The organism is Cellulomonas terrae (genome assembly GCF_007990265.1).
In the GTDB taxonomy this organism is placed as follows: domain Bacteria; phylum Actinomycetota; class Actinomycetes; order Actinomycetales; family Cellulomonadaceae; genus Cellulomonas; species Cellulomonas terrae.
Genome location: NZ_BJWH01000016.1, coordinates 1 through 100,646, shown reverse-complemented (window position 1 = coordinate 100,646; position 100,646 = coordinate 1). Strand labels below are relative to the sequence as shown.

Annotated in this window: 83 protein-coding genes, 1 tRNA gene and 1 pseudogene; 27 read left to right on the top strand and 58 right to left on the bottom strand. The window is 72.9% G+C overall.

What is annotated here, in order from left to right:
* Positions 1-335 precede the first annotated feature (335 nt).
* From CTE05_RS14575 to CTE05_RS14565, 3 genes are read right to left on the bottom strand one after another with little or no spacing between them, the layout of a single operon-like run.
* On the bottom strand, positions 336-1,274 hold the full coding sequence (locus tag CTE05_RS14575; RefSeq protein ID WP_146847041.1) for a tetratricopeptide repeat protein: 939 nt from the start codon (positions 1,272-1,274) through the stop codon (positions 336-338).
* A 53-nt stretch (positions 1,275-1,327) separates the two neighbouring features.
* Complete coding sequence (locus CTE05_RS14570) at positions 1,328-2,335, bottom strand: DUF8094 domain-containing protein (RefSeq protein ID WP_146847040.1); 1,008 nt, start codon at positions 2,333-2,335, stop codon at positions 1,328-1,330.
* Positions 2,332-4,023, bottom strand: coding sequence for a hypothetical protein (locus CTE05_RS14565; RefSeq protein ID WP_146847039.1), 1,692 nt, complete (start codon positions 4,021-4,023; stop codon positions 2,332-2,334). Before CTE05_RS14565 ends, CTE05_RS14570 begins: the two co-directional genes overlap by 4 nt.
* Before the next feature lie 219 nt (positions 4,024-4,242).
* Here CTE05_RS14565 and CTE05_RS14560 point away from each other — a divergent pair, with 219 nt between their 5' ends.
* Complete coding sequence (locus CTE05_RS14560) at positions 4,243-6,519, top strand: coiled-coil domain-containing protein (RefSeq protein WP_146847038.1); 2,277 nt, start codon at positions 4,243-4,245, stop codon at positions 6,517-6,519.
* Positions 6,520-6,546: 27 nt separating this feature from the next.
* Positions 6,547-6,966, top strand: a complete 420-nt coding sequence (locus tag CTE05_RS14555) for a hypothetical protein (protein ID WP_146847037.1) — start codon at positions 6,547-6,549, stop codon at positions 6,964-6,966.
* A gap of 55 nt (positions 6,967-7,021) precedes the next feature.
* Here the strand turns inward: CTE05_RS14555 and CTE05_RS14550 are convergent, their stop codons facing one another.
* The 6 genes from CTE05_RS14550 to yicI all read right to left on the bottom strand — a co-directional run bounded on the left by CTE05_RS14550 (position 7,022) and on the right by yicI (position 13,656).
* The gene (locus CTE05_RS14550) at positions 7,022-7,801 is read right to left on the bottom strand and encodes an alpha/beta fold hydrolase (RefSeq protein ID WP_146847036.1); all 780 of its coding nucleotides are present in this window, start codon (positions 7,799-7,801) and stop codon (positions 7,022-7,024) included.
* A complete protein-coding gene (locus tag CTE05_RS14545; RefSeq protein WP_146847035.1) occupies positions 7,798-8,562 on the bottom strand; it encodes an alpha/beta hydrolase in 765 nt (254 codons plus the stop codon). Before CTE05_RS14545 ends, CTE05_RS14550 begins: the two co-directional genes overlap by 4 nt.
* Complete coding sequence (locus CTE05_RS14540) at positions 8,559-9,407, bottom strand: HAD-IIB family hydrolase (RefSeq protein WP_146847034.1); 849 nt, start codon at positions 9,405-9,407, stop codon at positions 8,559-8,561. Before CTE05_RS14540 ends, CTE05_RS14545 begins: the two co-directional genes overlap by 4 nt.
* Positions 9,404-9,703, bottom strand: coding sequence for an Rv1322 family protein (locus tag CTE05_RS14535; protein ID WP_371863376.1), 300 nt, complete (start codon positions 9,701-9,703; stop codon positions 9,404-9,406). Before CTE05_RS14535 ends, CTE05_RS14540 begins: the two co-directional genes overlap by 4 nt.
* Before the next feature lie 83 nt (positions 9,704-9,786).
* Positions 9,787-11,229 (bottom strand): GH1 family beta-glucosidase, encoded by a 1,443-nt coding sequence (locus tag CTE05_RS14530; protein ID WP_146847033.1) that lies wholly within the window; start codon positions 11,227-11,229, stop codon positions 9,787-9,789.
* Positions 11,230-11,394: 165 nt separating this feature from the next.
* The gene (yicI, locus tag CTE05_RS14525; RefSeq protein WP_146847032.1) at positions 11,395-13,656 is read right to left on the bottom strand and encodes an alpha-xylosidase; all 2,262 of its coding nucleotides are present in this window, start codon (positions 13,654-13,656) and stop codon (positions 11,395-11,397) included.
* 179 nt (positions 13,657-13,835) lie between these two features.
* Here yicI and CTE05_RS14520 point away from each other — a divergent pair, with 179 nt between their 5' ends.
* Complete coding sequence (locus CTE05_RS14520; RefSeq protein ID WP_146847046.1) at positions 13,836-14,840, top strand: LacI family DNA-binding transcriptional regulator; 1,005 nt, start codon at positions 13,836-13,838, stop codon at positions 14,838-14,840.
* A gap of 9 nt (positions 14,841-14,849) precedes the next feature.
* Here the strand turns inward: CTE05_RS14520 and CTE05_RS14515 are convergent.
* From CTE05_RS14515 to CTE05_RS14500, 4 genes and pseudogenes are all read right to left on the bottom strand, one after another.
* Positions 14,850-16,793 (bottom strand): annotated as a pseudogene (locus CTE05_RS14515) (beta-galactosidase); the annotation flags it as partial.
* Positions 16,794-16,795: 2 nt separating this feature from the next.
* On the bottom strand, positions 16,796-17,764 hold the full coding sequence (locus CTE05_RS14510; RefSeq protein ID WP_146847031.1) for a carbohydrate ABC transporter permease: 969 nt from the start codon (positions 17,762-17,764) through the stop codon (positions 16,796-16,798).
* Complete coding sequence (locus CTE05_RS14505; RefSeq protein ID WP_146847030.1) at positions 17,761-18,756, bottom strand: ABC transporter permease; 996 nt, start codon at positions 18,754-18,756, stop codon at positions 17,761-17,763. Before CTE05_RS14505 ends, CTE05_RS14510 begins: the two co-directional genes overlap by 4 nt.
* On the bottom strand, positions 18,756-20,414 hold the full coding sequence (locus CTE05_RS14500; protein ID WP_146847029.1) for a type 2 periplasmic-binding domain-containing protein: 1,659 nt from the start codon (positions 20,412-20,414) through the stop codon (positions 18,756-18,758). The genes CTE05_RS14505 and CTE05_RS14500 overlap by 1 nt, the downstream gene beginning before the upstream one ends.
* A gap of 217 nt (positions 20,415-20,631) precedes the next feature.
* Here CTE05_RS14500 and CTE05_RS14495 point away from each other — a divergent pair, with 217 nt between their 5' ends.
* Together CTE05_RS14495 and CTE05_RS14490 are read left to right on the top strand one after the other, a co-directional pair.
* Positions 20,632-23,433, top strand: a complete 2,802-nt coding sequence (locus tag CTE05_RS14495; protein WP_246123637.1) for a glycoside hydrolase family 3 protein — start codon at positions 20,632-20,634, stop codon at positions 23,431-23,433.
* 18 nt (positions 23,434-23,451) lie between these two features.
* The gene (locus CTE05_RS14490) at positions 23,452-23,901 is read left to right on the top strand and encodes a nitroreductase/quinone reductase family protein (RefSeq protein WP_146847028.1); all 450 of its coding nucleotides are present in this window, start codon (positions 23,452-23,454) and stop codon (positions 23,899-23,901) included.
* On the opposite strand, the gene CTE05_RS14485 is transcribed toward CTE05_RS14490, so the two are convergent.
* From CTE05_RS14485 to CTE05_RS14350, 28 genes are all read right to left on the bottom strand, one after another.
* Positions 23,898-25,100 (bottom strand): N-acetylglucosamine-6-phosphate deacetylase, encoded by a 1,203-nt coding sequence (locus tag CTE05_RS14485; protein ID WP_146847027.1) that lies wholly within the window; start codon positions 25,098-25,100, stop codon positions 23,898-23,900. The genes CTE05_RS14490 and CTE05_RS14485 overlap by 4 nt on opposite strands.
* Complete coding sequence (locus tag CTE05_RS14480) at positions 25,079-25,558, bottom strand: hypothetical protein (RefSeq protein WP_146847026.1); 480 nt, start codon at positions 25,556-25,558, stop codon at positions 25,079-25,081. The genes CTE05_RS14485 and CTE05_RS14480 overlap by 22 nt, the downstream gene beginning before the upstream one ends.
* Positions 25,555-26,895: a YndJ family transporter gene (locus CTE05_RS14475; RefSeq protein ID WP_146847025.1), complete on the bottom strand. Its 1,341-nt coding sequence runs from the start codon at positions 26,893-26,895 to the stop codon at positions 25,555-25,557. Before CTE05_RS14475 ends, CTE05_RS14480 begins: the two co-directional genes overlap by 4 nt.
* Entirely contained in the window at positions 26,892-27,539 is a 648-nt protein-coding gene (locus tag CTE05_RS14470; RefSeq protein WP_146847024.1) for a TetR/AcrR family transcriptional regulator, read from the bottom strand. Before CTE05_RS14470 ends, CTE05_RS14475 begins: the two co-directional genes overlap by 4 nt.
* A 60-nt stretch (positions 27,540-27,599) precedes the next feature.
* Positions 27,600-28,295 (bottom strand): endonuclease NucS, encoded by a 696-nt coding sequence (gene nucS, locus CTE05_RS14465; protein WP_146847023.1) that lies wholly within the window; start codon positions 28,293-28,295, stop codon positions 27,600-27,602.
* Positions 28,296-28,314: 19 nt separating this feature from the next.
* Entirely contained in the window at positions 28,315-28,722 is a 408-nt protein-coding gene (locus CTE05_RS14460; RefSeq protein WP_146847022.1) for a DUF2550 domain-containing protein, read from the bottom strand.
* Positions 28,723-28,735: 13 nt separating this feature from the next.
* The gene (locus CTE05_RS14455) at positions 28,736-29,029 is read right to left on the bottom strand and encodes a F0F1 ATP synthase subunit epsilon (RefSeq protein WP_146847021.1); all 294 of its coding nucleotides are present in this window, start codon (positions 29,027-29,029) and stop codon (positions 28,736-28,738) included.
* A gap of 71 nt (positions 29,030-29,100) precedes the next feature.
* Entirely contained in the window at positions 29,101-30,588 is a 1,488-nt protein-coding gene (gene atpD / locus CTE05_RS14450) for a F0F1 ATP synthase subunit beta (protein ID WP_146847020.1), read from the bottom strand.
* Positions 30,589-30,623: 35 nt separating this feature from the next.
* A complete protein-coding gene (locus CTE05_RS14445) occupies positions 30,624-31,517 on the bottom strand; it encodes a F0F1 ATP synthase subunit gamma (RefSeq protein ID WP_146847019.1) in 894 nt (297 codons plus the stop codon).
* Between the two features lies 1 nt (position 31,518).
* The gene (gene atpA / locus CTE05_RS14440; protein WP_146847018.1) at positions 31,519-33,147 is read right to left on the bottom strand and encodes a F0F1 ATP synthase subunit alpha; all 1,629 of its coding nucleotides are present in this window, start codon (positions 33,145-33,147) and stop codon (positions 31,519-31,521) included.
* Between the two features lie 81 nt (positions 33,148-33,228).
* A complete protein-coding gene (locus CTE05_RS14435; protein WP_146847017.1) occupies positions 33,229-34,041 on the bottom strand; it encodes a F0F1 ATP synthase subunit delta in 813 nt (270 codons plus the stop codon).
* Positions 34,041-34,586: a F0F1 ATP synthase subunit B gene (locus CTE05_RS14430; protein ID WP_246123633.1), complete on the bottom strand. Its 546-nt coding sequence runs from the start codon at positions 34,584-34,586 to the stop codon at positions 34,041-34,043. The genes CTE05_RS14435 and CTE05_RS14430 overlap by 1 nt, the downstream gene beginning before the upstream one ends.
* A 38-nt stretch (positions 34,587-34,624) precedes the next feature.
* Positions 34,625-34,831, bottom strand: a complete 207-nt coding sequence (atpE, locus tag CTE05_RS14425; protein ID WP_055918092.1) for an ATP synthase F0 subunit C — start codon at positions 34,829-34,831, stop codon at positions 34,625-34,627.
* An 88-nt stretch (positions 34,832-34,919) separates the two neighbouring features.
* A complete protein-coding gene (atpB, locus tag CTE05_RS14420) occupies positions 34,920-35,717 on the bottom strand; it encodes a F0F1 ATP synthase subunit A (protein ID WP_146847015.1) in 798 nt (265 codons plus the stop codon).
* Positions 35,718-35,884: 167 nt separating this feature from the next.
* Positions 35,885-36,316: a Cg1360 family ATP-synthase-associated protein gene (locus tag CTE05_RS14415; RefSeq protein WP_146847014.1), complete on the bottom strand. Its 432-nt coding sequence runs from the start codon at positions 36,314-36,316 to the stop codon at positions 35,885-35,887.
* On the bottom strand, positions 36,313-37,440 hold the full coding sequence (locus CTE05_RS14410) for a glycosyltransferase family 4 protein (RefSeq protein WP_146847013.1): 1,128 nt from the start codon (positions 37,438-37,440) through the stop codon (positions 36,313-36,315). The genes CTE05_RS14415 and CTE05_RS14410 overlap by 4 nt, the downstream gene beginning before the upstream one ends.
* On the bottom strand, positions 37,437-38,087 hold the full coding sequence (locus tag CTE05_RS14405) for an L-threonylcarbamoyladenylate synthase (protein WP_146847012.1): 651 nt from the start codon (positions 38,085-38,087) through the stop codon (positions 37,437-37,439). Before CTE05_RS14405 ends, CTE05_RS14410 begins: the two co-directional genes overlap by 4 nt.
* Positions 38,084-38,974 carry a peptide chain release factor N(5)-glutamine methyltransferase gene (prmC, locus tag CTE05_RS14400; RefSeq protein ID WP_146847011.1) on the bottom strand — a complete coding sequence of 297 codons (891 nt, stop codon included), beginning with the start codon at positions 38,972-38,974 and terminating at the stop codon, positions 38,084-38,086. Before prmC ends, CTE05_RS14405 begins: the two co-directional genes overlap by 4 nt.
* Entirely contained in the window at positions 38,971-40,059 is a 1,089-nt protein-coding gene (prfA, locus tag CTE05_RS14395) for a peptide chain release factor 1 (RefSeq protein ID WP_146847010.1), read from the bottom strand. The genes prmC and prfA overlap by 4 nt, the downstream gene beginning before the upstream one ends.
* Positions 40,060-40,173: 114 nt before the next feature.
* Positions 40,174-40,389 carry a 50S ribosomal protein L31 gene (gene rpmE, locus CTE05_RS14390; protein ID WP_055918063.1) on the bottom strand — a complete coding sequence of 72 codons (216 nt, stop codon included), beginning with the start codon at positions 40,387-40,389 and terminating at the stop codon, positions 40,174-40,176.
* A gap of 123 nt (positions 40,390-40,512) precedes the next feature.
* Positions 40,513-41,367 (bottom strand): PPK2 family polyphosphate kinase, encoded by an 855-nt coding sequence (locus CTE05_RS14385; RefSeq protein ID WP_146847009.1) that lies wholly within the window; start codon positions 41,365-41,367, stop codon positions 40,513-40,515.
* 101 nt (positions 41,368-41,468) lie between these two features.
* Entirely contained in the window at positions 41,469-43,493 is a 2,025-nt protein-coding gene (gene rho, locus CTE05_RS14380) for a transcription termination factor Rho (protein WP_146847008.1), read from the bottom strand.
* Between the two features lie 281 nt (positions 43,494-43,774).
* Positions 43,775-44,707: a homoserine kinase gene (thrB, locus tag CTE05_RS14375; protein WP_146847007.1), complete on the bottom strand. Its 933-nt coding sequence runs from the start codon at positions 44,705-44,707 to the stop codon at positions 43,775-43,777.
* Between the two features lie 9 nt (positions 44,708-44,716).
* On the bottom strand, positions 44,717-45,808 hold the full coding sequence (gene thrC, locus CTE05_RS14370) for a threonine synthase (protein WP_146847006.1): 1,092 nt from the start codon (positions 45,806-45,808) through the stop codon (positions 44,717-44,719).
* The gene (locus CTE05_RS14365; RefSeq protein ID WP_146847005.1) at positions 45,808-47,166 is read right to left on the bottom strand and encodes a homoserine dehydrogenase; all 1,359 of its coding nucleotides are present in this window, start codon (positions 47,164-47,166) and stop codon (positions 45,808-45,810) included. The genes thrC and CTE05_RS14365 overlap by 1 nt, the downstream gene beginning before the upstream one ends.
* A 54-nt stretch (positions 47,167-47,220) precedes the next feature.
* Complete coding sequence (gene lysA / locus CTE05_RS14360) at positions 47,221-48,582, bottom strand: diaminopimelate decarboxylase (protein WP_146847004.1); 1,362 nt, start codon at positions 48,580-48,582, stop codon at positions 47,221-47,223.
* Positions 48,579-50,258 (bottom strand): arginine--tRNA ligase, encoded by a 1,680-nt coding sequence (argS, locus tag CTE05_RS14355; RefSeq protein WP_146847003.1) that lies wholly within the window; start codon positions 50,256-50,258, stop codon positions 48,579-48,581. The genes lysA and argS overlap by 4 nt, the downstream gene beginning before the upstream one ends.
* Positions 50,255-51,532, bottom strand: a complete 1,278-nt coding sequence (locus tag CTE05_RS14350; protein ID WP_246123630.1) for an MFS transporter — start codon at positions 51,530-51,532, stop codon at positions 50,255-50,257. The genes argS and CTE05_RS14350 overlap by 4 nt, the downstream gene beginning before the upstream one ends.
* 115 nt (positions 51,533-51,647) lie before the next feature.
* On the opposite strand from CTE05_RS14350, the gene CTE05_RS14345 reads away from it, so the two are divergent.
* Positions 51,648-52,298, top strand: a complete 651-nt coding sequence (locus tag CTE05_RS14345) for a FadR/GntR family transcriptional regulator (protein ID WP_146847002.1) — start codon at positions 51,648-51,650, stop codon at positions 52,296-52,298.
* A gap of 1 nt (position 52,299) precedes the next feature.
* Here CTE05_RS14345 and CTE05_RS14340 read toward each other — a convergent pair whose 3' ends face one another.
* Together CTE05_RS14340 and CTE05_RS14335 are read right to left on the bottom strand one after the other, a co-directional pair.
* A complete protein-coding gene (locus tag CTE05_RS14340) occupies positions 52,300-53,595 on the bottom strand; it encodes a glycoside hydrolase family 32 protein (RefSeq protein ID WP_146847001.1) in 1,296 nt (431 codons plus the stop codon).
* 56 nt (positions 53,596-53,651) lie between these two features.
* On the bottom strand, positions 53,652-55,418 hold the full coding sequence (locus CTE05_RS14335) for a glycoside hydrolase family 68 protein (RefSeq protein ID WP_246123628.1): 1,767 nt from the start codon (positions 55,416-55,418) through the stop codon (positions 53,652-53,654).
* A gap of 662 nt (positions 55,419-56,080) precedes the next feature.
* Between CTE05_RS14335 and CTE05_RS14330 the strand changes: the two genes are divergently transcribed.
* From CTE05_RS14330 to CTE05_RS14320, 3 genes are all read left to right on the top strand, one after another.
* Positions 56,081-56,908: a choice-of-anchor L domain-containing protein gene (locus tag CTE05_RS14330; RefSeq protein ID WP_146847000.1), complete on the top strand. Its 828-nt coding sequence runs from the start codon at positions 56,081-56,083 to the stop codon at positions 56,906-56,908.
* Positions 56,909-57,090: 182 nt separating this feature from the next.
* On the top strand, positions 57,091-59,106 hold the full coding sequence (locus CTE05_RS14325) for a glycoside hydrolase family 32 protein (RefSeq protein WP_146846999.1): 2,016 nt from the start codon (positions 57,091-57,093) through the stop codon (positions 59,104-59,106).
* 81 nt (positions 59,107-59,187) lie between these two features.
* Positions 59,188-59,263, top strand: a tRNA-Arg gene (locus tag CTE05_RS14320).
* 42 nt (positions 59,264-59,305) lie between these two features.
* Here CTE05_RS14320 and CTE05_RS14315 read toward each other — a convergent pair.
* Complete coding sequence (locus tag CTE05_RS14315) at positions 59,306-59,698, bottom strand: MerR family transcriptional regulator (RefSeq protein ID WP_146846998.1); 393 nt, start codon at positions 59,696-59,698, stop codon at positions 59,306-59,308.
* 57 nt (positions 59,699-59,755) lie between these two features.
* Between CTE05_RS14315 and CTE05_RS14310 the strand changes: the two genes are divergently transcribed.
* Positions 59,756-60,994: an MFS transporter gene (locus CTE05_RS14310; protein WP_146846997.1), complete on the top strand. Its 1,239-nt coding sequence runs from the start codon at positions 59,756-59,758 to the stop codon at positions 60,992-60,994.
* 38 nt (positions 60,995-61,032) lie between these two features.
* On the opposite strand, the gene CTE05_RS14305 is transcribed toward CTE05_RS14310, so the two are convergent.
* The 8 genes from CTE05_RS14305 to arsM form a co-directional block, all read right to left on the bottom strand.
* The gene (locus CTE05_RS14305) at positions 61,033-63,399 is read right to left on the bottom strand and encodes an arylsulfatase (protein ID WP_146846996.1); all 2,367 of its coding nucleotides are present in this window, start codon (positions 63,397-63,399) and stop codon (positions 61,033-61,035) included.
* Between the two features lie 70 nt (positions 63,400-63,469).
* Entirely contained in the window at positions 63,470-64,435 is a 966-nt protein-coding gene (locus tag CTE05_RS14300; protein ID WP_146846995.1) for a formylglycine-generating enzyme family protein, read from the bottom strand.
* A gap of 13 nt (positions 64,436-64,448) precedes the next feature.
* The gene (locus tag CTE05_RS14295; RefSeq protein ID WP_146846994.1) at positions 64,449-65,135 is read right to left on the bottom strand and encodes a response regulator; all 687 of its coding nucleotides are present in this window, start codon (positions 65,133-65,135) and stop codon (positions 64,449-64,451) included.
* Positions 65,135-67,645 (bottom strand): DUF4118 domain-containing protein, encoded by a 2,511-nt coding sequence (locus tag CTE05_RS14290; protein WP_146846993.1) that lies wholly within the window; start codon positions 67,643-67,645, stop codon positions 65,135-65,137. The genes CTE05_RS14295 and CTE05_RS14290 overlap by 1 nt, the downstream gene beginning before the upstream one ends.
* Positions 67,642-68,262 carry a potassium-transporting ATPase subunit KdpC gene (gene kdpC / locus CTE05_RS14285; RefSeq protein ID WP_146846992.1) on the bottom strand — a complete coding sequence of 207 codons (621 nt, stop codon included), beginning with the start codon at positions 68,260-68,262 and terminating at the stop codon, positions 67,642-67,644. Before kdpC ends, CTE05_RS14290 begins: the two co-directional genes overlap by 4 nt.
* The gene (kdpB, locus tag CTE05_RS14280) at positions 68,262-70,313 is read right to left on the bottom strand and encodes a potassium-transporting ATPase subunit KdpB (RefSeq protein WP_146846991.1); all 2,052 of its coding nucleotides are present in this window, start codon (positions 70,311-70,313) and stop codon (positions 68,262-68,264) included. The genes kdpC and kdpB overlap by 1 nt, the downstream gene beginning before the upstream one ends.
* On the bottom strand, positions 70,310-71,974 hold the full coding sequence (gene kdpA / locus CTE05_RS14275; protein WP_146846990.1) for a potassium-transporting ATPase subunit KdpA: 1,665 nt from the start codon (positions 71,972-71,974) through the stop codon (positions 70,310-70,312). The genes kdpB and kdpA overlap by 4 nt, the downstream gene beginning before the upstream one ends.
* Positions 71,975-72,364: 390 nt before the next feature.
* Positions 72,365-73,108 carry an arsenite methyltransferase gene (gene arsM / locus CTE05_RS14265; protein WP_146846988.1) on the bottom strand — a complete coding sequence of 248 codons (744 nt, stop codon included), beginning with the start codon at positions 73,106-73,108 and terminating at the stop codon, positions 72,365-72,367.
* 101 nt (positions 73,109-73,209) lie between these two features.
* On the opposite strand from arsM, the gene CTE05_RS14260 reads away from it, so the two are divergent.
* Together CTE05_RS14260 and CTE05_RS14255 are read left to right on the top strand one after the other, a co-directional pair.
* Positions 73,210-73,578 (top strand): ArsR/SmtB family transcription factor, encoded by a 369-nt coding sequence (locus CTE05_RS14260; RefSeq protein ID WP_146846987.1) that lies wholly within the window; start codon positions 73,210-73,212, stop codon positions 73,576-73,578.
* A complete protein-coding gene (locus CTE05_RS14255) occupies positions 73,575-74,084 on the top strand; it encodes a GNAT family N-acetyltransferase (RefSeq protein ID WP_146846986.1) in 510 nt (169 codons plus the stop codon). The genes CTE05_RS14260 and CTE05_RS14255 overlap by 4 nt, the downstream gene beginning before the upstream one ends.
* A 3-nt stretch (positions 74,085-74,087) precedes the next feature.
* On the opposite strand, the gene CTE05_RS14250 is transcribed toward CTE05_RS14255, so the two are convergent.
* Positions 74,088-75,074 carry an aldo/keto reductase gene (locus CTE05_RS14250; RefSeq protein ID WP_146846985.1) on the bottom strand — a complete coding sequence of 329 codons (987 nt, stop codon included), beginning with the start codon at positions 75,072-75,074 and terminating at the stop codon, positions 74,088-74,090.
* Between the two features lie 71 nt (positions 75,075-75,145).
* Between CTE05_RS14250 and pdxR the strand changes: the two genes are divergently transcribed.
* A complete protein-coding gene (gene pdxR, locus CTE05_RS14245) occupies positions 75,146-76,564 on the top strand; it encodes a MocR-like pyridoxine biosynthesis transcription factor PdxR (protein WP_146846984.1) in 1,419 nt (472 codons plus the stop codon).
* Positions 76,565-76,571: 7 nt separating this feature from the next.
* Here pdxR and CTE05_RS14240 read toward each other — a convergent pair whose 3' ends face one another.
* The 4 genes from CTE05_RS14240 to CTE05_RS14225 form a co-directional block, all read right to left on the bottom strand.
* The gene (locus tag CTE05_RS14240; RefSeq protein WP_146846983.1) at positions 76,572-77,363 is read right to left on the bottom strand and encodes a hypothetical protein; all 792 of its coding nucleotides are present in this window, start codon (positions 77,361-77,363) and stop codon (positions 76,572-76,574) included.
* Positions 77,364-77,488: 125 nt separating this feature from the next.
* Positions 77,489-79,078, bottom strand: coding sequence for an MFS transporter (locus CTE05_RS14235; protein WP_146846982.1), 1,590 nt, complete (start codon positions 79,076-79,078; stop codon positions 77,489-77,491).
* Between the two features lie 66 nt (positions 79,079-79,144).
* On the bottom strand, positions 79,145-79,600 hold the full coding sequence (locus CTE05_RS14230; protein ID WP_146846981.1) for a hypothetical protein: 456 nt from the start codon (positions 79,598-79,600) through the stop codon (positions 79,145-79,147).
* 74 nt (positions 79,601-79,674) lie between these two features.
* Positions 79,675-79,944: a hypothetical protein gene (locus CTE05_RS14225; protein WP_146846980.1), complete on the bottom strand. Its 270-nt coding sequence runs from the start codon at positions 79,942-79,944 to the stop codon at positions 79,675-79,677.
* A 160-nt stretch (positions 79,945-80,104) separates the two neighbouring features.
* Between CTE05_RS14225 and CTE05_RS14220 the strand changes: the two genes are divergently transcribed.
* Together CTE05_RS14220 and CTE05_RS14215 are read left to right on the top strand one after the other, a co-directional pair.
* Complete coding sequence (locus CTE05_RS14220) at positions 80,105-82,189, top strand: PhoX family protein (RefSeq protein ID WP_146846979.1); 2,085 nt, start codon at positions 80,105-80,107, stop codon at positions 82,187-82,189.
* A gap of 142 nt (positions 82,190-82,331) precedes the next feature.
* Positions 82,332-82,712 carry a hypothetical protein gene (locus tag CTE05_RS14215; RefSeq protein ID WP_146846978.1) on the top strand — a complete coding sequence of 127 codons (381 nt, stop codon included), beginning with the start codon at positions 82,332-82,334 and terminating at the stop codon, positions 82,710-82,712.
* Between the two features lie 48 nt (positions 82,713-82,760).
* Here CTE05_RS14215 and CTE05_RS14210 read toward each other — a convergent pair whose 3' ends face one another.
* Positions 82,761-84,974: an esterase-like activity of phytase family protein gene (locus CTE05_RS14210; protein WP_146846977.1), complete on the bottom strand. Its 2,214-nt coding sequence runs from the start codon at positions 84,972-84,974 to the stop codon at positions 82,761-82,763.
* Between the two features lie 95 nt (positions 84,975-85,069).
* On the opposite strand from CTE05_RS14210, the gene CTE05_RS14205 reads away from it, so the two are divergent.
* The 12 genes from CTE05_RS14205 (at position 85,070) to adhE (ending at position 100,629) form a co-directional block, all read left to right on the top strand.
* Positions 85,070-85,996, top strand: coding sequence for a Ppx/GppA phosphatase family protein (locus CTE05_RS14205; protein WP_146846976.1), 927 nt, complete (start codon positions 85,070-85,072; stop codon positions 85,994-85,996).
* A gap of 28 nt (positions 85,997-86,024) precedes the next feature.
* Positions 86,025-86,510 (top strand): hypothetical protein, encoded by a 486-nt coding sequence (locus tag CTE05_RS14200; protein WP_186814871.1) that lies wholly within the window; start codon positions 86,025-86,027, stop codon positions 86,508-86,510.
* Positions 86,511-86,588: 78 nt separating this feature from the next.
* Positions 86,589-87,464 (top strand): NAD(P)H-binding protein, encoded by an 876-nt coding sequence (locus tag CTE05_RS14195; protein WP_146846974.1) that lies wholly within the window; start codon positions 86,589-86,591, stop codon positions 87,462-87,464.
* Between the two features lie 374 nt (positions 87,465-87,838).
* Positions 87,839-88,798: a MetQ/NlpA family ABC transporter substrate-binding protein gene (locus CTE05_RS14190; RefSeq protein ID WP_146846973.1), complete on the top strand. Its 960-nt coding sequence runs from the start codon at positions 87,839-87,841 to the stop codon at positions 88,796-88,798.
* A gap of 66 nt (positions 88,799-88,864) precedes the next feature.
* Positions 88,865-89,884 (top strand): methionine ABC transporter ATP-binding protein, encoded by a 1,020-nt coding sequence (locus tag CTE05_RS14185; protein WP_146846972.1) that lies wholly within the window; start codon positions 88,865-88,867, stop codon positions 89,882-89,884.
* A complete protein-coding gene (locus tag CTE05_RS14180; protein ID WP_146846971.1) occupies positions 89,884-90,558 on the top strand; it encodes a methionine ABC transporter permease in 675 nt (224 codons plus the stop codon). The genes CTE05_RS14185 and CTE05_RS14180 overlap by 1 nt, the downstream gene beginning before the upstream one ends.
* A gap of 24 nt (positions 90,559-90,582) precedes the next feature.
* Positions 90,583-91,182: a GNAT family N-acetyltransferase gene (locus CTE05_RS14175; RefSeq protein WP_146846970.1), complete on the top strand. Its 600-nt coding sequence runs from the start codon at positions 90,583-90,585 to the stop codon at positions 91,180-91,182.
* Between the two features lie 64 nt (positions 91,183-91,246).
* Entirely contained in the window at positions 91,247-94,267 is a 3,021-nt protein-coding gene (locus CTE05_RS14170) for a hypothetical protein (RefSeq protein ID WP_222595490.1), read from the top strand.
* Between the two features lie 249 nt (positions 94,268-94,516).
* The gene (locus tag CTE05_RS14165) at positions 94,517-95,515 is read left to right on the top strand and encodes an ice-binding family protein (protein WP_186814870.1); all 999 of its coding nucleotides are present in this window, start codon (positions 94,517-94,519) and stop codon (positions 95,513-95,515) included.
* The gene (locus CTE05_RS14160) at positions 95,512-96,132 is read left to right on the top strand and encodes a class F sortase (RefSeq protein ID WP_146846967.1); all 621 of its coding nucleotides are present in this window, start codon (positions 95,512-95,514) and stop codon (positions 96,130-96,132) included. The genes CTE05_RS14165 and CTE05_RS14160 overlap by 4 nt, the downstream gene beginning before the upstream one ends.
* A gap of 53 nt (positions 96,133-96,185) precedes the next feature.
* Positions 96,186-97,853 (top strand): Na+/H+ antiporter, encoded by a 1,668-nt coding sequence (locus CTE05_RS14155; protein WP_146846966.1) that lies wholly within the window; start codon positions 96,186-96,188, stop codon positions 97,851-97,853.
* A gap of 94 nt (positions 97,854-97,947) precedes the next feature.
* On the top strand, positions 97,948-100,629 hold the full coding sequence (gene adhE / locus CTE05_RS14150; protein ID WP_146846965.1) for a bifunctional acetaldehyde-CoA/alcohol dehydrogenase: 2,682 nt from the start codon (positions 97,948-97,950) through the stop codon (positions 100,627-100,629).
* The last annotated feature ends 17 nt before the right edge of the window (positions 100,630-100,646 follow it).

Below are 100,646 nucleotides of genomic sequence, written 5' to 3'. Positions count from 1 at the left end.
CCTCCAGGCCTTTCAACCTGTCCGGAGGCAACCGTTCTAACTTAGCGGAGCGGCTCTTCCTCGTCAAACCTCCTGGTCAGAGGAGATTCAGCTGGGGAGGAACCGAGGTTCCGCGTCCGGACACTCCAGGTGACCGACGATCTGGCCGCCGGTCGAAGAGTCCGAGGATGTCGCTCCGGGGGACCAGCCACTGCGGTTCGATCCGCGGTGTCCGTTCCTCCCTGCCGGGCGACGTCGAGAAGATTACGCAGGCTCCGGGCCGCAGGGCAAATCCGTGACCGGTGACGCGGGTCACGTGCCGATCAGGCCCGCGACCTGCGCAGACGTGCTGTCCCTCAGTACAGGGCGCTCGCCATCGCGCGGCGGGCGGCGATCACGCGGGGGTCCTCCCCGCCGATGACCTCGAACAGGTCGACCAGGCGCACGCGCACCCGCTCGCGCTCCGGTCCGGACGTCGTGCGGAGCACGTCGACGAGCCGGCTGAACGCGTCCTCCACCTTGCCGCCGAGGATGTCCAGGTCGGCGACCGCCAGCTGGGCGTCGACGTCCGTCGGGTCCGCTGCGGCCGCAGCGCGGGCCTCCTGCAGGTCGAGCGCACGGGTCCGGTCGAGCAGTCCCACCTGCGCGAGGCCGGCACGCGCGAGCGCGTCGCGGGGGTTCTCCTTGAGCGCCTGCTCGTACGCGGCCGTCGCCGCCTCCAGGTCGTCCCGCTCGATCGCGTCGTGCGCCGCCTGGTGCAACGGCGGGAGCTCGGGCTCGGGTTCCGGCTCGGTCGACGGTCCGGCGTCGTTCGGTGCGGCCCGCCCGGTGATGCCGTTCGCCTCGGCCGCCGCGAGCACCTGGTCCAGTACTGCTCGCACCTGGTCCCGGGGGTACGCCCCCTGGAACAGCGGCAGCGGCTGACCGGCGAGGACCGCGACCACCGTCGGCACGCTCTGGGCCTGGAACGCCTGGGCGATCTGCGGGTTAGCCTCGGCGTCGATCCGGGCCAGCAGCCACCGGCCGGCGTCCTCGTCGGCGAGCGCGGCCAGGTCGGCCGCGACCGTGGCGCTCGCCTCGCTGCGGGGCGACCACAGCACGACCACGACCGGGTGCTGGGTCGAGCTCTGCACCAGGTCGGGGAAGGTCGTCTGGTCGACGTCCACCACGTACGCACCGGGCGACGGCAGCCCACCCGGGCTCCCCGGTGCAGGCGTCTCGGGACGGTTCAGGGTCGACAGGTCGACCGCTCCTCGCACGTCGAGGCGGGGACGGGGTCCGGTGGGCTGCGACATGCGGCGTTCTTCCTTCGTGGCCTGTGTCTAGGGTCGGTCGGTCGGTGGGACGGTCACTCGGCGGTCGCCGAGGTGACGGCGTGCTCCGCCGCGAGCAGCTGCACGAGAGCGGCGCTGCCGGCGGGAGGCACGTACATGACGAGCACGTCCGTGAACGTGCGGACGAAGTTGCTGGCGGCGCTCGGCTTGCCGGTGAGCGCGGCGTAGAACGGGTCGGAGATCGGGATCGTCCCGCCCGCCACCGTGAGCGTCACCGTGGACACGGTGGTCAGCTGGCCGACGACGATCGCGCCCCCGTCGACGGTCCTGAGGGACACCACCGGGGCAGCCTCGGGCGTGTAGGTCTCGGTCGCCGTGCCGGCCGCCTGGACCCCCGCGACGGTCGCCGCCCGCGCAGCCTCGATGCTCGTGCGGAACGTGTCCGGCTGGAACGTCGCCGCGTACGCCGAGGCGGTGCCGTTCGCCAGCACGTCCGCGTACTGCTGGAGAGCCTCGGTGGGCGTCACCAGGAGTCCCGCCTCGTCGGGCGCGAGCACCTCGCTGCCGGTCTGCGGCGCCGCGGTGGCCGGCATCTGCACGCCCGCCCCCATCCGACCCCAGCCCCACAACCGGTACTGCTCACGCGGGCTGGTCTGCTGCATCACGAGGATGCGCGGTGCCTGCAGGTCGTCGGGCTGCTTCGTGACGACCAGCTGGGTCCGCGGCCAGACGTCGGTCTGCGGGACGATCAGGACCTGCTCGTCCGTCGGGAGCGCGGTCGGTGGCTTGGCGCCCGCCGTCGCCGTCGCCCGGGCGTACTCCGCCGTCCGCACCGCGAGCGCCGGCCCCTCCACCCGTGGCGGCAGCAGGGCGGGATCCAGCGTCGCGTCAGCGGCGGCGAGCACCTCACCGACGTCGGTGAGGACGTCCTGGGACTGGTCGACCGTCGTCGCGGCCGGCGCGACGGCCGGGACCGGCTCCGGCTGGGCCTGCGGGAGCGGGGTGGCACAGGCGGTGAGCCCGAGCACCAGCGCGCAGCCCGCGGCGACGAGGAGCCGACGGGACGTGAGTGTGCTCGTCATCGCTGCTCCCCTCTCGTGTCCGTGTCGTTCTGCGTGGCGTCCGGGGACCCTTCCGTCGGGGGCAGCCCCCACGCGCGGCGCCAGGCGTCCGCCCGGGAACCGGCGGTCGCGGGGTCGTCCGTCGACGGCGCCTCGGCGGCTGCCGGACGTACCCACGTGGGGCGACCTGCGTGCGCCGACGAGTCGGGCCCGGACGGTGAGCCGGGCCGCACCCGGGCACCCGGGGGCGGCGGCACGGCCGACCAGCCGGTCGGTCCGCTGCGCTCCGCCCCGGTGACGGGCGCGGGTGCGGGTGCGGGGGTTGCGGTCGGAGGCGGTCCGGCGGTGCCACGCACCCACGACGGCCGACCGTGGGGCCCGGTCGGGGCAGGGTCCGCGGGACGGCCGGGGCCTGCCGCGGCGCCGCCGCCGGGTGCCGGCGGCGCACCCGACCAACCCGGAGCACCGGCCGGCGCAGGAGGCCGACCGCTCGGGCGGCCCGGGTCGCTGCTCGAGCCTCCGGTCGCTCCGCTCGACCAAGCAGGAGCACGGGCCGGTCCGGCGGGCGCTCCGCTCGGGAGGCCGGTCGGACCTGCGGGCACGCCGCTCGGGCGGCCGGGTGCCGGTGGCGGCGCGCCCGGTGCACGGCCCGGCGTCGGCGGGGTCGGTGCCCAGCCCGGCGCGGGAGGCCCGCTCTCGGGTGCGGTGCCCGGCCGCGTCACGGGGATCGCACCCGTGGGTGGGCGCAGCGCACGACGGCTCGTTCCCGCACCTGCCGGGGTCGTCGCGGACGCACCCGTCGGCACCGGGGCGCGCGACGGCTCAGCGGGAGCAGGTGCGGGTGCGGGTGCGGGTGCGGAGACCTGCGGCACCGGGCCGGAGCGCGGCCGCGCGGCGTGCGACTGCGCGGCCTCGCGCAGCTGCCGGCGCGTGAGCACGGGGATCGCGTCGATGTCCTCGCTGACGACCACGACGGGTGTCGCTCCCGTGCTCACCGAGTGCCAGCGCGGCTCGTCGAGCCCCGCACGTCGGCGACGGATGCCACGCAGCAGGAGCCAGGCCGAGACGAGCACGAGCAGCGTCCCGACCGCGACGCACGGCCACAGCCACGGAGTCGTCACCACACGCGGCCAGGCCAGCGCCAGGGTGGGAGCGGACTCTCCCGTACTGACGGCGAGCAGGCTCCAGCGGCCCTCCTGAGCCGGCCAGACCAGCTCGGCGGAGCCGGTCCCGGTGACCTCCGCGACCCACAGGTCCGACCCGGTCGGGTCCGCCACGGTCGACGGGGCGTCGGTGGCGCCCTCGGTCGGGGCGGGGCTGGCAGCGTCCGCGGGTGGGGCCTCCGTCGAGGCAGCGTCGGTGGGCGCCGGGGTGGGCTCGGCGGCGGCGACGTCGTCGACCGCCAGCGCGTGCCAGCCCGACAGGCCCGTGACCTGACCGTGCGCGTCGCTGCCCACCCAGCCCGCCACGTCCGTGTCCCGGCCGACGGCGAGGACGACGGTGCCGTCGTCCGGGACGCTCACCTTGACGGTCACGGGGTCGCCGCCGAGCTCCAGGACACCGGGGTCCGTGACGAGGGTGTGCGCGCCGCCGGACGTCGTCGCGACGAGCACGTCATCGGCTCGCCAGACCGTCGCGGACGCGATTCCGAGACCGATGACGACCAGTCCGACAACGCCGATGGCGGCGGTGGTCAGTCGCTTGAGCACGCAGGATCCTCCAGGGACGGGGGAACCCAGGATAGGCAGAGGCGCTCCGCACGGCCGAACCGGGACCGAATGGACGGATCGTCCCGGACGTGCATACCTGGGCGTGCGTCCACCCGCGACACGCGCGAACGCGCGTATCCTGACCGGCGGGCTCCGGAAGTCGACGAGCGCCTCGTCCGAGGCTGCTCCACGGAGCCACAGTGCCCAGGAGGACTGCTCGTGCCCGACGCCCGGACCCCCTTCCCCGTCGTCAACTTCCGCGGCTACGAACGCGAAGCCGTCGACGCCCGCATCTCTGGTCTGGAGAAGGCTCTCGCCGACGCCCGCGCCCAGGTGGAGTCTCTCGACGGACGGGCCATGCAGGTGGCCGGCGAGCTGTCCGAGGCGCACCGCCAGCTGCGCGAGGCGGAGCGGCCCACGTACTCCGGTCTGGGCTCGCGCATCGAGCAGCTGCTGCGGTCGGCCGAGGAGCAGTCGTCGGACGTCGTCTCCCAGGCGAACGCCCAGGCGGCCGACGCCCTGGCCCGCGCCAAGCTCGCCTCCGGGCAGCTGCGTGCCCGCGCGGAGAACGAGGTCGCCGAGCTCGTCGCCACCGCACGGCGGGAGGCCGACGAGGTCAAGACGACGGCCGCGGCCGAGGCCGAGAGCACCCTCCTGGCCGCGCAGCGGCGCGCGGAGGAGCTCGTCGGCTCGGCGGAGCGCGAGGCCGCGCGGATCCAGAGCGCGATCACGACCGAGGAGAGCGAGCGCCGCAGCTCGCTCGAGCGCGAGCTGGGCACGCTGCGGGCGAGCGTCGAGCACGAGGCCACGCAGCTGCGCATCGCGACGGAGCGCACCGCGAGCGAGCTCCGGTCCCGCTCCGAGACCGAGACGACCGCGCAGCGCGAGGAGGCCGAGCGCTACGCGCAGGACCTGCGCCAGAGCGCCGACGCGGACACCACGGAGCTGCGCCAGCGCGTCGAGGGCGAGCTCGCCGCCGCGCGGGTCGAGGTCGACCGGTACGTCGCCCAGCAGCGCAGCGACGTCGCGGCCGAGGTGGCCGCCGCCCGCCAGCAGGCGGCCGACGAGGTCACCTCCCTGCGGGTGGCCACCCAGGAGTACGCGGACGGCCTGCGTGCGGCCGCCGAGCGGGACGCCGCGGCCCTGCAGCAGCGCGTCGCGTCGGAGGTCGCCGCGCTGCGGGTCGAGGCCGAGCAGTACGCGGCGTTCGTCCGCGCTCAGGCCGACCGCGAGACCGGTGAGCTGCGCGCGACGACCGCCGACGAGCTCGCCAGCCAGCGGGCCGACGCCGAGCAGACCGTCCTCGCCCTGCGCGGCGACGCCGAGCGGTACGCCGCCGACCTGCGCACGCAGGCGGAGCGCGAGACCACCGAGCTGCGCGAGCGCGCCGCCCAGGAGACGTCCCACCTGCGTGACGTCACGACGCGCGAGGCGGCCGAGCTGCAGGAGGTCACCGAGCGCGAGACCACCGAGCTGCGTGCCGCGGCCGAGCGCGAGACCGCCGAGCTGCGCGAGCGTGCACGGCTCGAGGTCGAGCGGGCGATCACGGAGGCGCGCCGGTCGGCCGCCGAGGTGACCTCGTCGGCGAAGGCCCACGCCGACGAGCTGGTCCGCGCCGCAGAGCAGCAGCTCGCGGACGCCGAGCTGAGCATCGCGTCGCGCCGCGAGGCCGCCGAGCGCGAGGACGCCGACCGGCACGAGACCGCGCGGGCGGAGACGGAACGCCTCGTGCGCGACGCCGAGGCGCACGCCGCCGAGGCCGAGCAGCGCGTGGCGAAGGCGCTCGCGCAGGCCGACAAGGTGCGCACGGACGCCGAGCAGCACGCCAAGGAGCTCCTCTCCAACGCGCGCCGGAACGCCGACCGCGTCGTCGCCGAGGCGCGCGAGCACGCCGAGAAGCAGATCTCCGACTCGATGATCGAGTCGGAGCGCGAGCGGACCACGGCGATGCGTCAGGTCGAGGACCTCAACCGGCAGCGCGAGTCGATCACGTCCTACCTCGACGAGCTGCGCAACCTCCTCGGGCACAACCCCGACCGCGCGACGCTCGAGCGGGCCAGCCGGGCGGAGGCCGCGTTCGAGCAGGAGCAGAAGTCGGCGCCCAAGGCGGCGTCCGTGCCGGAGCAGAAGTCCCCGGCACGCACCGCCGAGCAGAAGTCGCCGAAGCCCGCGTCGGCCGAGCCGGAGCAGGCCCCCGAGGGCGCGTCGCAGGACACCGCCGACCAGGAGCAGAAGCCGGCGCCGGAGGCTGCCGCCGAGCAGGCTCCCGTCGCACCGGCCGGCAAGCCCGCCCGCCCGGCGACCCGGCCGACGAAGGCCCGCCCTGCACCCGTGTCGGCGGCCATCCCGGTCGTCGCCGAGGCCCCGGTCGACGGGGTAGGGACGGACGAGGCGGCCGAGGGCGCCGCGACCGACGACGTCAAGGACGCTCCGCCCGCTGCCGATGCCCAGGGCGAGAAGCCCGCCACGGACGACGCGGCCGCGTCGACCCGCTGACGGGCACGCACAGAGGCCGAGGTAGGCGTGACCGACGAGAAGGCTGCCCGCTGGCGCGAGGAGCGGCGGGCCGCCGCCGAGGCGCACGGCGAGCTGCTGGCGAACCGGCAGCGCGCCGAGTCCGCCCAGGCGCAGGAGCAGATCGACGCGTTCCTGCGCCGGGTGCGGACGTTCGGCCCGAACCCGGGGCCTCTCGCGGCGACCAGCTATGACGGCCGGGCCCGCTACAGGACGCCGCTGGTCGGGTGGTACCTGAGGCGCGACGAGACCGTCGCGATCGACACCGACGGCAAGTTCTACGTCCTGACCACGCCGTCGAGCCTCGCGGCCCGGTTCCGCGGCGTGACCCCGGAGCCGTCCGCTCCCCCGCTCGTCATCGGGGCCGGGGGCAAGGACGGCGAGTCGCTCGACATGTCGGTGGCGCTCGCGCGCGTGCTCGGGCGCTGACCTCCGGCGCGCCGACGCCGTCGTCGCCTCGGGCGTCCGACGCCGAGCCGGAAGGTCAGGCGGGGTCGGACGCCGCGGCGAGGTCGGCCAGTGCCGCGGCGACCGCGGCCGGCTGCTCGACGGCCGAGAGGTGGCCCGCCTGCGGCACGACCACGAGACGGGCGCCGTCGGCGGTCGCGACGAGGTGCTCGGCCGCCTCGACCGGCGTGACGGTGTCCTCGTCGCCGACGACGACCGTGACCGGACCGCGGAAGGCGCGCAGCACCTCCGAGCGGTCGGGGCGGGCGGCCATGGCGCGCTGCGACCAGGCGATCCCCGCGGGTTCCTGCTGGTCGATCCACGCCGCGACCTCGTTGGCGAGCTCCGGCCGCGCGGCTGTCGTGGTCTCGCCCAGCAGCGACGACGCCATGGGCCGCACCGGGTCGACCGTGCCCGTCGCCTCGGCCTCGTCGGCGATGCGCAACCGGTTGGCGCGGGCCTCCGGGGCGTCCGCCGTCGACTTGGTGTCCACGAGCGCGAGCCCGGCGACGAGCTCCGGGTGCCGCTCGACGAGGGCCAGCGCGACATAGCCACCCATCGACAGGCCCGCGACCACGGCCCGCTCGACGCCCGCTGCGCGCAGCACCTGCGCGACGAGGTCGGCCGACGCCTCCAGCGCCGGATCCGGGAGGCCGGACGCGTTCCCGGGCGTCCCGGGCAGGTCCACGGCGTGCACCGGGCGGCCGGCGGGGAGCTCCTCCGCGACCGCGTCCCACATGCGGTGGTCCAGCGGGAACCCGTGCAGGAGGACCAGCGGCAGTCCGTCGCCGTCCTCGCGGTACGTGTGCAGGCTCATGCGTCGTCCTCCGCGGTCGTGCTCGGTCCGGTCCAGGTGGCGGGCAGCGGGACCGGATGGTCCGGCAGCACGTGGGTGACGATCTCGTCCAGGACGCGCCGGACGGCAGCCTCGCCGACCCACAGGTGCTTCGCACCCTCGACGCCGATGACCTCCGCCTGCGGGACGCGCGCGAACCGTCGTCGGGCCTCGTCCGGCCGCAGGTAGTCGTCGAGCTCCGGGACCAGGACGACCAGGGGCTTGCCGAACGCCGCCCACGCGTCGAGGTCGGCGTCGGTGGCCCGGTGCAGCGGCGGGGAGAGCAGGATCGCGCCCTCGATGGACGGGTCCCGTCCGTGCATGAGGACGAGCTCCGTGCCGAACGACCAGCCGACCAGCCAGCGCCTCGGCAGGTCGTGGAACTCGGCGAACTCGATCGCGGCGTGCACGTCGAACCTCTCGGCGACGCCGCCGTCGAACGTCCCGCCGCTGGTCCCCCGCGGGCTCGCCGTGCCGCGCGTGTTGAACCGGAGCACCGCGAGGTCGGCGAGGGCCGGCAGCCGCCAGGCCGCCTTGCGGTAGACGTGGGAGTCCATGTACCCGCCGTGCGTCGGCAGCGGGTGCAGTGTCACCAGCGTCGCGGCGGGCGGCACGTCGGCCGGCCGGGCGAGCTCGCCGACGAGCGTCAACCCGTCCGCGGTGTGCAGCTCGACGTCCTGGCGCACCGCGGGCAGGACGGTGAGCGACCGGATGGGGCTGGGGTCCGACGTGTGCGTGGTCATCGGGACGAGCCTAGGACGCCCTCGGCCAGCGCACCCGCGAGGTCCAGCACGTCGGCGACGCCGTCGTCCGCGTTCGAGGCGCACCGCCGGGTCGCGGCCGCGGCGACGGCCGGGTGCGCGTTGGCGACGGCGAACGACGTGCCCGCCCAGCCGAGCATCGACAGGTCGTTCGGGGCGTCGCCGACCGCCCAGACGTCCGCCGGGTCGATGCTCCGGGACGCGGCCCAGTCGGCGAGCGTCGTCGCCTTCGTGATCCCCGGGCCGGAGATCTCCCCCAGCCCGTGCGCCCCGGAGTCGGCGACGATCGCCAGGTCACCCACGACGGCGGCCAGGGCGTCGGCGTAGTCGTGCCCGGGAGTCCGCGCCGTGCGGACCAGCAGCTTGCAGGTGGAGGCGCCGAGGACGTCCTCGATGCGGTCGGCCGACGGGCTGCCCGGCGGCACGGGGTGCAGGGAACGGAACCGGGTCTCGTGGGCGAACCCGGCCGCGCTCTCCGCGGCGAGGTGCACCTCGTCCGGGCCGCCCCAGGCCGTGCGGATGCGGTCGGCGATGTCGGCCACCAGCTCTGGGCCCATCCCCCGCTCCGCGAGCACGCGTCCCGCCCCGACCTCGAGCACCGCAGCACCGTTCAGGCAGATCGCGATGCCGTGCCCGGCGACGTGGGCGGAGAGCTCCTGCAGCCAGCGGGGTGGGCGGGCCGTCACGAAGACGACCTCGATGCCGGCGTCGGCCGCCCGCAGCAGGGCCGCCGCCGTGCGCGGGGAGACGGTGCCGTCGGGGCGCAGCAGCGTGCCGTCCAGGTCGGTGGCCACGAGCCGCGGCGCGCGGGTCGGTGCGTCGGTCATCGGCGGGTCGGTCCGCGGCGGGCACGGGCCTGCCAGCAGGAGGTGTGCCAGTGGCGTCGGTCGTCGAGAGCCTCACCGAACAGCCCGTCGGTCCGCCACGCGACGACGTGAGGGGTCCCGGCACTCACCAGCTGGTCGCACCCGGGGCAGCGGTACGCGCGGTCGGAGCCGCGGACCCGCTGGACGGTCCACTCCCCGTCGGCAGCGGTCTCGGACCGCCGGCCGCCGGTCGCCCGGTCGACGTCGAGCTCGACGTGCTCGCTGCCGTACGGCCGCTTCGTCGATCGTCGTCCCACCCCCACATCCTCCCCCACGCCGGACGTCCGCACTCGAACGGGTGGGACCCCACCGGAGTGCGGACGTCCGGAGGCGGTGTTCCTCAGAGGGCGGCCGACTCCGGGGTCGGGATCGTCTTCGTGCGCAGGAGCTCGCGGTACCAGAGGCCCGAGTCCTTCACCGTGCGCTCGAGGGTGTCGTAGTCGACACGGACCACGCCGAAGCGGCGGTCGTACCCGTAGGACCACTCGAAGTTGTCCATGAGGGACCAGACGAAGTAGCCGCGCACGTCCGCGCCGCGCTCGATGGCCTCGCCCACGGCGTCGATGTGGTCGTGCAGGTATGCGACACGGTCGGCGTCGTGCACGCGGCCGTCGGCGCTGACCTCGTCGTAGAACGCGGCGCCGTTCTCCGTGATGGCCATGGGCAGGCTCGGGTAGCGGTCGCGCATCTCGAGGAGCAGGTCCACGAGGCCCTGGGGCTCGATGTTCCAGCCCATCGCGGTGTGCGGGCCGGGCTGCGCGAGCCACTCGACGGTGGTCGCGCCGACCCAGGGGCTGTTCACGGAGGACCGATGGCCGTCCGGACCGGGCGTGCCGTCGCCGCCGGCGGGCGTGCCGTGCTGGACGCGGCCGGTGGAGTAGTAGTTCACGCCGAGGAGCGCCAGCGGGACCTTGATGATCTCGAGGTCGCCGTCCTGCACGAAGGACCAGTCGGTGATGTGCTCGGTGTCCGCGAAGACGGCCTTGGGGTACTCGCCGTCGAGCATCGGGCCGAGGAACACCTCGTTGGCGATGGTGTCGATGCGGCGCTTGGCCTCGATGTCCTGCGGCGAGTCCGTCGCGGCGCGCGTGACGTGCAGGTTGAGCGTCACCGAGATCGGGGTGTCCTCGCCGAGCACGTCCTTGATCGCGCGGCCGGCCAGGCCGTGCGCCAGGTTGAGGTGGTGGACCGCGGCGAGCGCGGTCGCGTCGTCGGTGACACCCGGAGCGTGCACGCCCGAGGCGTAGCCGAGGAAGGCGGAGCACCACGGCTCGTTCAGCGTGGTCCAGACGTGGACCCGGTCGCCCAGGACCTCGGCCAGCTTGCGGGCGTACGCGCCGAACTGCACGGCGGTCTGCCGGTTGGCCCAGCCGCCCTCGTCCTCGAGCGGCTGCGGGAGGTCCCAGTGGTAGAGCGTCACGACGGGCTTGATGCCGGCGGCGATCAGCCGGTCGGCGAGGTCGACGTAGAAGTCGAGGCCGGCCTGGTTGAACTCACCCGAGCCGGTGGGCTGGACGCGGGGCCACGCGATCGAGAACCGGTAGGCCTGCAGGCCCAGGTCCTTCATGATCGCGACGTCCTCCGGCACGCGGTGGTAGTGGTCCGCGGCGACGTCACCGGTGTCGCCGTCGAGCACCTTGCCGGGAGTCCGGGAGAACGTGTCCCAGATGGACGGACCGCGGCCGTCCTCGTCGAACGCCCCCTCGATCTGGTACGAGGCGGTGGCCGAGCCCCAGAGGAAGTCGGAGGGGAACTGGCGTCCGGAGGGGCGCGAGGTCGTCATGTGCGGGTCCTTTTGTCGAACGAACGGGGGTCACGCGGGCGGGCCACGACCGTCGGGCCGGCGTCTGCGCCGGGCGGGACGGGCCTCGGATGCGATTGTCGAAACGATACGATACACGGCGTGGGAACGCTCCCGCCACCCCCCTGCGGGGCGGGAGCGTCCCAGTCAGAGTGCCAGGTCGACGACCTCGTCGGCACCGGCGTCGACGGCATCCCCGTCGACGCCGACCTGCACCCGCCAGGGAGCCGTCGCACCGCGCGCCTCGACGCGGACCGCCGACCCGTCGCGGGTCACGACGAAGCTGGTGTCCCCCACCCGCGTCACGGAGCGGTGCCCGTCGGCGAGCTCGACCAGGCGCAGCGTCACGCCGTCGGCCCACGCGTAGTCCGGCCGGTCCGAGCGCGCGCCGACGGGCAGCACGGTGTCCGGGCGGACGTAGAGGGGCAGCGAGAGGTAGCCGTGCCGCTCGCGGACCCAGCGCGGGCCGCTCACCTGCTCACCCGTGAGCAGCGAGGTCCAGGTCCCCTCCGGCAGGTAGACGTCGACGTCACCCTCGGCGCTGAACACGGGGGCGACCAGCAGGCTCTCGCCGAGCATGTACTGGGTGTCCACGGTCGCCGCGCCCGGGTCGTCGGGGAACTCCAGCACCATCGGCCGCATCACGGGGACGCCGGAGGTGTGGGCGTCCTCGCCCAGCCGGGCGAGGTAGGGCATGAGCGAGAGCTTGAGCCCCGTGAACAGGCGCGTGACCTCGACGGCCTCCTCGTCGAACGCCCACGGCACCCGGTAGGAGTCCGAGCCGTGCAGCCGGCTGTGCGACGAGAGGAGCCCGAAGGGCAGCCAGCGCTTGAACACCGCTGCGTCCGGCGCGCCCTCGAAGCCGCCGATGTCGTGGCTCCAGTACCCGAAGCCCGACGAGGCCAGGGACAGCCCGCCGCGCAGCGTCTCCGCCATCGAGTCGAACGTCGACTCGCTGTCGCCGCCCCAGTGCACCGGGAACTGCTGGCCGCCCGCGGTGGCCGACCGGGCGAACAGGACCGCCTCGCCCTGGCCGCGCTCGGCCTCGAGGACCTCGAAGACCGCGCGGTTGTAGAGGTGCGTGTAGTGGTTGTGCATCCGCTCGGGGTCGGAGCCGTCGTGCCACACGACGTCGGTCGGGATCCGCTCGCCGAAGTCGGTCTTGAAGGAGTCGACGCCCTGCGCGACCAGGCGCCGCAGGTAGCCCTGGTACCAGGCGACCGCATCCGGGTTCGTGAAGTCGACGAGTCCCATGCCGGACTGCCACTGGTCCGTCTGCCAGACCGAGCCGTCGGCCCGCGTCACCAGGTAGCCGGCGGCGCGCCCCTCGTCGAACAGCGCGGAACGTTGCGCGATGTACGGGTTGATCCAGACGCAGACCTGGAGACCCTTGGCGTGCAGCCGCGCGAGGAGCCCCTCGGGGTCCGGGAACGTCGCCGGGTCCCAGGTGAAGTCGGTCCAGTGGTACGCCCGCATCCAGAAGCAGTCGAAGTGGAAGACGCTCAGGGGCAGCCCGCGCTCGGCCATGCCGTCGACGAAGGACATCACGGTCGCCTCGTCGTACTGCGTGGTGAACGACGTCGACAGCCACAGCCCGTACGACCAGGCCGGGACCCGCGCCGGGCGGCCGGTCAGCGCGGTGTAGCGCCGCAGCACGTCCTTGGGCGTCGGGCCGTGGATGACGTAGTACTCGAGGGACTCCCCCGCGACCGAGAACTGCGTACGGGAGACCGCCTCCGATCCCACCTCGAAGGAGACGCGGCCGGGGTGGTCGACGAACACGCCGTAGCCCGCGTCGGACAGGTAGAACGGCACGTTCTTGTACGCCTGCTCGCTGGCGGTGCCGCCGTCCTCGTTCCAGATGTCGACGGACTGCCCGTTCTTCACGAACGCACCGAAGCGCTCGCCCAGGCCGTAGACGTGCTCCCGGATGCCGAGGCGGAGCTGCTCGTGCACGTACGCGTCGCCGCGGGCGTCGGTGACGACGCCGACGGAGCGGGCGGTCGACGAGGTCAGCACCTTCCCGTCGGCCTCGAACTCCACGTTCCAGGCGCCGCGGGTGGAGATGCGCGCCGTGAGGGCACCGGCTCGGAAGGTGGCGACGCCGTCCGCGGCGTCCTCGGCCTCGACGACCTTGACGTCTGCCGGCGTCCGGGTCAGCGCGAAGGCCGGGCCGCGGTCCACCCCGCCGCGGTGGTGCTCGATGCGCACACCGATCACGTCGTCCATCGGGCTGTGGAACGACACCGTGACCAGGGCCCTGTTGAGGGTGTCCCCCCGGGACGTGAGCGGCACAGTCGAGGCGTACACGGTCAGGGAGTCCTCGCCCACCACCACGTCCGCGATCTCGCGGGGTCGCAGGACCGTGATGCCCGGGAGGTGCTGCCAGTAGCCGTCCGTGAACTTCATCGTGGCGCCTTCGCGTCGTGGGTCAGAGGACCGGTTCCATCATCGAAGCGTTTCGATGCTGGTATTACGTTAAAGGGCAGCGTGAACACTGTCCAGGGTGACGGACTGACGTCCGTCGTTTCGACGGCGGTTCGACTCGCTAGGGTGGCCCCGGCGGGTGTCGACGAGGGGATGACGAGATGGCGACGATCGACGACGTGGCGCGCGTGGCGGGAGTCTCCGTGTCGACCGTGTCCTACACGTTCTCCGGCAAGCGACCGATCTCCGCCGAGACCCGCGCCCGGGTCGAGCGCGCCGTCCGCGAGCTCGACTACCGACCCCACGCGGGCGCCCGCGCGCTCGCGTCGCAGCGCACCCAGGTCCTCGCGCTGATGGCCCCGTTGCGCGTCGACGTCAACGTGGGCGTCATCATGCAGTTCGTCACCGGCGTCGTCACGCGCGCGCAGTCGTTCAAGCACGACGTGCTGCTGCTCACCCAGGACGACCACGACGGGATCGAACGGGTCGCCGCCGGCTCGATGGTCGACGCGGTGATCATGATGGACGTCGAGGCCGAGGACCCCCGGCTGCCCATCCTGCGCCGGCAGCGCCAGCCCGCCGTGCTCATCGGCCTGCCCCGCGACGCCACCGGGTTCTCGTGCGTCGACCTGGACTTCGAGGCCGCCGGACGGGCCGCCGTGGACCACCTCGCCGGGCTCGGGCACCGGCAGATCGCGCTCATCGGCTCCCCCCGCGCGGTGCTCAGCCGACGGACCACCTACGCCGCGCGCCTCGTGCGCGGGTTCACGCAGGAGTCCGCCCGGCTCGGCCTCGACGCCGTCTTCGAGACCTGCGAGTCCTCCCACAGCGGCGCGATCGAGGCGGTCGACCAGGTGCTCGCGGCGCTGCCGGACGTCACCGCCGTCATCGTGCACAACGAGGTCGCCCTGCCCGCGGTGCTCGAGACCCTGCGCTCCCGCGGCAAGGACGTGCCCCGGGACATCTCCGTCGTGGCCGTCTGCCCGGAGGACGTGGCCCTCGGGCAGACCGAGGCCCTCACCGCCGTCGACCTGCCCGCGCACACCATCGGTGCCGTCGCCGTCGACATGGCGATCGGCCGGCTCACCGGGGACCAGCCCGCCGAGACCCGCCTCCTCGCGCCGGTCCTGACCACGCGGAGCAGCACCGCTCCCCCGCCGCGCTAGCACCGCGGCGCCGCCGGCGGCCAGTCGCAGCCCACCGTCCACGTCCGTCGCCGTCAGCAGGTCGTGGCCGGTCCAGGCCAGCTCCGCGGGCGAGTCCCCGTGGTTGAGGACGAACAGCAGGCCGCCCCGCACGGCGACCTCGACGTCGTCCGGAACGTCGGCCACGGGCGGCGCGACACCGGCGGCGGCGACGCAGTCCGCCACGATCGCGGCGAGCACCGGTGCAGGTGGCACCGTCGAGACGTACCAGGCACCGCCCTGCCGGACGATCGCCGGACAGCCGTCGAGACCTGCACCCGCATAGGTGGCGAGGACCTCGGCACCGTCCACGCTCAGGCGCTCCGACCAGAGCGACGCGGTGAAGGCGCCGTAGCGCTCGGAGCGCACCGGGACGCCCGCCGCCGGCAGCGGACGGTGCTCCTCGCCGGACGCATCGAGCACGCCGGCCCACGGCACCGGGAAGCGGCCCTGCCGGATGCGCTGGTCCTCGTCGGCGATCCCGCTGAACGGCCCGACGAGGAGGGTCCCGCCGCGCTCCACCACCCGAGCCACGTTCGCGGCGTCGGAGTCCGACACGAGGTGCAGCAGCGGGACGACCACCAGGTCGTACCCGTCGAGGTCGGCGCCCGGCGGCACCACGTCGGTCGCGATGCCCGCCCGCCAGAACGGCTCGTGGTACGCCGCCAGCTGGTCGGGGACGCGCAGGCGCGTGCTCGGCACCGAGTCCGCCTCGCCGGCCCAGAGCGACGGCCAGTCGAAGACGAGCGCGACCCGCGCGTCCACCGCGGTGCCGACGACCGCCCGCAGCCGGCCCAGCAGCCGGCCCTGCTCGCGGACGGCGCGATGCAGGTCGGTGTCCGGGCCGGCGTGCGGGAGCATCGCCGAGTGGAACCGCTCGGAGCCCTGCGCGGAGGCCCGCCACTGGAAGTAGCAGACCGCGTCCGCCCCGTGCGCGACCGCGCGCAGCGAGTCCCGCAGCATTCCGCCGCCGGGCTTGGGCAGGTTGTGCGGGCGCCAGCTCACCGCCCCGGCAGCCTGTTCGAGCAGCGCCCACGGGCGGCCGCCGCCGACGCCGCGGGTCAGGTCGTGGGTGAGCGCCGCGCGTACCGGGGCCGACGGGTCCGCCGGGTCCGCGTAGTGGTCGTCGGCGACGACGTCGAGGTCGTCGGCCCAGGAGAACTGGTCGACGAGCGGGAAGAAGCCCATCGCGTTGGTCGTGACGGGCGCCGACGAGGACGCGCGGATGATCTCGGCCTGCAGCCGGTACACGTCCCGCAGCTGGTCCGAGGTGAACCGCCGGAAGTCCAGCAGCTGCGTCGGGTTGTGCACGTACGGCGCGGTGCGTGGCGGCACGATCTCCCGCCAGGCGCCATAGCGCTGACTCCAGAACGCCGTGCCCCAGGCACGGTTGAGGCCGTCGAGGTCGCCGTAGCGGTCCTCGAGCCAGGTGCGGAACCGGTCCGCGCACAGGTCGCAGAAGCACGCCTGCCCGAACTCGTTGCCGACGTGCCACATCGCGACCGCGGGGTGCGCGGCGTACCGCTCGACCAGGGCGGTGACGAACGCGGCGACGTGGTCGCGGTAGACGGCCGAGCCCGGGCAGAACTGGTTGCGGGAGCCGACGCTCATCCGGACCCCGGACGCGTCGACCGACGACGTCGTCGGGTCGAGGCGGGCCAGCCACGGGGGCGGCGACGCGGACGGCGTCGCCAGGTCGACGGCGATCCCGCTCTCGTGCAGGAGGTCGAGCACCTCGTCGAGCCATCCCCAGCGCAGGACGCCGGGGCTGGGCTCGAGCGTCGCCCACGAGAACACGCCGACGGTCACCAGGTTCACGCCCGCCTCGCGCATGAGCGCGACGTCCTCGCGCCACACGTCAGGCGCCCACTGCTCGGGGTTGTAGTCGCCGCCGTACAGGATCCCGCGGTCGCGGGTCAGCTCCTCGAACGACATGCTCACCCCTTGATCGCGCCGAAGATCACGCCCTTGGTGAAGTGTCGCTGCACGAACGGGTACACGATGAGGATCGGCACGATCGCGAGGACCATGACCGCCATCTTGATGGGCAGGCCGGTGACCGCGCCCGTCGCGACGTCGACCTGGCCGACGCCGCTGCCCGGCAGGGTCACCCCCTGGAGCACGTACGAGCGCAGCACCAGCTGCAGGGGCCACTTGGCGTTGTCGTTGATGTAGAGGATCGCGTTGAAGAACGCGTTCCAGTAGCCGACGCCGTAGAACAGTGCGACGACGGCGATCACGGCCCGCGACATGGGCAGCACGATCCGGCCGAGGATCCGCCAGTCGCCCGCGCCGTCGATGCGCGCCGCGTCGAGGATCGAGACGTCGATGCCCATGAAGAAGTTGCGCAGGATCAGCACGTTGAACGCCGACACGGCGCCCGGCAGGATCAGCGCCCAGTAGCTGTTGATGAGGCCCAGGGAGCTGACCAGCAGGTACGTGGGGATCAGACCCGCGCCGAAGAACATCGTGATGAGGAAGACGAACAGGATCGGGCGGTGCGCGAACGACCCCGGCCGCGAGAGCCCGTACGCGCCCATGACGGACACGGTGGTCGACAGCACGGTGCCGACGAGGGTGATGAAGGTGCTCACCAGCGCGGCACGCGTGACCGTGCCGCCGCCGAGGATCTGCGTGTAGGCGTTGAACGTCAGCTCGCCCGGCACGGTCACCAGCCCACCGACGCGGATGGTCTCGGCCTGCGTCGACAGGCTCGTGAGGATCACGGTGTACAGCGGGAAGACGACCGCCAGCACGACGGCCGTGAGCACGACCACCTTGAGGGCCTGCCCGCCGACCGACGGCCGGCCCTCCCAGGCGGGGCGGTGCTTCGAACGGCGCGGGCGCCGGCGAGGTTCCGGCAGGACCGCCGTCGCGGCGGAGATCTCGGTCGTCTGTCCACTCATGCGCGCTTGTACACCCCCGACTCACCGAACACGTGCGCCAGCTTGTTCGCCCCCAGGACGAGCGCGAGGCTGACGACGCCCTTGACGAGCCCCGCCGCGGCGGCGAAGCTCCAGTCCCCGTAGACGACACCCTGGAAGTACACGTAGGTGTCGATGACCTCGGAGACGCCGGCCCCCACGGCGTTGCGCTGCAGGATCAGCTGCTCGAACCCGACGGTCAGCGCGTCGCCGAGCCGCAGGATGAGCAGCAGGATGATGACCGGACGCAGCGCGGGCAGGGAGATGTGCCACATGCGCCGCCACCGGCCCGCCCCGTCGACGGCAGAGGCCTCGTACAGCTCCGGCGACACCGTGCTCAGCGCGGCGAGGAAGATGATGATCCCCCAGCCCGCGTCCTTCCACACCGACTGCATCGTGATGAGGACGAGGAACGTGTCCGGGTTGGTCATCATGTCGAACCCGCTGCCCAGCCCGTGGTCGCGCAGGGTCTGGTTGATCAGCCCCGCGCCGCCGAAGATCTGCTGGAACACGGTCACCACGAGCACCCACGAGAAGAAGTGGGGCAGGTAGACGATCGACTGGATGGTGGTCCGGATCCCCGGCGTGACGACGCTGTTGAGCAGGAGCGCCAGCAGGATCGGGATCGGGAAGAAGAACACGAGCTGGAAGGCCGTGATGATCAGCGTGTTCTCGACCGCGTTGACGAACAGCGGGTTGGTGAACACGCGCTCGAAGTTGACCCAGCCGACGTAGGGGCTGTGCAGGAACCCGGTGTACGGCGAGTAGCTCTGCCACGCGATGACGTTGCCCAGCATCGGGACGTACGCGAACACGCCGAGCAGGAGGATCGCGGGCGTGACCATGATCAGCAGCGACCTGTCGCGCTTCAGGCGCACGCGCCAGCCGATCGTGCGGGTGGGTGCGGGCGCCGGGGGCGGCGCCTCCCCGGGAGTCACAGGGGGGCGCCGCCGGACCAGCTCGGACAAGGACATCAGCTCTGCTGGTCCAGGATGTCCTGGTAGAACGCCCGGAGCTCGTCGCCCCCGGAGGCGCGCCACTCCTCGACGGCGGCGTCCAGGTCGTCGAGGCTCTTGCGCCCGCGGGAGATGTCCTTCTCCAGGTCCACGAACGGCTGCCCGATCGAGGCGTACTGCTGCGGCTCGACGATCTGCTGCGCGTAGAACAGCGGGTCCGTCGTGTACTCGGCCGCCTTCGCCTTCCATTCCGACGCTGCCTTGACGTAGCCCGGGTACTGCACGTGCGTCTCGGAGAGCGGCGGGTCAACCAGGAAGATGTACGTCGGCTGCAGCTCGGTCGCGGCCAGGTCGGTCGGCACCGGGAGCCCGTCGGCGCCGCGCGTGTAGTGCACGCCCTCGACGCCGTTGTTGATGGTGTCGTACTCAGTGGTGCCGTACGGCGCCGCGAGCACGTTCGCCATCGCGAGGAGCTCCTTGATCTTGTCCTCGTCGTCCGTCTTCTTGAGGAACGAGAAGATGTTCGCCGGGTTGCCCTTCCAGAGCACCGGCGTGCCGCCGTCGGCCGCGAACGGGTCGAAGGGCTGCTGCCAGTACTCCGGGTTGCTGGCGAGGTTGTCGCGCATGGCCTCGTGCCACCCGCCGACGCCGTCGTTGGCGATGAGCGACTTGCCGGACTGGAACCGCGTCTTGGCCTCGCCCGACAGGTCCGCCACGGCGTCGGGGTGCACCGCACCGCTCGCGAAGAGCTCGGCGTTCCAGGCGAGCGCCGCGCGGTACTCCTCGGTCTCGACGCGGTGCACGAGGGCGTCGCCGTCGAGCTTCCACTTCGGCGGCACGGCGTGGATGATCGCGGCCGTGTTCCACAGGTCCTCGGCGCCCCACACGCTGCCGCCGGTCAGCTCCTTGGCCAGGTCGAGGAGGTCCTGCCCGCTCGTGACGTCCGGCGTGATGCCGAGGCCGTCGAGGATGTCGCGGCGGTAGAAGATCGCGTCGGTGATGACCTCGCCCGGGAACGGCAGGCCGTAGAGCCTGCCGTTGAAGACGCAGAACTTCCACGCGTCCGAGGAGATGTTGGCCAGGTTCGGGTACGGCGTGACCTTGTCCCCCGCGAGGAACGGGGTGAGGTCCTGGAAGACGTTCTCGACGATCTCGGACCCGAAGCGCGGGGGGAGGTTCCAGGTGGGGATGGAGACCCAGTCCGGCACGTCCTTGGCCGACGCCAGCACCGTCGCCAGCTTGTCGCCGTAGACGTTGCCGTCGGTGATCTGGAACTGGATCTCGGAGCCGAGCAGGTCGTTGACGGCCTCGTAGTACTTGTTGCCCTTGGTGGGCGGGATGGTGCCCCACAGCGGGGTCATCGCGGTGTAGACGACGCCGGTGCCGGGGGCGTCCTTGACGGACTGCACCAGCTCGGCCGGGATCGACTCGTAGCCCGGGACGGACCCGTTGACGCTCGGGTAGTCCGGGTCGATGTACGTGACGGGGATGTACTTGGGGATCACGTCGCCCGCGGCGGCCGCAGGGTTCGTCGCCGACGGGGTCGGCGACGTGGAGCAGGCTGTCAGGAGACCGGGGATCCCGACGACGGCCGCGCCCGTCGCGATCAGGCCCAGGAACCGGCGGCGGTCGACCGCGTGGTCGCCCAGCCGGCCGAAAGTAGGCGTGGCGTTCATCTGCGTCCCTTCACTTCCTCGTGGAGATCGCGTCGAAGCGGTTCGACGGCGAGACTCTATGGCCCCGTCTCCACGGAGGCAAGGCCTAGGGCCTCTGGATCGGCACTTGCGACAAACAGGGCCGTCAAGCACCATGAATGCCGCACACTGCCTCCCCGTGTACGGTCGAACTCATGTCGAATCGGTTCGACGTTTCGGCGCTTAAACGATTCATGAATTGTCCCCAGCACTCGACGACGAGGACCCCGTGGCCGACCACTCCCCTCCCGACCGGCCCTCGGGCACCGCCCCCGCCCGACCCTTCGCCGCACGCGCGCGGGAGCTGCTCGACCAGCTCACGCCGACCGAGCGGCTCGCCCTGCTGCACCAGCACGCCGCCCCGGTCCCGCGCGTCGGCCTCGGCCCGTTCCGCACCGGCACCGAAGGCCTGCACGGCGTCGCGTGGCTCGGCACGGCGACCACGTTCCCGCAGCCCGTCGGGCTCGCCGCCACCTGGGACGCCGACCTGCTGGAGCGCGTCGGCACCGTCGTCGGCACGGAGGTCCGGGCCAAGCACGCGGCCGACCCGACGGTCTCGCTGAACGTCTGGGCGCCGGTCGTCAACCCGCTGCGCCACCCCCGCTGGGGACGCAACGAGGAAGGGTTCTCCGAGGACCCGCACCTCACCGCGCACCTCGCCACCGCCTACGCCCGGGGCCTGCGCGGCAACCACCCCACCTACTGGCGCACGGTCCCCACGCTCAAGCACCTGGTCGCCTACGGCAACGAGACCGACCGCAGCGTCACCAGCGCGCAGCTGTCCCCCCGGGTGCTGCACGAGTACGAGCTGCCGGCGTTCCGCGGACCGATCGAGGCCGGCGTGGTGGGGGCCGTGATGCCGTCGTACAACCTCGTCAACGGCCGCCCGAACCACGTCGCCCGCGAGCTCCTCGACGAGGTCCGGGGCTGGACGCAGGCGTCGCTGCTCGTCGTCTCGGACGCGGGTGCCCCCACCAACCTGGTGGTCGGCGAGCGCTACTACGACGACCACATCGAGGCCGCCGCGGCCGCCCTCCGGGCCGGGGTGGACTCGTTCACCGACCACGACGCGGACCCGACCCGGACGATCGCGCACCTGGGCGCGGCCCTGGAGCGCGGCCTGCTCGACCAGGCGGACGTCGACCGCGCCGCGCTGCGCCAGCTGGAGCTGCGTCTGGCGACCGGCGAGCTGGACCCCGAGGCCGACCCGTGGGCGTCTATCACCGCCGCCGACCTGGACCTGCCCGCCAGCCGTGTGCTGGCCCGCGAGGCCGCGACGCGCGCGGTCGTCGTCCTGGAGAACGACGGGGTGCTCCCGCTGCGACCCACCGCCCGCGTGGCCGTGGTCGGGCCGCACGCCGACCAGGTCCTCACCGACTGGTACTCGGGCACCCCGCCGTACACGGTCTCGATCGCCGCGGCGCTCGACCCGACCCACGTGGTGACCGGTGCGGACACCGTCGCGCTGCGGTCCCGCACCACCGGCGCCTACGTGGACGCGGGTGCGGACGGGACCCTCGTGGCCACGGCCCGCAGCGCCGCCCACCACGACGTCACCGACTGGGGCGAGGGCGTCCTGACCCTGCGCGCCGCGACCACGGGCCTGCTGTGGACCGGCGCGGGGTGGATCCTGCGCGCGGACGCACCCGGCGTGCACGGGTGGGTGGCGCAGGAGAGCTTCCGCGCGCACCGGCACGACGACGGCTCCGTCTCGTTGCAGCACGCGGGCTCCGGCCGGTGGCTGGTGGTGCAGCGCGACGGCGGCGTGCTCGTCGCGGACGCCCCCTCCGCGGCGACCGCCGAGCGGTTCACGCTGCGCACGGTCGCGTCCGGGACGGCCCGCGCGGTGAGCGTCGCGCGCGACGCCGACGTCGTCGTCCTCGCGGTCGGCAACGACCCTCACCTGCTCGGACGCGAGACGGAGGACCGCCCGCACCTGCGGCTGCCCGAGTCGCAGGCGGAGCTCGCCCGCGCGGTGCTCGAGGCCAACCCGTCGACCGTCCTCGTGGTCGTCTCGTCCTACCCGTACGTGCTCGGCGCGCTCGGCGACGACGCCGCGGCGGTCGTCTGGACCGCGCACGGGGGCCAGGAGCTCGGCCACGGGGTCGCGGACGTGCTCCGCGGCGACGCCGAGCCCTACGGCCGGCTGGCGCAGGCCTGGCCCGAGGCCGAGCAGGACGCCGGGGACCTGCTCGACTACGACGTGATCGGCGGCGGGCTCACGCACTGGTACGCACCCCGGCCCGCGCGGTGGGCGTTCGGGCACGGGCGCAGCTACACGACCGTGGCGTACGAGGCGGTCGACGAGGTGGCCGGGTCGGTCCGGGTGACCGTCCGGAACACCGGCGACCGCCCCGTCGACGAGCTGGTCCAGGTCTACGCGGCCGCGCCGGAGCACCGGCTGCCCGTCCCGCACCGACGGCTCGTCGCACACCGACGTGTCCGGCTCGAGCCCGGCCGGACCGCGGTCGTGGCTCTCGACGTCCCCGCCGACGCGTTCGCAGTCTGGGACGTGACGCGCGGCCGGTTCGTCGTGGAGCCCGGACGGTACGAGCTGCACGCGGGACCGTCCTGCGCGGATCTCCCGCTCGTGGTCCCGGTCGACGTCGCCGGTGAGCCGGTGCCCGCACGCACGCTCGGCTCGTGGGTGCGGGCGATCGACCACGACGACCGCGCGGACGTGACGTTCGCCGAGCAGACCCGGGAGACCGGCGACGCCCTGGAGGTCTCGCGCGGCCGGCGCAGTGGCTGGGTGCTGTTCCGGGACGTCGACCTGACCGGCGTCGGCCACGTCGACCTGACCGTGGCACGGGGCGGGTCGGTGCGGGTCGAGGTGCGCGACGGGCGCGGCTGGCAGGCGATCGGGACGGCGTCGGCCCCGACGGGCGGCCGGTACGACTGGTCGACCGTGGCGTTGCCCGTGTCGACCGACGGCGTCCACGACGTGCGGCTGGTCCTCGTCGGCGAGATCCGGCTCGGATCGCTCCGGGGCCGCGCCTGACGCCGCTACGGTGGGCTGATGACGAGCCCCGCGCTGCCGCCGAAGTGGTTCATCCGGGTCGCCTGGCGTGTGCACCGGGGCCTGTACCGCATCAGCGGCGGCCGGTTCCTGTGGGAACCGTCGAACAAGCGCGGGTACGGCGCCCTGCGACTGACCACGACCGGGCGGACGTCTGGCCAGGAGCGCAGCGTCATCCTCGGCTACCTCGAGGACGGCCCGAACCTGGTCACGCTCGCGATGAACGGGTGGATCGAGGGCCACCCCGCCTGGTGGCTCAACCTCCTGGCGCAGCCCGAGGCGGTCGTCCGCCTCGACGGCGAGGAGCCCCGGCCGGTCCGAGCGCACGCCGCCGAGGGTGCGGAGCACGACCGGCTGTGGGCGGCGTGGACCGCGGTCAACCCGAAGCTCGACGCGTACGCCGCGACGCGGACGACGGTGACGCCGGTCGTCGTGCTCGAGCCCCGCTAGACCCACGCTCCGCCGCGCAGGACGCGCAGCGGTGCGAGGTCGGCGTCCGTGACGACGAGGTCCGCGCGCCGGCCGGCAGCGAGCGCGCCGAGGTCACGACGACCGAGCACGTCGGCCGGCACCGTGGCGGCGGCGAGCACCGCGTCCTCGAGCGGGATCCCCGCGGCGACCACGGTCCGGACCACGTCGAGCAGGTGCGCCACTCCCCCGGCGATCGCGCCGGTCTCGTCGGCGACCCGCGCGACGCCGTCGGCGACGGTGACCTCCATCGGGCCGAGCCGGTACGACCCGTCGGGCATCCCCGCCGCCGCCATGGCGTCGGTGACCAGGGCGATCGAGCCCGCCCCGACCAGGTCGAAGACCGACCGCACGGTCCCGTCCGCCAGGTGCGTGCCGTCCGCGACGAGCTCGACCACGAGCTCGCCGCGCGCCGCGGCGGCGAGGCAGGCGGCGATCGGTCCGGGGTCGCGGTGGTGCAGCGGTCGCATGCCGTTGAACAGGTGCGTCGCGGTGAGCCGGCGGTTGGACCGCGCCGCGAGCAGGTCGAACCCGCGGTCCACGGCCTCGTCGACCTGCTCGGCGGAGGCGTCCGTGTGCCCGATCGACGGCACCGCGCCGACGTCGACGAGCGCGGCGACGACCTCGTCGGCCGTCGGCACCTCCGGCGCCACCGTCATCGTGACGAGGTGACCGTGGGCCGCCTCGGCGATCCTGCGGACCAGCTCCGGGTCGCCGTCGAGCATGTCGGCAGGGTTCTGCGCGCCGCACCGGGCCGCCGAGAGGAACGGTCCCTCCAGGTGGATGCCGACGATCTCACCGGCGTCCGCCAGCTCGGCGAGCAGCGACGCGCGCTCGAGCAGGACCTCCGGTGCGGCGGTGACGAGCGACGCGACCAGGCTCGTCGTGCCGTGCCGGCGGTGCTCGTCGACAGCGCGCTGCGCGTCGGCGGCGTCGACCGCGTCCGGGAAGCTCGCACCCCCACCCCCGTGACAGTGCAGGTCGACCAGGCCGGGCAGGATCGTCGTGCCGCTCGGCTCGGGCAACGACCAGCCCCGGGGCAGACGGTCGGCCGGGCCGACCCAGACGATGGTGGCGTCGTCGACGACCACGACACCGTCGTCGAGCACCCCCCGAGGGATGACGAGCCGACCGCGCAGGACCAGGGGGTTCTCGGTGCTCACGGGGCAATCCTTCCCCATGGCAGCGCCGCCCCCTGCGCATCCGTCCAGGGCACCGCCCGGGCGTGCGTCCGTCCGGTCCACCAGCGGGCCCCACCGGCTCCGACGGCCCCTTCCGCCGCCGCGACGAACCAGGCCCACCCGCTCAGCGCGAGCAGGTTCCACGAGGCGCACAGCGTCATCGACAGACCTGCGCCGACCAGCGCGAAGACGAGCACGTGGACCCACTCGCGACGGGTGCCGGCCAGGGCCCGGGCCGTGAGCAGGCCCGCGGGGAACCCGACCACGGCGATCAGGACGGCCGCGATCAGCCCCACGAACGGGAAGTAGGCGAGAGCAGCCGTCAGCCCCGCCTCGGAGGCCGCTGCCGGACCCTGCACGGCGTACGCGATCACCAGTCCGACGAGGTTGACGACCACCAGCACCCCCAGGCAGCGCAGGCACAGGGCGGCGATCGCGCCCGGTCCGCGGACGCTCATGCCATGGTCCCGACGGAGTGCCGGTCCGCGGCGAGGACGCGGCGGGCGCCGCGAGCGAGCAGCCTCAGGTAGGCGCGCTGGCCGACCACGGTGAGCGGACCGGCGAGCCGCACCCACCAGCGGTCGGGCACCGAGAAGGCGGTCACGACGAACCACAGGTCGCCCGCATCGTCCCTCTCGACGGTGAACGCCTCCTCCCCCCGGAAGACGTGCCCGGGGAGTGTCCCGTACCCGAACCCGACGCGGTCCGTGACCCGTTCGACCCAGACGACCTCGCACGGCTCCGACAGGCGCACGGGCCAGACCCCGATCCGGCTGACGACGCGCACGCCGGGCACTGCCTGGGGCCCGTCCCGCAGGAGCTCGATCCGCGCGGCCTCGTGCACGTGCCACCGCAGCAGCGCGTCGCCGAGCACGGACACGTCCCGCGGGGTCGACCCGGGCGCCAGCAGGTGCCGCACGTGCAGGTGCCGGTAGCCGGTGGGGAGCGGGCCAGCCTGCGTCGCACCGATCTCGGGGTACGTGAGCCCGGTCGGCTCCGGCGAGCCGGGCAGGAGCCGCAACCCGAGCAGCGTGCACAGGACGAAGCCGAGCGCGTTCGCGACACCGTGGGTCGTGGCCATCCACGACAGGCTCGGGTGCGCCAGCCCGGTCGCCTCCCCGACCGCCCACCACAGCGCGAGCACCATCGAGACGACGATCGTCACCGCCCCGACCCGCAGCGGCACGCGCGCCGCGACCGATCCCACCAGCCCCACCGTGGCGGCCGCCGCGCACCAGAGGCCGACGGTCAGCACCACCGCGCCCACCAGCTCTGCGGCGTCGGACACGAAGTACCCCAGCAGGACGAGCAGCACCCCGGCGGGCGCGGCCACCGCCGCGGTGCGGGTGAGCCGCGTGTCCGACGCGTGCGCCACCAGACCGACCACCAGGCACGCCCCGAACCCCGCGAAGAGCATGTGCGGGACGGTGAGCGCCAGGTAGTCCCCGGAGAACCCGACGAGCCCCCGGCCCGCCCGCTCCGCGACGAGCGCGACCGCGCCCACCAGGGGTGTCGCCAGCGCGACGGCGGTCGCGAACGACCGTGCGCGCGCCGCGCACAGGGCCAGCTCGACGGCCGCCGCCGCGAACGGCAGCGCGAGGAGCGCGGCCGGCAGACCCACCGGCAACCAGACGCTCACCGCCGCGAGAAGGCCGGCCAGGGGCCACCACACCGACCTCGACCCGGGCACGACCCGGTCGCCGAGCAGCCGCAGCCCGAGCGGCAGGACGACGACCGTGCCGAGCCCGACGACACCGCGCACCAGGTCCGCCGCGACCGGCGACAGCTCGCTCATGACCGCACCGCCTTCACGAGTGCCAGCACGTCGTCGGCCGCGCCCCGCAGGACCGGCAGCCGCGACAGGCGGACCAGCCGACCGATCAGCGGCGCGATGCCCTCCACCAGCGTCCGCGTCCGCCGCTGGCCGGGTGACCCGTCGTAGACCCAGAAGAGGGTGACCCCGAGCTGCGCCAGCCAGAGCAGCTCCGGGAGCTCCTCGCGCAGGCCGGCCGGTACGGCGGGCGACGCGCCCTCCACCAGCTCCCGGAAGACGCTCTGGCTCAGCTCGCGGGACGCACCGGACTCCGCCGAGAACGGGCTCGCGGCCGACCCCGGCCGGATGGCGACCGTCACGAACTCGGCGCCGAACGCGTGGTACTCGGCGAACGCGTCGACCCCCGCCAGCATCACCCCGCGCAGCCGCGCGGTCAGGTCGCCGCCCTGGGCGAGCACCGCGCGGGCGGCCACGGCGTGCTCGCGCGTGACGTCGAGGTAGAGCTCCTGGACGAGGTGGTCCTTGGAGGCGAAGTGGTAGTACGCGTTGCCCGTGGCGACGCCCGCCTCCTGCGCGATCGCCCGCATCGTCGTCGCCGCGTACCCGCGCTCGCGGAACAGCCGGAGGGCGGTGGACCTCACGAGGGCCTTCGTGTCGTCGCTCATGCAGTCAGTTGAACATGTTCAACTGAACACGTTCAAGAGGACGGCGGTGTGACGTGGGTCCTAGAAGAGGCGCGTGCTGCTGTCGTCGACACCGCGCATCGTGTCGTAGTCGAGGACGAGGCAGCCGATCCCCCGGTCCGTGGCCAGCACGCGGGCCTGCGGCTTGATCTCCTGCGCGGCGAACACCCCGCGCACCGGCGCGAGGTGCGGGTCGCGGTTGAGGAGCTCCAGGTACCGCGTCAGCTGCTCGACGCCGTCGATGTCACCGCGCCGCTTGATCTCGACGGCCACGGTGCCGCCCGCGGGGTCCTTCGCGAGGATGTCCACCGGGCCGATGGCCGTCGGGTACTCCCGCCGCACCAGGGTGTGCCCGGAGCCCAGCAACAGGATCTGCGCCGCGAGGAGCTCCTGCAGGTGGGCCTCGACGCCGTCCTTGACCAGCCCGGGGTCCACCCCGAGCTCGTGCGCCGAGTCGTGGTGCACCTCGTACAGGTCGATCTCGAGGCGGTCGTCCGACTTCTGGTGCTGGACGGTCCACACCTGCGTGACGCCCGCTGCCAGGGCCTCCGCGGACGGCGCCGACACCGCGAGCGTGCACGGCGGGCTCATCCAGTTCAGCGGCTTGTACGACCCACCGTCCGAGTGCAGAAGGACGCTGCCGTCGGCCTTGACGACCAGCAGTCGCGTGGCCAGCGGCAGGTGCGCGTTGAGCCGGCCGCTGTAGCGGGCCGAGCAGGACGCCACGACGAGGCGCATGAGATCTCTTCCGGAGGGGTCAGATGACCGAGCCGACGCGCGACGGCGTCGCCTCGATCCACGACGTGAGGCCGGCGTACGCCTCGGCACTCATCAGCAGATGGACGGGCTCGGTCTCGGACCCCGGACGGCAGGTCACCACGACCTGACCGGCGTAGCCGTCGGTGCGCGCGAGGACGGCGAGCCCCACCCGCTGCCACCGCGCGTGCGGCCTGGCCGCGAGCGACCGGTAGCGCCACCAGTAGAGGCGGTCGGTGCCGTACTGCGCGACCCCGGAGGACCAGGGGCCCTCAGGCGTCCTGCCCAGCGCACAGTGGAACGAGCCGACCCGGCGGTTCAGGGTGTGGACCCGGGAGAACCAGACGGCGACGACGGTGAGCAGCAGCACGACGATCACACTCAGGAGTGCGACGACGTGTCCGCTCACCGTCTCGGTGCCCTCAGTGCGTGGCGGGCGACGTCGCCGGGCGAGCGCCCTCGATGACGTTGTCGGCGACGATGGTCAGGTGGTTCGAGTCGAAGGACAGGAACCCGCCCTCGACCTGCCAGCGCTTCGGCTCGCCGCCCCCGACCGGGAACACGCGGAGCTCGCCGGGCTGGAGCACGGACAGCACGGGCTCGTGACCGGCCAGGATGCCGATCTCACCCTCCCCGGCCTTGGCCGAGACCATGCGGGCGGTGCCGGACCAGAGCTTGCCGGCGGTGGCGACGAGCTCGACCTCGATGTCTGCCACGAGACCCTCCTTCAGTGGTGTGCGGGACTACGCGAGGCGCCGTCCGACGACGGCGCCTCGCGAGGGCGTTCTCAGACGCCGTAGTCCTTCTGGATGCGGGCCCAGTTGCGCTCGAGGTCCTCGAGGCCACCGATGTTGAAGAACGCCTGCTCGGAGATGTGGTCGAACTCGCCGTCGGCGATCTTGCCGAAGGCCTCGACCGTCTCGCTCAGCGGCACCGTGGAACCGACGACACCCGTGAACTTCTCGGCCATGTACGTGTTCTGCGAGAGGAACTGCTGGATACGACGGGCGCGTGCGACGACCGTCTTGTCCTCCTCCGACAGCTCGTCGACACCCAGGATCGCGATGATGTCCTGGAGCTCCTTGTTGCGCTGCAGGATCGACTTCACGCGCGTCGCGGCGTCGTAGTGCGCCTGGCCGACGTAGCGCGGGTCGAGGATGCGGCTCGTCGACGTCAGCGGGTCCACGGCCGGGTACAGACCACGCGACGCGATCTCGCGCGACAGCGCCGTCGTCGCGTCCAGGTGCGCGAACGTCGTGGCCGGGGCCGGGTCGGTGTAGTCGTCGGCGGGCACGTAGATCGCCTGCAGCGAGGTGATCGAGTGACCACGCGTCGAGGTGATGCGCTCCTGGAGGAGGCCCATCTCGTCGGCGAGGTTCGGCTGGTAGCCGACCGCGGAGGGCATGCGGCCGAGCAGCGTCGACACCTCGGACCCGGCCTGCGTGAACCGGAAGATGTTGTCGATGAAGAGCAGCACGTCCTGCTTCTGCACGTCGCGGAAGTACTCCGCCATCGTCAGGGCCGACAGGGCGACGCGCAGACGCGTCCCCGGCGGCTCGTCCATCTGACCGAAGACGAGCGCCGTCTTGTCGAAGACGCCGGCCTCCTCCATCTCGACGATGAGGTCGTTGCCCTCACGGGTGCGCTCGCCGACGCCGGCGAACACCGACACGCCACCGTGGTTGAGCGCGACGCGCTGGATCATCTCCTGGATGAGGACCGTCTTGCCGACGCCCGCACCGCCGAAGAGACCGATCTTCCCGCCGAGCACGTACGGCGTCAGCAGGTCGATGACCTTGATGCCGGTCTCGAACATCTCGGTCTTGCTCTCGAGCTGGTCGAAGGCCGGGGGCTTGCGGTGGATGGGCCAGCGCTCGGTGATCTCGAGCTTCTCGCCCTCCGCCAGGTTCAGGACCTCGCCGATGACGTTGAAGACGTGCCCCTTGGTGATGTCGCCGACGGGCACGCTGATCGCCTCGCCGGTGTCGCGCACGAGCGCACCGCGGACCAGGCCGTCGGTCGGCTTCAGCGCGATGGCGCGGATGAGCGAGTCGCCGAGGTGCTGGGCGACCTCGAGCGTCATCGTCGAGACGCCCTCGGCCTCGCCCTCACCCTGGGTCGACAGGTCGATGTCGACCTGGAGCGCGTTGTAGATCTCGGGGATCTGGTCCGACGGGAACTCGATGTCGACGACGGGGCCGATGACCCGCGCGACCCGACCCACGCCAGGACCGGACGCGTGCTCGACGGCAGCTTCGGTAGTGGTAGCAGTCATGGTGTTTCTCCGGTTCGTCTGTGGGGACGTAGTCGTCAGGAGGCGAGCGCGTCGGCGCCCGACACGATCTCGCTGATCTCCTGGGTGATCTCGGCCTGGCGGGCCTGGTTGGCGAGCCGGGTGTACATGCGCACCAGGTCCTCGGCGTTCTCGGTCGCGGTGTGCATCGCGCGCTGCCGGGCGGCGAGCTCGGAGGCCGCCGCCTGCAGGAGGCAGGTGTAGATGCGGCTGCGCACGTACATCGGGAGCAGCGCGTCGAGCACGGCCTCCGGGGACGGCTCGAACTCGTAGAGCGGCGGGATCTCGTTCTCGTCGCGCGCCTCGACGCCCTCGACGATCTCGAGGGGCAGCAGCCGGATGACGCGAGGGGCCTGCGACACCATGTTCCGGAAGTGCGTGAACACGACGTGCAGCTCCGCGACACCGCCCTGGTCGACCGGTGCCTGGAACGCCTCGAGCAGCGTCTCGGCGATGTCGGCGGCCGTCTCGACGGACGGGGCGTCCGAGTTGCCCGCCCACTGCTTCGCCAGCTCCCGACCACGGAACGTGTAGTACGAGATGGCACGGCGACCGACGGCGTAGACGATCGGCTCGAAGCCCTGCTCGGTGAGGCGGCCGATGAGGCGCTCGGCCTCACGGATCGCGCTCGCCGAGTAGGCGCCGGCCATGCCGCGGTCCGACGTGACGACCAGGACCGCGACCCGCTTGGTGTCCGTCCGCTCGGTGACGAGCGGGTGGGTCACGTTCGAGTGCGTGGCCACGGCCGACACCGCCCGGGTCAGCGCGCGGGAGTACGGCGTCGCCGCCGTCACCCGGTCGCGCGCCTTGCCGATGCGCGAGGCAGCGATGAGCTCCATCGCACGGAAGATCTTCTTCAGCGACTCTGTCGACCGGATCCGCTGCCGGTAGACGCGCTGCTGACCTGCCACGTCAGCCCTTCTTCTGCCGGACGATCTGCTCCTGCTCGATCTCGACCTCGGCGCCGTCGTCGGACGAGCCGACCAGCGTCGTGCCGTCGCCCACCAGGAACCCGTTGCGGAACTCGTCGATCGCCGTGCCGAGAGCCTTCTCGGTCTCGTCGTCGAGCTTGCCGGTCGACGCGATCGTCGACAGCACCTCGGTGTTGCGGCGCAGGTGGTCGAGCAGCTCGGACTCGAACCGGCGCACGTCGGCGATCGGGACGTCGTCCAGCTTGCCCTTGGTGCCAGCCCAGATGGACGCGACCTGGTCCTCGACCGGGTACGGCGTGTACTGGGCCTGCTTGAGCAGCTCCATGAGGCGCGCGCCACGGGTCAGCTGGGCGCGCGAGGCGGCGTCGAGGTCGGACGCGAACATCGCGAACGCCTCGAGCGACCGGAACTGCGCGAGGTCCAGCTTCAGCGTGCCGGAGACCGACTTCATGGCCTTGACCTGTGCGGCACCACCGACGCGGGACACCGAGATGCCCACGTCGACGGCCGGACGCTGGTCCGCGTTGAACAGGTCGGACTGCAGGAAGATCTGGCCGTCCGTGATGGAGATGACGTTGGTCGGGATGTACGCCGACACGTCGTTGGCCTTGGTCTCGATGACCGGCAGACCCGTCATCGAGCCACCGCCCAGCTCGTCCGAGAGCTTGGCACAACGCTCCAGCAGACGGGAGTGCAGGTAGAAGACGTCACCGGGGTACGCCTCGCGGCCCGGCGGGCGACGCAGCAGCAGCGAGACTGCACGGTAGGCCTCGGCCTGCTTGGACAGGTCGTCGAAGACGATGAGGACGTGCTTGCCCTGGTACATCCAGTGCTGGCCGATGGCCGAGCCGGTGTAGGGCGCGAGGTACTTGAAGCCGGCCGGGTCGGACGCGGGGGCGGCGACGATCGTCGTGTACTCGAGCGCGCCGGCCTCCTCCAGGGCGCCGCGGATGGCGGCGATGGTGGAGCCCTTCTGACCGATGGCGACGTAGATGCAGCGGACCTGCTTCGACTCGTCGCCCGACTCCCAGTTGGCCTTCTGGTTGATGATCGTGTCGATCGCGATCGCCGTCTTGCCCGTCTGGCGGTCACCGATGATCAGCTGGCGCTGGCCACGGCCGATCGGGATCATCGCGTCGATGGCCTTGAGGCCGGTCTGCAGGGGCTCGTGCACGCTCTTGCGGGCCATGACGCCGGGGGCCTGCAGCTCGAGGGCGCGGCGGCCCTCGGTCGCGAGCTCGCCCAGACCGTCGATGGGCTGGCCCAGCGGGTCGACGACGCGGCCGAGGTAGCCGTCGCCGATCGGGACCGAGAGCACCTCGCCCGTCCGGCGGACCTCCTGGCCCTCCTCGATGCCCGTGAACTCCCCCAGGACGACGACGCCGATCTCGCGGACGTCGAGGTTGAGCGCGAGGCCGAGCGTGCCGTCCTCGAACCGCAGCAGCTCGTTGGCCATCGCGCCCGGGAGGCCCTCGACCTGCGCGATGCCGTCGGCCGTCAGGGTCACGCGGCCGACCTCTTCGGAGACCACGCCGGTCGGCTCGTAGGACTTCACGAAGCTGTCCAGCGCGGCCCGGATCTCGTCCGGCCGGATCGTCAGCTCAGCCATTGCTCTTCTCCTGTCGTGACCGCCGGTCGGGCGGTCGTACGTTCGTTCACGTCGTTCACGGGGCCGGCCTGGGGCCGATACTCAGCTGGCAAGTCGTCGTCGTGCGTCGGCGAGCCTGGCGATCACGGTCGAGTCGACCACGTCCGCGCCCACCTGGATGCGCAGTCCCCCGATGATCGCGGGGTCCACCGTCACGTTGAGCTGGAGGTCCTGCCCGTACTCCTGCTGCAGGAGGGCGCCGAGGCGGTCCAGCTGCGCCTGCGAGAGCTCGCTGCCGGACGTCACGGACGCCACGAGGCGCTCGCGCCGCGCTGCGGCCAGGTCGCCCACGAGGCCGAGGGTCGCGACGAAGCGACGTCCGCGCGGGGACGCGGCCGCTCGCCGTGCCACCGCGAGGGTGGCGTCGGTGACCTTGCCGCGCAGCAGGTTCTCCGCGAGGTCGGCGCGCTTGTCGCCGGGGACCCGCGGGTCGAACAGGGCCTGGCGCACCTCACGCTGGCCGACGAGCGACCGCGTGATGCGGAACAGCTCGTCCTCGACACGCTCGAGCTCGTTGCCGGCCTGCGCCGACGCGAGCACCGCGTCGAAGCCGAGCCGCTCGACGGCCTCGATGAGGTCCTCGGCGGACGACCAGCGCGCCTGCACGAGCCCCGACACGGCGTCCACGACGCGCGCGTCCAGCCGGCCGAGCACGCTCGACACCAGCCCCGCCTTGGCGTCGCCGTCGATGGCGGGGTCCGACAGGGTCCGCCGCAGCGAGCCCGAGGAGTCCAGGGCGTCGACGACGGCGAACAGCTGCTCGCCGAGCGTGATCCCCTGCGCACCCGCCGCGGACAGCACCGGCTCGAACCGGTGCTGTACCGCGCTGAGCGACGCCAGACTCGTGCCGCGCATCAGTTCTCCTTGCCGGCGCTCGTCGTGGAGGACGCCTCGAGCTCCGCGAGGAAGCGGTCGACGACCCGCGACTGGCGGGCCGAGTCCTCGAGGGACTCGCCGACGATCTTCGAGGCGAGCTCGGTGGCGAGCGCCCCCACGTCGTTGCGCAGCGAGACCGCCGCCTGCTGACGCTCGGCCTCGATCTGGCGCTGGGCCGTCTCGATCGTGCGTGCAGCCTCGGCCGCCGCCTTCGCCTTGAGCTCGGTGACGATGGCACCACCCTCCGCGCGGGCGGCCTCCTTGATGCGGGCTGCCTCCGTGCGCGCGTCGGCGAGCTGCTGCTCGTACTCCGCGCGCAGCTCGGCGGCCTCGGCCTGTGCGGTCTCCGCGTGCTTGAGACCGCCTTCGATCTTCTCCGCGCGCTCGTCGAGGACGGCCTGGAACTTCGGCAGGGCGTACTTGATGAACACGACGGCGATGATCACCACGATCACCAACGACCAGACGATGTCGTAGGTGTGCGGGAGGAGGGGGTTGACCTCCTCGACTTCCTCAGCAGCCACCACCGCGCTGTGCGCGGCAGCGACGAGCGGCGCGGTGATCACAGGAAGAACGGGGTGGCGATGGCCAGGAGGGCGAGGATCTCGATGAAGGCCAGGCCGACGAACATGGTCGAGCGGAGCTGGCCGGCCATCTCGGGCTGGCGCGCCATGCCCTCGATCGTCTTGCCGAACAGGATGCCGAGGCCGATGCCGGGGCCGATGGCCGCGAGACCGTATCCGACGAGAGCGAGTCCGGTGATTTCCACGGGGTGGTTCCTTTCATCTGCGCGCCGCGCGGCGCGTCCGGTCAGGGGCGACGGTCCGGGGATCAGCCCGTCGCGGTGAGGCTGTCGATCAGTGCTCTTCGGAGATCGACATCTGCAGGTAGACGGCGGTCAGGATCGAGAACACGTACGCCTGCAGGGCGGCCACGAAGACCTCGAGCAGGAAGAAGGCGAAGCCGGCGACGAACGTCACGGCGCCGAACGCCTTGACCGCGCCGGACGCCTCGAAGAACAGGAACGAGGTCGCCGCGAAGCACAGGGCGAGCAGCAGGTGGCCGGCCATCATGTTGGCCAGGAGCCGGATGACCAGCGTCGCGGGCCGCAGGATGAAGACCTGCAGCGCCTCGACCGGGGTCAGCAGGATGTAGATGGGCCACGGCACCCCGGGCGGGAACAGGCTGTGCTTGAGGTAGCCACCGACGCCGAACTTCTTGACGCCCTGCCAGAGGTACATGAAGTACACCCACAGCGCGAAGATGATCGGCAGGCCGATCACGGACGTTCCCGCGATGTTGAGGAACGGGATCACACCCGTGATGTTGAAGAAGAAGACCGCGAAGAAGATCGTCGTGATGATCGGGACGTACTTCTTGCCGTCCTTCTCGCCGAGGATCTCGTAGGCGATCGAGTTGCGGCAGAAGTCCAGCCCCATCTCGAGGACGCTCTGGAACCGGCCGGGGACCAGCTTGGCGCGGCGGGCACCGATGATGAAGATCAGCAGGAGCGCGATCACCGCGATGATCCGGACCAGGATGATCCGGTTGATCTCGAACGGCGTGCCCTCGAACCAGATGGCCGGCGGGAAGAAGTCGGCGAGCGAGGGGGGATGGAAGACGCCGCCGCCGTCTTCTTCCGCGGCGAGCGGCAGGATCGTCGCAAGGCTGAACAGGGCGGTCTCCTGTGGTCGTGTGCGCCGAGTGCCGCATCAGTGCGGGCACGAGCACGGCGCCGGGCCGTCTTGGATGGCGAAAGCCTAACCTATGGAAGCCCTTGGTCCTGACCCGCTCCGGGGGCCTGGGAGCCGCTCCCGAGGCGTCACGCCTCGAAGTAGCCGACCCGTCCGCGCTGGACCGCACGGGCGTCCAGGACAGCCGACCCGATGACCCCGGCGATGGACACGAGGAACAGCACCTGCGGGTTGTAGAAGTCGAACTGCTTGAGGATCACGAGCACCACGATGACGACGACCAGCTTGCCCAGCCAGGCGCCCATGATCACCGCCATCATCGTGGTCGGCGCCGAGTGCGCCGTCTTCAGGACCGAGATCACGGTGGTCCCGGAGAAGATCAGCGCGATGCCCACCCCGATCAGCGCGCCCCAGACGCCGGCCATGCCGTCGACGAGGTAGCCGATGCCGACGCCGAGCACGGTCAGCACGCCGAGGAGCACGAGCATGTCCCGCAGCGACTGCCGGAACACGGCCTCGTTGCCCGTGGCCGGGGCCGGGGTGGGTGCAGGGGTGGTCATCGGACGGCCTCCAGGGGCGGGGTGGTGGCGGACCTGCCGCGCAGCGGTCCGAGCGTCAGCAGGGTGGCGACGAGCACGGCGGCGCCGAACGTGATGAGGACGACGGTGGTCTCCCACCGGACCAGGGCGGCGACCCCGAACGCGAACACGGCGGTCCAGACGTACATGATCGCGACCGCGCGGCGGTGCGAGTGGCCCAGCTGCAGCATGCGGTGGTGCAGGTGCATGCGGTCCGGGTGGAACGGGGACCTGCCGGCGCCGACCCGGCGGACGATCGCGAGCCCCATGTCGAGCAGCGGGAGCAGCAGCACCGCGAAGGGCAGGAGCATCGGCAGGAACGCCGGGAACTGCTGGCGCTGGAGCACCTCGTCCGGGTCGATCTGACCGGTCACGTAGATGGCTGCGGCGCTGAACACGAACCCGAGGACCATGGCACCCGAGTCGCCCATGAAGATGCGGGCGGGGTACACGTTGTGCGGCAGGAACCCGACGCACGCCCCCACCAGCACGGCGAGCACCAGCGCCGCCAGGTTCGCGTTGGCGTACGCGCCGGGGTTGTCCCCCTCGGTCAGCAGGTAGGCGTAGAGGAAGAACGCGCTGCCGCCGATCGCCAGCACCCCGGCCGCGAGCCCGTCGAGCCCGTCGACGAAGTTCACCGCGTTCATGGCGATGACGACGGTGAGCACGGTCAGGAACGCGCCCATCCGCGGGGAGCTGAGGATCTGGTACGTGCCGCTGGGCAGCTGGTAGAGCTGGACGCCCTGCCAGGCGAGGAAGCCGCCGGCCAGCACCTGGCCCATGAGCTTGGTGAGCCAGTCGAGGTCCCAGATGTCGTCGGCGACCCCGAGCGCGCACACGATCGCGGCCCCGCCCATGATGCCGATCAGCGGTCGGGGGTTGGCGTAGACGCCGGCGAGGAACGGGAGCCTGCTGGCCATGAGGATCGCGACGAGCATGCCGGCGAACATCGCCATGCCCCCGAGCCGCGGCGTCGGGATCGCGTGCACGTCACGGTCGCGGACGGCCGTGATGGCACCCCAGCGGAGCGCGCACCAGCGCGCCAGCGGCGTCATCAGGTAGGCCACCGTGGCGGCGATGAGCAGGGCGAGCAGGTAGACCCTCACGCGGTGGGTCCCTCCACCGGCGTGACCTCGTTGAGCTGCTCGAGGCCGATCGCGCCGGCGCGCACGAGGCGCAGCGTCGGCCCCGTCGCGTCGACGATCGTCGAGGCGACCTGGCCGGGGGCGTCGCCGCCGTCGAGGTACACCGCGACGGAGTCGCCGAGCTGGTCGTACGCGTCCTGGGCCGTGACGGCCGCGGGCGAGCCCGTCCGGTTCGCGCTCGAGACCGCGAGCGGGCCCGTCCGGCGCAGCAGGGCCCGCGCGGTCTCGTGGTCCGGGACGCGCAGGGCGACGGTGCCGCGCGTCTCCCCCAGGTCCCACGCGAGCGACGGCTGGGCACGGACGATGAGCGTGAGCCCGCCGGGCCAGAACGCCTCGGCGAGGGCCCGCGCGCCCTCGGGCACGTCCGTGGCCAGGCCGTCGAGCGTGCGCACGTCGCCGATCAGCACGGGGGGCGGCATCTGGCGACCGCGACCCTTGGCGTCCAGGAGCGCCTGCACGGCGGGTGGGGTGAACGCGTCGGCGGCGATGCCGTAGACGGTGTCCGTGGGGAGGACGACGAGTCCCCCGCGGGACAGGACATTGACCGCCTCGTCGAGCGCCGGGCCCCAGGTGGTGGGGTCGCTCGCGGGGGTGATCCGCTCGTTCACGGCGCCGAGTCTGTCACGTGCGGCTGGACGGCTCGCCGAGCGACGAGCATCCGCGGTCGACCCGTCAGGTCCGGCCGGGACTCGATCGCCTCGAACGCACCCGTCGCGCGCGCTGCCTCGCGGGCGGCGGCGTCCTGGACCTCGGCGTGCTCCATCACGAGCAGGCCGCCGGGGACGAGCAGCCGGGCGGCCGCCCGCAGGACCGCGCGGGGGACGTCCAGCCCGTCGGCGCCACCGCCGTAGAGGGCCAGGTCGGGGTCGTGGTCGCGCACCTCGGGGTCCACCGGCTCCGCGTCGGGCGGGATGTACGGCGGGTTCGCGACGAGGACGTCGACCGTCCCGTCGAGCTCGTGCAGCAGGGCCGGGTCGGCGACGTCGCCGTGCTCGACGCGGACGTCCGCCTGCACCGCGACGGCGTTGCGACGGGTCAGGTCGACGGCCTCCACCGACAGGTCCACCGCGACCACCCGCGCGCCGGGGACCTCCGTGGCGACCGACAGGGCGATGCCACCGGCACCGCAGCACAGGTCGACCACGAGCGGGTCGGTCAGCCGCGCGGCCTCCTCGATCGCCACCTGCGCGACGACCTCGGTCTCGGGGCGCGGGACGAACACGCCCGGCTCGACGAGCAGCGTCAGGTAGCGGAACCCGGTCGAGCCCACCAGGTGCTGCAGCGGCTCGCGGTTCCGGCGCCGCTCGACCAGGCCGGCGTACTCCTCGGCGAACCCGTCCGGCACCGGCGGGGCGAGCACCAGCTCGAGACGCTCCTGCCCGAGCACGTGCGCAGCCAGCGCGGTGGCGTCGTGCCGCGGCGACTGCACACCGGCGTCGGCGAGGATCCGCGACGCGCCCTCGACGAGCGCGCGCAGGTCCGGGGCGGCGGTCATGGCTGCCCCGCGGACGCCAGCCGAGCCGCCTCGTCCGCGTCGATCGCCGACTGCACGACGGGCGCGAGCTCGCCGCCGAGGACCGCGTCGAGGTTGTAGGCCTTGTAGCCCGTGCGGTGGTCGGCGATGCGGTTCTCCGGGAAGTTGTACGTCCGGATGCGCTCCGAGCGGTCGACCGTGCGGACCTGGGACCGACGGGCCTCGCTCGCCGCAGCGGCGGCCTCCTCCTGGCGGGCGGCCAGGATGCGGGCGCGCAGCACGCGCATACCGGCCTCGCGGTTCTGCAGCTGGGACTTCTCGTTCTGCATGGACACGACGATGCCCGTGGGCAGGTGCGTGATGCGGACGGCGGAGTCGGTGGTGTTCACGGACTGCCCGCCCGGGCCGGAGGACCGGTAGACGTCGATGCGCAGGTCGTTGGGGTCGATCGCGACCTCGGCCTCGTCCTCGGCCTCGGGGAACACCAGGACTCCCGCCGCGGAGGTGTGGATGCGGCCCTGCGACTCCGTGACGGGGACCCGCTGCACGCGGTGCACACCGCCCTCGTACTTCAGGTGCGCCCAGACGCCGTCCTCCGGCGCGACGGTCCCGCGGGCCTTGATCGCGAGCTGCGCGTCCTTGTACCCGCCGAGGTCCGACTCCGTGGCGCCGAGCAGCTGTGTCGCCCAGCCCATCTTCTCCGCGTACCGCGTGTACATCCGCAGCAGGTCCGCGGCGAACAGCGCCGACTCCTCGCCGCCCTCCCCCGCCTTGACCTCGAGGATCACGTCACGGGAGTCGTCCGGGTCGCGCGGGATGAGGACCTCGCGGAGCCGCGCGGCCGCGGCGTCGGCGGCCCGCTGGAGCGACGGCAGCTCGGCGGCGAAGCTCTCGTCGACCTCGGCGAGCTCGGCGGCGGCCTCGGCGTCGTCCGACGCGGCCCGCCACGCCGTGTACGCCTGCGCGACCCGGCCGAGCTCGGCGTAGCGACGACCGAGCCTGCGGGCGTTCGCGGCGTCGGCGTGCACCGCCGGGTCGGCCAGCTGGGCCTCGATCTGCGCGTGCTCGGCGAGCAGCGGCTCGGCGGCGGCGAATGCCTCGCTCATGCGGGTGTCCCTCGGGTGGCTGGGTGTGCTCCGACAACGACACAGCGCCGGTGCCCGCGCGGACGCTGCCATGGAGGGCAGCCGTCCGCGCCGGGCACCGGCGCTGCGAGGTTGCTAGTTGCCGGCCTTCTTGCCGTAGCGCGCCTCGAACCGGGCCACGCGGCCGCCGGTGTCGAGGATCTTCTGCTTGCCCGTGTAGAACGGGTGGCAGGCGCTGCAGACGTCGGCGTGGATCTTGCCGGAGGTCACGGTCGAGCGCGTGACGAAGGTGCTGCCACAGGTGCAGGTGACCTCGGTCAGGACGTACTCGGGGTGGATGTCAGCCTTCACGAAAACTTCTCCTCGGGTGGATGTCTCCGGGTCCGGACGCGCGAGACGGCGCCGGTGAACCGCAGACCAGCGAACCATTGTGCCAGAACAGCGACGCGGCCCGAAATCATCCCCTCCCGGAGATCAGAACGGCTGCGCGTCCAGCCGCGCCTTCTCGGCCTCGACGTCGAAGTCGGCCGGCGGCCAGTCCAGGTCGAGGCTCTCGACGGCGTCCAGCACGAGCGCGCCGACGGCCAGCCGCGCGTACCACTTGGAGTCGGCCGGGACGACGTGCCACGGCGCGTGCTCGGTGCTCGTCCGGTCCAGGACGGCCTGGTACGCCTCCTGGTACGCCGGCCACTTGGCGCGCTCGTCGACGTCCTTCGGGTTGAACTTCCAGTACTTGTCGGGGCGTTCCAGCCGCTCGCGCAGCCGCGCCTTCTGCTCCGCCTGGGAGACCTGGAGCACCACCTTGACGATCACCGTGCCCGAGTCGACCACCTCGCGCTCGAACGCGTTGATCTCGTCGTACCGCGGCTCCCACACCTCGCGCGGCGCCAGCTCGTTGACCCGGACCACCAGCACGTCCTCGTAGTGCGAGCGGTCGAAGACGCCGATGCGTCCCCCGGCCGGCAATGCCTCGCGGATCCGCTGCAGGTAGTGCTGCGACCGCTCCTTCTCGGTGGGCACCCCGAACGAGTGCAGCTGCACGCCCTGCGGGTCGACCATGCCGAGCACGTGCCGGACGATCCCGCCCTTGCCGGACGTGTCCATGCCCTGCAGCACGAGCAGCACCGCCCGCGAGCCGCCGGTCCGGCCGTGGGCGTAGAGGCGCTCCTGCACCTCGCTCAGCCGGTTGCCGTCCTCCTGCAGCTTGCTCTCCGCCGACGAGCGCCCGTGCTCCCACCCGGGGTGCGACGAGGCGTCGAGGGCCGCCAGGTCGAACCCGGGCCCGACCCGCAGAGCCTCTCCCGGCGGCCTGCTCCACGACTTCGTCATCTCGGACCTCCGGGCTGCGCAACGGTGCGGACTCTCGCACGCTAGCGCGCAGACATGACGACGGCCCTGTTCCCGGAGGAACAGGGCCGTGCGTCGGGCGGTCAGTCGCTGCCGGGCGTCGTCTTCTGCACCTGGAGCAGGAACTCGACGTTCGACTTGGTGTCCTTGAGCTTGCCGATCAGCAGCTCGATGGCCTGCGTCTGGTCGAGCGCACCCATCACGCGGCGGAGCTTGTAGATGATCTTCAGCTCGTCGTGCGGCATGAGGATCTCCTCGCGGCGGGTGCCCGACGCGTTCACGTCGACCGCCGGGAAGATGCGCTTGTCGGCGAGCGAGCGGGAGAGCCGGAGCTCCATGTTCCCGGTGCCCTTGAACTCCTCGAAGATGACCTCGTCCATCTTGGAGCCGGTCTCCACCAGCGCCGAGGCGAGGATGGTCAGCGACCCGCCGTGCTCGATGTTGCGCGCCGCACCGAAGAACCGCTTCGGCGGGTACAGCGCGGAGGCGTCGACGCCACCGGACAGGATGCGCCCGGACGCCGGGGCGGCCAGGTTGTACGCCCGCGACAGGCGCGTGAGCGAGTCGAGGAGCACGACGACGTCCTGGCCCAGCTCGACCAGCCGCTTGGCGCGCTCGATGGCGAGCTCCGCGACGATCGTGTGGTCGGAGGCGGGGCGGTCGAAGGTCGAGGCGATGACCTCGCCCTTGACCGTCCGCTCCATGTCCGTGACCTCTTCGGGGCGCTCGTCGACGAGCACGACCATGAGGTGGACCTCGGGGTTGTTGGTCGTGATGGCGTTCGCGATCTGCTGCATGATGATCGTCTTGCCCGCCTTGGGCGGCGCGACGATGAGGCCGCGCTGACCCTTGCCGATGGGCGCGACGATGTCGATCACGCGCGGCGACAGCTTGTTCTGGTCGCTCTCGAGGCGCAGGCGCTCCTGCGGGTACAGCGGCGTCAGCTTGTTGAACTCCGGGCGGACGCGGGCACCGTCGGGCTCCAGGCCGTTGACCGAGTCGAGGCGGACCAGCGCGTTGAACTTGCTGGGCCGGTTGCCCTGCGCCGGCGGCTGCTCGCCCTCGCGCGGCTGGCGGACGGCACCGGTCACCGCGTCGCCACGGCGCAGGCCGTACCGCTTGACCTGGTTGAGGGAGACGTACACGTCGTTCGCGCTGGGCAGGTAGCCCGTCGTGCGGACGAACGCGTAGCTGTCCATCAGGTCGAGGATGCCCGCCACGGGGAGCAGGACGTCGTCGTCGGTGACCTCGATGTCGTCCAGCCCCGCGAGCTCGCCGGCGCCGGGGCGACCGCGCGTGCCACGGCCCTTGCGGTCACGGTCGCGGTCCCGGTAGCGGTCCCGCGAGCGGCGACGGCGACCGCCGCGCTCGTCGAGGCCGTCCTCGTCACCCTCGCGACGCTGCTGCTGGGGGCCGCCCTGCTGGGTGCCGCCCTGCTGGCGGTTGCCCTGGTTGTCGCGCTGCTGGCCCTGCTGGCGGTCGGTCTGCTGACCGTCACGCTGCGGACGGTCCTGCTGGCCCTCGCGCTGGTGCTCGCCCTGCTGGCCGTCGGCCTGCGCGCGGTCCGAGTCGTCACCCTGCGGCGCACCGGCCCCGCGGCCGGCCCGGCGCGAGCGGCGCTCGCCGGTCACGCCGCCGACCGCCTCGGCCGCACGCGCGGCACGGTCGTCCCGCTGCTCGACGGGAGCGAGCTTGGCGTCCAGCGCGGCCTCGAGGCCGGCGAGCGCGTCGCCGCGGGGCGGCGTGGAGCGGTCCTCCTGCGCACGGTCCCGAGCGGGGCGCTCCTGCACCGGCGCAGCGCCGTCGCCGAGGTCGAGCTGCGGTGCCTGCGTCCGCGGCGCGCGGGCACGGCGCGCCGGCGGCGCGTCGGCCACGGCGGTGCTCTGCTCACGGCCGAGGTCGCGGCGCGGCTCCAGCGCCTGGGGGCGCGAGCCTGCGCGGGCGTCCGAGATCGCCTGGACGAGGTCGCCCTTGCGCATCTTGGACGTGCCCTTGACGCCCAGGTCGGACGCCATCGCCTGCAGCTCGGGCAGGCGGAGTGCCGAGATGCCTGCGCTGCGGGCGGACCCGCCGGACGTGCTCACGGCGGGTTCGATGATGTCTGTCACGAAGGACCCTTCCCCTCGTCGGTGGCCGGGACCCGATGGTTCGGGGATCGGCCGACGCCCGGTCGGGGGTGACCGAGACGGTGCTGGAGCCACACACGCGCTGCGTACGACGACGTCTGCGCACGGTGGGCTGGATCGCTCCCGGCTCGTCTACTCATTCTGAGGCGGCCGGTCACGTACGACGCGGGCCACCGGAGGGCGAGGTCCGGGGAACGCGTCGATGCTACCACTGTCGGCTCCGCCACCCGGCCGGGTGAACGACGTGGGTGTACTTCACCCGGTCAGGTCACCCGTCGGACGGTCGCGCCGGTCCGGTCGACCGGGAGCGGCAGGATCTGCCAGCCCCCCATCGCGCCCCCGAACGCGGCCTGGACGGCGCCGTCGGCGTCGGTCGCCCCCTCGCCGTCCCGCCGCGCGAGCACCAGCACCGTCGGCCCCGCGCCCGACACGACGGCGGCCACGCCCGCGGCCCGCAGCACGTCGACGAGCGCGAGCGAGCCCGGCATGACGGAGCGCCGGTACTCCTGGTGCAGCCGGTCCTGCGTGGCGGTGAGCAGGAGCTCGGGCCGACGGCCGAGCGCCTCGACCAGCAGGGCCGCACGACCCGCCTGGAACGCGGCGTCCGCGTGCGGGACGGTCGCGGGGAGCACGCCCCGGGCGGCCTTCGTGGACAGGTGGTTCGGGGGGACGATCGCGAGCAGGGCGAGCTCGTCGTGGACGGGCAGCTCGACGGCGCGGAACCGGCCGTCGTCGGACCACGCGAGCGTCGCGCCGCCCAGCACGGCCGGGGCCGCGTTGTCGGGGTGGCCCTCGATGCGGCCGGCCAGGTCGATCGCGGCGTCGTCGGACAGGGCTTCCGGCTCGGCGATCAGCCCGCGTGCGGCGACGATGCCCGCGACGACGGCCGCGGCGGACGACCCGAGGCCGCGGCCGTGCGGGATGCGGTTGTGGCAGACGAGGTGCAGGCCGGTCTGCGACGCGCCGACCTCGTCCAGCGCGGCCCGCAGGGAGCTGACGACGAGGTGCTGCTCGTCGTCGGGCACCTGCCCGGCCCCCTCCCCCGTGACCTCGACGGTGACGCCCGGCGACGCGAGCGCCCGCACCTCGAGCTCGTCGTAGAGCCCGAGGGCGATGCCGAACGCGTCGAACCCCGGGCCGAGGTTGGCGCTGGTGGCGGGGACGCGGACGTGGACGTGGTCCGCACCCAGGCGCATCGCGGGGCCTCAGTCCAGGCCGAGCGCGGTGGCGATGGACACGACGTCGGACGAGATCCGCACCGGCACGACGTCGCTGCCGTCGGGGGTGCGCAGCGCCCACTGCGGGTCCTTGAGCCCGTGCCCGGTGACCGTGATCACGATGCGGGCTCCGGCCGGGACGCGGCCCTGCTCGCTGAGCATGAGCAGCCCGGCGACGCCGGACGCCGAGGCGGGCTCGACGAAGATCCCGACCTCCGCGGACAGGACGCGGTGCGCGGCGAGGATCTGCTCGTCGGTGACCGCCTCGATGAGGCCGCCGGAGACGTCGCGCGCCTCCTCGGCCTGCTGCCACGAGGCGGGGTTGCCGATCCGGATGGCCGTGGCGATGGTCTCGGGGTGGTCGACCGGGTGGCCCTTGACGATCGGTGCGGCGCCCGCGGCCTGGAAGCCCCACATGATCGGCGTGCGCGTCGCGACCGCGGCGTGCGCGGCGCCCGCGTCGAGCCCCGCGTACTCGCGGTAGCCCTTCCAGTACGCGGTGATGTTGCCGGCGTTGCCGACCGGGAGAACGTGGATGTCCGGGGCGTCGCCCAGGGCGTCGACGATCTCGAACGCGCCCGTCTTCTGGCCCTCGATGCGGTCGGGGTTGACCGAGTTCACGAGCTCGACCGGGTACGCCTCGGCGAGCTTGCGCGCCGCGACCAGGCAGTCGTCGAAGTTGCCGTCGACCTGCAGGAGCGTGGCGCCGTGCGCGATGGCCTGGCTGAGCTTGCCCATCGCGATCTTGCCGTCCGGCACCAGCACCGCGCAGACCATGCCCGCGCGCGTGGCGTACGCCGCGGCCGACGCGGACGTGTTGCCCGTCGACGCGCAGACGACGGCCTTGGCGCCGCGGCCGGCCGCCGCCGACATGGCGGTCGTCATGCCGCGGTCCTTGAACGACCCGGTCGGGTTCATGCCCTCGACCTTGATGAACACCTCGGCGCCCGTGCGCTGCGAGAGCGTCGGGGACGGGACGAGCGGGGTGCCGCCCTCGCCGAGCGTGATGACACGCTCCTGGACGTGGGCGGGCAGACGGTCGGCGTACTCGGCGATCACGCCACGCCACTGGTGGGCCATCAGGCTCCCTCGACTCGCAGGACGGACACGACACGACGCACGACGTCGAGGCCGGTGATGGCCTCGACCGTGCTGCGCAACGCGTGCTCGGGGGCCGCGTGCGTGGTGATCACCAGGCGCGCGTAGTCGGCGTCGGGCGTCTCGGTGACCGGGGTCTGACGGACCGCCTCGATCGACACGTCGTGCGACGCCAGCACCGTCGAGACCTGGGCGAGCACGCCGGGGCGGTCCGCGACCTCGAGCCGGACCTGGTAGCGGGTGCGGGCCGCGGCGGCCGGCAGGACGGGCAGCTCGGCGTAGCGGGACTCGATGGGCCCCTTGCCGCCGAGCACGCGGTGGCGCGCGACCGACACGACGTCACCGAGCACGGCCGACGCGGTGGGCTCGCCGCCGGCGCCACGGCCGTAGAACATGAGCTCGCCCGCGGCCTCCGCCTCGACGAACACCGCGTTGTAGGCGCCGCGCACGTTCGCCAGCGGGTGGCTGACGGGGACCAGGGCGGGGTGGACCCGGACCTGCACGCCCTCGACACCGTCGGCGGTGCCGCGCTCCGCGATGGCGAGGAGCTTGAGCACGTAGCCGGTGCGCTGGGCCCACAGGACGTCGTCGGCCGTGAGGGACGTGATGCCCTCGCGCGACACGTCCTCGATGGACACCCGCGTGTGGAACGCGAGGGAGGCCAGGATCGCGGCCTTCGCGGCCGCGTCGTACCCCTCGACGTCGGCCGTCGGGTCCGCCTCCGCGTAGCCCAACGCCTGGGCCTCCTTGACGGCCTGGTCGAGGTCCAGGCCCTCGGACGCCATCTTGTCCAGCACGTAGTTGGTGGTGCCGTTGACGATGCCGAGCACGCGCGTCACGCGGTCCCCCGCGAGCGACTCGCGCACCGGCCGGACGATCGGGATGGCGCCCGCGACGGCGGCCTCGAAGTACACGTCCACGCCCGCCTCGTCGGCCGCGGCGTACAGCGTCGGGCCGTCCTGCGCGAGGAGGGCCTTGTTCGCGGTCACGACGGACGCGCCGCCGGCGATCGCCCGCAGCAGCAGGCTCCGCGCGGGCTCGATGCCGCCCATGACCTCGACGACGACGTCCGCGCGCTCGACCAGCGCCTCGGCGTCGGCGGTGAGCAGCGCGCGGTCGACCACCGCGTCCCGCTCCGTCTCGACGTCCCGGACGGCGACGCCGACGAGCTCGAGCGGCGCGCCCACGCGCGAGGCCAGGTCCGCCGCCTGCGTCGTGAGCAGCCGCACCACCTCCGTGCCGACGACGCCGCAGCCGAGGACGGCGACGCGCAGGGACGGGTGGGCGGGCACGGGCGAGGGCACGGGACGGCCTCCAGTCGGATCGGGCGGGAGCGCCATCAGGATAGGGGTGCGTCCCGCCTGTCGGGACGTGCGGTCCGACCGGTGGGCCCGTCAGCCGAGGTCGAGCGCCAGGAGGTCGTCCTCGGTCTCGCGGCGGACCAGCACGCGGGACCCGCCGTCGGTCACCGCGACCACCGGCGGGCGTGGCACGTGGTTGTAGTTGGAGGCCATGGAGCGGCCGTACGCGCCGGTCGCCGCGACGGCGAGCAGGTCCCCGGCGCGGACGTCGGCGGGCAGCTGTACGTCGTGCACGACGATGTCGCCGGACTCGCAGTGCTTGCCGACGACGCGCGCCGGCACCGTCTGCGCGGTGGCGAGCCGGCCGACGACCTCCGCGTGGTACTGCGCGCCGTACAGGGCGGGACGGATGTTGTCGCTCATGCCGCCGTCGATCGACACGTAGGTCCGGACGCTGCCGTCGTCGATCCGCACGGGCTTGACCGTGCCGACCGTGTAGAGCGTCAGTCCGGCCGGGCCGACGATCGCGCGGCCGGGCTCGATGGAGAACCGCGGCAGCGGCGTCCCCAGGTCGGCGGCGGTGGCCTGCACCGACGCGGCGACGTCCTTCGCGATCCGGTCCGGGTCGAGGGCGACCTCCCCCGGCAGGTACGCGATGCCGTAGCCGCCGCCGAGGTCGACCTCGTCGACCAGCACCCCGGTGCGTTCCCCGAGCTGGGCGCGCAGGGTGAGCACCGCGCGGGCCGCGACCTCGAACCCGGACGGGTCCAGGATCTGCGAGCCGATGTGCGAGTGGATGCCGAGCAGCCGCAGCTCCGGACGCGCGAGCACCGCGAGCAGCCCCTGCATCGCCGGCGAGTCCCCGTCGGGCGAGGCGATCGAGAGGCCGAACTTCTGGTCCTCGTGGGCGGTGGAGATGTACTCGTGGCCGCCCGCGTGCACACCGGTGGTCACGCGGACCATCACCGGTGCCGGCTCTCCCCCGCGCGTGGCGACGGCGTCGGCGACCCGGTCGAGCTCGACGAGCGAGTCGACGATGATCCGGCCGACGCCCGCGTCGAGCGCGCGGGCGATCTCCGCGTCCGACTTGTTGTTGCCGTGCAGGCCGATGTCGGCACCGGGGATCCCGGCGCGCAGCGCGACCGCGAGCTCGCCGCCCGTGGCGGTGTCGACGCGCAGGCCCTCCTCGTGCACCCACTGCGCGACCGCGACGGACAGGAACGCCTTGCCCGCGTAGTACACGTCGACGCCGGCACCGATCTCCGCGAACGCCGTCTCGAACGCGCGGCGGTAGCCGCGGGCGCGGGCGCGCAGGTCGGCCTCGTCGAGGACGTAGGCCGGGGTGCCGTGCTCGACCGCGAGCTCGCGCACGTCGACCCCCGCGACCGACACGGACCCGTCGGCCGTCCGGGCGACGCCCGTGGACCAGGGCTCGCCGGGGATCGTCGTGCTCACATGCGCTCCGGCGCGGAGACGCCCAGCATCCCCAGCCCGTTGGCGAGGACCTGGCGGGTCGCGTCGTTGAGCCACAGGCGGGTGCGGTGCACGTCGCCGACGACCTCGTCGCCGAAGGGGGCGACGCGGCGCTGGTCGTACCACTTGTGGTAGCTGCCGGCGAGCTCCTCCAGGTACCGGGCGACGCGGTGCGGCTCACGCAGCTCGGCGGCCCGCGCGACCACGCGCGGGAACTCGGCGATGCGTCCGAGCAGCACGGACTCGCTCTCGTGGTCCAGCAGGGACGCGTCGAAGCCGTCCTCGCGACGGACCCCCGCCTCGGCGGCGTTGCGGCCGACGTTGACGGTGCGGGCGTGCGCGTACTGGACGTAGAAGACGGGGTTCTCGTTCTTCGCGCTGGAGAGCAGGTCGAGGTCCAGGTCGATCATCGAGTCGGCCGACGAGCGGGCCAGCGCGTACCGGGCGGCGTCGACCCCGACGGCATCCACGAGGTCGTCGATGGTCACGACGGTGCCCGCGCGCTTGCTCATCCGGACCGGGGCGCCGTCCTTGACCAGGTTCACCAGCTGCCCGATGAGGATCTCCAGGTTGACGCCCGGGGTGTCCCCGAACGCGGCGCAGATCGCCATCATGCGGCCGATGTACCCGTGGTGGTCGGCGCCGAGCATGATGACGACGCGGTCGAAGCCGCGCTCCCGCTTGTCCAGGTAGTACGCGATGTCGCCCGCGATGTAGGCGGCCTCGCCGTTGGACCGGATGATCACGCGGTCGCGGTCGTCGCCGAACGTCGTGGTGCGCAGCCAGACGGCACCGTCGGCCTCGAAGACGTGACCGAGCTCCCGCAGACGCTCGACGGCGTGGTCGACGGCACCGGACTTGTGCAGCGAGTCCTCGTGGAAGTAGACGTCGAACTCGACGCCGAAGTCCTCGAGCGACTTGCGGATCTCAGCGAACATCAGGTCCACACCGCGCGCCCGGAAGGCCTCGTTCGCCTCGTCGAACGGCAGGGTCCGCGGGTCGGTCTCGCCGGCCGCGAGCGCGTCGGCCACGACCTGCTCCGCGATCTCGGAGATGTAGTTGCCGCCGTAGCCGTCCTCGGGCGCCGGCTCGCCCAGCGCCCGCGCCAGCAGCGAGCGCGAGAACCGGTCGATCTGCGCGCCGTGGTCGTTGAAGTAGTACTCGCGGCTCACCGCGGCACCGGACGCCTGGAGCACGCGGGCCAGGCTGTCGCCGACCGCCGCCCAGCGCACGCCGCCGATGTGCAGCGGACCCGTCGGGTTGGCGGACACGAACTCGAGGTTGAGCGCGACGCCGGCGAGCGTCTCGTTCTGGCCGTACTCGCTGCCCTGCTCGACGACGGAGCGTGCGAGCTCACCGGCCGCAGCGGCGTCGAGGCGGATGTTGAGGAAGCCGGGACCCGCGACCTCGACGCTGGCGACGCCCGCGGTCTGCGCGAGACGCCGCGCGAGCTCCTCGGCGAAGGCGCGCGGGTTGGTGCCGGCCTTCTTGGCCAGCTGCATGGCCACGTTGGTGGCCCAGTCGCCGTGGTCGCGCTGCCGGGGTCGCTCGAGGTGCACGGTCGCGGGGATCGCGGCGGGGTCGAGGGCGAACGTCCCGTCGTCGACGGCGTGCACGAGGGCGGCCCGGAGGGCCTCGGAGAGCTGGGCGGGAGTCACGCCTGAAAGGGTACCGAGCCCGTCATCGGCTCCGGACCGAGCATCGTCGGCCGGCACGCGAACCAGCCCGCCACCAGCAGCAGGCCCACCAGCCCGAGCAGCACCAGGAACGGCGCCTCCCACGAGCCCGTCGCGACGTGCAGGACACCGATCCCGACCGGTCCGACGACCGCGAGCGCGTACCCGAGGCCCTGCACCATCCCGGACAGGGCGACGGCGATCGCGGGTGTGCGTGACCGCAGGCCGATGAGCGCGAGCATGATCGGGAACGTCCCCGGACCGATGCCGAGCAGGATCATCCAGACCGCGGTCCCGTGCGCGGGGGCGAGCATCAGGCCGAGCAGACCGGCCACCCAGCACGCGGCGAACCCGACGACCAACGGGTACGGGTTGCGCATCCGGGCGGTCAGCACCGGGGAGACGAGCGACGCGGGCAGGCCGAGGATCGCGAAGACCGCCAGCCACCGGCCGCCGGCGTCGGCGCCCAGTCCCGCGTCGGCCAGGATCTCCGGCAGCCACGCGAACAGGACGTAGGTGCAGGTGGTGTTGGCGAAGAACGTGAGGACGAGCGCCCACGCCAGTCCGGAGCGCCGGACGAGCCGGCTCTCGGCGGCCCCCGCCCGCACGAGCACGGCCGGGCGCTCGCTGCGTGGTGCTCGCCGGACCAGGGTGCGCAGGTGCGAGCGCGCCGACACCGACTGCGCGACCACGACCACCCACGGCACCACGGCCGCGAACCCGAGGACCGCCCACATCCCCACCGACCAGCGCCAGCCGACGGCCTGCGCCACCGGCAGCGCGACCAGCGGCGGCACCGCGGCGCTCACGGACATCGCCACCGAGTAGGACGCCGTGACCGTCCCGATGCGGTCGGGGAAGTACCGCTTGACCAGCGGCGGGAGCAGCACGTTGCCCATCCCCAGGCCACCCAGCGCGAGGACGGACCAGCCGATGAACGCCGGAGCGCTCCCGGCCAGCGCCCGCAGGAGCTCCCCGGTCATCGACAGCAGCAGCGCGAGGATCAGGGACGGCTCGAGCCCGAGACGACGCGCGACGGGTGTCGCGAGCGAGCCGAAGACCGCGAACGCCGCGACGGGGACCGTGCCGAGCAGACCGACCTGCGCGTCGCTCAGCGCGACGTCCTCCCGCACCACGCCGATGATCGGCGAGACGGCCGCGACCGCGATGCGCAGGTTGAGACCGACGAGGACGATGCCGGCCAGCACGACGAGCCTGCCGCGCCACGGAGCGCGCGGCGGCATGAGGGACTGCACGAAGAAGCTCCTGATCCGGGCGCCGCGGTGGCCGGAATCATCCGTCCGGGGGTCTGGCGTGCGCCCGACCGCCGGTGTTGACTGCACCGCATGCCTCGGAACGGAGCCTAACCGGATGGCGCGACGGACCGGACTGATCGACACCGCGGTCGACGAGCTCCGGGGACGCATCGAGACGGAGCAGTGGCCCGTCGGGACACGGATCCCCCCGGAGCCCGCCCTCGTCGACCTCCTCGGCGTCGGACGCAACACCGTCCGTGAGGCCGTGCAGTCCCTGGTCCACGCGGGACTGCTCGAACGACGGCAGGGGTCGGGCACCTACGTGCTGTCCCGGTCGGAGCTCGCCGTGACGATGGGCCGGCAGATCGCCGACGCCCGCCAGCGCGACGTCGTCGAGGTCCGCCGTGCCCTCGAGGTCGAGGCCGCCCGGCTGGCCGCCCGGCGCCGCACCGCCACGGACGCCGCCGCGCTGCTCCAGCGTCGCGACGAACGCGCCGCCGCCTACCATGCGGGCGACCTGGAGGCGATGGTCGCCACCGACCTCGACCTGCACCGCGCGATCGTCCGCGCCACCGCGAACCCGCTGCTGGTCACGCTCTACGAGAACCTGCTCGACGCGATCGGCGAGAACATCCGGTTCAACTTCGTCACCGACGCGCACGGTCACGACGCGCACGACCACCTGGTCGAGGCCATCGTCGCGGGCGACGACGGCGTGGCCGCCGACGAGACCACGCGTTACCTGTCCGCACTGCTGGGTGAGTGAGTCAGTCCCAGATCGACGCGAGCGGCCAGGACGTCAGCTCGCGCAGCCGGGCGTCGCCGCCCTCGGCCGTCAGCGACACGCCGCGTCCGCCGCGCGACGGGAACACGAGCATCGTCCCGGTCAGGGCACCGTCGTCGACGAACACCTCGACCGAGGACTCGTCGACCAGGACGTGCAGCCGCAGGACGCCGCCGCTCGGCCGGTACGGCACGGAACGCTGGAGGGGGAGGCCCGCCGGCCCTGCACCCCGGGTGCGGCTCATCACGAGCCGGCCCCCGTCACGGCTGTCGTAGCCGACCTCGACCGCCTCGACGACGCGGCCGTCGGCGTCCCGGCTCTCGTGGACCCGCAGGCCGACCGTGCTCGCGCCGCCCGTCTCGATCTCGGCCTCCAGCTCGAGCCGCGCACCGTCGAGCGGCAGGATCGTGTCCCGCCCGATCGATCGCGCGCCGACGCGAACGGCCTCGCCGCGCAGGGACTCGAGCTCCGGCACCGGTGCCTGGACGAGTCGGACCTCGCCGTCGACGGTCCTCAGGCCCAGGTCCCGCGGGACGCTCATCGCGTTCGTCCAGGGGTGGGTCGGCGCGGAGTACGGGTATCGCCAGCTGCCCATCCACCCCATCCACACCCGCCGCCCGTCGGGGGCGTGCTCGTAGGACTGCGCGGCGTAGAAGTCCTGCCCGACGTCGGTCTGCTGCACGGTGTCGGGTGGGACGGACGGGTCCCGGACGAACGTGGTCCCGTCGAAGTCGCCGACGAAGTACTGCGCCGTCGAGCCGTCGGTGGCGTCGCTGTCCCCCACCGAGACGGTCAGCACCCAGCGGGCCCTGTCCGGGTCACCGTCGACCGGCAGCGGGAACAGGTCCGGGCACTCCCACACCGCGCTGTGCAGGCCGTGGCCCGCGCCGAAGCGGCTGAGCTCCTCCCACCCGATCAGGTCGGGCGAGGAGAACAGCCCGACCTCGTCGCCCAGGCTCACGACCATCACCCAGCGTCGGCTCGGCTCGTGCCAGAACACCTTGGGGTCCCGGAAGTCCTTGCGCAGCGTGGTCCAGTGCACCGCGTCGGGGCTGACCGCGTGCGCCCAGGTGCCGTCCTGCTGGTGGAACAGGTGCCACTCTCCCGCGTCGTAGACGAGCCCGTTCGGGTCGGCGAGGCGTCCTGCCGGCGGTGAGTAGTGGAACTGCGGGCGCCATCGCTCGGCATAGGTGGCCCGAGGTGACGGAGCGGGACGCGGCTCGTCGGACGACGTGCACCCGCCCAGCCCGAGGACCAGGGCGACGACGACCGCGACCACGCGCGTGCGACCCCCGCCGGGACGGGGGTCGCACGCGCGCTCGGTCCGGACCCCGGTCAGGGAGTCGGCCTCGGGTCCGGCGCCGGGTCCACCGGCTGGGCCTCGTTCGCCGGGATGTCACCGTAGGCGCCGAGACCGCCGTCGCCGTAGCTGCGGTCGACGACCGCAGAGGTGCCCGCGATCGACAGGTGCACCGTCGGTGCGAGCGTCCCCCCGCGCCGCACGTCCGGGTTGCCGATCGCGTCGATGAACGACTCCACGAGCCCGTTCGGCATCACGTAGTGCGAGTACGCCTGGAAGGTGTGCGGCGACTGGCCCTCGGCCGGCATGGCCGACGTGCCGACCCCGAAGGCCAGGTTCGTCGGGTTGCCGAGCGCGAGCCCGCTGCCCTCGTTGAGCGGCTGGAAGTCCGAGCGGATCCCGTTGCCGACGAACCCGTACACGCCGTCGGGACCGTCCATGTACCAGAACCGCGGATCGGCCGAGTCCACCCCCGGACCGCGCGCGAACGTGCTGCGGTGGCTGATGGTGAACAGGTAGTACTTCCCGTTCTGCAGGTAGATCTGCGGACGTTCGGTCTGGTCGTTGACGCAGTTGCCGGACAGGATCGGCGGGAGGAACCGCCACTGCGTCAGCGCCTTGTTCTCCGCGACCGCGAGCCCGACGTTGGCCATCTGGAAGTTGGCGCCGTTCGCCGTCACCGTCTCGGGGTCCTCCGCGTACGGGTCCCCCTCGCGGTACCCGAGGTCCGCCGCCGTGCAGGTGACCGCTCCGCGCTGACCCCCGGTGTTGCCCTCGAACACCATGAACGTCTTCCCCGGGTGCGCCGGGTCCTCGAAGGTGAACGGGTCACGGAAGTTGACGAACGGGTTCTGCTCCTTGGTCTGGTAGTAGGTGCCGTCCGGCACCAGGAGCTGGTGCTGGTCCCGGAACCCCGTCATCCAGACGCCGTTCTCGTCGGCGAAAAGGCGCCCCTCGGTCTGCACGATCCGCGGGTCCGCGGGCTTGATGTCCTCGTCGTTCGCGTTCCGGTAGAAGGCGACCGCGGTGTAGAACAGCCGGAGCTTGTTCCCCTCCATCAGCCGCGTCGAGCCGGACCACTCGGTGACCGTCGTGAACGTCTGGTCCTCGAAGATGGCGCCCGCGGCGCCGTCCTGGAACACGTGGCCGCCGTAGATCCAGCCGCCGTTGGCCGGGCGCTCGTCAGCGGGCACACCGGCCTTGCGGTAGAAGAAGCCGAGGCGCGCGTGGGTGTGCCGGGCGTCGAACGTGTAGCCCGCGTTGGGGTCGGCGGTCAGGGAGAAGATGACCTCCCAGCCCTTGAAGCTGATCTGGTCCGCCGCCGCGTCCGTCAGGGTCCAGGTGTCCCAGACCCACACCTGCGTGCCGTTCGGGTCGGTGAGGATCGGGAAGTCCTGCGGGATCTCCGGCATGGAGTACTCCGGAGGCATCGAGTTCTCTCCCGCGGGTGCGTCGGGGTCGGACATGGCCCGCAGCTGGAGCGCGTCGGCCCGGGTCCACCTCGCCGTGAAGTTCTCCTCCGGGTCGTAGGCGCGCTGGCTGTGGATCGACGGCGCCGGGTAGCCGGGCAGCCGCAGCACGGACACGTCCTCGTCGTCCACCTCCGGCGACGGTGACTCCGGCTCGGAGGACTCGGGTGCGGGCGACTCGGGTACGGGCGACTCCGTGGGGGTCGTCGGTTCGTCGGTCGTCGTCGGTGCGGCGGTGGCCGACGGGCTCGTGGCCGGCGACGGGGCCGGATCGTCCGCGAGCGCAGCGGGTGCGCCCAGGAGGCTGGTCGCGACGAGCACGGACGCGGTCATGACGGCTGTCGCCGTCCTGCCGGCCGCACGCCGCCGGGGTGTGCTGGTCGATGAATTCACGTCGGTTCGCTCCCTCGAGTGAACGTGCAACGACTCGAGCGACGACCCCGTCCTCCCCCACCGCGGTCAGGGTAGGCACCGCCTCCCCGGACCCGTCAAGGGCCGCATCACAGTTCGTCGTGACAACCGTCACCGTGCGGTTGACGGGGCTCGGGAGCGGGTGTACGCCTGACTCTCGGGCCACGGAACCGGCGCACGGACGCCCGTCTCCACAGGGTTCCCGGCGGTCGAGACCGCGCCGCCGCCAGCCACTTCAGCGCGGCATCCCGCGCGCCCTGAAGCGCCACGGAGAAGGGAGCGCGAACGACGGTCGCCGACCAGGTCGGCGACGCAGGCTCCAGGTGCACGACCGCTGCGCGGCCGTGCGCCACCTCGGGTAGACGACCGATGCATCCCCCATCGCGACCCGGCGCGCCCAGCGCGCCCGCGCCGGCCAGGCACGAGCCAGGTCGACGCACCCGACGAGGACCTGGAGCATCATGAAGCCTCCGATGACAGGACGACGTGCGCGAAGGGGCGCACGTGCGGCGATCGTAGGGATCGCCCTGACGGCACTGGCCGGCTCACTGACGAGCACGGCGCAGGCCTCTCCCGGCCAGAGCGTGACGACGCTGCGCGAGACGACCCCGGTCTCGCTCGCCAGCGAGCTCACCGGTCGCAACGTGACCATCAGGTCCGCCACCTTCACGGGCTCACCCGTCCAGGGCGGGCTGTTCGCGGACGCCGGCTTCGGCGCCTTCCCGACGACCGGGGTGGCGCTGACCTCCGGCTCGCTGATCGATGCCGACCCGGCGTCCGACGAGGACGTGGACTTCACGCGGTCCGCCGTGCTCGGTCCGAACTCGTCCCTCACGACGACCGGCGACCTCGGCGGCGCGGGCGACGAGACCCTGGCCGCACTCGCCGGTGCGACGACGTACGACGCGGCGACCCTGGCCATCGAGGTCGTCCCGAAGGGACGGACACTGCGTCTGACGTACCTGATGGGCTCGGAGGAGTACGCCACGTGGGCGCAGAGCGGGTACGGCGACGCCTTCGCGATCTGGGTCGACGGGACGCCGTGCTCGTTCGTCCCGGGTTCGGACACGCTCGTCGGGACGTCGACCGTGAACGCCTCGGTCAACAGTGCGTACTACGTGGCGAACTTCGCGCCGAACGACCCCGGTGCCGGCGGCCAGGACACGGAGATGAACGCGTTCACCGTCCCCTTGACCTGCACGGCGACCGTGACGCCGCGTGAGCCGACGACCGTCCGCGTCTCGGTGGCGGACACTCGTGACGGCCAGCTGGACAGCACCGTGCTGCTCCAGTCGGACTCGCTGAGGTCCACGCAGGTGCCCACCACGATCGGTGACCTCCTGTGCCGGCTGCTGCCGTGGCTCCCCTGGTGCCCCGACGGTTCGGGGTGGAACGGCCCGACCGCGGTGTGACCTGCGCCGCGGGCCCCTCCCGTGCGTGCGTGCACGGGAGGGGCCTTGACGGTGCCCACCGTTCAGGGGAAGGCTTTCTCTCACGCGCTTGATCAATCGATTTAGCACGCCGAACGAGTGTCTTGCCCCGCGCCGAGCCGCCGGGGGGAGGGGCACGCTCGTCGACGAGAGGCGAGTCAACGATGACTCACGGTCCCGCTTCCCCAGCCCTGCGCCGCTGCGGCCTGACGGTGCTCGCCACCGTCCTGGCGGCCACGGCCGCGGTCGCACCTTCCGACGTGGCCCCGGCCCAGGCGGCCGACGAACCAGACTCCTACCGCGCTCGCTACCACTTCACGGTGCCCGACCACTGGAAGAACGACCCCCAGCGCCCGGTCGTGATCGACGGCACCACGCACTACTACTACCTCTACAACGCCGACTACGACGATGCCGTGGGAACCGCCTGGCGGCTCGCGACGACCACGGACAACGTCGTCTTCCACGACCAGGGCGTCGCCGCCCCGAAGGCCACCAACGCCAACTACGACCTGTGGTCAGGATCAGCGGTGGTGGACACCGCCGGTACCGCCGGCTTCGGCGCGGGCGCGGTCGTCATGCTGGTCACGCAGATGGACCACCCCACCCCCGCACAGATCCTCGACGCCTCCGGGCCGCAGGCGCAGTTCCTCTGGTACTCCACCGACGGCGGACGGAACTTCCGGCCCGCCGGGGAGGATCCCGTCATCCCGAACGGCGGCCGGCGCGACTTCCGCGACCCCAAGGTGATCTGGGACGCCGAGCGGGAGCGCTGGGTCGCCCTGATCGCGGAGGGGCAGCGCATCGGGTTCTGGACGTCGCCGAACCTGCGGGACTGGGTCCGCGTCTCGGAGTACGTGAACACCGGGCTCGGCGTGCTCGAGTGCCCCGACCTGTTCCAGATCCGCGCCGACGACGGCACCCTGCACTGGGTCATGGGCCTGAGCGGCAACGGCTACCTGACGGGCGCACCCAGCACGTACGCCTACTGGACCGGCTCGTTCGACGGGACGACCTTCGTACCCGACGCCCCGGACCCGCAGTGGCTCGACCACGGGTTCGACTGGTACGGCGCGGTGACCTGGGCCGACCCGACGGCCCCGGCCCAGGACCGCCGGCTCGCGGTCGCGTGGATGAACAACTGGTCCTACCCCTACACGACACCGACCTGGGCGGCGGACGGCTTCAACGGCACCGACTCGATCACCCGCGAGATCCGGCTCACGCGCTCTGTCGCCGGGTACAGCCTGGTCTCGCAGCCGGTCTCCACCCTGGACGACCTCGCGACCTCGGTCGCCCATCTCGGCACGTTCCACGTCGACGGCCACCTTCCGCTCGACTACCGCGGCGACGCGTACCAGCTGGAGGCCGACATCAGCTGGGACGACGCGACGAACGTCGGGCTGCAGCTGCGCAGGTCGGCCGACGGGACGCGGCACGCCGACGTCGGCGTGCACGGCGACGTCAGCTACCTGAACCGCGGCGGCACCGGCAACCCCGACCCGTCCGGCCAGAAGTGGGAGAGCCACGCCCCGTTCGACCCCACCTCCGACCGGGTGCACCTGCGCATCCTCGTCGACCGGACGACCGTCGAGGTGTTCGTCGACGACGGACGGTACGTCCACTCGAGCCAGGTCTTCGCCGACCCTGACGACACCGGCCTCGCGCTGTACACCTCGGGCGGCGCCGCCACGTTCTCCGACGTCACCATCACGGAGCTCGCCGCGGGCGAGCAGCGCCCCGCACGCGTGCTGGCCGACTTCGAGGGCGGGTCCTGGGGTCCGGGATGGACCGCGGAGGGCAGCTTCGCCGGTGCGGGCCCGACCGCGTCGGCCCTGCCCGGCCAGGTCGGCGCCCACGTCCTGGACACGTTCGTGGGTGGAGGGGACGCCGCGACCGGCACGATCACGTCGCCACCGTTCACGGTCGACCGCCGGTACCTGAACGTGCTGGTGGGCGGGGGCGACCACCCGCTCGGCGCCGAGCCGGCCACGTCCGTCAACCTCCTGGTGGACGGGCACCCCGTCCGCACCGCCACCGGGGACGACACCGGACGGCTGCGGCCGGTCCGCTGGGACCTCACCGACCTCGCCGGCCGGCAGGCGCAGGTCCAGGTGCTCGACGACGCGACCGGCGCCTGGGGGCATCTGATGGTCGACCACGTCGTCCTCAGCGACTAGCCCGACCCCCGGTGCGCTGCCGCCCGACCCGGCGACGGCTGGTAGTGTCGTGCACCGCATCGACCCCCGGGTCGGTGAGTGGCCCGCGTAGCTCAGTGGATAGAGCGTCTGCCTCCGGAGCAGAAGGTCGAAGGTTCGAGTCCTTTCGCGGGCACCATCCCCAGGAGCCGTACCGCTGACGCCAGCGGTGCGGCTCTCGTCATGTGGTCGCGCCCGCGTTCTCCAGCACGGCGGTCGCGTGCTCGGTCCGCTGGAGGTAGTCGCACAGCGTGCGGCGGCTCTTCGTCAGGCACGCGATGCGCTCGTCGAGCCCGGTGAGCTCCTCGGCGAGCAGCTCCGCGACCTGCCGGGTGCACGACGGGGCGAGGTCCTCGACCCGGACGTCCTCGAGGTCGAGCAGCACGCGTGCGAGCCGCGTCGGCACTCCGGCGCGGACCAGCCCGACGACCTGCTCGACGCGCGCGACCTCCTGCTCGTCGTAGGTGCGGTACGTGTTCGTGGTGCGCGCCGGGGAGATGAGGCCCTGCTCCTCGTAGTACCGCAGGAGCCGGGTGGACACCCCGGTGCGGCGGGCGAGCTCACCGATCTTCACGACGATCCTCCGGTCCCCTTGACCTTCACAGTGATGTCAAAGTTTAGCGTCGCAGACATGGACCTCTCCGCAACCCGCACCCGCTTGCCGTGGCCGAGCCTGGCCGTCCTCGGCGGCGCGACCTTCGTCATGGTCACCGGCGAGATGCTCCCCACCGCCGTCCTGCCGCAGATGAGCGCCGACCTCGGCGTCACGCAGGCGCGCACCGGCCTGCTCGTGTCGCTCTGGGCACTGACCGTCGTCGTCGCGACGTTCCCGCTGGTCCGGCTCACCCGTCGCTGGGAGCACCGCCCGGTCGTCGCCGGGGCGCTCGGTGTCTTCGCGGTCGCGTCGGCCCTCACCGCCGTCGCACCCACCTACGAGGCGACCGTCGCGGCCCGGCTGCTCGGTGCCGCCGTGTGCGGGCTGCTGTGGGCGACCGTCAACGCGCAGGTCGCCGACATCGTGCCCTCGCACGGGCTCGCCACCGGCGTCGCCGTGGTGCTCGGCGGGGCGACCCTCGGCACGGTCGTCGGCGTCCCGCTCGCGAGCTTCGTCGCCCAGGGATGGGACTGGCGCGTGGCGTTCGGGGCGCTCGCGGTGCTGGGCGGCGTGGCGGCGGTGCTGGTGCGGGCGGTGGTGACGGACGCGGTCGCGCCACGGTCGGCCGACGAGCGCACGGCCACACCCGTCGGGCAGCTGCGACCGGTGCTCGTCGTCGCCGGGCTCGTCGGCCTCGTGCTCGTCGGGCACTTCGCGGCGTTCACCTTCGTCACGCGGCTCGTGGCGGACGCGGCCCCAGGGCTGCCCGGTGGTGTGAGCGGGGCGCTCCTGGTGTTCGGCGCGTCGTCGGCCGTCGGGCTCGTGCTCGTCGGCCGGGTGCGGGACCGGTGGACCGGCACGGCCCTCCTGGCGGCGACGATGCTCGTGGCGGCCTCCGTGCTCGCCCTGTCCGTCGTGGACGGCAGCGCGCTGACCGGTCTCGTCGTGCTGGTGGCGTGGGGCCTCACGTCGGGCGCGCTCCCGCCGCTCGCGCAGACCCTCATCATGCGGACCGCCGGCCCCGAGCACCGCGCCACGGCCGGCGGGGTCATCCCCGTGGTGTTCAACCTGGGGATCGCCGTGGGCGCGGCACTCGGCAGCGTGATCGTCGAGCGGTCCGGCCCGGCCGCGCTCCCGGTGCCCGCCGCGGTCGTCGTGGCCGTGGCGGCCGTCGGGCTCGTCCTCGCGACCCGACCGCGCGCCGCCGCGCCGGCGACCGTCCAGGGCTCGGGCTCGCTCGTCGAGCCCGCCGTCTCGGCGCCGTGCCCGTCCTGAGGACCCCGTCGACCAGGCGGTGAGCGGGGCTGCGCCGTCTACTGCCGCGCCATGGCGATGCGCAGCCGTTCCTCGGGGTCGATGACGTGGTCGTGGTCGTCGGTGCCGACATCGAGCTGGACCCAGTGGATCTTGCCGGTGAAGCGGCTGGTCCGGGCGGTGTAGCCCGAGCTCACGGACGTGCCGGACTCGTACCCGACGTCCGTCGTCTCGTCGGCGGAGAACACCATCGGCTGCGTCGCCTCGACCCGGCCCGACCCCACCGGCGTGCCGTCGTGGAAGAGGGTCACGAGCCCACCCTTGGCCAGTCCGCCGCCGTCGTACGCGAACTCCATGCGCAGCTGGTGCGTGCCGGCGGGCACCGGTTCGTCGGCGCTGACGGTGAACTCGTGGATCCCCAGGACGTTGTAGGTGTACGTCAGCCGACCCCGGTCGACCCACACGCTCCAGCCGCCGAACCGCCCGCCCTGCGCGATGAGGACGCCGTGCACGCCGGGCTCGGGGACGTCGACCTCGGCCGTGATCGAGTAGGAGCGGTTCTTCATGCTCACGACGCTGTTCTCCGACAGCCGCCCCATGCCGGCGAAGAAGAGCTGCGACGTGCCGTGCAGGAGCGTGGGCCGCCCGGCCATCGAGGGTTCGATGCGCTCGGCCGTGCGGTCGTCGAGGGGCAGCACGCCGTACTTCGTCGCCTCGATCAGCCAGAGGCGCTGGAGCTTCGCGAGCAGCTCCGGTCGCTCGGCGGCCAGGTCGTGCGCCTGGCTGAAGTCGACGGAGCCGTCGTAGAGCTCCCACACGTCGTCGTCGAACGCCGGGATCGTGCCCCCGACCATGACCCAGGGCGTGCGGTGCTTGGTGACCGCGCTCCACCCGCGGTGGTAGATCCCCCGGTTGCCGAACATCTCGAAGTACTGCAGGTCGTGGCGCTCCGGGCTGTCCGGCTGGTCGAACGTGTAGAGCATGCTCGTGCCCTCCATGGGCGACTGCTGCACCCCGTTCACCATCGTCGGCTCGGGCAGCCCGGCGGCCTCCAGGATGGTCGGCGCCACGTCGATGACGTGCGTGAACTGGGAGCGCAGCCCGCCCCTCTCCGCGATCCCGTTGGGCCAGTGCACGATCGTCCCGTTGCGGGTGCCGCCCCAGTGCGACGCGACCTGCTTCGTCCACTGCAGGGGCGAGCACATCGCCCACGCCCACCCGACCGCGTAGTGGTTGTACGAGGACGGAGAGCCGAGCTCGTCGAGCTTGCTGATCAGGAACTCGGGCGTCTCCAGGGCGGCCATGCCGTTGAAGTTCGCCATCTCGTTGAACGCGCCGTTGAGCGTGCCCTCGGCCGACGCGCCGTTGTCGCCGATGATGTAGTAGACGAGCGTGTCGTCGAGGATCCCGAGGTCGTCCAGGGTGTCGACGATCCGGCCGACGTGGTGGTCGACGTGCTCGAGGAACCCGGCGTAGACCTCCATCTGGCGGGCCAGCACGGGCTTGAGCTCGTCGGGCATGTCGTCCCAGGACGGGATCTCCGCGTGGCGCGGCGTGAGGTCGGCGTCCTGCGGGACCACCCCGAGCTCCTTCTGCCGGGCGAACGTGCGTTCCCGCTGCACGTCCCACCCGTCGTCGAAGGCACCCGCGTACTTGTCCGCCCACTCCTTGGGCACGTGGTGCGGGGCGTGCGTGGCACCCGGAGCGAGGTAGACGAAGAACGGCTTGTCCGGCATGAGGGCCTTCTGCTGCCGGATCCAGCCCACTGCCCGGTCCGCCAGGTCCTCCGTGAGGTGGTAGCCCTCCTCGGCCGTCGCGGGCGGCTCGACCGGCGTCGTGCCGTCGTACAGCGCCGGGTCCCACTGGTTGTTCTCGCCGCCGATGAAGCCGTAGAAGGTCTCGAACCCCCCGCCGCCCGACGGCCAGGCGTCGAAGGGGCCCATCGGCGACGACTGCCAGACGGGCACCTCGTGGCACTTGCCGAACTGCGCGGTCGAGTACCCGTTGAGCTTGAGGGTCAGGGCGAGCGGCGCCTTCGTGTTCGGGCGCAGGGAGCTGTTGCCCGGTGCCGACGTCGCCGTCTCGGTGATGCTGCCCATGCCCACCGAGTGGTGGTTGCGGCCCGTCAGCAACGCCTGCCGCGTCGGCGCGCAGAGCGCCGTCGTGTGGAAGCGGTTGAAGCGCAGCCCGCCGCTCGCCAGCCGTTCCGCGGTCGGCGTGCTGCACGGGCCGCCGAACACGCTCGACGCCCCGAAGCCGACGTCGTCGAGCAGGACGACGAGGACGTTCGGCGCGCCCGGCGGCGGGAGGAGCGGCTCGATCGGCGGGAACGCCGTGTCCGGGTCCTTCGCGTCGTACGTCGTCAGCGTCGGCGCCGGCCGGTCCGGGATCGGCAGCATCGTGCGGGCGTGACTGTCGGGGCGCATCGGGTCCTCCGTCCGGAACCGGGCATCTCGCCCGCCTTCCTCGACACTAGGGGCGACCGCCTCGGCACCACTAGGAGGCGGCGCACCGGAACCCGACGTTGCCGGCGGAGGAGTCCGGGGCGTTCGAGCTGCGCGAGTCGACCCGGTACCGGAAGCAGTACGACTCGTGGCACAGGTACGACCCGCCGCGCATCACGCGCGCCGAGCCCGTGGCCGGTCCGGTCGGGTCGGCAGCGGCCGACGTCCGGTACCCGTCCGGCGCGAACCAGTCCTGGCACCACTCCCAGACGTTGCCCGTCATGGTGTGCAGACCGAGGTCGTTGGGCGCGAAGGCCGCCGCCGGCGCCGTGCCCAGGTAGCCGTCCTCCAGGGTGTTCCGCGTCGGGAAGTCCCCCTGCCAGACGTTCATCCGGTGCTCGCCCCCGGGCTCCCGCTCGTGCCCCCACGGGTAGTGCGCACCTTCCCGACCGCCCCGCGCCGCGCGCTCCCACTCGGCCTCGGTCGGCAGCCGGAGCCCGGCCCACGACGCGAACGCCGACGCGTCCGACCAGCTCACGTGGACGACGGGGTGGTCGGCACGGTCGGTGACGTCGGAGTGCGGGCCCTCGGGGTGACGCCAGTCCGCACCCTCGACCTGACGCCACCACGGCGTGCCGACGACGGCGCGCGTCGGCGGGAAGTCGTCGGGCAGCAGGCCGGCGAACACGAAGGACCAGCCGTACGCCTCGGCCTCGGTGCGGTACCCGGTCGCCCCGACGAAGCCCGCGAACTGCGCGTTGGTCACCGTCGTCCGCATCATCCGGAACGGTCGGAGCGTCACGACGTGCGCCGGACCCTCCCCGTCGGACGGGTAGCCGTCAGGCCCGTCGTGCCCCATGACGAACTCGCCGCCCGGGACGTCGACCAGGTCGGCGACCACGGAGGCGCGCAGGGACGCCGCGACGTCGGGCGCGAGCGTCGGAGCCCCCAGCACCAGGGGTGCACCGGCGTGGTCGTGGCCGGCTCCGGGAGCGCAGCACGCAGGATCGGTGGTCACGACGACATCCTCCTCACACCTCGAAGACGTACCCCATGCCCGGCTGCGTGATGAGGTGGCGCGGGTGGGCCGGGTCCTCCTCCAGCTTGCGGCGCAGCTGCGCGGAGTAGACGCGCAGGTAGTGGGTCTCGTCGGAGTACCCCGGCCCCCAGACCTCCTGGAGCAGCTGGACGCGGCCCACGAGCCGGCCGCGGTTGCGGACCAGGACCTCCAGCATCGACCACTCCGTGGGGCTCAGCCGGACCTCGACCCCGTCCCGCAGGACGCGTCGGCGCGCGAGGTCGACGGTCAGGGCGCCCGCGGTCACCACCGCGTCGTCGGAGTCTGCGGGGACGGACGCGCGCCGGACCGCCGCGCGCAGCCGGGCGAGGAGCTCGTTCATCGCGAACGGCTTGGTCACGTAGTCGTCGGCCCCCGCGTCGAGGGCGTCGACCTTGTCCTCGCCGTGCTGCCGGGCGGACAGGACCACGATCGGCACGCGGCTCCACCCGCGGATCGCGGTGATGACGTCGAGCCCGCTCATGTCCGGCAGACCGAGGTCGAGCAGCACGACGTCGGGGGTGTGCGCGGCCGCCGACGAGATCGCGGAGGCCCCGTCGGCTGCGGTCGTGACGTCCCAGCCCGTGGCGCGCAGCGTGATCGACAGCGCGTGCGCGAGGCCGGGCTCGTCGTCGACCACGAGGATCCTGTTGCCGGTCATCAGGCAGCCGGCTCGGCGAGCGGGACGGTCACCAGCATGGTCAGGCCGCCGCCGGGGGTGTCCTCGACGCTGAGCTCGGCGCCGACCGCGGTCGCGAGCCCGTCCGCGACCGCCAGCCCGAGCCCGAGGCCGGTGCCGCTGGTGTCCCCGAGCCGCTGGAACGCGGCGAACAGGTGCTCCTTGGCGGCGTCGGGGACGCCCGGCCCGTCGTCGACCACCCGCAGCACGATGTCGTCGCCCACGACGGCGGACCCCACGACCACCGCGCTGCCGGCCTTGGCGTGCCGCACCGCGTTGGACACCAGGTTGGCGACGACGCGCTCCAGGAGCCCCGGGTCGGTGTGCACGAGCGGCAGGTCGTCCGGGACGTCGAGCACCACGGCGCCCGGCGCGTAGCCCTCGACCGCGAACGGCACGATCTCGTCGAGGCTCGTCGCGCGCAGCACGGGTCGGACGCTACCGGTCTGCAGCCGGGACAGGTCGAGCAGGTTGTCGATGAGCCGCTCCAGCCGCGCCGTGGACTCCTCGAGCGTGCCGACGAGGGCCGCGCGGTCGGCGTCGTCGAGGTCGAGCTCGGTGGACGTGAGCCCGTCGACCGACGCGCGGATGGTCGCCAGCGGCGTGCGCAGGTCGTGCGAGACGGCGGCCAGCAGGGCGGTGCGGGTGGCGTCGGCCTGGCCGAGGACCCGCGCCTGCTCGGCCTGCTCGCGCAGTCGCTCCTGCTCCAGCACGATCCCGACCTGGGACGCGAACGCCTCCAGGACGCGCCGGTCGCTAGCGGGCAGCACCCGACCGGTCAGCGCGAGCACCCGGTCGTCGTCGACGACGAGCACCGCCTGGGCGGCCGCGGGGTCGCGGGCCGGGTCGACGCCGTCCGCCGCCAGGACGTCCCAGCCGCGCTCGGTCCGGGTCAGCAGCGAGACGGCCTCGAGCGTGAACGTCTCCCGCAGCCGGGCGACCAGCGCACCCGCGGTGTCCTCCCCCGACAGGACCGAGCGGGAGATGGCGGCCAGGGCCGACGCCTCGGCGCGCGCGCGGAACGCCTCGGTCGTGCGCCGCGCGGCCAGGTCCACCACCGAGGCGACACCGGCCGCCACCAGCACGAACACGCCCAGCGCGAGGGCGTTCTCGGGCTCGGCGACGGTCAGCCGCCCGGTGGGCAGCGTGAAGAACCAGTTGAGCAGCAAGAATCCGACGACGGCGCTGACGATCGCGGGCCACAGGCCGCCGATGAGGGCGACCAGCACGGTCAGCGCCAGGAAGAGCATCAGCTCGGTCGGCAGCCCGACCACGTCGCGCAGCGCGGAGAGCAGCACCGTGAGCAGCACCGGCCCGAGCAGGGCGGCCGACCATCCCGCGAGCACGCGCGACCGGGACAGGGGCGAGCGGCGGGGGTGCCGTCGACCGGCCCGGGCCTTCTCGTGGGAGACCAGGTGCACGTCGATGAGGCCGGCGAGGCGGGCGATCTCGGTGCCGTTGCTCTCCCGGACGGCCTCCCGCCAGCGGCTGCGGCGCGACACTCCGACGACGATCATCGTGGCGTTCACGCCGCGCGCGAAGTCCACGACCGCGGTCGGGACGTCCTCGCCGACGACCGTGTGGAAGGTCCCGCCGAGCGACTCGACCAGCGCCCGCTGCTCGGCGATGCGGGCGGGTGGGGCGCTCGGCAGCCCGTCGGTCGCCAGCACGTGCACGGCCTGGAGCTCCGAGCCGGCCGCGCGCTGGGCGATCCGCGCCCCGCGCCGCAGCAGTGTGTCCCCCTCCGGACCACCCGTGACGGCGACCACGACGCGCTCGCGGGCCGGCCACGGCGACTCGATCCGGTGGTCGCGCCGGTAGGTGGTCAGCGCGTCGTCCACCCGGTCCGCCAACCAGAGCAGCGCCAGCTCGCGCAGCGCGGTGAGGTTGCCGACGCGGAAGTACCGCGTCAGGGACGCGTCGACCTGGTCGGCCCGGTACACGTTGCCGTGCGCGAGCCGGCGGCGCAGCGCCTCCGGGGCGAGGTCGACGAGCTGGATCTGGTCCGCGTCGCGCACCACGTGGTCCGGCACGGTCTCGCGCTGCCGGACGCCCGTGATGGCCTCGACGTCGTCGTTGAGCGACTCCAGGTGCTGCACGTTCACGGTGGTCACCACGTCGATGCCCGCGGCGAGCAGGTCGTGCACGTCCTGCCACCGCTTCGGGTGGGTGCTGCCCGGCACGTTGGTGTGCGCGAGCTCGTCGACCATGACGACCTGCGGGGCCCGCGCCAGGACCGCGTCGACGTCCAGCTCGGTGAGCTCGGTCCCGCGGTGCTCCACCGTGCGCCGCGGCAGGACCTCGAGCCCTTCGAGCAGCGCCGCCGTCGCGAGCCGGCCATGGTCCTCGACCAGCCCTACCACCACGTCGGTCCCGCGCGACAGGCGGCGGTGGGCCTCGTCGAGCATCGCGTACGTCTTCCCGACGCCCGGGGCCGCGCCGAGGTACACGGTCAGCCGGCCGCGCCTCGGGAGATCGCCGCCTGGGGTCATGAGCCCATTGTGTGCAGCGCCAGGTTCAGGCGGAGCACGTTCACCCGGGGCTCGCCGAGGACGCCGAGGTCACGGCCGACCGTCGCGTCGTCGACGAGCGCGCGGACCTCGTCCGCGGACAGCCCCCGCTCCCGCGCGACCCGGGCGACCTGGAGCCGCGCGTACGCCGGGGAGATGTCGGGGTCGAGGCCCGATGCCGACGCCGTCAGGGCGTCGACGGGCACGTCGGCGGGGTCGACGGCCTCCTCCTCGGCCACGGCGGCGCGGCGCTCCTCGACGGCCACGAGCAGGTCCTCGTTCTGCGGGCCGAGGTTCGACCCCGCGGACGCGAGCGTGTCGTACCCGTCGCCGGCCGCCGACGGGCGGGGGTGGAACCACTGCGGGCCGTCGAACGCCTGCCCGACCAGCAGCGACCCCACGGCGTCGTCGCGCGACGTCACGCGCTCCCCCGTCGCCGAGACGAGCGACCCGTCCGCCTGCCACGGGAACGCCACCTGCGCGACGCCGGTGACCGCGAGGGGGTAGGCGAAGCCGAGCACGAGGGTGAGGACGAGCAGCACGCGCAGCCCGGCCCAGGTCTGGCGCGCGAGCGCGACGGTGTCGGATCCGGTGGTCATCAGGACATCCCCAGGGCGGTGACGAGCAGGTCGATGAGCTTGATCCCGAGGAACGGGGCGATGATGCCGCCGAGCCCGTAGACCAGCAGGTTGCGGCGCAGCAGCGCGCTCGCCGAGGCCGGGGTGTAGCGCACCCCGCGCAGGGCCAGCGGCAGCAGGGCCACGATGACGAGCGCGTTGAAGACGACGGCCGAGAGGATCGCCGACTGCGGGCTGGTCAGGTGCATCACGTTGAGCACGCCGAGCTGCGGGAACGCGACGACGAACATCGCGGGCAGGATCGCGAAGTACTTGGCGACGTCGTTGGCCACCGAGAAGGTGGTCAGCGCGCCGCGCGTGATGAGCAGCTGCTTGCCGATCTCGACGATCTCGAGCAGCTTGGTCGGGTTCGAGTCGAGGTCGACCATGTTGCCCGCCTCCTTGGCGGCGCTCGTGCCCGTGTTCATCGCGACGCCGACGTCGGCCTGGGCGAGCGCCGGGGCGTCGTTCGTCCCGTCGCCCGCCATCGCGACCAGCCGCCCGCCCTCCTGCTCGCGGCGGATGAGCGCGAGCTTGTCCTCCGGCGTCGCCTCGGCGAGCACGTCGTCCACGCCCGCCTCGTCGCCGATGGCCTTCGCGGTCAGCGGGTTGTCGCCCGTGACCATGACCGTCCGGATGCCCATGGCCCGCAGCGCGTCGAACCGCTCCCGCATGCCGTCCTTCACGACGTCCTTGAGGTGGATGACCCCGAGGACCCGCGCCGGACCGTCGGCGTGCTGCTCCGCGACGACGAGCGGTGTGCCGCCCGACGCGGAGATCGCGTCGACCGTCGCCGCGACGTCGTCCGACGCGTGCCCGCCCGTCGAGCGGACCCACTCGGTGACCGCGGCGGCGGCGCCCTTGCGGACCCGCCGACCCGGCAGGTCGACCCCGCTCATCCGGGTCCGCGCGGCGAACGGCACCAGCTCCGCGCCGGCCAGGTCGTGCCGCTCGCGCAGCCCGAACCGCTCCTTGACCAGCACGAGGACGGATCGGCCCTCCGGAGTCTCGTCGGCCATCGACGACAGCTGGGCGGCGTCCGCGAGCGCCTCCGGGGCGATGCCCGCCGCGGGCAGGAGGTCGGCCGCCTGCCGGTTGCCGAGCGTGATGGTGCCCGTCTTGTCGAGCAGCAGCACGTCGACGTCGCCGGCGGCCTCGACCGCGCGGCCGGACATCGCGAGCACGTTGCGCCGGACCAGGCGGTCCATGCCCGCGATGCCGATCGCGGACAGCAGGGCGCCGATGGTGGTCGGGATGAGGCAGACCAGCAGCGCGACCAGCACGACGAGCGTCTGCGGCGCACCCGAGTAGACCGCGAACGGCTGCAGCGTGACGACCGCCAGCAGGAACACGATCGTCAGCGTCGTGAGCAGGACGTTGAGCGCGACCTCGTTGGGGGTCTTCTGCCGCTCCGAGCCCTCGACCAGCGCGATCATCCGGTCGACGAACGTGTGGCCGGCGGGTGCGGTGATCCGCACGACGATCCGGTCGGACAGGACCACCGTCCCCCCGGTGACCGCCGACCGGTCGCCGCCGGACTCGCGGATCACCGGGGCCGACTCACCGGTGATCGCGGACTCGTCGACGCTCGCGACACCCTCGATCACGTCCCCGTCGCCGGGGATGGTCTCCCCCGCGACGACGACCACGACGTCCCCGACCCGCAGCGACGACGACGGCACCTCGGTCGTGTCCGCGCCGACGACCTTGCGTTCGGTCGTCTCCCGCTGCGTGGCCCGCAGGCTGGCGGCCTGTGCCTTGCCGCGCCCCTCCGCGACGGACTCCGCGAGCGTCGCGAACACGACGGTGAGCCACAGCCAGACGGTGATCGACCAGGCGAACGCGCTCGGCTCGAGGATCGCCAGGACCGTGGTGAACGCGGCGCCGACCTCGACGACGAACATGACCGGCGAGTCCCGCAGGCGACGCGGGTCCAGCCCGCGCAGCGCACCGGGCAGTGCGGCGGAGAGCTGCCGCGGCGAGATCGCCGGTGGGGCCGCGGTGGGCGGCTTCGGCAGGACGGTGGTGCTCATGACAGGGACTCCACGACAGGACCGAGGGACAGGACGGGGACGAACGTGAGGCCGACGACCACGAGGGTCACGGTCACCAGGAGGCCCACGAACAGGGGCGTGTGGGTGGGCAGCGTGCCGGCGCCCTCGGGCACCTTCCGCTGGCTCGCCAGCAGGCCGGCCAGGGCCAGCACCAGCGCGATGGGCACGAACCGGCCGACGAGCATCGCGAGGCCGAGGAGGGTGTTGTAGAACGGCGTGCCCGCGGTGAGCCCGGCGAACGCGGAGCCGTTGTTGTTCCCGGCGGACGCGAAGGCGTACAGGATCTCGGACAGCCCGTGCGGGCCGCCCTGCAGCTGACCTGCCAGGCCCGCCGGCACCGAGACGGCGATCGCGGAGCCGACGAGCACGACCGCGGGCATCGTCAGCACGGACAGCGCGACGAGCGTGATCTCCTGCCGGCCGATCTTCTTGCCCAGGTACTCCGGCGTCCGGCCGACCATCAGTCCGGCCAGGAACACCGCGACGACGATCAGCACGACCATCCCGTAGAGCCCGCTGCCGACACCGCCGGGCGACACCTCACCGAGCAGCATCCCCACGAGCGCGACCCCTCCGCCCGGCGCGGTCAGCGAGTCGTGCATCGAGTTCACGGCACCGGTCGACGTCATCGTCGTCGACGCGGCGAACAGGGCGGACGCGGCCTCGCCGAAGCGGACCTCCTTGCCCTCCATCGCTCCCCCGGCCGTTCCGGGGACCAGCCCCGGTCCGGCCAGCTCCGCCCACGTGAGCAGGCCGACCGCGGCGACCCACAGGGTCGACATCGCGGCGAGGATCGCCCAGCCCTGCCGACGGTCCCCCACCATCCGACCGAACGTGCGCGGCAGGCTGAACGGGAGGAGCAGCAGCAGCACGACCTCGAGGGCGTTGGTCCACGGGGTGGGGTTCTCGAACGGGTGCGCGGAGTTGGCGTTGAAGAACCCACCCCCGTTGGTGCCGAGCTCCTTGATGGCCTCCTGCGAGGCGACCGGCCCGCCGAGCGCGGACTGCGTGCCGCCGGCCAGCGTCGTGATCTCGGTGTGGGCGCCCAGGTTCTGGATGACGCCACCGGCGACCAGCGCGAGGGCCGCGACGAACGCCAGCGGCAGCAGCACCCGCACCGTCACCCGGACGAGGTCCGCCCAGAAGTTGCCGACGCGCGAGTCCGTCCCGTGCCGTGCGAACCCGCGCGCCAGCGCCGCGAGGACGGCGATCCCGACCGCGGCGGACACGAAGTTCTGCACCGCGAGCCCGGCCATCTGGAACAGGTGGCCCGCGGCAGCCTCGCCCGAGTACCACTGCCAGTTGGTGTTGGTGACGAACGAGACCGCGGTGTTCCACGCCCCGGCGGGGTCGAGCGGGGCCATGCCCAGGTCGAGCGGCAGCCGGTCCTGCAGTCGCCCGAGGCCGAACAGGACCAGGACGGAGGCCAGCGAGAAGCCGAGCACCGACAGCAGGTAGGTGCTCCACCGCTGCTCGGCGTCGGGGTCGACGCGCATGACCCGGTACCCGAGCCGCTCGACCGCGAGGTGCCTCGGCGACGTCAGGGTCCGGAACAGGTAGTCACCGAGGGGCCGGTGCGCGACCGCCAGGACCAGGACGACGATCGCGATCTGCCCGACCGCGGTCCACGTGGTGCTCATCGGACCCTGTCCGAGCGCAGCAGCTGGACCACCAGGTACACCAGCAGCGCACCGGCGAGGACCAGGCCGACGACGTCCGCGGCGCTCATGCGCGGTCCGTCCGACGGGCGACGAGCGCGACGGTGGCGAAGAACGCCACGGTCAGCGCGAGGAAGGCCAGGTCGGCCATGGGTCTCACAGCGCTTTCGACGACGGTCGGCAGCACCGTCAGGGGGCCGCCGACGGCCCTCTCACCGGGGCCGCAACCGCAGGTCTACGCCCAGGGACGGGCCCCGACGGCCCCCGTTGACGGAATCTTGACGCCACCGCCCCAGGTCTTGACGCACCGTTGTCGGGCCACGCCCAGCTGCTCGTCGGACGGGGCCGGGCGGCCCGCCGACGCGGTCCGGCTCAGTCGTGACCGGCGACCGGCTTGCGGGCGCGGACGACTGCGCCGTGCATCCCGTCGGCGACCTGGTGGGTGAAGGTGACGTCTGCGTCGACGAAGCCGGCGTCGGCCAGGCCCGTGAGGTACTCGGAGCGGGACAGGGCGCCGGCGATGCAGCCCACGTAGGAACCACGCTCGGCGCGCTCCTCGGGCGTCAGGTGGTCCTCGGCGACGACGTCGGAGATGCCGACCCGGCCACCGTCGGCGAGCACGCGGTAGACCTCGCCGAGGACCGCGGGCTTGTCCGGCGAGAGGTTCACGACGCAGTTCGAGATGACGACGTCGACCGAGCCGTCCGCGAACGGCAGGTCCTCGATGGTGCCCTTGCGGAACTCGACGTTGGTCGCTCCGGCCCTCGTCGCGTTCGCCCGGGCGAGGTCGAGCATCTCGTCGGTCATGTCCACGCCGTACGCGAAGCCGGTGGGACCGACGCGGCGGGCCGACAGGAGGACGTCGATGCCGCCGCCGGAGCCGAGGTCGAGCACCCGCTCCCCGGGCGTCAGGTCCGCGACGGTCAGGGGGTTGCCGCAGCCGAGCGACGCGGCGAGCGCCTCGACTGGGAGACCGGCGACCTCGGTCGCGTCGTAGAGCGCCTGGCCGAAGCTCTCGTCGGTGGGGGCGCACGACCCGCCGCAGCACCCGTCGTTCGCGGGCTGCACCGCGGCGAGGGCGTAGCGCTGGCGGACCTGCTTGCGGACGTCGTCCATGGGAGTCTCCTTAGATATCGACCTTTGTCGATGCGACTCTGCACCGCGCGGGGGCGCGCGTCAATATCGACAGCCGTCAATCTCCGTTCCATACTTGCCCCATGCCCCTGGACCTGCTGCCCGTCTCGACCGCTCCCGCGGCCTGCTGCACGCCCGCCACGAGCCCGGCGATCACCGAGCAGGACGCCGTCCAGCTCGCCCGCACGCTCAAGGCGCTCGCGGACCCGGCGCGGTTGCGGCTGCTGTCCCTCATCGCGGCGCACGACGGCGCGGAGGCCTGCGTCTGCGACCTCATCGAGCCCGTCGGCCTGAGCCAGCCGACCGTGTCGCACCATCTCAAGGTGCTCACCGACGCCGGCCTCATCACGCGGGACAAGCGCGGTGTGTGGGCCTACTTCGCGCTGGTGCCCGGTGCGCTCGAGTCGGTGACGACGCACCTGGGCGCTCACCTGACGGGGAGCGCCGCATGACCTTCCACGTCGGACCGCTGACCGCGGAGCACTGGCCCGAGGTCGAGCGCATCTACGCCGAGGGCATCGCGACCGGGCACGCGACCTTCGAGTCGGCCCCGCCGACGTGGGACGCCTTCGACGCCGGGAAGGTGCGCGAGCACCGGTTCGTCGCCCTCGACGACGACGGCCGGGTGCTCGGCTGGGCCGCCGCGTCCGCGGTCTCCGACCGGTGCGTGTACGCGGGGGTGATCGAGCACTCCGTGTACGTCGACCCGGCGGCGCGCGGACGCGGCGTCGGCCGGGCGCTGCTCGACGCGCTGCTCGGCTCCGCGGCGGCCGGCGGCGTCTGGACCGTGCAGTCGGGCATCTTCCCCGAGAACTCCGCGAGCATCGCCCTGCACACCGCCGCCGGGTTCCGCGTCGTCGGCACCCGGGAGCGGCTCGGTCGCATGACGTACGGTCCGCTCGCGGGGCAGTGGCGAGACGTCGTCCTCATGGAACGACGCCTCGACACCGCCTCCTGAGCGTCAGGCCTCGTCGAGCCGCGTCCGCAGCTCGTCGTCGAGCACCAGGTCGAGCGCGCCCAGCGACTCGTCCAGCTGCGCGACCGTGTGCGCCCCGACGATCGGGATGACCGGCGTCGGCCCGCCGAGCAGCCACGCGAGCGCGACCTGGTTCGCGGTGGCACCGATCTCGCGCCCGACCTCGTGCAGCACCTCGACCCGGCGCCGGCTGCTGGGGTGGTCCGCACCGCCGAACAGCGGCTTGTCCGCCCGCGTGAACGCGCCCTGGTGCAGGGGCGAGTACACCGTCACGGCGAGCGGCGGGCGGCCGTCGACGCCGGTGGACGCGGCGTAGTCGAGCAGGTCGCCGGACACCCAGTTGGACCGGAACGGCGTCGGGCTCGGGTAGACGTAGCTGCCCTGCTGCTGGACCAGGCCGTACGGCTCGACGCCCAGGCGGGCCGCGGTCTCGCGTGCCTCCACGACACGCCACGTCGTGACGTTGGAGATGCCCGGCACACCGATCACCCCGTCGGCGACGAGCTTGCCGAACGCGCCGACGGTCTCCTCCAGGGCGGTGTCGCGGTCGTCCACGTGCCCGTAGAGGACGTCGAGCCGGTCGACGCCCAGGTGGCGCAGGCTCGTGGCGGCCTCGCGGTAGACGGTCTCCGCGCCCAGGCCCTGGAAGTTCGTGGGCGGGGTGTTCGACAGCGGCAGGTTCGGGTCCTTCTTGCCGGCGCCGCACTTCGTCGCGATGCGGACGCGATCGCGCAGCCCGCGCGACGCGAGCCAGGCGCCGATCACGTCCTCGCTCTCGTGCCCGTGGCCGCCCGCGTCCCACGCGTTGTAGTTGTTCGCGGTGTCGAGGAACGTGCCGCCCGCGTCGACGAAGCGGTCGAGGATCTCGAAGGCCGCCTCACGCGACGTGTGCGTCCCGAAGCGCATCGTGCCCAGGCACAAGACGCTCACGTCGGTGGAGGTGGGGCCGGAGCCGATGGTGCGCTGCTGCATGGTCGTTCTCCTTCGTTCGGTGACGAGGACGACGCTAGGCGCGCAGCGGACCGGGAGTACGGTCCATTCCTGTGACAGATGACCAGACCAATCACTGGGTCGGCGACGCGCTCGTCACGCTCGAGAGCGGCCAGCCGGTGCACGTCGCGCTCGAACGCGCCCTGCGTGCCGCCGTCCGCGAGGGCCGCCTCCGCCCCGGCGACCCCGTGCCACCGAGCAGGGCGCTCGCGCGGGACCTCGGCGTCTCCCGCTGGGTGGTCACGCAGGCGTACGGGGCGCTCGTGGCCGAAGGTGCGCTGGACGCCCGCACGGGTGCGGGTACGCGCATCGCCTCGACGTCGTGGCCCGCCGTCGCCGCGCCCCGGGCCGTCGACCACCCGGTCCAGCCACGGCCCGCGTTCGACCTCGGGCCGGGCGTGCCGGACCTGCGCCACCTGCCGCGGACGACGTGGGTGGCGGCGGTCCGCGCCGCCGTCGAGTCCGCGACGCCCGGTGACCTCGTCGCGCCGGACCCCCGCGGCGTGCCCGCGCTGCGCCACGCGCTCGCCGACCGGTTGGCCGTGACGCGCGCCGTCCTCGTCGACGCCGACGCGGTCGTCGTGACCCACGGAGCCGCAGACGGCATGACGCGGCTGGCGCGGTCTCTGCACGCAACGGGGCACACCAGCGTGCTCGTCGAGGACCCGAGCTGGCCCCGGCTGCGCGACGTCGCCGCGTCCGCGGGCTTGCAGCCCGTGCCGGTGCCGGTCGACGCGGACGGCGTGGACGTCGACGTGCTGGTCGCAGCGGCCGCGCGGACCGGTGCGCGCGCCGCGCTGGTCACGCCCTCGCACCAGTTCCCCGTCGGCGCGGCGCTCGCACCCGCGCGACGCGAGGCGCTCGTGCGGTGGGCCCGCGCCGTCGACGGGGTGGTCGTCGAGGACGACTACGACGCCGAGTTCCGCTACGACCGCCGCCCGGTGGCGGCCCTGCGCGCGCTCGCCCCCGACCGCGTCGCGCTGCTGGGCTCGCTGAGCAAGACACTCGCGCCGGGGTTCGGCGTGGGCTGGCTCGTCCCGCCCGACGACGTGCCCGCCGCGCGCACCGGCCTCGACGTGCACACCAGCGCCCCGCCGTCGCTGCACCAGCTCGCCTGCGCCGCGCTGCTCGCCGGCGGCGGCTACGACCGGCACCTGCGGTCGGCGCGCACCCGCTACCGGCGCCGCCGGACGGCCCTGCTCGCTGCGCTCGACCGGCACCTGCCCGGCCTGCCGGTGACGGGACTCGCGGCGGGCCTGCACGTGGTGCTCGGGCTACCGCCGGGCGTCGACGAGCACCACGTGGCCCGGCTGGCCGCTCGTCGTGACGTCCGCGTCATGCCGTCGGGCCGGTACCGCCTCACGACCACGGCGTCGGCCCCCGCGCTCGTCGTCGGGTACGGGAACCTGGTCGACGCCCGGCTGGAGGAAGCGGTGGGGCGCCTGGCGGTCGCGGTCACCGAGGCGACCTAGGGCAGGCTCACCGGGACTCACGCCACCGAGCAACTAGGGCATCGTCGGGCCGGCCCCAGTCGTCGTCGATCCACAGACTGTCGACGAACTCGTCCGCGGACGCTAGCGGCACCCCGTGGCGCGCGGTGAACCTGCCCACCGTCTCCAGCTCGCCCAGCGACCAGTCGCTCTCGATACCGCCGAACAGTCCTCCGTACGTGATCGCGACGAGAGCATGCACGGCATCCCGAATGGAGTCCTGGCCGATGCCGCGCCCCGCGACGGCGTCGCGCACGGTGCGCGGCAGCTGCTCGCCTTCGCCCATGGCGGCGAGAGGATGCGACTCGTACCAGGCTCTGAACGTCTCCGGGCCGACGGTCATCCACTCCCAGAGGTGGTCCTCGAGCGATGCGAGGTCGACGGCGTCCAGCCCGACCTCCTCACGCCAACGACGGAACGTCACCAGTGCGGTCGCCTGCCGAGCACGAACGGACAGGTCCGAGTGCACGCCAGGTGCCCGCCACGACAGCAGGTCTCGCGTGACGGCGTACCTCGACCCGACCTCGCCGCCCCCCCAAGGGGACAGGTCGACGACGTTGATCGCCTCATCCCGGCGGACGTGCCGGGTGTGCGGACGACACGCGACCTCGATGTCGACGGGGTACTGCGCACGGGCGTGCAGGCGGTCGTCCGCGTCGATGACGGCTGCCTTCTCAGTGAACCGATGGACCACTCCGTCGACGTCCGTGACAGCGACCTCGACCCATCCGGGGAAGTCGTCGGCGAGCCACCTGGTGGCACGTCCACGAAGCATCAGCACGCTCCGCATCGTTCCAGAGCCGACCGCATCGGCGAGGATCTGCCCCACGTAAGCTTGGGGCAGATCCTCGAAGACTTCCCCCGCCGACACTGCGAGGATCCAAAGCATGATGTGAGAGACAGGCCCTAGCCGCCGAGCGACGCCCCCTCGACAGCAGCGTTCGGCTGCGGGTCGGGCAGGCGACGCATACGGAAGCCGTTGGCGACCCCGACGAGGCCGGCGAGCAGCGGGACGAGGAGCGCGATCTGCAGGGCACGCGGCCGGACCTCGGTGTTGATGCGCAGGATCTCGTCCTGCACGTCCTCCGGCTGACCGGCGAGCGTCTCCTCCAGGGCGGTGTTGCTCATCAGCTCGGCGTCCTCCTCGAGCGCGGTCGCGACCTGGGTCTGCTCCTCGGGCGAGAGGACCGTGCTCGCGTCGGCCTGCGCGGTGAAGCCGAGGGACAGGGCGGCGAGCATGACGCCGCCGGCGAACGCGAGCCCGAACGACAGCCCGAACGAGCCGGCGGCCGAGTTGACGCCGGCCGCCTCGCTGACGCGCTCCTCGGTGATGGGCGACAGCGTGTAGTTGTTGAGCTGCGAGACGAGCATCCCGAGCCCGGAGCCCACGACGAGCAGCGGGAGCACGAGGTACCAGCCGGACGTCGCCCGCGGCACCACGGGGATGAGGACGAGGACCCCGACGACGACCAGCGCGAAGCCCACCAGCACGATGTCGGCCGGCCGGCGGCGTCCCGCGCGCTTCCCCGCGAGCAGCGCGATCGCGAACATGCTGAGCGACAGGGGTGCGAGCGACAGACCGGCCGCCATCGCGTCGTACTCGAGCACCATCTGCAGGAAGATCGGCAGCGTGATCATGGCGGCGCCGAGCGTGATCTGCTGGAGCGTCTGCTGGGACACCCCGACGCGGAACAGCGGTAGCCGGAACAGGTCGGGATCGAGCAGCACGGGCTTGCCCTGACGCTTGCGCCGCAGCAGCCACCAGACCAGGACCGCGAGCGCGACGCCACCGAGGGCGATGAGCGCACCGACCGCCTCGCCGCCCTCCTGCCAGACCAGGATCCCGAGGACGATGCCGCCCATGGCGACGGCGGACAGGCCCGCGCCGACGAGGTCGATCGAGCGGTCACCCGTGTACTGGACGTCCTTGACCAGCTTGATGCCGCTGAGCACGACGACGATGATCAGCGCCTCCAGCCCGAACGCGACGCGCCACGACAGGTAGGTCGTGATGAATCCGCCGAGCAGCGGGCCCACGGCGGCTGCGATCGACGCGGACGCGCCGACCAGCGCGTAGACCTTCACCTGGTTGCCGCCGCTGAAGTTGCCGTGGATCAGCGACTGCATCGACGGGAGCAGGAGCGACGCGCCCAGGCCGCCGATGATCGCCCAGAAGATGATCACGGCGGTCAGGCTCTGCGCCAGCATCATCGCGACGGCCCCGGTGGCGTACGCGAGCAGACCGAGCACGTACGCGCGCTTGCGGCCGGCGAGGTCCCCGATCTTGCTGCCGATGAGGATGAACGCCGCCGACACGAGGGCCTCGAGCGCGATCGCCGACTGCACCCCGCTGACGGTGGTGTCGAGGTCCGCGACGACGGCCGAGATCGAGACGTTCATGAACGACGTGTCGACGACCAGGACGAACATCGCCATCGCGAGCAGGATCGCCAGGCGCCGGTCCAGCGGCGCGGCAGGCTCCGGACCTGTGGTCATCTTCGCAGCGTAGGAGCAGACGAACCCGGCGTGGGTGAATTGCGCGGATCGGCTTGTGACCGCCCGCTACTTGACGGGGACCTCGATCTCCTCGCCGTTGACCTCGACCAGCAGCGGCTTGGTCGTCGTCGTGTTCTCGGGGGTGCCGAAGATCGTGGTGTGCGGGACGAGGTCGGCGGTGCAGATCGCGTCGTCGGGGATCGGCTCGGTCTCGATCCGCACGGAGTTCCCGCTGTTCGCGTCCTCGACGACGACGATGTCCGTCCCGACGACGGGGCACGTCGAGCTCCCCCACGTCACCAGGGCCAGCCGGTCGCCGTAGTCGAGATAGACGACGCTGGTCTCCCCCTCGGGGACCTCCACCTCCTCGAGCTCGGGCTCGGCCTCCTCGCCCTCGGCGGCGACGGGGACGACCGGGAGACCGGAGAAGTCCTCGATCGCCGTGGGCGACGCGCAGCCGGCCAGCGAGAGCGCGCCGACCACCGCCACGAGCGTGCCGACGTACCGAACCCTGTTCGCCATCTCTGTTCCCCTCGCCGTGGCCGTCCCGCCCATAGTGCCGTGACCAGGCGCGCGAGTCACCGACTCGCCGGAACTCAGGCCGAGCGCACCGCGCGACGCGGGACCCGGGTCTCGCCCAGCAGGCGCAGCACGGACGTCCCGTACTCGTCGTGGTGCTCGATGCTCACGGACAGGACGCGACCGATCTGCCGGCTGCGCGCCCAGTCCATGACGTCGTCGACGTCCTGGGCGTCGAGCACGCGCCACTGCTCGCTCTCGCCCCCGCTGGTCCAGAACTCGACGACGTAGACGGGTTCGGTGACCACGGTCGACGACCAGTGCGTCCGACCACGTTCGACTCGCACAGCAGGCTCCTTCGCGACGGTGGTCCGACCATCGTGCTGGGCCCGGGTGAACGGCCCGTGACCGTCGGGTGGCAGCGCGGCGGCGGCTCGTCGGCAGCGTTCACGCGGTCGTCACCCGGTGTCCGCCCGGCCGCATCCGGGGACCGGCACCGTGGTCACCATGACGACCACCGACGACCGGGACGCCGTGCGCGGCGTGTCCCGGCGGCTCCTGCTGCCCATGGCCGGCCACACCGCAGGCAAGCGGTCCCCGGTGACCTGCCACCTGAAGTGCGCGGACGCGTGCTTCCACCCGGTGCCGAACACCAGCGACAACGAGTACTTCCGGGACATCGCGAGCGCGAGCCTGACGCGGCGGTCGGTGCTCTGGGGCGCGGTCGCCGCCGGTGGCGCGATCGTCGTCGGCGCGGCGATCGGCGACGCGCAGCCCGCCGCGGCCCTCGGACGGCCGGGCAAGGGCAGGCTGCCGTTCACGCCGATCGCTCCGGTCGGTGCGTCCGTGGACGCCGTCGTCGTGCCGGACGGCTACCGGTGGGCGCCGATCATCCGCTGGGGCGACCCGCTGTTCTCGAAGCGCGACGTGTTCGACCCGACCAGGCAGACCGCGGCGCTGCAGGAGCGCCAGTTCGGCTACAACAACGACTACCTGGACATCATCGAGGGACCGGCCGGCCTGGGGGCCCTCCTCGTCGCCAACCAGGAGTACACGAACGAGAGCATCATGTTCCCGCCGGCCACCACGCCCGAGGAGCTCGACGAGCAACGCAGGGTCGCGATCGCCGCGCACGGCATGGCCGTCGTGCAGCTGTACCGGACGCGCAGGGGCAAGCCGTGGACGTACGCGGTGGGCGCTCCGCTCAACCGGCGGATCACGGGGAACACCCCCTTCACGTTCAGCGGGCCGGCCGCCGGCTCGGCGCTGCTGACGACGGTGGAGGACCCGACGGGCACGACGGTCCGCGGCACCCTGGGCAATTGCGCGGGCGGCACGACCCCCTGGGGGACGGTGCTCTCGGGCGAGGAGAACTTCAACGGCTACTTCCGGACCGCCGGGACCAGCGCCGCGGACCTGCGCTACGGCCTCGCGGACCGGGCGACCTCCCGCGGCTGGGAGTCGGTCGACCCGCGGTTCGACGCGCGGAACCCCGGCTACGAGAACGAGCCCAACCGCTTCGGCTGGATCGTCGAGGTGGACCCGCTCGACCCGCACAGCCCGCCCGTGAAGCACACGGCGCTGGGCCGGTTCAAGCACGAGGGCGCCAACGTCGTCATCGGCCGCACCGGCCGCGCGGTGGCGTACATGGGTGACGACGAGCGGTTCGACTACCTGTACAAGTTCGTCTCGACGGACACCTACCGCCCGGGCAAGAGCCTGCGCGCCCGCCGGCACAACAAGACGCTCCTGGCGGCCGGCAGCCTCTACGTCGCGCGGTTCACCGGGGACTCGCCCGTCGAGGAGATCACCGGCACGGGTGCGCTCCCGTCCGACGGCGCCTTCGACGGCACCGGGCAGTGGGTGCCGCTCATGATCGACGGGGTCAGCCAGGTGCCCGGGTTCTCCGCGGACCAGCTCGTGGTCAACGTCCGGCTCGCCGCGGACGCCGTCGGCGCCACGAAGATGGACCGCTGCGAGGACGTCGAGCCCCACCCGCGGTCCGGGCGCGTGTACGTCGTGTGCACCAACAACACCGACCGTGGCAAGGTCGGCAAGGAGGGCGCGACCGAGCCGAACCCCCGCTCCGGCAACCGGGACGGGCACGTCATCGAGATCACCGAGGCAGGCGACGACGCCGCGGCCACGACGTTCGGCTGGAGCATCCTCCTGGTCTGCGGCGACCCGGCCACGAACACCTCGACGTACTTCGCGGGGTTCCCGCCGGAGAAGGTCTCCCCCATCTCCTGCCCCGACAACGTCACGTTCGACTCGGTGGGCAACATGTGGCTCGCGACCGACGGGGCGCCCGGCGTCATCGGCTACTGCGACGGGCTGTTCAAGGTGCCGCTGGAGGGGCCCGAGCGCGGTCGCGTCCAGCAGTTCCTGTCCGTCCCCGCGCAGGCCGAGACGTGCGGGCCGGTGGTGCGCGACGAGGAGAGCATGGTCTACGTGGCCGTGCAGCACCCCGGTGAGGACGGCACCTGGGCGCAGCAGCACTCGTACTTCCCGGACTACGTGGCACCGGGCACCCTCTCCGGCGGCCGGTGGGGCGGACCGCGGCCGAGCGTCGTCCAGGTCTGGAAGCCCTGACGCGTCGACACAGAGGCCCCGACCGTCCGCGGTCGGGGCCTTTGTCACGCGCTTGACCATCCGTTGGGCGAACCGCGGTAGAGAAGCATCGCGCGCCCGTCCGATGATGGCGGGACTGGTGCCGAGGCGCGGAGGCCGTCCGATGATCCCGAAAGAGACGTCCGCGAGCATCGAGCTGCCCGTCCCGCGGGACGACGCCTGGCGGGCGCTGGTCGGAGCCGCGGGCGGTCAGGACCGGCTGTGGCGCTTCGAGCACACCGACGTCGTCCTCGACGCCGTCACCCCCGGTGAGGCCGCGGGCGGCGACGGGCGGTGGGAGGACCTGGACTTCCGCGTGGCCGTCCACCTGGTCCCGATGGGCGCCGACCGGACCCTCGTGCTGTTCACCGCCGAGGCCACCGAGGAGCCGCACGGGGTGCGCTCGACCGCGCACGCGTCGGCGGCGCACCGGCGCGCCCGGCGCGACCTGGAGGCGATGGCCCTGGCCGTGGGTCAGCAGGTCAGCGAGCGCCAGGAGGGATGACGAAGCCGGCCGCCCCGTCCCGGGCGGCCGGCCTCGTGCGTCGGTGCGTCAGCCGACGGTCGCCGCGGCGATGTCGGGGTTGTCGCTGAACAGCCCGTCCATGCCCGCGTCGACGAACACGCGGATCTCCCCGGCGAGGTCACCGACCGCGTTCGGGTCGGCGCTGCTGCGGAACTGCGCGGGCAGGAACTGGTTCTCGCGCCGGAACGTCCAGCCGTGCACCTCGAGGTGCGCCCGGTGGGCGTCCCGGATGACCGACGTGGGGGTGGTGAGGTTGCCGGAAGCGTCGCGCGGGATCATCACGTCCTTGCACAGCCCCACGCCGTCGGCGTACCGGGCGATCTCCCGGAGCCCCTGCCGCGTCACCAGGTCCTTGTAGGTGCGGGGGTCACCCGCGGCCACCAGGTCGTACGGCGCTCCCGAGCAGTCGACGAGCTGGGCGAGGTCCACGTCGGTCACGCGGTCGAGCTCGCGCAGGTTGCCCGTCTCGAAGCTCTGGATGATCACCGGCGCACGGCGGTCGTCCAGCCCGTTCGCGGCGAGCTGGGCGACGAGCGGCTCCTCGAGCGAGAGGCCGATCGAGGCGAAGTACGTCGGGTGCTTGGTCTCCGGGTAGACCCCCACGGGCCTCCCGTCGCACGTCACCGAGTGGCGCGCGAGGTCGAGCACCTCGTCGAGCGTCGGGACCTCGTACAGCCCGTCGAACGCGGTGTTCGCCGGCCGGACGGCAGGCAGCCGCTCCTTGGCGCGCAGCGTCTTGAGCTCGGCGAGCGTGAAGTCCTCCGTGAACCAGCCGGTGACCGAGCGCCCGTCGATGATCTTCGTGGCGCGGCGGTCGGCGAACTCGGTGCGGTCGGCGACGTTCGTCGTGCCGCCGATCTCGTTCTCGTGCCGGGCCACCAGGACGCCGTCCTTCGTCGGCACGAGGTCGGGCTCGATGTAGTCGGCGCACTGCAGGATCGCCGTCTCGTAGGACGCGAGCGTGTGCTCGGGACGGTAGCCGCTGGCGCCGCGGTGGCCGACGACGGTCACGTCCCCGGCGTGCGGTGCGCGCACGCGGCGCAGGTCGACGAGGACCATCTCGGTGTCGTCCGGGGTGCCCGCGACCCGCGCAGCGTTGCCCGGGTAGTTGTTGTCGTTGGCCAGCAGGAGCCGGCCGTCGCGCAGCTGCACGACCGTCTCGAACGACTGCACCGGGAAGGCGAACGGGTCGCCCGTGCCGTAGCCGTCACCGGCGCCCAGCCCGTCCGGGTTGGCGATCTTCAGGGCGTCGAGGACCAGCGTCTTGCGCACGTAGCCGTCGGCGTCGGTCCGGTCGAGGTCGATCCGGTACACGCGCTTCATGACCGACGCGGCACCCTGGAAGTCGTCCCGCTCGATGACGAGCAGCTCGCGCTTGCCGGTCAGGAAGGCGTCGCCGACCACGTTCGCGTCCTGGTGCGTCTGGTAGGCCCAGGTGCGCCCCGTGTAGCGGGCGGACGTGGTGTCGAACTCGGAGATCGTGCGGCGGCGCTGCTGGGTGTCGTCGACGAACGCGCCCTCGGTGATCGGGTAGAGGTACCGCCCGTCGCGGGACCCGGCCAGCGCCTCGAACCCACGGCTCGCGCGCACGTTCGGGGCCTCGCCCGGCTGCAGGTACGGGTTCTGCGGCGACTTCCCGCCGACGAACGGCACAGGTGGTGCGAGCAGCTTGCCGGTCGCGTCGACGTGCAGGAGGAAAGGCCCGAACTCCTCGCCGATCCAGAAGCTGCCGTCCTTGGCGCGGACGACGGACTCCACGTCGAAGTCCGCCCCGGTCAGCAGCCGGTCGGGTGTGGCGTCGTTGACGATCGGGAAGTCGACCTGCCGGTCCGGGTCGCGCAGCGAGACGAACTCGCCCACGCCGATCTGACCCGACCGCCAGTCGGGCGTCACGCGGTAGAGCCGCAGGAGGAAGTCGGCGGAGTTCGCCTTGGTGCCGAAGCCGTTGTCGGGCAAGGCCCAGAACGTGCCGTTCCCGGCATCGACCATGCCGGAGAAGCCGGGGATGACCTGGCCGGGGAACGGCCCCTGGCGGCCGTTGGCCGGGGTGGCCAGCGCACCGGACGGCGGTCCGGGGGCGACGAAGTCCGCGGACAGCGTCGCGCGGGCGACGAGGGTGGGCTGGACGACCCGCTGCGGGCCACGGTCGCCGCCGCGATCACCCGCCGTCGCCGAGGTCGGAGCGAGCAGCGCGACGGTCACGGTCGCCGCGAGGACGGAGAGTGCTGCGGTGCGTCTCATGCCGTCCAGGGAACTCCTCCCCCGCGACGCCCGCCAGACGTCGCGGCCACCTCCGGATGACCAGCGCGTGAACCGCCTGCCGTAGCGTGCGACCCATGCGACTCGGAGTGCTGGACGTCGGCTCGAACACCGTCCACCTGCTCGTCGTCGACGCCCACCGCGGCGGACCGCCGGTCGCGCAGTCGTCGCACCGCTCCGTGCTGCGCCTCATGCGCTACCTGACGCCGACGGGCGCGATCAGCGCCGAGGGGGTCGACGCCATCGTCACCGCGGTGGCCGACGCCGTCGCCGCCGGGGCCGCCGCCGAGATCGACGAGCTGCTCCCCTTCGCCACGTCCGCCGTGCGCGAGGCCGCGAACGGTCCCGAGGTGCTCGCGCTCGTCGAGTCGACGACCGGCGTCCGCCTGCAGGTCCTCACCGGGGACGACGAGGCCCGCCTGACGTTCCTCGCCGTCCGGCGCTGGTTCGGCTGGTCGGCCGGCGAGATCCTGCTCGTCGACATCGGCGGCGGCTCCCTCGAGCTCGCCGCGGGTGACAGCGAGTACCCCGACGTGGCCGTCTCCCTCCCGCTGGGCGCAGGGCGCTCGACGGTGGCGTTCCTGCCCGACGACCCGCCCACCGCCGAGCAGGTCGGCGCGCTGCGGCAGCACGCCCGCGAGCAGCTGCGGGAGGCGCGGACGCGCTTCGCCGAGCGACCCGACCCCGCCCACGTGGTCGGGTCGTCCAAGACCATCCGCTCGCTGGCCCGGCTCGCGGGGTCGCGCGCCGACGGCGTCGGCCCGCAGGACCGCCGGCTGCTGCGGCGCACCGAGCTGGAGGACTGGGTGCCGCGGCTCGCGCGCATCCCCGCGGACGCGCGCCCCGCCCTGCCCGGCATCACCGCGGACCGGACGTTCCAGATCGTCGCGGGAGGCATCGTGCTCGCCGAGACGATGCGGGCCTTCGGGCTCGCGGAGCTCGAGGTGTCCCCGTGGGCGCTGCGCGAGGGCCTGATCCTGCGGTATCTCGAAGGGCTGACCTGACGTGGCGCGCAACCCCTACGCCGCGACCGTGAGCGTCCCCGTCGTGCGCCGCCCGGTCGCCGTCCGGTCCGCCGTGCTCGCCGTCTGCGCAGTGACGGGTGCCACGGGAGTCGTGCTGCTCGCGACGGCGTCGACGCTGTCGGCCGTCAGCTGGCTCCTCGTCGAGCTCCCCGGCGCCGTGAACGACCTGCTGCCCGAGCTGGGCCTCGCGCTGCTCGGCACGGTCTTCCTCGGCCTCGCCGTCGTCGGCGCACTGGTGCCTCGGACCGGCGGCGCGGCCGGGCGGAAGCGACTCGTCACCGCCCTCCTGACGGGCTCGGTGTCGCTCCTGGTCTCGGTCGTCGGGACGAAGCGCGTCGCCTCCCGGGAGGTCGCCGACATCCTGGGCCCGGTCCTCGACCACCCCGAGCTGTTGCGGGTCCCCGAGAGCGACGGCCGGCTGCTCCTGCTGGTCGGCCTCGTGCTCGCCGTCACGTCGCTCGTCGTCGTGGCCGCCCCGACCCGTCGCGTCTGACCTCTCGTCCCGCTCCGGCCCCCGGACGTCGACGCCACGGTCGCGCGGGTGTCAGCGGTGGTTCCTAGGCTCGTCCGCATGAAGATCGTCGTGACCACCCCGACCCGGAACGTCGGCTCCCTGCTCGCCCCGATCCTCGTGCGTGCGGGGGTGCGCCCGACGCTGCTGGCCCGGGACGCCACGCGCATCGACCCGGCGCTGCGGGACGCGTGCGACGTCGTCGAGGCCGACCAGGGCGACGCGGACGCCGTCGCCGCCGCGACCCGGGACGCCGACGCGCTGTACTGGGTGGACCCGCCGACCCCGGACGACGACCCGCTGGACGGGTACCGGCGCATGGGTGAGTCGGCGGCGCACGCCGTGCGGACGAACCGCATCCGCCGCGTCGTGTTCCAGAGCAGCGTCGGGGCCGAGGCGCGGCAGGGGTTCGGGGAGATCGACGGGCTCGGCCTGACCGAGGAGCTGCTGGACGCGACGGGGGCGGACGTGACGCACCTGCGCAACGGCTGGTTCTTCAGCAACCTCCTGATGGACCCCGACTCGATCCGCGCCGGGGTGCTGACCACCACGCACCCCGTCGACCGGCCGCTCGCGTGGGTCGCCCCGCTCGACATCGCGACCGTCGCGGCCACGCGGCTGCTCTCGTCGGACCGGCACGGGGTGCAGACACTCGGCGTGCACGGGCCGGCGGACCTGACGTTCGCGCAGGTCGCGACCATCGTGGGCGACGCCGTGGGCAGGCCGGTCGCAGCACAGCAGGTCGGCGAGCAGGACCAGGCGCGGGCGCTCTCCGGGTTCGGGATGACCCCCGCCCAGGTCGACGCGACTCTCGGGATGACCCGCGGGTTCGACGACGGGTTCGTCCCCGCGGACCCGCGCAGCATCGCCACGACGACCCCCACCACGCTCGGCGCGTGGGCCTACGAGCACCTGCGCCCGGCACTGGCGTCCTGACCTGCACAAATCCCGTCCACGCCGGTACGGATTTGACACCGGCGGAACGATTCAGTTTCACTGCCGGTGGCGTTCCCCGGTCCTCCGGAGCCGCCCCCGCCCGTCCGCCGTCTGGCGGCACGGAGCCGTCGGCCCCTCGCCGACACCGACGAGAGGTCGATCGATGGACACCCGCGTGACCCGCACCTGGACCGCCGAGCCCACCGGGCCGGCCGTCATGTGCGTCACGCGCTGCTGTCCGTCCGCCTGCCGGCACTGACCTGCCCCGGGCCTCCAGCCCGGCCGTCCTGCCCTCAGGCACCCTCCGTGGCCCCGCCACGTCGTCTCGCGCGCACGCCCACCCCGCATCGATGCTTCCGACACCTGGAGACCTCATGTCCGAGTCCGTCCCCGTCCTCCCACCGAAGCCCGGCTCCGGTCGCCGCACCGGCCTGATCGCGGCCGCCGTCGTCGTGGTCCTGCTGCTCGCCGCCGTGATTGCGTACGTCGTGTCGCGCGGCTCGTCCGACGACGCGGCCGCCGGCGACGGCTCCACCACCCCGACCGTCGTCCGGCTCGGCACCACCGACGTGGCGCAGCCGCACTGGGAGATCCTGAAGGAGCTCGCGGCGGCGGAGGACATCGACCTCGAGATCGTCGGCTTCTCGGAGTACACGCAGCCGAACCCGGCGCTGGCCGAGGACGAGATCGACCTCAACGCGTTCCAGCACGTCCTGTACCTGGCCGACCACAACAACAACACCGGCGACGACCTGCAGCCGGTCGGCTCGACGCTGATCGTGCCGCTGCCGCTGTACTCGGAGAAGCACGAGGAGGTCGGCGAGTTCACGAAGGGCGAGCAGGTCGCCATCCCGAACGACGCCACCAACCAGGCACGCGCGCTGTTCGTGCTGGAGAGCGCCGGGCTCATCGAGTTCACCGGCGAGCCCAAGGTCCCGACACCCGACGACGTGGACACCGCGGCGTCGACCGTCGTCGTCCGCCCCGTCGAGGCCTCGCAGACCGCCGGCCTCATCGGTGACCCGGACATCGCCGGCGTCATCGTGAACAACAACTTCGCGTCCGACGCGGGCTTCGACCTCGACGGCTACGTGTACGCGGACGACCCGTCGTCGGCCGGCGCCCAGCCGTACATCAACGTCATCGCCGCCCGGCCGGCCGACGTCGACAACCCCGTCTACCAGCGGATCGTCGAGCTCTACCACGACCCGTCCGTGACCGAGTCGGTCGTCGAGTCGTCCGGCGGCACCGCGGTGATCGTCGAGGGCTACGACGCCGCGAAGCTCCAGCAGGTCCTGAAGGACACCCAGGCGAACCTCAAGGCCGCCGGCTGACCCCGCGTCCGGGCAGGGGCTCCCCCGCACCGTCCCTGCCCGGGCGCACCCCCTGAGAGGCAGTGCGTGTCCCCCATCATCGAGTTCCGCGACGTCAGCAAGGTGTTCGAGTCCCCGTCGGGACCCATCCGCGCCGTCGACGGCGTCGACCTGACCATCGAGGCCGGCGAGATCTTCGGCGTCATCGGCTACTCCGGCGCCGGCAAGAGCACCCTGGTCCGCCTGATCAACGGGCTCGAGCGGGTGACGTCGGGCCAGCTCGTCGTGGACGGTGACGACGTCGCGACGCTGACCGAGCGCCAGCTCGAGCTCAAGCGCCGCGAGATCGGCATGATCTTCCAGCAGTTCAACCTGTTCTCGTCGCGGACCGTGGCCGGCAACGTCGCGTTCCCGCTCAAGGTGGCCGGCTGGCCCAAGGCGGACCGCGACCGGAGGATCGCGGAGCTGCTCGACTTCGTCGGCCTCCTGGACCGGGCGCACTCCTACCCCGACCAGCTCTCCGGCGGCCAGAAGCAGCGCGTCGGCATCGCCCGCGCGCTGGCGGCGTCGCCGAAGATCCTGCTCGCCGACGAGTCCACCAGCGCGCTCGACCCGCAGACCACGCAGGACGTCCTGCGGCTGCTGCGCAAGGTCAACACCGAGCTCGGCGTGACGATCGTCGTGATCACCCACGAGCTCGAGGTGGTCCGCGCGATCGCGGACCGCGTCGCCGTGCTGGAGGGCGGGCGCGTCGCCGAGCAGGGCACCGTGTTCGACATCTTCACCAGGCCCCGGGCGGAGGTCACGCAGCGCTTCGTCTCGACGGTGGTCCACGACCGGCCGCGCGGCGCCAACCTGGAGCGCCTGAAGCAGACGCACGACGGGCGGATCGTCACCGCCACCATCGCCGACGGCAGCCGGCTGGGCACCGTCCTGGCGTCCGCGGGCGCCCTCGGCGTCACGTTCGAGATCGTCTACGGCGGCATCGGGACGCTGCAGGACCAGTCGTTCGGCTCGCTCACCCTGGCGCTCGACGGACCCGACGAGGCGGTCGAGACCGTCGTCGGCCGGCTGCGCGAGGTCACCACCGTCGAGGAGGCGTCCTGATGCGCACCGCCAACGAGTTCGACTGGGCGTTCCACGGCCCCAAGCTCGTCGAGGCCCTCGGCGAGACGCTCTACATGGTCTCAGCGACGCTCCTCATCGGCGGCGTCCTCGGCCTCGCCCTCGGCCTCTCGCTCTACACGACCCGCCGCGGGGGCCTGCTCGCCAACCGTGCGGTCTTCGGCGTGGCCAACCTGCTGGTCAACGTCTTCCGGCCGATCCCGTTCCTCATCCTGCTGATGATCATCGCGCCCATCACCGTCGGTCTCATCGGCACCCGGCTGGGCAGCACCGCGATGATCGTGCCGCTGTCGTTCGCGGCGACGTTCGGGGTGTCCCGCATCGTCGAGCAGAACCTCGTGGCCATCGACCCCGGCGTCATCGAGGCGGCACGTGCGACGGGCGCCAGCAGGTGGCGGATCGTGACCACGCTCGTGGTCCCCGAGGCACTGGGACCGCTGATCCTCGGCTTCACGTTCGTGTTCGTCGCGGTCGTCGACATGTCCGCGCTCGCCGGCACGCTCGACGGCGGCGGGCTCGGGGCGTTCGCGCTGGACTACGGCTACAAGCGCTGGAACTTCGCCGTCGTGTGGGTCACCGTGCTCGTGATCATCCTGCTGGTCCAGGTCGCGCAGGCCTTGGGCAACCGGCTGTCGCGGAAGGTCCTGCGCCGCTGAGGTCCGGGTGGGCAGAATGCCCGCATGCCCCAGGACCTCAGTGCCGTCCCCTGGCCCGTCCGCACCGCCCGCCTGGCGCTGCGCCCGGCGACCCCCGACGACGCCGACGCGATCTGGGAGGTGCGTCGACGCCCGGGCGTCGACGAGTGGCTGAGCCACGACGTCGGCGAGCGTGACGCGTACGTCGCCCGGGTCCGCGACCCCGAACGTCTGTCGCTGACGCTGGTGATCGAGCTCGACGGGCGCGTCGTCGGCGACCTGATGCTGCAGGTCGAGGACTCCTGGTCGCAGCGGGACGTCGAGCGTCCTCGGCAGGCGACGCTGGGTTGGGTGCTCGACCCGGAGCACGGCGGCCGGGGCTACGCGACGGAGGCCGTCGCCGAGCTGCTCCGGATCAGCTTCGAGGACCTCGGCCTGCGGCGCGTGCGGGCCGTCTGCTTCGCCGACAACGAGCCGTCGTGGCGCCTGATGGAGCGGCTCGGGATGCGGCGCGAGGAGCACAGCGTCCGCGACGCGTTGCACCGGACGCGAGGCTGGGTCGACGGCCTGACCTACGCCCTGCTTGCCGACGAGTGGCGAGCGCGGCAGCGATCCTCCGAGGAGGTCGCTGGACCGATCGGGTGATGTCGGCCGTTCGCCCCGTCCGCGTGCTCCCTGGGCGCTCAGGAACCGTTCCTACACTGCGCCGGTGTCCCGTCCCCGTGCCTGGCCGTCCCTCGTCGCGGCCGTCGTCGTCCTTGCGCTCGGTGCCCTCGTCGCCGTGGGCGTCGGGCAGGCTCTCGGGCTGAGCTACGAGCCCGCCGACACGCCGCCCGCCGCGGTCTCGGCCGTCGACCTGGACCCGGTCGTCCCGGCTCCCGAGATCGCCACGATCGACGTTCCCGCCGGTGAGCAGGTGGCGCTCGCGGCCTCGGCCGTCGCCGACGCCCTGACCGCCCGCGGGCTGCCCGAACCGGCCGTCGGAGCCGGATCGGACGACGCCGACCTGACCGTCCGCCTCGTCCCCGCGTTCTCCGACTCGGCGGAGGCGTACCGCGTGCGGACCGACGACCGGCTCGTCCTGGAGGCGTCGGGACCTGCCGGTGCGGCGGCAGGCCTGTACGCGCTCGCCGACCGGATTCGCGCCGGTGACGCCCTGTCCGCCGACGGCGAGACGGTCGAACCTCGCCTCGGACTGCGGCTCGTCGACTCCGGCTCGGTGGGCCGCGAGGCCGACCCGGCCGCGTTCGCCGCCGGTGACGACTACTCGCTCAACACCGACGTCGTCGCCGGCGCCGTGCTGCCGGAGGCCCCGTGGGTGGACCAGGACGTCGTCGACGAGATCGACGGCCAGTTCCGCCAGCTCGTCCAGCACGCGCTGCGCCACGGGTACAACGGCGTCGTCGTGCCCGGCTTCCTCGAGTACGTGACGTTCCGCGGGGTCGGTGACGGGCACGACGTCTACCCCGAGGGCGACCCGCACGTCGCCCGCGCGGAGGCGCTGGTCGACGCGTTCGGCCCGGTCTTCGCGTACGCGCACGAGATGGGGATGCAGGTCTTCCTGCTGACCGACATGCTCGCGGTCTCCCCGCCGCTGGAGGCGTATCTGGAGCGGACCGTCGGCGGGCTCGCCGTCGACGATCCGGCCCTGTGGTCGGTCTACCAGGCCGGGCTGGCCGAGCTGTTCGAGAGCCTGCCGTTCGTCGACGGGCTCATGGTCCGCGTCGGTGAGGGCGGCGCGGTCTACCAGGCCGGCTGGGACTACTCGTCGAAGCTCGCCGTCACGACGCAGTCCTCGGTCCAGGCCATGCTGGAGGCGCTGCTGGAGACCGCGGGCGAGCACGACCGCGAGATCATCTTCCGCACCTGGACCGTGGGCGTGGGGGCGGTCGGCGACCTGCACACCAACCCGTCGTCGTACGAGGCCGTCCTCGGCGACATCGACGACCCGCACCTGATCGTGTCCACGAAGTACACGATGGGCGACTTCTACAGCCACCTCCCGCTCAACCCGACGCTGGAGGTCGGCTCGCACCGCCGCATCGTCGAGTTCCAGGCCCGCCGGGAGTTCGAGGGGTTCGGTGCGCTGCCCAACGACCTCGTGGCCGAGGAGGCGCAGGCGCTGCAGCAGTTCCTCGCGGCGAACCCGCACGTCGAGGGCGTCTGGAACTGGACCCAGGACGGCGGCCCGCTGCGGGCAGGACCGATGTCGCTGTACCTGCGGACCGGGTTCTGGCAGCTCTACGACCTGAACACCTACGGCACGGCACGCCTCGCGTGGGACCCCGACCTGGAACCGTCGCAGGTCACCGGCGACTGGGTGCGGCAGACCCTGTCGTCCGACCCGGCGACCTCGACCGAGATCACGGAGGCGCTCGCGCGGTCCCGCGAGGCGATCACCCGCGGCCTGTACATCCAGCCGTTCGCGGAGCAGACGGTCAAGGCGCTGGGCCTGGAGCCGCCGCCGATGATGTGGATCTTCGAGTGGGACATCGTCACCGGCGACTCCGCGGCGCTGGACAGCATCTACGAGGTCAGCCGCGACGGTCTCGACGACGCCATCGCGGACGGCGCGGGGGCGGCGGAGGTGTCCGCGGGGATGCGGGAGCAGGTCGCAGCGACCTCTCCCGAGAGCTGGCACTCCCCCGAGCTGTACCGCTCGTTCGTCGACGCGCTCGACTACGAGACCGACCTGCTGGGCACGCTCGCCGCCTACCGCGCGACCGTCCTGCGGCACGCGGAGTGGCTCGACACGGGCAGCGCGACCGCGCACGACCGGTGGCGGGCGGCCGAGCAGGAGTACCACGCGGCGCGCACCGCCCACGTCGAGCGGTACGCGGGCGACCTCGACCTGCCCGCATACAGCTTCACCGCCGCCGACCTCGGCAGCGACCGCGCCGACCGCGACCCGGCGATGGCGTGGCTCGCGCGCGGGCTGCTCCTCGCGGTCGCCGTCGTCCTGGTGCTCGGGCTCACGTCGCGGCGGTTCCCCGGCTCGGCGGCACTGCGGGCGCTGGCCGTCGCGGCCACCCGTCCGTGGCGGCTCGGCGAGGTCCCCGCCCCGACGACGCGCACCGACCGGGTCCTCGTCTGGGCGCTGCCGGCGGTCGTCCTGGTGGCCAGCCGCTGCGTGCTGACCTGGTTCGCGGCCCCCGCGCACCTCGTCGCGACCCTCGGCGCCTGGCTGGTGCTCGCCGCCGTGCTGCGCTGGGTGGTTCGCGGCCGTGACCCGTTCCTCCTGTGGGCGGCGCTCGGCGGAGTGGTGCTGCTGCGCACGGTCATTCTGCTCGTCGCGCTCGTGGTCCGCGGCCCCGGGCACTACTGGTTCGGCTTCTGGACGGATCCGGCGGCGCGCACCGCCTACGTCACCGTGGCGTTCGCGGCCTTCTGCTGGCTGTTCGTCGTCGTCGGGCTGGTGCTCCGCAACGGGTACGGCCTCGGGTCGGCCAGGTCGCTCGGCGCGATGCTCCTGGCCGGCGGGACCGCGCTCGCGGTCGTGGCCGGCGGGGTCGCGGCCGTCGGGCTCGAGAAGGCGCTGACCGTCTGGAACGATCAGGTGGCGCTGCTGCCGTGGGGGCTCTCCCGGATCCTCGGGATCACCGTGCACCTCGGCATCCCACCATCGTCGGCAGGAGTCCTGGCGGTCGCCGGCCTCGTCGTCGCCGGGATCGGTGCAGGGGTCGCAACTCGTGGCGCGCACCGGGTGAGAATGACAAGAAATACCGCGTAAATGCGCCCTGCTGGGCGATTTGCCCCCGTTTCTTTTGTCCTGGAAAAAGGATAACGTTCCTTCCGGACGGTTTGAAGAAATGCTCCCGCTACGTACGGTGTTCCCGAGCGCGAGCCGCCCACCGTCGACCGATGGACACTTCCTCCGGCAGCCCGTCGTCCTGTGCGGCCCCCGCTCCCCAGGGGTGCCCCGACCCCGCCTCCGCCTGATGCATCGCTGACGCCGCATCCACCTCTCGGAGGACCGATCGTGACAGTCACCCACAGACCGCGCGGACGCGCGCTGCTCCTCGGCGCCCCGCTCGTCGCCCTGCTCTCGGCCGCAGCCGTCGCCGTCGCACCGTCCGTCGCCTGGGCAGACCCCGGCACCCCCGTGCCGCTCGGCGCCGGTGCGTCGTTCGTCGTGCTCGCCGAGGCGGGGGTGACCAACACGGGCGCGACGACCCTCGGGGGCGACATCGGCAGCTTCGCCACCACGAGCATCACCGGGGCCGGCACCATCACCCAGGCGTCCGGGGTCAACCGCGGCGGCGACCTGGTCACCCAGCAGGCGAAGATCGACCTGGTCACCGCGTACGACGCCGCGTCGTCCCAGACGCCGGACCCCCTCGGGGGCGTCGAGCTGGGCGGGCTGACCCTGGAGCCCGGCGTCTACGACACCGGGGGGGTCATCGAGCTGAACGGGAACCTCACGCTCGACGCCAACGGTGACCCGGAGGCCGTCTTCGTCTTCCACTCGACCGCAACCCTGCTCGCGGGTGCGGCCAGCTCGATCACGTTCATCGACGGCGCCACGGCCTGCAACCTGTACTGGCGGGTCCCCAGCTCGGCGGACATCATGGCGGGCAGCCAGTTCGCGGGGACCATCCTCGCCGAGGCGACCATCGCCTTCCGCGCCGGCGCCACCCTGACCGGCCGGGCGATGTCGCAGTCGGGCCAGGTCACGCTGATCACCAACACGATCACGCTGCCGGCCTGCTCGACGGCATCGACCGGGAGCACGGGTGGCACCGGCGCCGGCGCCCTCCTCGCCGGCCCCGTCGTCACCGCACCCGGCAGCACGAGAGCCGCACCCGGTGTCCCCGCGGCACCCCAGGTCCCGGTGGTCCCGCGGGGCGGCATCGCGACCGGCGACGGGAGCAGCCTCGCCGGCCCTGCCACCACCGGGCCGACGTCCGTCGCCGTGGTCGTGGTCGGGCTCGTCGGCGGCGCGCTGCTGGTGGCCCGGGCACGCCGCACCACCCGATGACGCGACGGGCGGTCGGTGCGTTCGTCGCGACCCTCGTCACGCTCGCGGTCGGGGCCTGCGGGTCCGCCGGCCCGGCCGCGGCGCCGCCCGGCACTCCCCCGCCGGTGCTCGTGGAGCGGGCGACGCCCTCGCCGGTCGCCAGCCGCACCCCCGTGCTCCCGGCCGTCCTGGCCGCCTCGGTCCCCGTGCGGCTGGAGATCCCCACCCTCGCGGTGGACTCGGCGCTCATGGAGCTGGGGCTGCAGGACGACGGCTCGCTGGAGGTACCCCCGGGGGCGTTCCCCGCCGGGTGGTTCTCCGGTGCGCCGACGCCGGGCGAGCGTGGACCGGCGATCATCGTCGGGCACATCGACTGGGTCACCGGCCCCGGCGTCTTCTTCCGCCTCGCCGAGCTCGCGGTGGGCGACGAGATCCTGGTCGGCCGGACCGACGGCTCGGTCGTCGTGTTCCGGACCACCGGGGTGACGCGGTACCCGAAGGACGCGTTCCCGACGGACCTCGTCTACGGCGACCTCGACCACGCCGGCCTGCGGCTCGTGTCGTGCGGCGGCGAGTTCGACGCCGCCACCGGGCACTACGAGGACAACGTGATCGCGTTCGCCGAGCTCGTCACCTGAGGCTGCGCTTGTAGGGTCGCCGGGAGCGCTGCCGGGCGGACGGAGGACCCTGCGTGCACAGCGTCGAGGTCTTCCTGCTGGTCGCGGGTGCCGTCGCCGTCACCGCGGTGTGCCGACGACGCGGATGGCCGGCGCCCCTGGTCCTCGTCGCCGCCGCGATCGTCGTCTCGTTCGTGCCGGCGATCCCGCGCTTCGAGATCGAGCCCGAGATCCTGCTCGACTTCGTCCTCCCGCCGCTGCTGTACTCGGCGGCCCTGTCGAGCTCCTACCGCGACTTCCGGACGTCGCTGAACTCGATCACGCGGCTCGGTGTCGGGCTGGTGCTGGTCAGCGCGCTGGTCGTCGCGCTGGTGTTCTGGTGGATGGAGCCCGGGGTCCCGTTCCTGGCCGCGCTCGTGCTCGGCGCGGTCGTCGCGCCGCCGGACGCGGTCGCCGCGGCGGCGGTCGGCAAGCGCCTGGGGCTGCCTCGTCGCGTCATGACGCTGCTGTCCGGCGAGAGCCTCATCAACGACGCGACCTCCCTGACGCTCTACAAGGTGGCCCTCGCCGGCGTCGCCACCGGTGCGTGGGCGTTCGCCGACGGCCTGGCGATCTTCGCGCTCGCGGTGGGCGCCGGGGTGGCGGTGGGGCTCGTCATCGCGGTCGTGGTGCACGCGGTCCGGCTGCGGCTCGACGACCCCGTGGTGGCGTCCGCGATCGGCCTGCTGACGCCGTTCGCGGCCTACTGGTCGGCGGAGGCGCTGGCGGGTTCGGGTGTGCTGGCCGTCGTCGCGGCCGGCCTCTACCTCGGGCACACCTCGCCGCGCGCGGGCTACGCCACCCGGCTGTACGAGGAGCCGATCTGGTCCACGGTCGACCTGCTGCTCGAGGCGTTCACGTTCGCGCTCATCGGCATGCAGCTGCCGTGGGTGGTGCGAGACGTCATCGCCTCCGACCAGGGCCTCGGGCACGGGATCGCGGTGTCCCTCGTCGTGCTGCTCGTCGCCATCCTGGTGCGCCCGGTCTACATCGTCGTCACCGCGCGCTTCGACCATGTGCGCCTCCGCGGCAGCCGCCGACCTGCGCGTGACTCGTTGAGCGCACGCGAGTCCGCGGTCGTGTCGTGGGCGGGGATGCGTGGTGTGGTCACGCTCGCGGCGGCGGCCGCGATCCCCCTGACCAGCGCCGGCGAGCCGTTCCCCGAGCGCGCGACGATCCAGCTCGCCGCCTGCACGGTCGCCATCGGCACGCTGCTCGTCCAGGGGCTGACCCTGCCGTGGGTCATCCGGCGCCTCGGGGTCGGGTCGGCGGACGAGACCGCGCGTGACGCCGCGCAGGAGGCCGCGGTCCGCGTCGCGACGGCCGACGCGGTGCACGCCGTCCTGGAGCGCCAGCGCGACGACTGGAGCGAGCACCTCGGCCGCGAGCGCGCCGACGAGCTCATCGACCGCCTCTCCGGGGTGTGGCGCGCCCGCGCGACCGCCGCGGCGGCGATGCTCGACCCGGACTCGGCCGACGAGCTGGTGCCCGACGACGGCGAGCCGCACGTGCCCACCGCCGAGGAAGGGCTGCGCACCCAGCGGCTGCGCCGCGAGATCGTCGCCGCCCAGCGGGAGGTCCTCATGGAGCGCCGGGACTCCGGCGAGCTCGACGAGGCCGTGATGCGCCGGATGATGCGCGAGCTCGACCTGGAGGACGAGAGCCTGTCGTCGTCGTGGGTCACCCGCGTGCAGCGCAGGTGAGGGACGTTCGGCCCATCCGGAGGGACGCGTCCGGTTTGTAGCGTCGAGTCAGCGGGTCGAAGGGGGCCCGACAGCCTCGACAGGGAGATGACCGGTGACCTCCAGCACGACCGACAACGCGATCGACCAGCTCGTTGCCCACGCCACGAAGGCGCTCGCCGAGTACGCGCGGTTCACGCAGGACGACGTGGACCACCTGGTGAAGAAGGCCTCCGTCGCCGCCCTGGACAAGCACGGCGAGCTCGCGCTCCTGGCGGTGAACGAGACCGGCCGCGGCGTGTTCGAGGACAAGGCCGTGAAGAACATCTTCGCGTGCGAGCACGTGACGAACTCCATGGCGTCGCTCAAGACGGTGGGGATCGTCTCCCGCGACGACCTCACCGGCATCACCGAGATCGCGGAGCCCGTCGGCGTCGTCTGCGGCGTCACCCCGGTGACCAACCCGACCTCGACGACGATCTTCAAGTCGCTCATCGCGCTCAAGACCCGCAACCCGATCGTCTTCGCCTTCCACCCGAGCGCGCAGGAGTCGTCCGTCGCGGCAGCGCGCGTGGTCCGGGACGCCGCCGTGGCCGCCGGGGCGCCCGAGCACTGCATCCAGTGGGTCGAGACGCCGTCGATCGAGGCGACGACCGCCCTGATGCACCACCCGGGTGTCGCCCTCATCCTGGCCACCGGCGGCAACGCGATGGTCCGGGCCGCGTACTCGTGCGGCAAGCCGGCGCTCGGCGTCGGCGCGGGGAACGTGCCCGCGTACATCGAGAAGACCGCGAAGCTGAAGCGGGCCGTCAACGACGTCGTGCTGTCCAAGGCGTTCGACAACGGCATGGTCTGCGCGTCGGAGCAGGCCGTGATCCTCGACGACGTCATCTACGACGCGGCGCTCGCGGAGTTCGCCGCCCTGCACGCCTACCGGGCGAACGCCAAGGAGAAGGCGCTGCTCGAGTCGTTCATCTTCGGGGTGAAGGCCAACGGCAAGAACTGCGGCGAGGCCCGGCTGAACGCGTCGGTCGTCGGTCAGACCCCGCAGTGGATCGCGCAGCAGGCGGGCTTCTCGGTCCCCGAGGACACCTCGATCATCCTGGTCGAGGTCAGCGGCGTCGGACCGCAGGAGCCGCTGACCCGCGAGAAGCTGGCCCCGGTGCTGGCCGTCCTGCGCGCCGAGTCCACCGAGCACGGCATCCAGCTCGCCGAGAAGATGGTCGAGTTCGACGGCCTCGGCCACTCCGCCGCCATCCACACGCGGGACGACGCGCTCACCGAGGAGTTCGGCAGCCGGGTCAAGGCCGTCCGGGTCATCGCGAACGCCCCCTCGTCGCTGGGTGGCATCGGCGACATCTACAACGCGTTCATCCCGTCGCTGACGCTCGGCTGCGGCTCGTACGGCCACAACTCCGTGTCCAACAACGTCTCGGCGGTGAACCTGGTGAACATCAAGCGGATCGGCCGTCGGAACAACAACCTGCAGTGGTTCAAGGTGCCGGCCAAGACGTACTTCGAGCCGAACGCCATCCGGTACCTCGCGGACATGCCCGACGTCGAGCGCGTGACCATCGTGACCGACTCGACGATGACCACGCTCGGCTTCGTCGACAAGATCATCGACGTCCTGAACCGCCGGCCGTCCAAGGTCGCGCTGCAGATCATCGACCAGGTCGAGGCCGAGCCGTCCGTCCGGACCGTCCAGGCGGGCGCCGCGCAGATGCGCCACTTCCGGCCCGACACGATCATCGCGCTCGGCGGTGGCTCGCCGATGGACGCCGCGAAGGTCATGTGGCTCCTGTACGAGCACCCCGAGATCCACTTCTCGGACCTCAAGCAGAAGTTCTTCGACGTCCGCAAGCGCGCGTTCAAGTTCCCCGTGCTGGGCGAGCTCGCGCAGCTCGTCTGCATCCCGACCACGTCGGGCACGGGCGCCGAGGTGACGCCGTTCGCGGTGATCAGCGACCCGGACGCCGGCAAGAAGTACCCGCTGGCCGACTACGCGCTGACCCCGTCGGTCGCGATCATCGACCCGGTCCTGACCGCGAAGATGCCGCCGTCGCTGGCGGCGGACTCCGGGTTCGACGCCCTCACGCACGCCACCGAGGCGTACGTCAGCGTCTACGCCAACGACTTCACCGACGGCATGGCGATGCAGGCCGTGCGCCTGATCTTCGAGAACCTCGCGACGTCGGTGAACGGCGACCCGGCCGACCCGGCCACCCAGGACGCCCGCGAGACCATGCACAACGCCGGCACGATCGCCGGGATGGCCTTCGGGAACTCGTTCCTCGGGATCGTGCACGCGATGGCCCACGTCGTCGGCTCGACGTACCACCTGGTGCACGGCCGCACGAACGCGACCCTGCTGCCGCACGTCATCCGCTACAACGGCACGGTCCCCACCAAGCTGACGAGCTGGCCGAAGTACGAGCACTACGTGGCACCCGAGCGGTTCCAGCAGCTCGCCGCGATGCTCGGCCTCCCGGCGTCGACCCCCGCCGAGGGCGTCGAGTCGTACGCGCTGGCCGTCGAGTCGCTGCGGGCCAAGGTGGGCATCCCCGCGTCGTTCCACGCGCAGGGCGTCGACGAGCACGAGTTCCTCGCCCGGCTCGACGAGGTCGCGATGGGCGCCTACGAGGACCAGTGCGCCCCCGCGAACCCGCGGATGCCGATGATCGAGGACATGAAGGACCTCATGACCGCGGCCTACTACGGCACGTCGCTGACCGACGTCCGCAGCCGCCGCAACGAGCGGCCGACGGCTGACCGGGTCCCCTCCCCGGCGTCCTAGCGGCTCGACCCGACGCC

What these genes read in the sequence shown, in the direction of transcription:
- CTE05_RS14575 (WP_146847041.1), bottom strand. Translation starts at nt 1,274, where the DNA reads ATGTCGCAGCCCACCGGACCCCGTCCCCGCCTCGACGTGCGAGGAGCG.
- CTE05_RS14570 (WP_146847040.1), bottom strand. Translation starts at nt 2,335, where the DNA reads ATGACGAGCACACTCACGTCCCGTCGGCTCCTCGTCGCCGCGGGCTGC.
- CTE05_RS14550 (WP_146847036.1), bottom strand. Translation starts at nt 7,801, where the DNA reads ATGAGCCTGCACACGTACCGCGAGGACGGCGACGGACTGCCGCTGGTC.
- CTE05_RS14545 (WP_146847035.1), bottom strand. Translation starts at nt 8,562, where the DNA reads ATGACCACGCACACGTCGGACCCCAGCCCCATCCGGTCGCTCACCGTC.
- CTE05_RS14540 (WP_146847034.1), bottom strand. Translation starts at nt 9,407, where the DNA reads ATGACCGACGCACCGACCCGCGCGCCGCGGCTCGTGGCCACCGACCTG.
- CTE05_RS14530 (WP_146847033.1), bottom strand. Translation starts at nt 11,229, where the DNA reads ATGACGACCTCGCGCCCCTCCGGACGCCAGTTCCCCTCCGACTTCCTC.
- yicI (WP_146847032.1), bottom strand. Translation starts at nt 13,656, where the DNA reads ATGAAGTTCACGGACGGCTACTGGCAGCACCTCCCGGGCATCACGGTC.
- CTE05_RS14520 (WP_146847046.1), top strand. Translation starts at nt 13,836, where the DNA reads ATGGCGACGATCGACGACGTGGCGCGCGTGGCGGGAGTCTCCGTGTCG.
- CTE05_RS14510 (WP_146847031.1), bottom strand. Translation starts at nt 17,764, where the DNA reads ATGAGTGGACAGACGACCGAGATCTCCGCCGCGACGGCGGTCCTGCCG.
- CTE05_RS14505 (WP_146847030.1), bottom strand. Translation starts at nt 18,756, where the DNA reads ATGTCCTTGTCCGAGCTGGTCCGGCGGCGCCCCCCTGTGACTCCCGGG.
- CTE05_RS14500 (WP_146847029.1), bottom strand. Translation starts at nt 20,414, where the DNA reads ATGAACGCCACGCCTACTTTCGGCCGGCTGGGCGACCACGCGGTCGAC.
- CTE05_RS14490 (WP_146847028.1), top strand. Translation starts at nt 23,452, where the DNA reads ATGACGAGCCCCGCGCTGCCGCCGAAGTGGTTCATCCGGGTCGCCTGG.
- CTE05_RS14485 (WP_146847027.1), bottom strand. Translation starts at nt 25,100, where the DNA reads ATGGGGAAGGATTGCCCCGTGAGCACCGAGAACCCCCTGGTCCTGCGC.
- CTE05_RS14480 (WP_146847026.1), bottom strand. Translation starts at nt 25,558, where the DNA reads ATGAGCGTCCGCGGACCGGGCGCGATCGCCGCCCTGTGCCTGCGCTGC.
- CTE05_RS14475 (WP_146847025.1), bottom strand. Translation starts at nt 26,895, where the DNA reads ATGAGCGAGCTGTCGCCGGTCGCGGCGGACCTGGTGCGCGGTGTCGTC.
- CTE05_RS14470 (WP_146847024.1), bottom strand. Translation starts at nt 27,539, where the DNA reads ATGAGCGACGACACGAAGGCCCTCGTGAGGTCCACCGCCCTCCGGCTG.
- nucS (WP_146847023.1), bottom strand. Translation starts at nt 28,295, where the DNA reads ATGCGCCTCGTCGTGGCGTCCTGCTCGGCCCGCTACAGCGGCCGGCTC.
- atpD (WP_146847020.1), bottom strand. Translation starts at nt 30,588, where the DNA reads ATGACTGCTACCACTACCGAAGCTGCCGTCGAGCACGCGTCCGGTCCT.
- atpA (WP_146847018.1), bottom strand. Translation starts at nt 33,147, where the DNA reads ATGGCTGAGCTGACGATCCGGCCGGACGAGATCCGGGCCGCGCTGGAC.
- CTE05_RS14435 (WP_146847017.1), bottom strand. Translation starts at nt 34,041, where the DNA reads ATGCGCGGCACGAGTCTGGCGTCGCTCAGCGCGGTACAGCACCGGTTC.
- CTE05_RS14415 (WP_146847014.1), bottom strand. Translation starts at nt 36,316, where the DNA reads ATGACCACCCCTGCACCCACCCCGGCCCCGGCCACGGGCAACGAGGCC.
- prmC (WP_146847011.1), bottom strand. Translation starts at nt 38,974, where the DNA reads ATGACCGCCGCCCCGGACCTGCGCGCGCTCGTCGAGGGCGCGTCGCGG.
- prfA (WP_146847010.1), bottom strand. Translation starts at nt 40,059, where the DNA reads ATGAGCGAGGCATTCGCCGCCGCCGAGCCGCTGCTCGCCGAGCACGCG.
- CTE05_RS14385 (WP_146847009.1), bottom strand. Translation starts at nt 41,367, where the DNA reads ATGACGAAGTCGTGGAGCAGGCCGCCGGGAGAGGCTCTGCGGGTCGGG.
- thrB (WP_146847007.1), bottom strand. Translation starts at nt 44,707, where the DNA reads ATGCGCCTGGGTGCGGACCACGTCCACGTCCGCGTCCCCGCCACCAGC.
- thrC (WP_146847006.1), bottom strand. Translation starts at nt 45,808, where the DNA reads ATGGCCCACCAGTGGCGTGGCGTGATCGCCGAGTACGCCGACCGTCTG.
- CTE05_RS14365 (WP_146847005.1), bottom strand. Translation starts at nt 47,166, where the DNA reads ATGGCGCTCCCGCCCGATCCGACTGGAGGCCGTCCCGTGCCCTCGCCC.
- CTE05_RS14345 (WP_146847002.1), top strand. Translation starts at nt 51,648, where the DNA reads ATGGCGCGACGGACCGGACTGATCGACACCGCGGTCGACGAGCTCCGG.
- CTE05_RS14335 (WP_246123628.1), bottom strand. Translation starts at nt 55,418, where the DNA reads ATGACCGCGTCCGTGCTCGTCGCGACCAGCCTCCTGGGCGCACCCGCT.
- CTE05_RS14325 (WP_146846999.1), top strand. Translation starts at nt 57,091, where the DNA reads ATGACTCACGGTCCCGCTTCCCCAGCCCTGCGCCGCTGCGGCCTGACG.
- CTE05_RS14310 (WP_146846997.1), top strand. Translation starts at nt 59,756, where the DNA reads ATGGACCTCTCCGCAACCCGCACCCGCTTGCCGTGGCCGAGCCTGGCC.
- CTE05_RS14305 (WP_146846996.1), bottom strand. Translation starts at nt 63,399, where the DNA reads ATGCGCCCCGACAGTCACGCCCGCACGATGCTGCCGATCCCGGACCGG.
- CTE05_RS14295 (WP_146846994.1), bottom strand. Translation starts at nt 65,135, where the DNA reads ATGACCGGCAACAGGATCCTCGTGGTCGACGACGAGCCCGGCCTCGCG.
- CTE05_RS14290 (WP_146846993.1), bottom strand. Translation starts at nt 67,645, where the DNA reads ATGACCCCAGGCGGCGATCTCCCGAGGCGCGGCCGGCTGACCGTGTAC.
- kdpC (WP_146846992.1), bottom strand. Translation starts at nt 68,262, where the DNA reads ATGACCACCGGATCCGACACCGTCGCGCTCGCGCGCCAGACCTGGGCC.
- kdpB (WP_146846991.1), bottom strand. Translation starts at nt 70,313, where the DNA reads ATGAGCACCACCGTCCTGCCGAAGCCGCCCACCGCGGCCCCACCGGCG.
- kdpA (WP_146846990.1), bottom strand. Translation starts at nt 71,974, where the DNA reads ATGAGCACCACGTGGACCGCGGTCGGGCAGATCGCGATCGTCGTCCTG.
- arsM (WP_146846988.1), bottom strand. Translation starts at nt 73,108, where the DNA reads ATGGACGACGTCCGCAAGCAGGTCCGCCAGCGCTACGCCCTCGCCGCG.
- CTE05_RS14260 (WP_146846987.1), top strand. Translation starts at nt 73,210, where the DNA reads ATGCCCCTGGACCTGCTGCCCGTCTCGACCGCTCCCGCGGCCTGCTGC.
- CTE05_RS14255 (WP_146846986.1), top strand. Translation starts at nt 73,575, where the DNA reads ATGACCTTCCACGTCGGACCGCTGACCGCGGAGCACTGGCCCGAGGTC.
- CTE05_RS14250 (WP_146846985.1), bottom strand. Translation starts at nt 75,074, where the DNA reads ATGCAGCAGCGCACCATCGGCTCCGGCCCCACCTCCACCGACGTGAGC.
- CTE05_RS14235 (WP_146846982.1), bottom strand. Translation starts at nt 79,078, where the DNA reads ATGACCACAGGTCCGGAGCCTGCCGCGCCGCTGGACCGGCGCCTGGCG.
- CTE05_RS14230 (WP_146846981.1), bottom strand. Translation starts at nt 79,600, where the DNA reads ATGGCGAACAGGGTTCGGTACGTCGGCACGCTCGTGGCGGTGGTCGGC.
- CTE05_RS14220 (WP_146846979.1), top strand. Translation starts at nt 80,105, where the DNA reads ATGACGACCACCGACGACCGGGACGCCGTGCGCGGCGTGTCCCGGCGG.
- CTE05_RS14215 (WP_146846978.1), top strand. Translation starts at nt 82,332, where the DNA reads ATGATCCCGAAAGAGACGTCCGCGAGCATCGAGCTGCCCGTCCCGCGG.
- CTE05_RS14210 (WP_146846977.1), bottom strand. Translation starts at nt 84,974, where the DNA reads ATGAGACGCACCGCAGCACTCTCCGTCCTCGCGGCGACCGTGACCGTC.
- CTE05_RS14205 (WP_146846976.1), top strand. Translation starts at nt 85,070, where the DNA reads ATGCGACTCGGAGTGCTGGACGTCGGCTCGAACACCGTCCACCTGCTC.
- CTE05_RS14195 (WP_146846974.1), top strand. Translation starts at nt 86,589, where the DNA reads ATGAAGATCGTCGTGACCACCCCGACCCGGAACGTCGGCTCCCTGCTC.
- CTE05_RS14190 (WP_146846973.1), top strand. Translation starts at nt 87,839, where the DNA reads ATGTCCGAGTCCGTCCCCGTCCTCCCACCGAAGCCCGGCTCCGGTCGC.
- CTE05_RS14180 (WP_146846971.1), top strand. Translation starts at nt 89,884, where the DNA reads ATGCGCACCGCCAACGAGTTCGACTGGGCGTTCCACGGCCCCAAGCTC.
- CTE05_RS14175 (WP_146846970.1), top strand. Translation starts at nt 90,583, where the DNA reads ATGCCCCAGGACCTCAGTGCCGTCCCCTGGCCCGTCCGCACCGCCCGC.
- CTE05_RS14160 (WP_146846967.1), top strand. Translation starts at nt 95,512, where the DNA reads ATGACGCGACGGGCGGTCGGTGCGTTCGTCGCGACCCTCGTCACGCTC.